Annotated in this window: 106 protein-coding genes and 2 tRNA genes; 23 read left to right on the top strand and 85 right to left on the bottom strand. The window is 67.2% G+C overall.

From position 1 onward, the window contains the following. From Tchar_RS02095 to accD, 6 genes are all read left to right on the top strand, one after another. The coding region (locus tag Tchar_RS02095) for a FimV/HubP family polar landmark protein (RefSeq protein ID WP_328592025.1) at window positions 1–1,383 on the top strand (1,383 nt) is incomplete at its 5' end. 21 nt (window positions 1,384–1,404) lie between these two features. Beyond that, window positions 1,405–2,193: a tRNA pseudouridine(38-40) synthase TruA gene (gene truA / locus Tchar_RS02090; protein WP_144327447.1), complete on the top strand. Its 789-nt coding sequence runs from the start codon at window positions 1,405–1,407 to the stop codon at window positions 2,191–2,193. Between the two features lie 2 nt (window positions 2,194–2,195). After that, complete coding sequence (locus Tchar_RS02085; protein ID WP_144327430.1) at window positions 2,196–2,888, top strand: phosphoribosylanthranilate isomerase; 693 nt, start codon at window positions 2,196–2,198, stop codon at window positions 2,886–2,888. A 66-nt stretch (window positions 2,889–2,954) separates the two neighbouring features. Beyond that, entirely contained in the window at window positions 2,955–4,259 is a 1,305-nt protein-coding gene (trpB, locus tag Tchar_RS02080; RefSeq protein ID WP_144327429.1) for a tryptophan synthase subunit beta, read from the top strand. Then, complete coding sequence (trpA, locus tag Tchar_RS02075) at window positions 4,256–5,101, top strand: tryptophan synthase subunit alpha (protein WP_144327428.1); 846 nt, start codon at window positions 4,256–4,258, stop codon at window positions 5,099–5,101. Before trpB ends, trpA begins: the two co-directional genes overlap by 4 nt. 129 nt (window positions 5,102–5,230) lie before the next feature. Beyond that, window positions 5,231–6,100 (top strand): acetyl-CoA carboxylase, carboxyltransferase subunit beta, encoded by an 870-nt coding sequence (accD, locus tag Tchar_RS02070; RefSeq protein WP_144327427.1) that lies wholly within the window; start codon window positions 5,231–5,233, stop codon window positions 6,098–6,100. Between the two features lie 75 nt (window positions 6,101–6,175). On the opposite strand, the gene nagZ is transcribed toward accD, so the two are convergent. The 22 genes from nagZ to Tchar_RS01960 form a co-directional block, all read right to left on the bottom strand. Next, complete coding sequence (nagZ, locus tag Tchar_RS02065) at window positions 6,176–7,261, bottom strand: beta-N-acetylhexosaminidase (RefSeq protein WP_144327426.1); 1,086 nt, start codon at window positions 7,259–7,261, stop codon at window positions 6,176–6,178. Between the two features lie 48 nt (window positions 7,262–7,309). Beyond that, window positions 7,310–7,783, bottom strand: a complete 474-nt coding sequence (acpS, locus tag Tchar_RS02060; RefSeq protein ID WP_144327425.1) for a holo-ACP synthase — start codon at window positions 7,781–7,783, stop codon at window positions 7,310–7,312. Beyond that, entirely contained in the window at window positions 7,780–8,583 is an 804-nt protein-coding gene (locus Tchar_RS02055) for a pyridoxine 5'-phosphate synthase (RefSeq protein ID WP_144327424.1), read from the bottom strand. The genes acpS and Tchar_RS02055 overlap by 4 nt, the downstream gene beginning before the upstream one ends. Beyond that, window positions 8,580–9,386 (bottom strand): DNA repair protein RecO, encoded by an 807-nt coding sequence (gene recO, locus Tchar_RS02050; protein ID WP_236640097.1) that lies wholly within the window; start codon window positions 9,384–9,386, stop codon window positions 8,580–8,582. The genes Tchar_RS02055 and recO overlap by 4 nt, the downstream gene beginning before the upstream one ends. A gap of 1 nt (window position 9,387) precedes the next feature. After that, window positions 9,388–10,413 carry a GTPase Era gene (gene era / locus Tchar_RS02045; protein WP_201739273.1) on the bottom strand — a complete coding sequence of 342 codons (1,026 nt, stop codon included), beginning with the start codon at window positions 10,411–10,413 and terminating at the stop codon, window positions 9,388–9,390. Then, the gene (rnc, locus tag Tchar_RS02040; protein ID WP_144327422.1) at window positions 10,410–11,108 is read right to left on the bottom strand and encodes a ribonuclease III; all 699 of its coding nucleotides are present in this window, start codon (window positions 11,106–11,108) and stop codon (window positions 10,410–10,412) included. The genes era and rnc overlap by 4 nt, the downstream gene beginning before the upstream one ends. 3 nt (window positions 11,109–11,111) lie before the next feature. Then, window positions 11,112–11,450 carry a DUF4845 domain-containing protein gene (locus Tchar_RS02035; RefSeq protein ID WP_144327445.1) on the bottom strand — a complete coding sequence of 113 codons (339 nt, stop codon included), beginning with the start codon at window positions 11,448–11,450 and terminating at the stop codon, window positions 11,112–11,114. Between the two features lie 113 nt (window positions 11,451–11,563). Then, window positions 11,564–12,544 carry a signal peptidase I gene (lepB, locus tag Tchar_RS02030; RefSeq protein ID WP_236640096.1) on the bottom strand — a complete coding sequence of 327 codons (981 nt, stop codon included), beginning with the start codon at window positions 12,542–12,544 and terminating at the stop codon, window positions 11,564–11,566. Beyond that, window positions 12,541–14,355, bottom strand: a complete 1,815-nt coding sequence (lepA, locus tag Tchar_RS02025; RefSeq protein ID WP_144327443.1) for a translation elongation factor 4 — start codon at window positions 14,353–14,355, stop codon at window positions 12,541–12,543. Before lepA ends, lepB begins: the two co-directional genes overlap by 4 nt. A 134-nt stretch (window positions 14,356–14,489) precedes the next feature. After that, window positions 14,490–15,974 carry a DegQ family serine endoprotease gene (locus Tchar_RS02020; RefSeq protein ID WP_144327442.1) on the bottom strand — a complete coding sequence of 495 codons (1,485 nt, stop codon included), beginning with the start codon at window positions 15,972–15,974 and terminating at the stop codon, window positions 14,490–14,492. A 69-nt stretch (window positions 15,975–16,043) separates the two neighbouring features. Beyond that, window positions 16,044–17,057, bottom strand: coding sequence for a MucB/RseB C-terminal domain-containing protein (locus Tchar_RS02015; protein ID WP_144327421.1), 1,014 nt, complete (start codon window positions 17,055–17,057; stop codon window positions 16,044–16,046). A gap of 19 nt (window positions 17,058–17,076) precedes the next feature. After that, window positions 17,077–17,724 carry an RseA family anti-sigma factor gene (locus Tchar_RS02010; RefSeq protein WP_144327420.1) on the bottom strand — a complete coding sequence of 216 codons (648 nt, stop codon included), beginning with the start codon at window positions 17,722–17,724 and terminating at the stop codon, window positions 17,077–17,079. A 35-nt stretch (window positions 17,725–17,759) separates the two neighbouring features. Further along, window positions 17,760–18,395, bottom strand: coding sequence for an RNA polymerase sigma factor RpoE (gene rpoE / locus Tchar_RS02005; RefSeq protein WP_144327419.1), 636 nt, complete (start codon window positions 18,393–18,395; stop codon window positions 17,760–17,762). Next, on the bottom strand, window positions 18,392–18,925 hold the full coding sequence (locus Tchar_RS02000; protein ID WP_144327418.1) for a hypothetical protein: 534 nt from the start codon (window positions 18,923–18,925) through the stop codon (window positions 18,392–18,394). Before Tchar_RS02000 ends, rpoE begins: the two co-directional genes overlap by 4 nt. A gap of 26 nt (window positions 18,926–18,951) precedes the next feature. Beyond that, window positions 18,952–20,196: a beta-ketoacyl-ACP synthase II gene (fabF, locus tag Tchar_RS01995; RefSeq protein WP_144327417.1), complete on the bottom strand. Its 1,245-nt coding sequence runs from the start codon at window positions 20,194–20,196 to the stop codon at window positions 18,952–18,954. A 6-nt stretch (window positions 20,197–20,202) separates the two neighbouring features. Next, window positions 20,203–20,442, bottom strand: coding sequence for an acyl carrier protein (acpP, locus tag Tchar_RS01990; RefSeq protein ID WP_043703749.1), 240 nt, complete (start codon window positions 20,440–20,442; stop codon window positions 20,203–20,205). An 88-nt stretch (window positions 20,443–20,530) separates the two neighbouring features. Beyond that, window positions 20,531–21,280 carry a 3-oxoacyl-ACP reductase FabG gene (fabG, locus tag Tchar_RS01985; protein ID WP_144327416.1) on the bottom strand — a complete coding sequence of 250 codons (750 nt, stop codon included), beginning with the start codon at window positions 21,278–21,280 and terminating at the stop codon, window positions 20,531–20,533. 102 nt (window positions 21,281–21,382) lie between these two features. Beyond that, the gene (gene fabD, locus Tchar_RS01980; RefSeq protein WP_144327415.1) at window positions 21,383–22,336 is read right to left on the bottom strand and encodes an ACP S-malonyltransferase; all 954 of its coding nucleotides are present in this window, start codon (window positions 22,334–22,336) and stop codon (window positions 21,383–21,385) included. 19 nt (window positions 22,337–22,355) lie between these two features. Further along, window positions 22,356–23,375, bottom strand: a complete 1,020-nt coding sequence (locus Tchar_RS01975) for a beta-ketoacyl-ACP synthase III (RefSeq protein WP_144327414.1) — start codon at window positions 23,373–23,375, stop codon at window positions 22,356–22,358. A gap of 44 nt (window positions 23,376–23,419) precedes the next feature. Beyond that, window positions 23,420–24,469 carry a phosphate acyltransferase PlsX gene (gene plsX, locus Tchar_RS01970; protein ID WP_144327441.1) on the bottom strand — a complete coding sequence of 350 codons (1,050 nt, stop codon included), beginning with the start codon at window positions 24,467–24,469 and terminating at the stop codon, window positions 23,420–23,422. Window positions 24,470–24,529: 60 nt separating this feature from the next. Continuing rightward, window positions 24,530–24,712, bottom strand: a complete 183-nt coding sequence (rpmF, locus tag Tchar_RS01965) for a 50S ribosomal protein L32 (RefSeq protein WP_144327413.1) — start codon at window positions 24,710–24,712, stop codon at window positions 24,530–24,532. A 129-nt stretch (window positions 24,713–24,841) separates the two neighbouring features. Then, window positions 24,842–25,489: a YceD family protein gene (locus Tchar_RS01960; protein ID WP_144327412.1), complete on the bottom strand. Its 648-nt coding sequence runs from the start codon at window positions 25,487–25,489 to the stop codon at window positions 24,842–24,844. A 41-nt stretch (window positions 25,490–25,530) separates the two neighbouring features. Here Tchar_RS01960 and pdxH point away from each other — a divergent pair, with 41 nt between their 5' ends. After that, window positions 25,531–26,169 (top strand): pyridoxamine 5'-phosphate oxidase, encoded by a 639-nt coding sequence (pdxH, locus tag Tchar_RS01955; RefSeq protein WP_144327411.1) that lies wholly within the window; start codon window positions 25,531–25,533, stop codon window positions 26,167–26,169. A gap of 142 nt (window positions 26,170–26,311) precedes the next feature. Here pdxH and folK read toward each other — a convergent pair whose 3' ends face one another. The 5 genes from folK to Tchar_RS01930 are packed head-to-tail and all read right to left on the bottom strand — an operon-like array spanning window position 26,312 to window position 31,060. Further along, window positions 26,312–26,821, bottom strand: a complete 510-nt coding sequence (gene folK, locus Tchar_RS01950) for a 2-amino-4-hydroxy-6-hydroxymethyldihydropteridine diphosphokinase (protein ID WP_201739272.1) — start codon at window positions 26,819–26,821, stop codon at window positions 26,312–26,314. Window positions 26,822–26,846: 25 nt separating this feature from the next. Further along, a complete protein-coding gene (gene pcnB, locus Tchar_RS01945) occupies window positions 26,847–28,514 on the bottom strand; it encodes a polynucleotide adenylyltransferase PcnB (protein WP_144327410.1) in 1,668 nt (555 codons plus the stop codon). Further along, on the bottom strand, window positions 28,511–29,245 hold the full coding sequence (locus tag Tchar_RS01940) for an HAD family hydrolase (protein WP_201739271.1): 735 nt from the start codon (window positions 29,243–29,245) through the stop codon (window positions 28,511–28,513). The genes pcnB and Tchar_RS01940 overlap by 4 nt, the downstream gene beginning before the upstream one ends. 37 nt (window positions 29,246–29,282) lie before the next feature. Next, window positions 29,283–29,969: a DnaA regulatory inactivator Hda gene (hda, locus tag Tchar_RS01935; RefSeq protein ID WP_144327409.1), complete on the bottom strand. Its 687-nt coding sequence runs from the start codon at window positions 29,967–29,969 to the stop codon at window positions 29,283–29,285. A gap of 2 nt (window positions 29,970–29,971) precedes the next feature. Beyond that, the gene (locus Tchar_RS01930; RefSeq protein WP_144327408.1) at window positions 29,972–31,060 is read right to left on the bottom strand and encodes an AI-2E family transporter; all 1,089 of its coding nucleotides are present in this window, start codon (window positions 31,058–31,060) and stop codon (window positions 29,972–29,974) included. A 114-nt stretch (window positions 31,061–31,174) separates the two neighbouring features. Here Tchar_RS01930 and purM point away from each other — a divergent pair, with 114 nt between their 5' ends. After that, window positions 31,175–32,221, top strand: a complete 1,047-nt coding sequence (purM, locus tag Tchar_RS01925; protein ID WP_144327407.1) for a phosphoribosylformylglycinamidine cyclo-ligase — start codon at window positions 31,175–31,177, stop codon at window positions 32,219–32,221. Between the two features lie 114 nt (window positions 32,222–32,335). Here the strand turns inward: purM and Tchar_RS01920 are convergent, their stop codons facing one another. Together Tchar_RS01920 and murJ are read right to left on the bottom strand one after the other, a co-directional pair. Continuing rightward, window positions 32,336–33,181 carry a SirB1 family protein gene (locus Tchar_RS01920; RefSeq protein WP_144327406.1) on the bottom strand — a complete coding sequence of 282 codons (846 nt, stop codon included), beginning with the start codon at window positions 33,179–33,181 and terminating at the stop codon, window positions 32,336–32,338. Window positions 33,182–33,185: 4 nt separating this feature from the next. Further along, window positions 33,186–34,745 carry a murein biosynthesis integral membrane protein MurJ gene (gene murJ / locus Tchar_RS01915; protein ID WP_144327405.1) on the bottom strand — a complete coding sequence of 520 codons (1,560 nt, stop codon included), beginning with the start codon at window positions 34,743–34,745 and terminating at the stop codon, window positions 33,186–33,188. Window positions 34,746–34,782: 37 nt separating this feature from the next. On the opposite strand from murJ, the gene Tchar_RS01910 reads away from it, so the two are divergent. From Tchar_RS01910 to Tchar_RS01890, 5 genes are all read left to right on the top strand, one after another. Beyond that, on the top strand, window positions 34,783–35,640 hold the full coding sequence (locus tag Tchar_RS01910) for a 3',5'-nucleoside bisphosphate phosphatase (protein WP_144327404.1): 858 nt from the start codon (window positions 34,783–34,785) through the stop codon (window positions 35,638–35,640). 10 nt (window positions 35,641–35,650) lie between these two features. Then, entirely contained in the window at window positions 35,651–36,286 is a 636-nt protein-coding gene (locus Tchar_RS01905) for an L-threonylcarbamoyladenylate synthase (protein WP_144327403.1), read from the top strand. Window positions 36,287–36,428: 142 nt separating this feature from the next. After that, the gene (locus Tchar_RS01900; protein ID WP_144327402.1) at window positions 36,429–37,097 is read left to right on the top strand and encodes a site-2 protease family protein; all 669 of its coding nucleotides are present in this window, start codon (window positions 36,429–36,431) and stop codon (window positions 37,095–37,097) included. Window positions 37,098–37,180: 83 nt separating this feature from the next. Then, window positions 37,181–38,476, top strand: coding sequence for a tryptophan--tRNA ligase (locus Tchar_RS01895; protein WP_144327401.1), 1,296 nt, complete (start codon window positions 37,181–37,183; stop codon window positions 38,474–38,476). 127 nt (window positions 38,477–38,603) lie between these two features. After that, a tRNA-Ser gene (locus Tchar_RS01890) sits at window positions 38,604–38,696 on the top strand. A 146-nt stretch (window positions 38,697–38,842) separates the two neighbouring features. On the opposite strand, the gene Tchar_RS01885 is transcribed toward Tchar_RS01890, so the two are convergent. From Tchar_RS01885 to Tchar_RS01840, 10 genes are all read right to left on the bottom strand, one after another. Next, window positions 38,843–40,369 (bottom strand): ArnT family glycosyltransferase, encoded by a 1,527-nt coding sequence (locus Tchar_RS01885; RefSeq protein ID WP_144327400.1) that lies wholly within the window; start codon window positions 40,367–40,369, stop codon window positions 38,843–38,845. Between the two features lie 99 nt (window positions 40,370–40,468). Beyond that, a tRNA-Thr gene (locus tag Tchar_RS01880) sits at window positions 40,469–40,544 on the bottom strand. Between the two features lie 94 nt (window positions 40,545–40,638). After that, complete coding sequence (locus tag Tchar_RS01875) at window positions 40,639–41,136, bottom strand: ClpXP protease specificity-enhancing factor (protein WP_144327399.1); 498 nt, start codon at window positions 41,134–41,136, stop codon at window positions 40,639–40,641. Continuing rightward, window positions 41,133–41,744 carry a glutathione S-transferase N-terminal domain-containing protein gene (locus tag Tchar_RS01870; RefSeq protein ID WP_144327398.1) on the bottom strand — a complete coding sequence of 204 codons (612 nt, stop codon included), beginning with the start codon at window positions 41,742–41,744 and terminating at the stop codon, window positions 41,133–41,135. Before Tchar_RS01870 ends, Tchar_RS01875 begins: the two co-directional genes overlap by 4 nt. 93 nt (window positions 41,745–41,837) lie before the next feature. Beyond that, window positions 41,838–42,605: a cytochrome c1 gene (locus tag Tchar_RS01865; protein WP_144327397.1), complete on the bottom strand. Its 768-nt coding sequence runs from the start codon at window positions 42,603–42,605 to the stop codon at window positions 41,838–41,840. 19 nt (window positions 42,606–42,624) lie between these two features. Then, a complete protein-coding gene (locus tag Tchar_RS01860) occupies window positions 42,625–44,043 on the bottom strand; it encodes a cytochrome b (RefSeq protein ID WP_144327396.1) in 1,419 nt (472 codons plus the stop codon). A gap of 41 nt (window positions 44,044–44,084) precedes the next feature. Beyond that, complete coding sequence (gene petA / locus Tchar_RS01855) at window positions 44,085–44,684, bottom strand: ubiquinol-cytochrome c reductase iron-sulfur subunit (RefSeq protein WP_144327395.1); 600 nt, start codon at window positions 44,682–44,684, stop codon at window positions 44,085–44,087. 156 nt (window positions 44,685–44,840) lie between these two features. Continuing rightward, window positions 44,841–45,953, bottom strand: a complete 1,113-nt coding sequence (gene pdxA / locus Tchar_RS01850; protein ID WP_144327394.1) for a 4-hydroxythreonine-4-phosphate dehydrogenase PdxA — start codon at window positions 45,951–45,953, stop codon at window positions 44,841–44,843. 29 nt (window positions 45,954–45,982) lie between these two features. Then, the gene (locus Tchar_RS01845; RefSeq protein WP_408033528.1) at window positions 45,983–46,789 is read right to left on the bottom strand and encodes a Nif3-like dinuclear metal center hexameric protein; all 807 of its coding nucleotides are present in this window, start codon (window positions 46,787–46,789) and stop codon (window positions 45,983–45,985) included. Between the two features lie 24 nt (window positions 46,790–46,813). Beyond that, entirely contained in the window at window positions 46,814–46,960 is a 147-nt protein-coding gene (locus tag Tchar_RS01840) for a DUF3149 domain-containing protein (protein ID WP_201739270.1), read from the bottom strand. A 150-nt stretch (window positions 46,961–47,110) separates the two neighbouring features. Here Tchar_RS01840 and Tchar_RS01835 point away from each other — a divergent pair, with 150 nt between their 5' ends. Next, the gene (locus Tchar_RS01835; RefSeq protein ID WP_144327392.1) at window positions 47,111–48,259 is read left to right on the top strand and encodes a S1C family serine protease; all 1,149 of its coding nucleotides are present in this window, start codon (window positions 47,111–47,113) and stop codon (window positions 48,257–48,259) included. Between the two features lie 87 nt (window positions 48,260–48,346). Here Tchar_RS01835 and tatC read toward each other — a convergent pair whose 3' ends face one another. The 36 genes from tatC to Tchar_RS01655 form a co-directional block, all read right to left on the bottom strand. Further along, window positions 48,347–49,150: a twin-arginine translocase subunit TatC gene (gene tatC / locus Tchar_RS01830; protein WP_144327391.1), complete on the bottom strand. Its 804-nt coding sequence runs from the start codon at window positions 49,148–49,150 to the stop codon at window positions 48,347–48,349. Between the two features lie 3 nt (window positions 49,151–49,153). Continuing rightward, on the bottom strand, window positions 49,154–49,651 hold the full coding sequence (tatB, locus tag Tchar_RS01825) for a Sec-independent protein translocase protein TatB (RefSeq protein WP_144327390.1): 498 nt from the start codon (window positions 49,649–49,651) through the stop codon (window positions 49,154–49,156). 15 nt (window positions 49,652–49,666) lie between these two features. Further along, entirely contained in the window at window positions 49,667–49,906 is a 240-nt protein-coding gene (tatA, locus tag Tchar_RS01820) for a Sec-independent protein translocase subunit TatA (RefSeq protein WP_144327389.1), read from the bottom strand. 163 nt (window positions 49,907–50,069) lie between these two features. After that, window positions 50,070–50,429: a histidine triad nucleotide-binding protein gene (locus Tchar_RS01815; protein WP_144327388.1), complete on the bottom strand. Its 360-nt coding sequence runs from the start codon at window positions 50,427–50,429 to the stop codon at window positions 50,070–50,072. A 154-nt stretch (window positions 50,430–50,583) separates the two neighbouring features. Further along, the gene (locus Tchar_RS01810) at window positions 50,584–50,973 is read right to left on the bottom strand and encodes a DUF4870 family protein (RefSeq protein WP_236640095.1); all 390 of its coding nucleotides are present in this window, start codon (window positions 50,971–50,973) and stop codon (window positions 50,584–50,586) included. Next, the gene (locus tag Tchar_RS01805; protein ID WP_144327387.1) at window positions 50,970–51,407 is read right to left on the bottom strand and encodes a phosphoribosyl-ATP diphosphatase; all 438 of its coding nucleotides are present in this window, start codon (window positions 51,405–51,407) and stop codon (window positions 50,970–50,972) included. Before Tchar_RS01805 ends, Tchar_RS01810 begins: the two co-directional genes overlap by 4 nt. A 16-nt stretch (window positions 51,408–51,423) precedes the next feature. Then, a complete protein-coding gene (hisI, locus tag Tchar_RS01800; protein ID WP_144327386.1) occupies window positions 51,424–51,819 on the bottom strand; it encodes a phosphoribosyl-AMP cyclohydrolase in 396 nt (131 codons plus the stop codon). 12 nt (window positions 51,820–51,831) lie between these two features. After that, on the bottom strand, window positions 51,832–52,632 hold the full coding sequence (gene hisF, locus Tchar_RS01795; protein ID WP_144327436.1) for an imidazole glycerol phosphate synthase subunit HisF: 801 nt from the start codon (window positions 52,630–52,632) through the stop codon (window positions 51,832–51,834). A 5-nt stretch (window positions 52,633–52,637) separates the two neighbouring features. Then, a complete protein-coding gene (gene hisA / locus Tchar_RS01790) occupies window positions 52,638–53,378 on the bottom strand; it encodes a 1-(5-phosphoribosyl)-5-[(5-phosphoribosylamino)methylideneamino]imidazole-4-carboxamide isomerase (protein WP_144327385.1) in 741 nt (246 codons plus the stop codon). Window positions 53,379–53,398: 20 nt separating this feature from the next. After that, window positions 53,399–54,091, bottom strand: a complete 693-nt coding sequence (hisH, locus tag Tchar_RS01785; RefSeq protein WP_144327384.1) for an imidazole glycerol phosphate synthase subunit HisH — start codon at window positions 54,089–54,091, stop codon at window positions 53,399–53,401. Between the two features lie 31 nt (window positions 54,092–54,122). After that, on the bottom strand, window positions 54,123–54,740 hold the full coding sequence (hisB, locus tag Tchar_RS01780) for an imidazoleglycerol-phosphate dehydratase HisB (protein ID WP_144327383.1): 618 nt from the start codon (window positions 54,738–54,740) through the stop codon (window positions 54,123–54,125). After that, on the bottom strand, window positions 54,737–55,834 hold the full coding sequence (gene hisC, locus Tchar_RS01775; protein WP_144327382.1) for a histidinol-phosphate transaminase: 1,098 nt from the start codon (window positions 55,832–55,834) through the stop codon (window positions 54,737–54,739). The genes hisB and hisC overlap by 4 nt, the downstream gene beginning before the upstream one ends. After that, window positions 55,831–57,174, bottom strand: coding sequence for a histidinol dehydrogenase (gene hisD, locus Tchar_RS01770; protein ID WP_144327381.1), 1,344 nt, complete (start codon window positions 57,172–57,174; stop codon window positions 55,831–55,833). Before hisD ends, hisC begins: the two co-directional genes overlap by 4 nt. A gap of 80 nt (window positions 57,175–57,254) precedes the next feature. Continuing rightward, on the bottom strand, window positions 57,255–57,938 hold the full coding sequence (gene hisG, locus Tchar_RS01765; RefSeq protein WP_144327380.1) for an ATP phosphoribosyltransferase: 684 nt from the start codon (window positions 57,936–57,938) through the stop codon (window positions 57,255–57,257). Further along, on the bottom strand, window positions 57,935–59,209 hold the full coding sequence (murA, locus tag Tchar_RS01760; protein WP_144327379.1) for a UDP-N-acetylglucosamine 1-carboxyvinyltransferase: 1,275 nt from the start codon (window positions 59,207–59,209) through the stop codon (window positions 57,935–57,937). Before murA ends, hisG begins: the two co-directional genes overlap by 4 nt. Window positions 59,210–59,220: 11 nt before the next feature. Further along, window positions 59,221–59,466 carry a BolA family protein gene (locus Tchar_RS01755; RefSeq protein ID WP_144327378.1) on the bottom strand — a complete coding sequence of 82 codons (246 nt, stop codon included), beginning with the start codon at window positions 59,464–59,466 and terminating at the stop codon, window positions 59,221–59,223. Window positions 59,467–59,608: 142 nt separating this feature from the next. Next, window positions 59,609–60,364, bottom strand: a complete 756-nt coding sequence (locus Tchar_RS01750) for an ABC transporter permease (RefSeq protein ID WP_144327377.1) — start codon at window positions 60,362–60,364, stop codon at window positions 59,609–59,611. Window positions 60,365–60,431: 67 nt separating this feature from the next. Then, complete coding sequence (locus Tchar_RS01745; protein ID WP_144327376.1) at window positions 60,432–61,361, bottom strand: ABC transporter ATP-binding protein; 930 nt, start codon at window positions 61,359–61,361, stop codon at window positions 60,432–60,434. A gap of 12 nt (window positions 61,362–61,373) precedes the next feature. Further along, on the bottom strand, window positions 61,374–61,658 hold the full coding sequence (locus Tchar_RS01740) for an STAS domain-containing protein (protein WP_144327375.1): 285 nt from the start codon (window positions 61,656–61,658) through the stop codon (window positions 61,374–61,376). Between the two features lie 3 nt (window positions 61,659–61,661). Continuing rightward, window positions 61,662–62,342, bottom strand: coding sequence for an MlaC/ttg2D family ABC transporter substrate-binding protein (locus Tchar_RS01735; protein WP_408033527.1), 681 nt, complete (start codon window positions 62,340–62,342; stop codon window positions 61,662–61,664). Between the two features lie 297 nt (window positions 62,343–62,639). Beyond that, window positions 62,640–63,380 carry an MlaA family lipoprotein gene (locus Tchar_RS01730; RefSeq protein ID WP_144327374.1) on the bottom strand — a complete coding sequence of 247 codons (741 nt, stop codon included), beginning with the start codon at window positions 63,378–63,380 and terminating at the stop codon, window positions 62,640–62,642. Between the two features lie 32 nt (window positions 63,381–63,412). Further along, the gene (gene mlaD / locus Tchar_RS01725) at window positions 63,413–63,883 is read right to left on the bottom strand and encodes an outer membrane lipid asymmetry maintenance protein MlaD (protein ID WP_144327373.1); all 471 of its coding nucleotides are present in this window, start codon (window positions 63,881–63,883) and stop codon (window positions 63,413–63,415) included. Between the two features lie 20 nt (window positions 63,884–63,903). Then, entirely contained in the window at window positions 63,904–64,689 is a 786-nt protein-coding gene (gene mlaE / locus Tchar_RS01720; RefSeq protein ID WP_144327372.1) for a lipid asymmetry maintenance ABC transporter permease subunit MlaE, read from the bottom strand. Beyond that, window positions 64,686–65,510, bottom strand: coding sequence for an ABC transporter ATP-binding protein (locus tag Tchar_RS01715; protein ID WP_144327371.1), 825 nt, complete (start codon window positions 65,508–65,510; stop codon window positions 64,686–64,688). The genes mlaE and Tchar_RS01715 overlap by 4 nt, the downstream gene beginning before the upstream one ends. A gap of 123 nt (window positions 65,511–65,633) precedes the next feature. Further along, window positions 65,634–67,100 carry a glutamate synthase subunit beta gene (locus Tchar_RS01710; protein ID WP_144327370.1) on the bottom strand — a complete coding sequence of 489 codons (1,467 nt, stop codon included), beginning with the start codon at window positions 67,098–67,100 and terminating at the stop codon, window positions 65,634–65,636. Window positions 67,101–67,138: 38 nt separating this feature from the next. Then, the gene (locus Tchar_RS01705) at window positions 67,139–71,926 is read right to left on the bottom strand and encodes a glutamate synthase-related protein (RefSeq protein ID WP_144327369.1); all 4,788 of its coding nucleotides are present in this window, start codon (window positions 71,924–71,926) and stop codon (window positions 67,139–67,141) included. A gap of 322 nt (window positions 71,927–72,248) precedes the next feature. Then, entirely contained in the window at window positions 72,249–72,935 is a 687-nt protein-coding gene (locus tag Tchar_RS01700) for a transposase (RefSeq protein WP_144327368.1), read from the bottom strand. Between the two features lie 248 nt (window positions 72,936–73,183). Next, entirely contained in the window at window positions 73,184–74,371 is a 1,188-nt protein-coding gene (locus tag Tchar_RS01695) for a deoxyguanosinetriphosphate triphosphohydrolase (RefSeq protein ID WP_144327367.1), read from the bottom strand. Further along, window positions 74,371–75,507: a 3-dehydroquinate synthase gene (gene aroB, locus Tchar_RS01690; protein WP_144327366.1), complete on the bottom strand. Its 1,137-nt coding sequence runs from the start codon at window positions 75,505–75,507 to the stop codon at window positions 74,371–74,373. Before aroB ends, Tchar_RS01695 begins: the two co-directional genes overlap by 1 nt. A gap of 150 nt (window positions 75,508–75,657) precedes the next feature. Beyond that, window positions 75,658–76,227, bottom strand: coding sequence for a shikimate kinase (locus tag Tchar_RS01685; RefSeq protein ID WP_236640093.1), 570 nt, complete (start codon window positions 76,225–76,227; stop codon window positions 75,658–75,660). Window positions 76,228–76,231: 4 nt separating this feature from the next. Further along, a complete protein-coding gene (locus Tchar_RS01680) occupies window positions 76,232–78,220 on the bottom strand; it encodes a pilus assembly protein N-terminal domain-containing protein (RefSeq protein WP_144327365.1) in 1,989 nt (662 codons plus the stop codon). A gap of 49 nt (window positions 78,221–78,269) precedes the next feature. Beyond that, a complete protein-coding gene (pilQ, locus tag Tchar_RS01675) occupies window positions 78,270–80,456 on the bottom strand; it encodes a type IV pilus secretin family protein (protein ID WP_144327364.1) in 2,187 nt (728 codons plus the stop codon). After that, window positions 80,453–80,956: a pilus assembly protein PilP gene (locus tag Tchar_RS01670; RefSeq protein ID WP_236640092.1), complete on the bottom strand. Its 504-nt coding sequence runs from the start codon at window positions 80,954–80,956 to the stop codon at window positions 80,453–80,455. The genes pilQ and Tchar_RS01670 overlap by 4 nt, the downstream gene beginning before the upstream one ends. An 86-nt stretch (window positions 80,957–81,042) precedes the next feature. Next, window positions 81,043–81,729, bottom strand: coding sequence for a type IV pilus inner membrane component PilO (locus Tchar_RS01665; RefSeq protein ID WP_144327362.1), 687 nt, complete (start codon window positions 81,727–81,729; stop codon window positions 81,043–81,045). Window positions 81,730–81,750: 21 nt separating this feature from the next. Then, window positions 81,751–82,320 (bottom strand): PilN domain-containing protein, encoded by a 570-nt coding sequence (locus tag Tchar_RS01660; RefSeq protein WP_144327361.1) that lies wholly within the window; start codon window positions 82,318–82,320, stop codon window positions 81,751–81,753. Next, window positions 82,317–83,399, bottom strand: a complete 1,083-nt coding sequence (locus Tchar_RS01655) for a pilus assembly protein PilM (RefSeq protein ID WP_144327360.1) — start codon at window positions 83,397–83,399, stop codon at window positions 82,317–82,319. The genes Tchar_RS01660 and Tchar_RS01655 overlap by 4 nt, the downstream gene beginning before the upstream one ends. A gap of 241 nt (window positions 83,400–83,640) precedes the next feature. On the opposite strand from Tchar_RS01655, the gene Tchar_RS01650 reads away from it, so the two are divergent. Further along, a complete protein-coding gene (locus tag Tchar_RS01650; RefSeq protein WP_408033526.1) occupies window positions 83,641–86,031 on the top strand; it encodes a penicillin-binding protein 1A in 2,391 nt (796 codons plus the stop codon). Window positions 86,032–86,212: 181 nt separating this feature from the next. Here Tchar_RS01650 and cyaY read toward each other — a convergent pair whose 3' ends face one another. Beyond that, the gene (gene cyaY, locus Tchar_RS01645) at window positions 86,213–86,548 is read right to left on the bottom strand and encodes an iron donor protein CyaY (RefSeq protein WP_144327359.1); all 336 of its coding nucleotides are present in this window, start codon (window positions 86,546–86,548) and stop codon (window positions 86,213–86,215) included. Here cyaY and lptM point away from each other — a divergent pair. Together lptM and lysA are read left to right on the top strand one after the other, a co-directional pair. Continuing rightward, complete coding sequence (gene lptM, locus Tchar_RS14280; RefSeq protein ID WP_408033525.1) at window positions 86,430–86,783, top strand: LPS translocon maturation chaperone LptM; 354 nt, start codon at window positions 86,430–86,432, stop codon at window positions 86,781–86,783. The genes cyaY and lptM overlap by 119 nt on opposite strands. 68 nt (window positions 86,784–86,851) lie before the next feature. Continuing rightward, window positions 86,852–88,150 carry a diaminopimelate decarboxylase gene (lysA, locus tag Tchar_RS01635; RefSeq protein WP_144327432.1) on the top strand — a complete coding sequence of 433 codons (1,299 nt, stop codon included), beginning with the start codon at window positions 86,852–86,854 and terminating at the stop codon, window positions 88,148–88,150. Here the strand turns inward: lysA and Tchar_RS01630 are convergent. From Tchar_RS01630 to Tchar_RS01610, 5 genes are all read right to left on the bottom strand, one after another. Further along, a complete protein-coding gene (locus Tchar_RS01630; protein WP_144327357.1) occupies window positions 88,136–88,774 on the bottom strand; it encodes a protein-methionine-sulfoxide reductase heme-binding subunit MsrQ in 639 nt (212 codons plus the stop codon). The genes lysA and Tchar_RS01630 overlap by 15 nt on opposite strands. A gap of 22 nt (window positions 88,775–88,796) precedes the next feature. Next, window positions 88,797–89,846, bottom strand: coding sequence for a protein-methionine-sulfoxide reductase catalytic subunit MsrP (msrP, locus tag Tchar_RS01625; RefSeq protein ID WP_144327356.1), 1,050 nt, complete (start codon window positions 89,844–89,846; stop codon window positions 88,797–88,799). Window positions 89,847–89,901: 55 nt separating this feature from the next. Continuing rightward, on the bottom strand, window positions 89,902–91,263 hold the full coding sequence (gene ccsB, locus Tchar_RS01620) for a c-type cytochrome biogenesis protein CcsB (protein ID WP_144327355.1): 1,362 nt from the start codon (window positions 91,261–91,263) through the stop codon (window positions 89,902–89,904). Then, window positions 91,263–93,404, bottom strand: a complete 2,142-nt coding sequence (locus Tchar_RS01615; RefSeq protein ID WP_144327354.1) for a cytochrome c biogenesis protein ResB — start codon at window positions 93,402–93,404, stop codon at window positions 91,263–91,265. The genes ccsB and Tchar_RS01615 overlap by 1 nt, the downstream gene beginning before the upstream one ends. A 166-nt stretch (window positions 93,405–93,570) precedes the next feature. Next, a complete protein-coding gene (locus Tchar_RS01610) occupies window positions 93,571–94,185 on the bottom strand; it encodes a c-type cytochrome (protein WP_144327353.1) in 615 nt (204 codons plus the stop codon). Between the two features lie 154 nt (window positions 94,186–94,339). On the opposite strand from Tchar_RS01610, the gene yihA reads away from it, so the two are divergent. The 5 genes from yihA to Tchar_RS01585 all read left to right on the top strand — a co-directional run bounded on the left by yihA (window position 94,340) and on the right by Tchar_RS01585 (window position 97,831). Beyond that, the gene (yihA, locus tag Tchar_RS01605; RefSeq protein WP_144327352.1) at window positions 94,340–94,954 is read left to right on the top strand and encodes a ribosome biogenesis GTP-binding protein YihA/YsxC; all 615 of its coding nucleotides are present in this window, start codon (window positions 94,340–94,342) and stop codon (window positions 94,952–94,954) included. A 38-nt stretch (window positions 94,955–94,992) separates the two neighbouring features. After that, entirely contained in the window at window positions 94,993–95,919 is a 927-nt protein-coding gene (locus Tchar_RS01600; RefSeq protein WP_144327351.1) for an alpha/beta fold hydrolase, read from the top strand. 277 nt (window positions 95,920–96,196) lie between these two features. After that, window positions 96,197–97,186: a type I restriction enzyme HsdR N-terminal domain-containing protein gene (locus tag Tchar_RS13795; protein WP_201739269.1), complete on the top strand. Its 990-nt coding sequence runs from the start codon at window positions 96,197–96,199 to the stop codon at window positions 97,184–97,186. Further along, window positions 97,155–97,406 (top strand): FitA-like ribbon-helix-helix domain-containing protein, encoded by a 252-nt coding sequence (locus tag Tchar_RS01590; RefSeq protein ID WP_144327350.1) that lies wholly within the window; start codon window positions 97,155–97,157, stop codon window positions 97,404–97,406. Before Tchar_RS13795 ends, Tchar_RS01590 begins: the two co-directional genes overlap by 32 nt. After that, window positions 97,403–97,831 carry a type II toxin-antitoxin system VapC family toxin gene (locus tag Tchar_RS01585; protein ID WP_144327349.1) on the top strand — a complete coding sequence of 143 codons (429 nt, stop codon included), beginning with the start codon at window positions 97,403–97,405 and terminating at the stop codon, window positions 97,829–97,831. Before Tchar_RS01590 ends, Tchar_RS01585 begins: the two co-directional genes overlap by 4 nt. Before the next feature lie 292 nt (window positions 97,832–98,123). Here Tchar_RS01585 and Tchar_RS01575 read toward each other — a convergent pair whose 3' ends face one another. Both Tchar_RS01575 and Tchar_RS01570 read right to left on the bottom strand, forming a co-directional pair. Beyond that, window positions 98,124–99,125 (bottom strand): IS5 family transposase, encoded by a 1,002-nt coding sequence (locus Tchar_RS01575; protein ID WP_236640091.1) that lies wholly within the window; start codon window positions 99,123–99,125, stop codon window positions 98,124–98,126. Window positions 99,126–99,295: 170 nt separating this feature from the next. Next, the gene (locus Tchar_RS01570; RefSeq protein ID WP_144327348.1) at window positions 99,296–100,150 is read right to left on the bottom strand and encodes a lysophospholipid acyltransferase family protein; all 855 of its coding nucleotides are present in this window, start codon (window positions 100,148–100,150) and stop codon (window positions 99,296–99,298) included. A 248-nt stretch (window positions 100,151–100,398) separates the two neighbouring features. Here Tchar_RS01570 and metK point away from each other — a divergent pair, with 248 nt between their 5' ends. Then, the gene (gene metK, locus Tchar_RS01565) at window positions 100,399–101,583 is read left to right on the top strand and encodes a methionine adenosyltransferase (RefSeq protein ID WP_144327347.1); all 1,185 of its coding nucleotides are present in this window, start codon (window positions 100,399–100,401) and stop codon (window positions 101,581–101,583) included. Here the strand turns inward: metK and Tchar_RS01560 are convergent. Together Tchar_RS01560 and istB are read right to left on the bottom strand one after the other, a co-directional pair. Further along, entirely contained in the window at window positions 101,522–102,685 is a 1,164-nt protein-coding gene (locus Tchar_RS01560; RefSeq protein ID WP_144327346.1) for a hypothetical protein, read from the bottom strand. The two genes, metK and Tchar_RS01560, sit on opposite strands and share 62 nt — an antisense overlap. A 46-nt stretch (window positions 102,686–102,731) precedes the next feature. After that, window positions 102,732–103,520 (bottom strand): IS21-like element helper ATPase IstB, encoded by a 789-nt coding sequence (istB, locus tag Tchar_RS01555; RefSeq protein ID WP_144327345.1) that lies wholly within the window; start codon window positions 103,518–103,520, stop codon window positions 102,732–102,734. Between the last annotated feature and the right edge of the window lie 80 nt (window positions 103,521–103,600).

Here is a 103,600-nt window from a genome sequence, read left to right as displayed (position 1 = left end):
GCTGGTGGTGGCGATGGCGATGGCGCGGCCGCGCCCGCCCCCACGGAGCCTGCCGCGGCAACCGAAGCGGCGCCCAGCGCCGCCCCTGCCGCCACGGCACCGGGCGCGGCCGCGCCATCGCCATCGCCACCACCAGCAGCGCCTGCGGTTACCGCCCCCGTGGCTGCGCCGACAACTGCGCCAACGGCGCCCGCCGCGGGTGCCCCGGGGCCACTGTCGGCCCTGCTCGGCAACCCGGTGACGATTCCGGCGGCGGCCGCCCTGGCGGCGCTGATGCTGGCCTTTGCCTGGTGGCGGCTGCGCCGGCGCCGCACCGAAGAGCTGCAGCGCACCGAACCGCAGCCCGAACCCCAACCCGAAGCGATGGCCGACGCCGACGCGCAGTCGCAGTCAGAGGTCCCGTACGCACCCAGCCAGATCGTTGCCGACGGTGACGTCGATCCGGTGTCCGAAGCCGACGTCTACCTGGCCTACGGGCGCGAGCAGCAGGCCGAAGACATTTTGCTGGAGGCCCTGCGGCTGCATCCGCAGCGCTTGCCGGTGCGGCTGAAGTTGCTCGAAATCTACGCCCAGCGCCCAGACCCCGCGCGCTTCGAGGCGGCGGCGCGCGAGCTGCGCGAGCTCACCGGTGGCACGGGCGCCGAGTGGGATCAAGCCTGTGCCTGGGGACGCCAGATCGACCCCGACAATCCGTTGTATCGCCCTGCCACGCCCCCCGAAGCGGACGGCGCCCCCGAGATCGGGTCCGATGCAGCCGCTGCGGTCGAACCGCCGCTCGATGCGGGGCAACCCGCTGCCGCGCCCAGCGACGATGAGTTCGATTTCGACCTCGACCTGAGCGCGGACAGTGATGGCACAGCAGCAGCGTCGCCGTCCGACACCGATACCCAGTCCGCAGACGCCAACGGCGTGGCCGCTCCGAGCAAGCCTGCCGAGGTGGCCTCCAGCGGGCTGGATTTCGAGCTCGACCTGCCACAGGACCGCATCACCCCGACCAGCGCTGCGGTGCCCGAAGTCGATCTCGAGCTCGAGGTGCCAACGACGACGCCGGCGCAACCCCCCGTGACGGCGAGCGGCACCACGGGTATGCCCACCCTGCCGCCCGAGCTGCAGGACTTGTCGCTGGACCTGTCCACCGAGGAGCCGCCTGCGCCATCTGCCGCCACCGGCGAGTCGGTGCCGGAGGCACCATCCAGCCTGGAAGTGACAGAGACAGAGACGCTCGACGAAAACGATCCGCTCGAGACCAAATTGTCGTTGGCGCGCGAGTTCGAGGCCATCGGTGACATCGACGGCGCGCGCACGCTGGCCGAAGAGGTGGCGGCCGAAGCCAGCGGCGCGCTGCAAGAGCGCGCGCGCGCGTTCCTGGCGCAACTGGGCTGAGTGGGGCCCACCACGGTGGTGATGCGCATCGCGCTGGGCGTGAGCTATTTGGGTACGGCCTACACCGGCTGGCAAAGCCAGCCGCACGGGCGCACCGTGCAAGATCGGCTCGAAGACGCCCTGGCCCGCTTTGCCGACATGCCGGCGATCACCACCCTGTGCGCGGGCCGCACCGACGCCGGCGTGCACGGGCTCAACCAGGTGGTGCACTTCGATGCGCCGGTGCAGCGGCCGCTGGCGGCCTGGGTACGCGGCACCAACCGCTACCTGCCCTCCGATATCGCGGTGCAGTGGGCACGGCGGGTGCCCGCCGATTTTCACGCCCGCAACCACGCGCGCGCGCGCCGTTACGCCTACGTGCTGCTGGAGTCGCCGGTGCGCCCCAGCGTGGAAGCCGGCCGCGTCGGCTGGGTTTTTCGGCCGCTGCAACTCGAGCCGATGCAGGCCGCTGCCCAACATCTGCTGGGCACGCATGACTTCAGCGCCTTTCGCGCCGCCCAATGCCAGGCCCGCTCACCCGTCAAAACCCTGCGCACCGTTGCCATCCGGCGCCGCGGCCCCTACTGGCGCTTCGACTTCGAAGCCGATGCCTTCTTACACCACATGATTCGCAATCTGATGGGCTGTCTGATCGCCGTCGGTCAAGGGCTGCGGCCGCCAGGCTGGGTGGCCGAGGTACGCGATAGCCGCTCGCGCGAACGCGCCGCCCCCACCTTTGCCCCCGATGGCCTGTATTTTTTGGGTCCGGTGTACGATGCGGAACTGGACCTGCCTGAGCGCACGCCGGCCTTCGATTGGCTGCCCCTATAACGATGCCCCCGAAGCGACGCACCCGCATCAAAATCTGCGGCCTCACGCGTGAAGCCGACGTGCGCGCGGCCGCCGCCCTGGACATCGACGCCGTCGGCTTCGTGCTCTACCCGGGCAGTCCGCGCGCCGTCACGCCTGAACGCGCAGCGGCGCTGGCGGCGCTGCTGCCGCCCTTCATCACACCGGTGCTGCTGTTCGTCAACGCCAGCGCCGCCGAGGTGGCCGCCGGTGTGACCGCGGTGCCGCACGCGCTGCTGCAATTTCATGGCGACGAGACGCCCGCGCAGTGCGCGGCGCTGGCAGGCGCGCGCGCCTGGCTGCGCGCGGCGCGCGTGCCGCTGACGCCTGGCGCCACCGGCTTCGATCTTCTAGAATACGCCGAGACGTTTGCTGCCGCCCGTGCCCTGGTGGTCGATGCCCACGTGGCCGGTTATGGCGGTGGCGGGCAAACTTTCGATTGGACAGCGATTCCGTGGTCACACCCTCGACTTCGCGCCGCCGATCGGGTCGTTTTGTCTGGTGGACTCACACCCGAAAATGTGACCGATGGCGTGCGCCTGGTGCGGCCTTGGGCGGTTGACGTTTCCTCCGGCGTCGAAGCCGCCAAAGGCATCAAAGACGCGCAGCGCATGGCGGCGTTCGTGGCTGCGGTGCGGCGCGCCGACGCTGCGCTTCCTCCCTCCCCTGCGGTGTGACCGCCGTGCGCCCACCGCGGCCGTGCACGGCGGGCTGTCAGCCCGTCCTTTGCGAGGTTTTGCCCGATGATCCACTACGACTACCCCGACGCCCGCGGCCATTTTGGCCCCTATGGCGGCAGCTTCGTCAGTGAAACCCTCACACACGCCATTGCCGAACTGCGCAGCGCCTACGAGCGCTACCGTCACGACCCCGACTTCCAGCGCGAATTCCGGCAGGAATTGGTGCACTTCGTCGGCCGGCCCTCGCCCATCTACCACGCCGCGCGCTTGAGCCGCGAACTCGGTGGAGCGCAAATCCTGCTCAAGCGCGAAGACCTCAACCACACCGGCGCGCACAAAATCAACAACGTCATCGGCCAAGCGATGCTGGCGCGCCGTATGGGCAAGCCGCGCATCATCGCCGAGACCGGCGCCGGCCAGCACGGCGTGGCCACCGCCACCATCTGTGCGCGCTACGGGCTGACGTGCATCGTCTACATGGGGGCCGAAGACGTCAAGCGCCAAAGTCCCAATGTCTATCGCATGCAGCTGCTGGGCGCCACCGTCGTGCCGGTGCACTCCGGCAGCCGCACGCTCAAGGATGCGCTCAACGAGGCGCTGCGCGACTGGGTCACGAACGTCGGAAATACCTTCTACATCATCGGCACCGTGGCCGGCCCCCACCCCTACCCGACGATGGTGCGCGACTTCCAAAGCGTCATCGGCGAGGAGTGCCTGCAACAAATGCCGCAGCGGCTGGCCGAGCTCGGCTTGCCCGGCAACGGCGCGCCCGGCCTGCCCGACGCGGTCATTGCCTGTGTCGGTGGCGGCAGCAACGCGATGGGCATCTTCTACCCCTACATCCCGTATGAGGCCGTGCGCCTGATCGGTGTGGAGGCCGCCGGCGCCGGCCTCGACAGCGGGCACCACGCCGCGTCGCTGCAGCGCGGCACCCCCGGCGTGCTACATGGCAACCGCACCTATGTGCTGCAAAACGCCGACGGCCAAATCACCGAAACCCACAGCGTCAGCGCCGGCCTGGACTACCCCGGCGTCGGCCCCGAGCACGCCTGGCTCAAAGACAGCGGCCGCGCCGAGTATGTGGGGGTCACCGACGACGAAGCCTTGGCGGCCTTTCACCGCCTGTGCCGCACGGAAGGAATCATCCCGGCGCTGGAGTCCAGCCACGCCATCGCCTACGCGATGAAGCTGGCGCCAACGCTGCGCCCCGATCAGACGCTGCTGGTCAATCTATCGGGCCGCGGCGACAAGGACATCGGCACCGTGGCCGACCTCAGCGGCGCCGAGTTCTACTGTCGCCCCAGCTGCCGCGGCCAAGCGGTCAAAACCGCCCATCCGATCACCCCTGTCGAGGGAGCTGCCGCATGAGCGCCGCCCGTCTGGCCACCACCTTCGATCGCTTGCGCGCCCACGGTCGGCGCGCCCTCATTCCCTTTGTCACGGCGGGCTATCCGCGCCCGTCGGACACACCGGACCTGATGCATGCCCTGGTGGCAGCCGGGGCCGACATCATCGAGCTGGGGGTGCCGTTTTCCGACCCCATGGCCGACGGCCCGGTGATTCAGCGCGCCAGCGAGCGGGCGTTGGCCGCCGGCGTCGATTTGGCTCAGGTGCTCGACATGGTGCGTGCCTTTCGCCAACGCGACACCTCCACCCCGGTGGTTCTGATGGGCTACGCCAACCCCATCGAGGCCTGGGAGCACCGCCACGGCAGCGGCGCGTTTGCCCGCGACGCCGCTGCCGCGGGCGTCGATGGCGTGCTGGTGGTGGACTACCCGCCCGAAGAAAGCGAAGCGTTTGCCGCCGCGCTGCGCACGCAGGGGCTGGATCTGATCTTCCTGCTTGCCCCCACCAGCACCGACGAGCGCATGGCCTTGGTGGGCCGCCTGGCCAGCGGCTACGTGTACTATGTGTCGCTGACCGGCGTGACCGGGGCGGCGCACCTCGACGCCGCCGCGGTGCAAGCCATGCTGCCGCGTATTCGGCGCCACGTCCGGGTCCCCGTCGGGGTCGGCTTTGGCATCCGCGACGCCGCCAGTGCCCAGGCCGTCGGCTGTGAGGCCGATGCGGTGGTGATCGGCACGCGGCTGATTCAACTGCTGGAGCAGGTGCCCCCGGAGGAAGGACCGGCCAACGTAGCCGCCTTCGTGCGCGACATCCGTGCCGCGCTCGATGCGCTGCCGCCGCGCGCCGCCGCCCATCCGGCGTGAGGTGCATGGGTCCGGTCGGCGGGCGTTGCCGATTGGTGCGCAGGGCCGCGCGGCTGACGCATAATCGGGCGCTCGCATCAGACCACACGGGGCGCTGCGAGGCGCCCCACGGGTTGGTAAGGAGACGCCATGTCCTGGCTCGAAAAATTGCTGCCGCCTCGCATCAAGTCCGAAGGCGGCCCTCGCCGCAGCATTCCAGAAGGCCTGTGGATCAAGTGCGCCGGCTGCGAGGCGGTGCTGTACAAGACCGATCTGGAAAAAAACCTCAACGTCTGTCCGCACTGCGGCCACCACCACCGCATCGGCGCGCGTGCGCGCCTGGACGCCTTTCTCGACCCCGAAGGCCGCTACGAGATCGGGCAGGAAGTACTGCCGGTGGACGCGCTGAAGTTCAAGGACAGCCGCAAATACCCCGAGCGGCTCAAGGAGGCGATGGAAGCCACTGGCGAGACCGACGCCCTGGTGGTGATGGGCGGCGCCGTGCACACGCTGCCGGTGGTGGCGGCTTGCTTCGAGTTCGACTTCATGGGCGGCTCGATGGGGTCGGTGGTGGGCGAGCGCTTCGTGCGCGGCGTCGAAAACGCCATCGAGCAGCGTGTGCCCTTCATCTGCTTTACCGCCACCGGCGGGGCGCGCATGCAAGAGGGCCTGTTGAGCCTGATGCAAATGGCCAAGACCAATGCCGCCCTGACCCGACTGGCCAAGCAACGCCTGCCCTACATCAGCGTGCTCACCGACCCCACGATGGGCGGCGTCTCTGCCGGCTTTGCGTTCATGGGCGACGTGGTGATCGCCGAACCCAAAGCGCTGATTGGCTTCGCTGGCCCGCGGGTGATCGAAAATACCGTGCGCGTGAAGTTACCCGATGGGTTCCAACGCGCCGAATTCCTGCTGCAAAAAGGCGCCATCGATTTCATCTGCGATCGGCGTGAGCTGCGCAGCACGGTGGCCAACATACTGGCCATGCTGCAGCGCCAAAGCGCCGATGCGGTGGCCTGAGCCGCGCGCTTGCCGCTGACGCGGAAACCCCCACAGGCCGGGCCAGTGCTTCATGGGCGCTGGCGCTCGCGGCGCTCATGGCAGGTACTGCAAGGCGTGCTGATAGCGGGCATCGACCATCAGCGCGTCCCAGCTCGGTGCCGGCCCCAGCGGCAGCAGCGCCCGCCGGCGTGCTTCGGCCGTTTCATCCGGCACCCAGCGGCCCTCGAACCACGCGCGGCTCAAGCCCTCGATTAGGTCGTCGATGGCCGCACCCTGCTCCACCGTACTCTGGTTGCACAGCAGCACCATATCGCAGCCGGCCGCCAGCGCCGCCAGCGCCGCCTCGGTTGGCGTGACGAGCCGACCGTCGAGCCAGCGCGCGCCCTCCATGCTCAAGTCGTCGCTGATGATGGCGCCGGTAAAACCCAGCTCGCCGCGCAAAATATCCTTTAGCCAGCGCCGCGAAAAGCCCGCTGGGCGGGCGTCCACCTGGGGATACACAACGTGCGCGGGCATCACCGCGGCCAGCGCGGTGCTCAACCAGCCGTACGGTGCGGCGTCGTCGGCCAGCAGGGTTTGCAGCGGCCGCTCGTCCACCGGCAGCGCCACATGCGAGTCGGCCTCGGCCCAGCCGTGTCCGGGGAAGTGCTTACCGCAGTTGGCCATCCCGGCCAGCCGCAGCCCGTGCATCAGCGCCTGCGCCAGCAGCGTCACCACGCGCGGGTCGGTATCGAAGGCGCGGTCGCCGATGACCTCGCTGCGCCCGTGGTCCAGATCGAGTACCGGGGTAAAGCTGAAATCGACGCCACAGGCACGCAATTCCGCCCCCAGCACGTAGCCGGCCGCAGTAGCGGCGTTGCAGGCCGCCAGCGCTGCCTCGCCCGGACGTGTCTCGGGTGCGGTGCGCCACAAGCGACCGAAGTCGCGCATCGGCGGCAGATGGGTGAAGCCGTCGCTGCGAAAACGCTGCACGCGGCCGCCCTCGTGATCGACGGCGATCAGCACGTCGCTGCGCACGCGCTTGATCTGCCGGCACAGGCGCTGCAGCTGGGCGCGGTCACGCCAATTGCGAGCGAACAAAATCACGCCGCCCACCAGCGGATGGCTCAGGCGAGCGCGGTCGGCGTCGGTCAAGCGCGGACCGGCGATATCGATGATGAGTGGGGCATGAAACGTCATGATGGGCTTTCGCGGCAGAGCCACAAGCCAACAAGGGAGCACGCGGCCTCAGCGCCGCCGAACCTCCCCCTCGTCGGGCATCGGTGTGGCGGTATCGGCACTGCTGGCCAACGGCGCGCGTGCTGGGGCGTTGCGTGCCTCGACGATGACGCAGGCGCTGGCCCAGTCGCCATCATCGCTGACACTGACCTGGGCGTGCCAGCCGCGTTCGGCACACCAGCGCTGCAGCGCCCCGTGCAGCACCACGGCCGGCTGGCCGCTGGGTTGATGGAGGATCTCGCAATCTCGCCAGCGCATCGGCGCACGCAGGCCCAGACCGATCGCTTTGCTGAAGGCTTCTTTGGCAGCGAAGCGGGTGGCCAGATAGCGCAGCCCACGCTGCGCGCAGCGCCCGCTGCGCTGCGCCCACACCACGCGTTCCTGTGGCCCCAGGATGCGCTCGACGAAGCGCAAGCCGTGGCGCTGCAGGGCCGCCTCGATGCGGCGCACGTCACACAGGTCGGTGCCGATGCCCACGATCATGCCGACTCCAGGGGATCTGCCGTCGTCGCCTGGTGCGCCGCCTCGATGCACGCCAAATAGGCACGCACCGCTGCCGGAAAACCGAGCTCCAGCGCGTCGGCGGTCAGGGCATGACCGATCGAGACTTCGGCCACGCCCGGCACGGCGCGCAAAAAATCGGTCAGGTTGTCGCGATTGAGGTCATGTCCGGCGTTGACGCCCAGCCCGGCCGCCAGCGCGGCGTGGGCGGCCGCGCGGTAGCGCTGCAATTGCGCGGCACGCGCCCCCGGTTCGGCCCAGGCCGCGGCGTAGGGCTCGGTGTAGAGCTCGATGCGGTCGGCACCCACCGCCCGGGCCGCAGCCATCTGCGCGGGCTCCGGGTCCATGAATAGGCTGACCCGCGCGCCCAGCGCCTGCGCCTGCGCGATCACGGGGCGCAGCCGCTCCGCGTCCTCGGGAAAACGCCAGCCATGGTCGCTGGTGAACTGTCCCACGTCATCGGGCACGAAGGTGAGCTGGTGCAGCGGCAGCCCGCGCGCCACGACGTCGCGCGCCACCTCCAGCAGGTTGTGAAAGGGGTTGCCCTCGATGTTGAATTCGCGCCCCGGCCAATCGCGCAACAAGGTGCCGATGTCGAACACATCGGCGGGGCGGATGTGACGCTGATCGGGCCGCGGGTGCACGGTGATGCCGTGCGCGCCGGCCTGCAGACACAGGGTGGCGGCCCGCACGACGCTGGGGATGCCGAGATGGCGGCTGTTGCGCAGCAGTGCTACCTTGTTGACGTTGACCGAAAGAGCGGTGCGGTGCGAAGCCATCATGACAGGGTGTCGGAAGATGCAGCAGGCGCGCTGGACCGCCCCGGCGCTGCCAAGCGGCGCACGGCCAACAGCAAGGCATGCGTGCGAAAGCGCGTCATACCACTATGGTAGTGCAGCAAGGCGGCCAGACCTTGGCGCAGCGCAGGTTGGGTCAAGACATCGGCACAGCGCAACAAGGCCGACCACGCATCGGCTGCTTGCAGCGCCCGCTGCAGGCGCTGCCAGTGCCCGCCGCGCAGCGCCGCCGTGTCGATATCGGCTGCCGGCAGCAGGCCGGCGTCGGGGTGCAGGCGGTAGCCGTGATTGGGTTGCAGGGGCAGCAGCCGCACACCTTCCTGCCCCAAATCGGGCAACCAGCCCAGCGTGCGCAGCAGCAACAGCTCGAACGCGCGCAGCGCCACCGCGCGCTGCTCGGGCCATGGCAGTGCCGCCACCGCCGCCGCATAATGATCGAACAGCGCTGGGTGGGGATCATCCCGCATCAACAGGCGCAGCAGCAATTCGTTGAGGTAGTAGCCGGCCAGCAGCGCTTCGCCCGTCGGCAATACCTGCCCGCCGGCGTATTGCGCGGCCTTGAGGGTGCGCACCTCGGCCTCACCCGACCAATCCAGCCGCAGCGGCAGCAGCGGCAGCAGCACGGCGCGATACTGCGACGTCGGTCGCTTGACCCCCTTGCCCACCAGCACCACGCGTCCGTGGTGGCGGCTGAACACCTCCAGGATCGCGCTGGATTCGCTCCAGGCATGGTGGTGCAGGACGTAGGCCGGTTCGTCGTGCACCCGGGCGCGCCGCCGCGTGACCACGTCACTCGTATCCGTAGGCGCGCACGCGCGCCTCATCGTCCGACCAGCCCGAGCGCACCTTCACCCACAGCTCCAGAAACACCTTGCCGCCCCACAGCCGCTCCAACTCCTGGCGCGCTTCGGTGCCGATGCGCTTGAGCCGCTCACCGCCTTGGCCAATCACCATGCCCTTGTGGCTGTCGCGCTCCACGACAATGGTGGCCGCGATGCGGCGCAACCCGCCTTCGTGCTCGAAGCGATCCACCACCACGGTGGAGGTGTAGGGCAACTCATCACCGGTCAGGCGAAAGAGCTTTTCGCGCACCAGCTCGCCCGCCAAAAAGCGCTCGCTGCGGTCGGTCAGGTCGTCGGGTTCATACAGCCAGGGCTGCTGCGGCACGTAGCGCTCGCACAGCGCCAGCAGGCGTTGCACGTCGCGCGGCTGCTTGGCCGACATCGGAAAAAACTCGGCAAACGGGTGGCGCTCCTGCATGCTGCGCAACCACGGAGCGATTTCGACGCGACGCTGCACACGGTCGAGCTTGTTGGCCACCAGGATCACCGGCACGCCCGTGGGCAGCAGCGCCAGCACCTTGGCATCGGCCAAATCGAAGCGCCCGGCCTCGACCACGAACAGAATCAGATCGACGTCGGTGACCGCGCCGAGCACGGTCTTGTTGAGCGCGCGGTTGAGCGCGTTGCCGTGGCGGGTTTGAAACCCCGGTGTATCGACGAAAACGAACTGCGTGGCGCCCTCGGTGCGGATGCCGGTGATGCGGTGGCGCGTCGTCTGCGCCTTGCGCGAGGTGATGCTGATCTTGTGTCCGACCAGTGCGTTGAGCAGCGTGGATTTGCCGACGTTGGGTTTGCCCACGATGGCGATGAAGCCGCAGCGCTGCGCCTCGGCGGGCACGGGCGCCGGTGCCGGCACGTCGACCGGGCCGACTTCGGTCGGTGCCGCTGGTGCACGGCCCAAGGCGCGCGCCAGCATCGCCTCGAGCTCAGCGGGCGTTTGCGGGGTGGGCGTGGCAACGTGAGAATCGTTCATGACGGACGGAGACTGACGGTGTTGCCCTGCAGTCGCTGCAACATCAACGCGGCGGCGACCTGCTCCGCCGCGCGGCGCGAGGGCCCGCGCGCCACCGTGGGCTCGGTGCCATCGACACAGCACGCCACCTCGAACGTCTGGGCGTGCGCCTCGCCCAGAATCGAGCGCACCTCGTACTGCGGCAGCGCGCGCCGACGCCCTTGCAGCCACTCCTGCAAGGCGGTTTTCGGGTCTTTGTCCAACGCCGGCTCCAGCGATACACCGTCGTACCAACGGCGCGCCACCGCTTGTGCCGGTTCGAACCCGGCGTCCAGATAAATCGCCCCCAGCACGGCCTCGACCACATCGGCCAGAATCGATGGGCGATGTCGCCCGCCGCTGCGCTGCTCGCCGTCGCCCAAGCGCACCAGGTCCGGCAGGCCGAGGTCGAGCGCGATGCGATGCAGAGCATCCTGCCGCACCAGATTGGCGCGCACGCGCGACAACTCCCCCTCGGACTGCCGCGGCAGGCGCTGCACCAGCAGGGTCGAGACCACCAACCCCAGCACCGCGTCGCCCAGAAATTCGAGCCGTTCGTAATGATCGGCGCTGTGGCTGCGGTGGGTCAGCGCCCGCAGCAGCAACTCCGGTCGCTTGAACGTGTGGCCCAGGCGTGCCTGCAGCGCCTGCAGGCCTGAAGCATCAGGCACGGTCATGACTCATTGGCTGCGCCCACGGTATTTGAGCAGCAGATAGGCCGGTCCAAACAAATGGACCTCCTTGTCATACGCAAACTCGACCACGATTTTGTCGCCATCCTTGCTGATTTCCAGATCCTGGCCGCTGATCGCTTCGAAGTAGTCGGCGGTTTTGGCGCGCTCGAAGGCATTGCGGATTTCGGTGACGGTGGTGCCGCTTTGCGCAGCGCGGTTGACGGCTTTCTGGATCGCCAGATATTCGGTGACCGTGGGCACGACCTTGGCCGCCAGCACCAGCAGCATCGCAGCCACCACCCCGAAGAACACCATCCCCAACAGGGTTACCCCGCGCTGTCGCATCGTCACCACCCCCACGTCGTGCGGCGCCAACGCCGCGTGCGGACAATCATAGCGGCAAAGCGCCGCCCTGGGCAGGGGCTCGGAGCGAGCGCGCCGCGATACACACGACCACGTCATTCGAAGCGACCGATGCGCCCGAAATCGCTGAAATTCATCCACACCAACACCGCCTTGCCGACGACATGACTGTCGGGCACGAACCCCCAGTAACGCGAATCGAGCGAGTTGTCGCGGTTGTCGCCCATCACGAAGTAGTGGCCGGGCGGCACGCGGCAGGTCACCCCTTCGATCGTGTAGCGGCACTGGTCGCGATGCGCAAATTCGGTGGCCACCGGAATGAACGCCGGGCGCTCGTCGTCGATCAGGATGTGCACGCGCTTGCCGCCGATGGTTTCGATGAACTGTTTGCGGTACTGCATCGTCTCGGCGTCGTAGAAGTCGGGCGCCGCTGCGCGCGCCACCGGCTCGCCGTTGATATACAGCCGCTTGTTCAGGTAGGCCACCTCGTCGCCCGGCACCCCCACCACGCGCTTGATGTAGTCCAGGCTCGGCTGTGGCGGGTAGCGAAAGACGATGACGTCGCCGCGCTGCGGTGTATGCCCATCGATCAGCTTGGTGTTGAGCACCGGCAGCCGCACCCCGTAGTGGTATTTGTTGACCAGGATCAGGTCGCCGATGTGCAGCGTCGGCAGCATCGAGCCCGACGGAATCTTGAACGGCTCGAACAGGAACGAGCGCAGCACGAACACCGCCAGGATCACCGGGAACAGGCCGGCGGTCCAGTCCAGCCACCACGGCTGCGCCAGCAAGCGGCGGCGCACGACCTCCGCGTCGGTGTGCTCCACCGCGATGCCCTGCGCCGCGCACTCGCGCTGGCGGCGCTGCAGCTCGGCCACCGCCGCCTCGGCGGCGGCGCGCCGGCGCGGCAAAAAGACCCAGCGCTCAGCCACCCAGTAGGCCCCGGTAACCAGCACCGCCAGCAGCAGCAGCAGCGCAAAATTGCCGTCGATGAAACCGGCATACCACGCCACGCCATAGCCGGCAAAGGCGGCCAGCACCACGCCGGTGAGCGCCCCCATGGTTTGATCGTTCATGCGTCCTCCACTTGCAGGATGGCCAGGAACGCCTCCTGCGGCACCTCCACGGTGCCGATTTGCTTCATGCGCTTCTTGCCGGCCTTCTGCTTTTCCAGCAGCTTGCGCTTGCGCGTGATGTCGCCGCCGTAGCACTTGGCCAGCACGTTTTTGCGCAGGGCTTTGACGGTCTCACGCGCGATGATGTGCGACCCGATGGCGGCTTGGATGGCGACGTCGAACTGCTGGCGGCTGATGATTTCGCGCATCTTTTGCACCACCGCGCGCGCCCGGTACTGGGCCTGGCTGCGGTGCACGATGATCGACAGCGCATCGACCTTGTCGCCATTGAGCAGAATATCGACCTTGACGACGTCGGAGGGGCGATACTCTTTGAACTCGTAGTCCATCGACGCGTAGCCGCGCGAGACGGACTTGAGCTTGTCGAAGAAGTCGAGCACGATCTCGGCCAACGGCAAGTCATAGGTCAGCAGCACCTGTTTGCCGTGGTAGGCCATGTTGAGCTGCACGCCGCGCTTTTGATTGCACAGCGTCATCACCGGCCCGACGTAGTCCTGCGGCACGTAGATGTGGACGGTGACGATCGGTTCGCGGATCTCCTGGATGCGCCCTGGGTCGGGCATCTTCGAGGGGTTTTCCACCTCGATGACCTCACCGTCGCCTTTGACCACCTGATAGACCACGCTGGGCGCGGTGGTGATGAGGTCTTGGTCGAATTCGCGCTCCAGCCGCTCCTGCACGATTTCCATGTGCAGCAGCCCCAGAAAACCACAGCGAAAGCCGAACCCCAGCGCCTGCGACACCTCGGGCTCGAAGTGCAGCGAGGCATCGTTGAGTTTGAGTTTTTCCAGCGCGTCGCGCAGCGCGTCGTACTCGCTGGCCTCGGTCGGGTACAGCCCGGCGAACACCATCGGCTGCACGGCCTTGAAGCCCGGCAAGGGCTCGGTGGCCGCCGGTAGGTTGGCGCCGCTGGCGCTCTTGAAGGCGGTGATGGTGTCGCCCACGCGCGCCGCTTGGAGCTCTTTGATGCCGGCGATCACATAGCCCACCTCACCGGCGTGCAAAGCCTCGCGCGGCTGGTTGGCGGGAGTGAAGACGCCGAGCTTTTCGGTTTGATACTGCGCGCCGGTGGCCATCAGCCGGATGCGGTCGCCGCGGTGCAGGCAGCCATCGACCACGCGCACCAGCATCACCACGCCGACATAGTTGTCGAACCACGAGTCGATGATCATCGCGCGCAGTGGCCCATCGGGGTTGCCGCGCGGCGGCGGCACCTTGGCCACGATCGCCTCCAGGATCTCGTCGATGCCCAAGCCCGTCTTGGCCGAGCAGGCGATGGCCTCGGACGCATCGAGCCCGATGACATCCTCGATCTCGCGCTTGGCGCGCTCGGGGTCGGCCTGCGGCAGATCCATCTTGTTGAGCACCGGCAACACTTCGACGCCCAACTCCAGCGCGGTGTAGCAGTTGGCCACCGTCTGCGCCTCCACGCCCTGGCTGGCATCGACCACCAGCAAAGCGCCTTCGCAAGCGCTCAAGCTGCGGCTGACCTCGTAGGAAAAATCCACGTGGCCCGGGGTGTCGATCAGGTTGAGGTTGTAGGTTTGGCCGTCACGCGCGGTGTATTGCAAGGCGGCGGTCTGCGCCTTGATGGTGATGCCGCGCTCTTTCTCCAATTCCATGGAGTCGAGCACCTGCTCGGTCATCTCGCGCTCGCTCAAGCCCCCGCAGCGCGCGATCAGGCGGTCGGCCAGCGTGCTCTTGCCGTGGTCGATGTGCGCGATGATGGAAAAATTGCGGATGTGCTTCATGGCCACGTGAAAAAGGGCGCGCTCGCTCGACCAGCGCGCCCGTGTTGCGGGCAAACCCATTATTGTAGGGCCGCAGCCGCTGCAGCAGTGGTGCGGCGCCGGCCACGGCAGCGCGCCGCGATGGCATGAATGGCTCAGGGCCGCACCAACACCCACTGGGCCCAGTCGCCGCGACGGATCAGCAAGCCGACGGGGCGGCCCTTCGGGACTTCGTTGAGCGCGCGCTCGAAGTCGCGCACATTCGATACCCGCTGGTTGCCGACGCCCACCACCACGTCGCCCGGCTGCACGCCGGCGCTGGCGGCCGCGCCGCTGACCTCGGTCACCCGTACCCCGCCTTCCACCTTGAGCTCGCGCCGCTCGGCGGCGCTGAGCTCGCGCACCGTCAGGCCCAACGGGGCTGCCTGTGCGCTGCGCGGGGCTTCGGCTGCCGCCACCGCTTCTTCTTCGAGCGCGCCGACGGTGACGGTGAGGGTGCGTGACGCACCGCGGCGCCAGATTTCGACCGGCACACGCGTCCCCGGCTTGGTGGCGCCGACGATGCGCGGCAGGTCGATCGATTTTTCCACCGGCTTGCCATCGAAGCGCAGAATCACGTCGCCCGGCTCGATACCGGCCTTGGCCGCGGGCGAACCGTCTTCGACGCCGCGCACCAGGGCGCCCTGCGTGCCGCTCAACCCGACGGCCTCGGCCACCTCTTTGCTCACCGGCTCGATGGCCACGCCGATGCGCCCGCGCGTGACCTTGCCAAACTGGCGCAGCTGCTCGGCCACCCGCACCGCCTCGTCGATGGGGATGGCAAAGCTGATGCCCATGAAGCCGCCCGAGCGTGAGTAGATCTGGCTGTTGATGCCGACCACCTCGCCGCGCATGTTGATCAACGGCCCGCCGGAGTTGCCCGGGTTGATGGCCACATCGGTCTGGATGAAGGGCAGGAAATCACCGGTTTCGCGCTGCTTGGCGCTGACGATGCCGGCGGTGACCGTGTTGTCGAGCCCGAACGGAGAGCCGATCGCGACCACCCACTCGCCGACCTTGAGTCGCTCCACGTCGCCAATACGCACCGGCGGCAGGCCCTGCGCGTCGATCTTGACCAGGGCCACGTCGGTGCGCCGATCGGCGCCCACCACGCGCGCCTTGAATTCGCGCTTGTCGTTGAGGGTGACGATCAGCTCGTCGGCCCCCTCGACGACGTGGGCATTGGTGAGAATGAAGCCGTCGGCGCTGTAGACGAAGCCGGAGCCGACGCCGCGCTGGATGCGCTCGGCCTCGCCGCGGGGGTCGCGCGGCCCGCGTGGCGCCACCTCCGGCGGCAGCGGGATACCAAAGCGGCGGAAAAACTCACGCATCTGCTCATCCACGTCGCTCTGCGGCGCGCGCGCGACGCGCTCGACGGTGCGGATGTTGACGACCGACGGGCCGACTTTGTCCACCAACACGGTGAAGTCGGGCAGTCCCGTGACCAGGGCCGGCGCGCTGGGCGCCGGCGCAGCTGCCGGTGCCACCGGTTGCGCGCCCACCCCGCGTTGCACGCCCAGCCACACTGCCGCAGCGACCACCAATACTGACACACCGCCCCACACCCACGGGCGCAGGCGTGCCTTGCGCTGGACTCGCATCAGATCACCACCTTTCGTTGCCATCGTCTCTTCCATTCATTGGTGCTGCGGCAGCCGCGGCGGCTGGCTTTACCGCGTGCGCTCCACCGCGGCCAAAAAACGCTCCAGCGTCTGCGGCGGCACCTCGCCCAGCGCCGTGACGGCGTAGCCGCCCACGCGTTGCGCCAACACGTGGGTGGCGCCGTTGGCGCTGCGGCCGCTGCCAGCGCCGGCGTCGGCCGGCGCAAAAAAGAGCGACAGCGACGCCAAGCCGTCCGAGAATACACAGTGCAGCGGATGGCGCGCCGCCGCGTCGTCGCGCGCCCAGCACGTCACCGGGCGAAACCCCGGCACCTCGGCATTCAAACGCCAACCCTCGGCCTCCAGCGCAGTCTTGCGCAAGCTCGGGCGCTCGATCCGGTAGCCGCGTGTGGCCTCCATCTGTCGCGCCAGCGCTTCCAGCCGCACGGGTATGTCCAGCTGCAATTCGGTAAAAGCCATCTGCTCCAGCACCGCGTCGTCCGCGCCCAAAATTTGCAGCTTCAGCAGCAAGCCGGTGCTTTTTTCCGACCAGATACGGTAGGCATAGCGCCACTGATCGCGCGGACGAAAATCCACCACCCAGGCGTCCCACCCCGCCTGACGCTCGCTACCACGCAGCACGGCCCGATAGTGCTGCGCCACCTCGAAGCCGGCACGCGCCAACGGTCCGGGGAACGCGCGCAACAGCTCGCGCCGATCACGCACCCCCCATTGCTTGTCCGGCCGCAGTATCAGCACCTCGTCGTCACGCCGCCAGGTCACGCGCGCCGGGCCGTCGAGCACCTCGATGCGCTCGATTTGCTGGCGCCCGTCGCAAACGTGCACGACGCGCGCCGTCATCATGTCGCTGCCGCGCGTCACGACGAAGGTGCCGCTGTAGGCGCGGGCGCGCGTGGCCTCGTGCAAGCGCTGGATCCAGGCTTCGATATCGGCCGCCGGCGGCCCAGCAGGCGCTGCGACCTGGGCCCACGCGGCACCAAGGCCGACCCAGCTCAGCACCAACGCGGCCAGCCGCGCCGTCCATCTGCCCGCGCCCCAAGCGCTGCTTGCCCTGCCCATCATCGTGCGTATCTTTGACGTGTCAGCGCGCCGGCGCCTCGACGCTGGCCGTGCGCAGGAAACCGGCACTGGACTGTAGCGCCGATGCCCCGCCCCATTGCCGATGGGCCGCCAACAATTCCTCTAGCTGCGCATGGCGAGCCGCCGGCGCGGCCGGTGCGTAGGCGGTGGACGGTGCCGCTGGCACCGTCGGCGCAGCGGCCACGGCCGACGCGGTATCGGCTGGTGCGCGCACCCATGCCGGGGCACCCGCTGGCGTGCCCACCACGCCACCCGCTTGCCATGCCCAAGCCAGCACGGCCGCCAAGCTCGCTATGGCCGCCACCATTTTCCAGCGAAAGACCGCGTCGTTGGCCGCCACGGGCGGCTGCGATAGGCTGGGTGCGATGGGCTCGGCCAGCCGCGGCGCCTCGAACCGCGGCTCCTGGTTGATACGCGCCATGACCGCGCGCACGAAGACCGGGTCGGCGGCGCGCGTCTGTGCAGCGGCGTGGGCGCGCAGCGCCTCGCCGATGCAACGATAAGCGTCCCACGTGGCGTCGTCGGTGTCGTCCAGCACCATCGGTTCGGTGGGCACTGCAGCACTCTCGCCATCGAAGAGGGCGGACAACCACTCGCGCCGCGCCACGTCGGCGCCGCACGGCGGATTCGATACCCTATCAGCGTTCATATCACTGTCCTTTGGTGGCCCACTACCGTCATGCGTCACCAGCGCTTGCCCGACTGCCGCTCCAACATCGGCTTGATGCGCGCCGAGATGGCCTCGCGTGCACGGAAGATGCGTGAGCGCACCGTCCCGATGGGACAGTCGAGCGCCTGCGCGATTTCCTCATAGCTCAAGCCGTCGATTTCACGCAGGGTGATGGCCTGCGCCAACTCGGTGGGCAATGCCTCCACCGCCGCCTGCACCGCCTGGGCGATTTCCTTGCTCGCCAGCACGGCGTCGGGGGTTTCGGTGTCGGCCACGTGGGCGGTTAGTTCCTGTTCCAGCGCGGAAGTTTCCTCCGCCTCCTCGCCGTTGTGCAGCGCGCTCATCGGCACCAGCGGGTCACGTTTGAGGTCTTGCAGCGCCTTCTTGGCGGTGTTGACGGCGATGCGATACAACCACGTATAAAACTGGGAGTCGCCGCGAAACTGCCCCAGGGCTCGCCAGGCGCGGATGAACGTCTCTTGCGCCAGATCGGGCACCAAGTCGGCGTCGCGCACCAGGCGCGCGATCAACCGCTCGACGCGGCGCTGATATTTGATGACCAGCAGCTCGAAGGCGCGCGCGTCGCCCGCTGCGGCGCGCTGCACCAGCGCGGCGTCGGCATCGGGTGGGCGGCGATCATCGGCTTTCATGGCATGTGAGCGGGGTGATCGAATATAGCCGATCGAAATGCCCCGCCCGTGACGAGTGCGCGCCGCACCTGCTCCCAAGTCAGCGGCGCATCCGGCGGCAACGCCTCACGGGCGAGCCAGCCCCACAGCACGCGGCCGTCCTGCCCCACGGCGCGCAACAGCAGCGCGTCTTCCGCGTCCCAGACCACATGCAGGGACGCCAGCGGCAGGCCGCGCGGCCACGCTGGCCCGATCGCCCATGCACACGGCTGCACAAGCATGCGGTGACCGGCGGCACGGACGACGGGCGGGGATGAGGCGACCGCCGCTGGGGCGGGCAGCCGCAGCGCCGTCCACGCCGGCGCGCGGGCGGCCCACAGCGACCACCCCCACCACATCAGCGCCCCCAGACATCCCCACCACCACGCGCCGGGCAGCGCCCCCGGAGTCAGGTAGGCCCACACCAACATCGGCGCGAAAACAGCCACCGGCGCTGCGCGCTGCAGCCGGCGCTGCAGCGTCGGTGCACCCACCGGGACGACGCAGCCCATTGGCGCCACGGCGCCGCCCCCGACCATCAGACGCGCTTGAAGACCAGCGTGCCGTTGGTACCGCCGAAGCCGAAATTGTTCTTCAGGGCCACCTCGATGCGCGCCTGCCGCGCCGTGTGCGCGCAGTAGTCCAAGTCGCACTCGGGGTCGGGATCGTCCAAATTGATGGTGGGCGGGATGGTCTGGTGATAGACCGCCAGCACCGTGAAGACGCTCTCCAGACCGCCGGCGCCACCGAGCAAATGCCCGGTCATCGATTTGGTGGAGCTGACGACGACACGCCGCGCGTGCTCGCCCAAGGCGGCCTTGATGGCATGGGTTTCATTGACGTCACCCAGCGGGGTGGAGGTGCCGTGGGCGTTGACGTAGTCCACCTGGTCGGGATTGAGGCCGGCGTTGCGCAAGGCGTTGAGCATGGCGCGGCGCGGACCGTCCATGTTGGGCGCCGTCATGTGTCCGGCGTCGGCGCTCATCCCGTAGCCGGCCAACTCAGCGTAAATGCGCGCGCCGCGCGCCTGGGCGTGCTCGTACGCTTCCAGCACCAGCACGCCCGCACCTTCGCCCAGCACGAAGCCATCACGCCCCTTGTCGAACGGGCGCGAGGCGGCTTGCGGCGCGTCGTTGCGCGTGGACAGCGCCCGCATCGCGGCAAAGCCGCCGATGCCCAACGGCGACACGGTGGCCTCGGTGCCGCCCGCGATGACGACGTCGGCGTCACCGTACTCGATCAGACGAGCGCCTTCGCCGATGCAGTGCAGCCCGGTGGTGCACGCCGTCACCACGGCCAGGTTCGGCCCCTTGAAGCCATAGCGCATCGACACATGGCCCGAGACCATGTTGATGATGGACGCCGGCACGAAGAAGGGCGAAATGCGGCGCGGCCCGCGGTTGATGAGCTCGGTATGGGTGGCCTCGATGAGCGGCAAGCCGCCGATGCCCGAGCCGATCACGCAGCCGATGCGGCACGCCTGCTCTTCGGACAACGCCTCACCCACCGGCAGACCTGCGTCGGCCACGGCTTGCGCCGCGGCGGCGATACCGTAGTGGATGAAGGTATCCATGGTGCGCGCCTCTTTGGCCGGCAGATAGGCTTCGAGTGCGAAGTCACGCACCTCACCGGCGATTTGGCAGGCAAACGCACTGGCGTCGAACTTGGTGATGCGATCGATGCCCGAGCGACCGGCAAGCACATGGGTCCAGGCTTCCTGCACCGTGTTGCCCACGGGGCTGACGCAGCCCAGACCGGTCACGACGACACGGCGGCGGCTCATGCAGGCTCAGCCTTTGTAGTGCGCCTTGGCGTAGTCGATCGCCTGTTGCACGGTGGTGATCTTCTCGGCGTCTTCGTCCGGAATCTCGATGCCGAACTCGTCTTCGAGCGCCATCACCAGCTCCACGGTGTCCAGGGAGTCGGCGCCCAGGTCGGCGACGAACGCCTTCTCGGGGGTGACCTGGCTCTCCTCGACGCCGAGCTGCTCGGCGATGATCTTCTTGACGCGTGCTTCGATGTCGCTCATAGTGCCCTCATGGGGTGGTTGAAAACAGCCTCGGCATTGTAGCGGGCTCGACACGGGCGCCAACCGCTGGTCACGCAACGGCGTCGCATCAGGCCATGAACATACCGCCGTTGACGTGCAGTTCCTGCCCGGTGATGTAGCCCGCGTGCGGGCTGGCGAGAAAGGCCACCGCGTGCGCCACATCGGCGGGCTTGCCCAGGTGGCCCAGCGGAATTTGCGCCAGCAGCGCCTGCTGCTGCTCGGCCGGCAAGCTGGCGGTCATGTCGGTCTCGATGAAGCCCGGCGCCACGCAGTTGACGGTGATGCGGCGGCTGCCGAGTTCGCGTGCTAGCGCCCGCGTCATGCCAGCCACGCCGGCCTTGGCCGCCGCGTAATTGGCCTGTCCCGGATTTCCCGTTGCCCCCACCACGCTGGTGATGTTGACGATGCGGCCATAGCGCTGCTTCATCATCGGCCGGATGGCGGCGCGACAGAGCCGAAAGACCGCCTTCAGATTGGTGTCGAGCACCGCGTCCCAGTCCTCGTCTTTGAGGCGCATGGCGAGCGTGTCGCGCGTGATGCCGGCGTTGTTGACCAGGATGTGCAGCGCCCCGCGCTCTTTGACGATGGACGCCACCACCGCTTCGGCAGCAGCGCCGTCGGTGACGTCCAACCGCACCCCTTGGCAGCCCGGGTAAGCCGCCAGCGCCTGGGTGATGCGCTGCGCCCCGTCGTCACTGGTGGCGGTACCCACCACGTGCACGCCGCGCGCGGCGAGTTCGCGCGCGATCGCCGCGCCGATGCCGCGCGTGGCACCCGTGACCAGGGCCACCTGCCCTTCCCATCCGATATCAGACATCGATGTGTTTACCTCCATTGGGTATGGCGCCGCGTCTGGCCTGCGGCGCTGCGCGGCCAGGCGCCACGCCACCGACGCGACGCGCTGCCGCCGCGATGTTCGTCAAACCGACAGCGCCGCGCGTACCGCAGCCAGTGTAGCCGGATCGTACAAGGCCAAGGCTTGCAAGGTGGGATCGATGCGCTGCGTCATTCCGGTCAGCACCTTGCCCGGGCCGCACTCGACCACCGTGTGCACTCCGCGCGCGCGCAGCGCACGCACGCACTCCACCCACCGCACCGGCCCGGCGGCTTGACGCACCAGGGCGTCGCGAATGCGCGCCGGGTCGGTCTCCGCCGCCACGTCGATGTTGTTGACCACCGGGATGCGTGGCGGTTGCAAGGCGACGCTGGCCAGCCGCTCGCGCAGGGCTTCGGCGGCGGGACGCATCAGGCTGGAGTGAAACGGCGCCGACACCGGCAGCGGCAACGCGCGCCGTGCACCGCGCGCCTTGAGCACCTCGCAGGCCTTGTCCACGGCAGCCTTGGTGCCGGCGATCACGGTCTGCAGCGGATCGTTGAAGTTGACCGCCTCCACCACTTCGCCACTGTCGGGAGCAAATTGCGCCTGGGCTTCGGCGCAGCCGGCGCGCACGGCGTCGGCGTCCAGCCCCAGGATGGCGGCCATGGCCCCCGCACCCACCGGCACCGCTTGCTGCATGGCCTGGGCGCGAAAGCGCACCAGTGGCGCGGCCTCGGCCAGCGTCAGCGCCCCGGCGGCGACCAACGCGCTGTACTCACCCAGCGAATGCCCCGCCATGGCAACGGGGTCGGCGCCGCCCTCGGCCTTCCAGACCCGCCAGGCTGCCACCCCGGCCACCAACATCACCGGCTGGGTATTGGTGGTCAGTGCCAAGGCTTCTTTCGGTCCTTCGCGGATCAAGCGGCCGATGTCCTCCCCGAGCGCATCTGACGCCTCTTGCAGCGTCGCGCGCACCGCAGGGTGATCCCCCCACGCATCGAGCATGCCCACCGATTGCGAGCCCTGCCCGGGAAAAACGAATGCACATGCCGTCATCTTCGTGATCCGTGTCTGTTCAATACCGCACCAGGGCCGAGCCCCACGTGAAGCCGCCCCCCACCCCCTCCAGCAGCAACAGCTGGCCCGGGCGCACCATACCGGCGCGCACCGCGTGGTCCAGCGCCAGCGGGATGGATGCCGCCGACGTGTTGCCGTGCTGGTCCACCGTCACCACCACGCGCTCCATCGGCAACTTGAGCTTGCGCGCCGTGCTTTGCATGATGCGGATGTTGGCTTGGTGGGGGATCAGCCAGTCGATGTCGGCTTCGGACAGCCCCGCTTTGGCCAGCGTGGTGCGGGCGGTTTCCTCCAGCACGCCGACGGCGAGTTTGAAGACCGCCTGTCCGTCCATGCGCAGCAGCGGCTCGCCCAGCACATGGCCGCCGGCCACCGTGCCCGGCACGCACAGAATGCCGGTGTGCCGGCCATCGGCGTGCACATCGGTGGCCAGCACGCCCGCGCCGCGGCCATCGTGCTCGGTGGCCTCCAACACCACCGCGCCGGCGCCATCGCCAAACAGCACACAGGTGGTGCGGTCGTCGAAGTCTAGGATGCGCGAAAACACCTCGGCTCCCACCACCAGTGCGCAGCGCGCGCTGCCGGTGCGGATCAAGGCGTCGGCCACGGTCAGCGCATAAATGAAGCCGGTGCAGACCGCCTGCAGATCGAAGGCGGGCGCGCCGATCGGCCCCTGTCCGCCGTGCGCCTGCGCGGCTTCGTGCAGCTTGCGCTGCACGATGGTGGCGGTGGAGGGAAACACCATGTCAGGGGTCGAGGTGGCGACGACGATCAAGTCCACCTCGTGCGGCTGGCGACCCGCCGCCTGCAACGCCCGCAGACTGGCCGTCAGCGCCAAGTCGCTCGCCTGGGTGTCACCCTCGACGAAATGGCGCGCGCGAATGCCGGTGCGCTCGACGATCCAGTCATCGCTGGTCTGCAAACCGCGCGCCGCCAGCAGCGACACCATGTCTTCGTTGGTCAGGCGTTTGGGCGGCAGCGCACTGCCGGTTCCCGTGATGCGGGCGTACAGGCTCATCGACGATCGATCTTTCGGTCAAGCCGGGGCGCCTCGAGCGCCCCTCAAGGACAAGCGGGGGAAGGCGCCACTGGCATGGTCTGCAGCCACGCCAATGTGGGCGCGATGCGGTGCTGCACTCGGTCGAGCAACCCCGCGTGGGCCGCATCATACGCCCGCCGCAGGGCCTGCTCGAAAGCGAAGACGTCCGCTGCGCCGTGGCTCTTGAACACCAGCCCACGCAGGCCCAGCAGCGCCGCCCCGTTGTAGCGCCGGTGATCGACGCGGCGCTTCAAGCGCATCAGCACCGGCCAGGCGGCCGCTGCCACCGCCCGCGCATACCAGCCGCGGCTGAACTCCTCACGCAAGAAGGCGCCGATCATGCTGGCCAAGCCCTCGCTGGTTTTCAGCGCCACGTTGCCGACGAAGCCATCGCACACCACGATATCGGTCGTACCCTTGAAGATATCGTTGCCCTCGACGTTGCCGTAGAAGTTGAGCAAACCGCGTGCGGCCGCCTCGCGCAACAGCTGCCCGGCGCGCTTGATGACCTCGTTGCCCTTGATGACTTCTTCGCCGATATTGAGCAGGCCGACGCTGGGATTGTCGCGTCCGCCGGCGGCCACCAACGCCGAGCCCATCAGCGCAAACTGCAACAAGTGCTCGGCGCTGCAGTCGACGTTGGCCCCCAGATCGAGCACCGTGGTGGCCCCGCCGGCCGCGTTGGGCAGCTGGGTGGCGATGGCCGGGCGGTCGATGCCGTCCAAGGTCTTGAGCACGTAGCGGGCGATGGCCATCAAGGCGCCGGTGTTGCCCGCCGAAACCGCCACATCGGCCGCACCGTCTTTGACTTGGGCGATGGCCACCCGCATCGAGGAATCTTTTTTGCGCCGCAGTGCCACCTCGACCGGATCGTCCATGGTGACGACCTCCGACGCCGGCACCACCCGGCACCGATCGGGGCTGAGCGCCGCGGGTAACGCAGCCAGAGCCTGCGGCTGTCCGACGAGCAGCAACTGCGCCTGCGGACATGCCGCCGCGAAGGCGGCGCAGGCTGGCACGGTGACGGCGGGGCCGAAGTCGCCCCCCATGCAATCGACGGCGATGCGGATCACGGACACGCCACGCGCGAGCGCGGGCACGGCGCCGCCGCCCCGCCGCTGCCAACAGCGGTGTTATGCCTCGGACTTGTTCTTGAGCACCTGACGGCCGCGATAAAAGCCGTTGGGGCTGATGTGGTGACGCAGATGGGCTTCCCCCGTCGTCGGCTCGACGGCGATACCCGGCACCGACAGCGCCTGGTGCGAGCGGTGCATGCCGCGCTTGGACGGCGACTTCTTGTTCTGCTGAACGGCCATGATCGGTTCCTGGAATTGGGATCAGACGTAAAACCTTCGATTATAGCGCCCGCACGAAATACCGGGGCACACCGTGCGGGGCGTGCCGATTGCCATGCCGCCGACCGCCGCGGAGGCGCCGCCCGCCGCTCAACGCACGGGGCGCTTCAACGCGGCCAGTGCGGCCAAGGGCCGACGCGGCGCGGCTGGCGGCGCGCCATCGTCGTCGGCTGCCGGCCCGTCGGTGTGCAGACGGTCGCCGTGCGCCAAGGGCAGCGGGTGCGGACAGGCGCCGTGCCGCGGCACCAAAGGAGCCGCCAGCAGCAACTCGTCCTCCACCAGCGTGCGCAGATCGAAGCGCGGCCCCTGATGCACCAGCAGGTCTTCCTCGCAGGTGTCGTCTTCGGCCAGGGCCGTGGCCTCATCGGCCACGAAGCGAAACCAGCGGTCGAGCTGCACCGGCTCCCAGTACGGCTCCAGGCAGCGTTGACACACCAGCGGCAACGCCCCTTGCGCCTGCACCCGCAGCCAAAGCTGGCGTGGTACCACAGCACGCACAGCACGCGTGCCACCCAGCGCGCGCCACGCCGCCGCCACGGCCGCTGGCGGATCGCGCCACTCGGCGTGCACCCGCCACTGCACCAGGGCGTGCTCCCGCCCCGCAAGCGCCGGCGCATCGAGCAGCACGCGCGGCAGATGGTCCAGCGCATAGACGCCCGCCAAGGCGTCGCTGCGGCGCGTCAGCGCCTCCAGGTCGATCCAATCGATGGGCTCGGAGGTCATGGTCGGGGATGCCATGGCGCGATTATCGGCGCACGGGACCGTGCCATACTGTGCCCATGAAACCGTCCATCGCCGATTTGCGCAAAAGTTACGAGAAAGCCGAGCTGAGCGAGGAAGCCTCGCACCCGGATCCGCTGCAGCAGTTCGACCAGTGGCTGCAGGAGGCCCTGCGCGCCGAGCTGCCCGAGCCCAATGCGATGACGCTGGCCACCGTGGGCAGCGATCTGCGCCCCAGCACACGCGTGGTGCTCATCAAGGGCTACGACGAGCGCGGCATCGTTTGGTACACGAACTACGACAGCCGCAAGGGCCGGGAACTGGCCGGCAATCCGTACGCAGCGCTGCAGTTTCACTGGGTGGAGCTGGAGCGCGTGGTGCGCATCGAGGGGGTGGTGGAAAAAGTCAGCGCCGAGGAAAGCGACGCATACTTCGCCAGCCGACCGCTGGACCACCGCATCGGCGCCTGGGCCAGCCCGCAGAGCCAAGTGATCGAAAACCGCAGCGTGCTGGTGGCCAACGCCGCGAAATATGCGGCGCAGTTTTTGCTGCACCCGCCACGTCCGCCGCACTGGGGCGGCTACCGCCTCGTGCCCGATACCTGGGAATTCTGGCAAGGCCGCAAAAGCCGCCTGCATGACCGGCTGCGCTATCGCCGCGTCGATGGCGCTTGGGTGCGCGAGCGGCTGGCGCCGTGAAGGCTAGCCGCGGGGGCGCCACCCGCAGGGGTGATGCCACCTCGCGACACGCTGCTGCCGATGCGCGATCCGCGCACCCGGTGCGCCCGAGGGGGCGTGGCGCCACCCGCGCGCTCGGCAGCCAATGGCGGCTGCGGCGTGTTCAGAACAGAGGAGGATGGTCCACGCGCTCGATGGTTTGCCCGGCCACCGCGGCCAGCGCCGCCGCATCGACCAGCGCCGGCGCGATTTCGTGCAGGGGCACCAGCACGAAGGCACGCTGCCACAGGCGCGGGTGCGGCACGGTCAGCGTGGGCGAATCGATGCGCGCCTGGCCGTACAGCAGCAGGTCCAGGTCCAGCGTGCGCGGCGCGTTGCGGTAGGGCCGTTGGCGCCCGTGCGCGTATTCGACGGCGTGCAACACCGCCAGCAGGGCCGGCGCCGTCAGCGTCGTGCGCAGCGCGGCGACGGCGTTCAGATAATCGGGACCGCTGGCCTGCAGCGGCGCCGTGCGATAAAGACTCGACGCCTGCAGCAACCGAATGCCAGGGGTGTTGGCGAGCGCGCGCAATGCCGCGCCCAGCGTCTGCGCTGGGTCGCCCAGATTGGCCCCCAGGCCCACATACGCGGTCACGGGGGCGCGGGCGTCGGCATCGGACCAAGACGGCGGCATGACGCAGACCGTCGGCCCAGCACGCTCAGCCCGCATCGCCATTGGCCGCGCTGGCGTCACGCCCATCGCTGGTATCCCCGCCCGCTGGTTTACGGCGGCGCCGACGGCGTTTGCGCGGCGCTGCCGCACCCGGCTCGCCGCCACCAGCGGGCCCGTCGTCGGCACCTGCGGGGGTGGCGTCTGCGGCAGCGTCCGCCGCACGCTGGTCGGCTGCGGGCGCAGCCCCTCCATCGCTGGCGTCCGGCGCCCCCGCCTTGCCGCCCGCCACGCTGGCGGTGCGCCGCTGCCGACCCTTGCCGCCGCCCTTGCCCACTCCTTTGGCGCGTTGCTGCTCCAACCGCACGGCCTCGATCATGTCGCGCCGCACCGCCTCACCTGCTTGGGCGAAGGTATCCCACCAGTGCGCCAGTTCCTCCTCCACTTCGCCCACTTGAGCGCGCAGGCGCAAGAAATCGAAGGCGGCACGAAAGCGCGGCTGCTCCACCAAGGTGAACGGGCTTTGTCCGGTGCGCTTGTCAAAGCGCGGTTGCATCATCCAGATCTCGCGCATATCGGCGCCGAGCTTGCCCCGACCCGAGACGTCGCCGATACGCGCCTCGAACACCTCGTCCACCGCGTCGGCCAAAGCCGGAAACGGCGGCACGCCGTCGCCCAGGCGCCGCTGCCAGGCCTGACGCACGTCCTGCCACAGCACACAGGCGAGCAAGAAGCTGGGCGCCACCGGCTTGCCCTCGGCGACGCGGCGGTCGGTGTCCTGCAGTGCGGTGCGCACGAAGGGATCTTCCCCGCGCTGCACCACCAGGTCCAGCAACGGGTAGATGCCGCGCGCCAGTCCGTGCGTTTTGAGCGCCTCCACGCTGGCCACGGCGTGGCCGGTCTGCAGCAACTTGAGCATCTCATCGAACAGACGACTGGGCGGCACGTCGGCGAGCAAGGGCAAGGCGGCGGCCATCGGGGCGCGCGTCTTGTCGTCGAGTTTGAAGCCGAGCCGGCTGAGCTTGGCGGCAAAGCGCACGGCGCGGATGACGCGCACCGGGTCTTCGCGGTAGCGCGTGGCCGGGTCACCGATCATGCGCAACACGCGTTTGCGCGCGTCGCGAATACCCTGATGGAAATCGACCACGGTCTCGCTCTCCGGGTCGTAGTACATGGCGTTGATGGTGAAGTCGCGCCGCGCGGCGTCTTGCTCGATCGGCCCCCAGACGTTGTCGCGCAACACCCGGCCGCTGGCGTCCACCGCCAGCGCCACGCCGGCCAGCGCACGCTTGGCACGCTCGTCGCCCACCACCGGTTCGGCACTGGCGGGGTCCAGGTAGGCGCGAAAGGTGGATACCTCGATGACCTCGTGCTCACGCCCGCGCCCAAACACCACGTGCACGATACGAAAGCGCCGCCCAATGATGAAGGCGCGCCGAAACAGCGCCTTGACCTGTTCGGGCGTGGCGTTGGTGGCGACATCGAAATCCTTGGGCCGCAGCCCCAGCAGCAGGTCGCGCACCGCGCCACCGACGATGTAGGCCTGGTAGCCGGCGCGCTTGAGGGTGCGCACCACTTCCACCGCACGCGGATCGACCAGCGCGGGGTCGATGCCGTGCACACTCACCGGCACGTCTTGGCGTTTGCCAAAGCGCGATCGCCTCAGCGTCGGTCGCACGGCCTTGTCCAGCAGTTTGGTAATCAGGGTTTTGATCATGGATGCGTCTCGAACAGATCGAGGATACGCCAGCCGCGCGCGCGCGCCAGCGCGCGCAGGCGCTCGCCCGGGTTGGTGGCCACGGGCGCGTCGGCGCGCTCCAGCAGCGGCAAATCGTTGTCGGAGTCCGAATACACGGTGACGTGCACGCGCGCGTCCCAATCCAGCCCTTGCGCTTGCAACCAGTGCCGCACGCGCGTGACCTTGCCGTCGCGGTACGACGGCACGCCGCGGATGGCGCCGGTAAACCAGCCACTGGCGTCGCGCTCCAACTCCACCGCGATCAGATCCGCCACGCCGAAAGCGTCGGCGATCGGGCGCGTGATGAACTCGTTGGTGGCGGTGACGATGGCCACCCGGTCGCCGCGCGCCTGGTGCGCGCGCACCAGCGCCAGCGCTTGCGGTTGCAGCGCCGGGCGGATGACCTCATCCATGAAGCGCGCGTGCGCTGCGGCCGCCTGCTGCGGGCCACGTTGACGCACGGCCTCGATGGCAAAGCGGGCGTAGGCATGAATGTCGAGTCGCCCAGCCAGATAGTCGGCGTAAAAAGCGTCGTTGCGACGCGTGTGCTCCTCGGCGTCGGTCCACCCGATGCGGGTGGTGAACACCCCCCACTCGTGATCGGAGTCCAGGGGCAGCAGGGTGTGGTCCAAGTCGAACAGTGTCACGCCGATGCGCCCCTGCGGGACCGCGGCCGCCGCTGCAACGTGAGTGGATGCGATTTCGCCCATGCAATCAATCCTCGATCGGTGGCGGCGCCCCGGCGGCTCACTCATCGGCCAACATCGCCCGCACCAGTGCCGTGGTGATGGCGCGCTGGGTGCGCAGCGCGTACCCGTCGAGCCGCTCCAGCAGCGCCATCAGGCTCGACAGATCACGGGCAAAGCGCGCCAGCAGGTACTCGACCACCTCGTCTGGCAACGCCATGCCGCGCGCAGCGGCGGCGCGCTGCAGCACCGCGCGCCGCTCGGCCTCGTCGAGCGGCCGCAATTGAAACACATGCCCCCAGCCCAGGCGCGAGCGCAGGTCATCGCGCAGCGGCAAATCGGCCGGTGGCCGGTCGCCGGCGGCCAGCACTGCGCGCTGCGGCCCGCTGGTCGGCGACTGCGCGTTGACCAACCAATTGAACGCTGCCGCTTGCTGCTGGGGTGTGTAGTCGTGCACATCATCAAGCAGCACCACCGACCACACCTCATCGAAGGCCTGTAGCGTGGTCGTGCGCGCATCGAGCCAGCCCACCGCGTCGCCGCTCATGGCCAGCGCGTGCGCGGCTGCGCGCAGCAGATGCGTCTTGCCACTGCCCGGCGGCCCCCACAGGTAGATCGGCAGCGGCGCGCGCGGGTGTGCCTGCAACCATTCACGCAGATGCGCCACCACCGCCTCGTTGCCACGGGCGATGAAGTTGTCCAGCGACGGCGCCGGCACCAGCCCCAGATCGAGCACGAGCTGCTGCATCCTCACTCCCCGCCACCGCGGCTCTCGTCGCCCGGTCGAAACAGCGCACTATCGACGACCAGTCGCTGCAGGCGGCGCAACGCCACCAACAGCACCGCCGACGCCGGCAGCGCGATGAGCACCCCGACAAAACCGAGCAGATGGCCGAACGCCATCAAGGCGAAGATGACGGCGATCGGATGCAGCCCGATGCGCTCACCCACCAGACGCGGCGTCAAGTAAAAGCTCTCGATCACTTGGCCCATGGCGTAGATCCCAGCCACCAGCAACACGCCCCACAGGGTTTGAAATTGCAGCAGCGCCGCCAGCAGCGCCAGCGTCATGCCCAAGCCAAAGCCCAGGTAGGGCACGAAGATGGCAAGCCCCGTCAACACCCCGATGGGCACGGCCAGCTCCAGCCCCGCCAGGGCCAGGGCCGCCGTGTAGTACACCGCCAACACCCCCATGACCAGCAGCTGCCCACGCAGGTACTGGCCCAGCACGGCGTCGGCTTCGGCGAAAAAGGCTTCGACGCGCGCGCGCCAGCGCGGCGGCACGTACTGCCGCGCGCGCGCCACCACCTGCTCCCAATCCAGCAGCAGGTAGTACGCCACCACCGGCATTAACACCAAATTGCCCAGCACCGCCAGCAGGGCGCTGCCGCCAATGCGCAGCGACGCCAGCACGCGGCCGAGCAGCTCCTCCTCATGGCCGCTGATGAGGCGGCGCAACAACCCACGCACCGCCTCCACGTCCACCGCCAGCTCCAGCCCGTGGCGCTGTGCCAGCGGCTGCATCCACGCGTTCAGACGCTCGAGCAGGGCCGGAATCTGCTCGCGCAGCAGCGGCCACTGGCGCGTGACCACTGGCACGATCACCAACACCACCGCCAGCATCAGCGACAACAGGGCCGCCAGCGCCAGGGCCGCTGCCAGCCAACGCGGCACCCGGTGTGCCGCCAGCCAGGCGACGGCGGGCTGCAGCGCGTAGGCCAGCACCAGCGCCAGCACGAAGGGCAACAGCACCGGAGCCAACTGCGCCATGACCCACCACCCCACGACCGCCAGCACGGTCCACAGCAGCGCGTGTCGCTGGGAATCGGTCAGGGTCATGGCGGCAATGAGCGAAAAGTGGAGTGGGCGCACGGGGGCAGCGCGTCGGTGTGACAGCCACTCACCCAAGAGAGGCGAGCGGCCCCGTACAATGCGCGGGATTGTATCGAGCCCATGAATACGACCCCTCTTTCCTATAAAGACGCCGGCGTGGACATCGACGCCGGTGACGCGCTGGTGGAGCGCATCAAACCCCTGGCCAAACGCACCCTGCGCGAGGGGGTGCTGGCTGGCATCGGTGGTTTCGGCGCCCTGTTCGAAATCCCCAAGCGTTACCGCGAGCCGGTGCTGGTCAGCGGCACCGACGGCGTCGGCACCAAGCTCAAGCTGGCCTTCGAGTGGGACATGCACGATACGGTCGGCATCGACCTGGTGGCCATGAGCGTCAACGACGTGCTGGTGCAAGGCGCCGAGCCGTTGTTCTTCCTCGACTACTACGCCTGCGGCAAGCTGGATGTGGACACCGCCGCGCGTGTGGTGGCGGGGATCGCGCGCGGCTGTGAGGCATCGGGCTGTGCGCTCATTGGCGGCGAGACAGCCGAGATGCCGGGCATGTACCCGCCCGGCGAATACGACCTGGCGGGTTTTTGCGTCGGTGTGGTGGAGAAGTCACGCATCCTGACCGGCGCGGCGGTGTGCGCCGGCGACGTGGTGCTGGGGCTGGCCTCCAATGGGGTGCACTCCAACGGTTTTAGCCTGGTGCGCAAATGCCTCGAGCGCGCTGGCGCCGATCTGCCTGCGACGCTGGACGGGCGCCCGCTGCGCGAGGCGGTGATGGCGCCCACGCGGCTGTATGTCAAGCCGGTGCTGGCGGCCCTGCAGCAGCATCCGACCGACGCCGGCGGCATCAAGGCACTGGCGCACATCACGGGCGGTGGTCTGCTGGAAAATATCCCGCGTGTGCTGCCCGCTGAGCTCGCCGCCGAGTTGGTGCAGGATAGCTGGCCGCGCTCGGAGTTGTTCGCCTGGCTGCAGTGCACCGCGGGCATCGACGACCACGAGATGAACCGCACCTTCAACAACGGCATCGGCATGGTGGTGGTGACCGGTGCCCAGCAAGCCGAAGCGGTGGCTGCCACCTTGACGGCACACGGCGAGACGGTGTACCGCATCGGCGCCATCGTGCCGCGCGGCCATGGCGCCCCCGTGCGCGTGATCTGAAACGCCGATTGCGGCCGCCAGCGAGCCCAGCGCTCGGTTGGCAATGCCGACGGCGCAGGCGCTGCCGTGCCCGAATGGGGGCGGGCGGGCGCCTCGCCCAAGCCGTCACGGCATTCACGCGCCGCGCAGCGCGCGCACCCGCTGCTCTACCGCCGCTGTGTGCAGCGGATCGTCGGCATGCGCCAGGTAGGCCTCCAAGTCGGCCAGCGCCCGCGCCGTCTGTCCCAATTCCGCCCAAGCCAGCCCGCGCTCGCGCACCTCGTCCCACGCCTCGGGCAGCAGCACGATCAGCCGATCCAGCACCGCCACCAGGCGCAGCCAGTCGCGCTGCGAGCGATGGATCTCCTTCAGATTGCGCAGCACCCGCGCCACGATTTCGCGCGGCGTGGCTGCCTGCAAGAACAGCTCCACCGGGATGTCGAACTCATCCAACAAACCCAGCCGACGCTTGTAGGGCTCCAATCGCTCGACGAGCTCCTCGCGGCTGAGCGACCGCCCGCTCGAGGGATCGATGATGACCTGACCGTGCGGCAGCTGGACCTTGACCAGAAAGTGGCCCGGGAAGTTGATGCCTGCGGCGCGCAGACCGATACCCTGCGCCAGCTCCAGCCACAGCACCGCCAAGCTGACCGGGATGCCGCGGCGCGTGCGCAGCACGACGTGCACGTAGCTGTTGTCGGGGTCGTAGCCGTCGTTGAGGTTGCCGCCGAAACTCAGTTCGCGAAAGAAAAAATGGTTGAGCAGGCGCAAGCGGTGCAGCGGCGCCGCATCCGCTGGCAAGCGGCGACGCAGGCGCTCCAGCAACCGGTCCACCCCGTCGAGCACGGTCTGCACATCCAGCTCTGGGTACTCGTCCAGCGCCACCGCGGCCACCGCCTCTAGCAGCGGCAAGCCGTCGTCCTGCGCCACCAGGGCGGCGAAATAGTCCAGCGCCGAGGGCGCACGCGTGGCCCAGTTCATGGCGCTACTTTCGCACAAATTGGCGCAGCGGCAAACCCAGCGCGTACAGAGTGCCGAAATACAGCATGGCCGCCCCCGACACGACGCCGGCCACCGCGGCGGCGCGCCACAGCGGCGCCAGCGCCAACCAATCCAAGGCCCGTGCCCAGAGCACCAACCAGGTGGTCAATACCACCGCGCCGGCGGCCACCTGGGCGGCGAAACGCCGCCAACCCGGCTGGGGCGCGTAAGCGCCGCGCCGCCGCAGGCCCCACAGCAACCAGCCGGCGTTGAGCAGCGCCCCCAGACCGATGGCCAGCGCCAGCCCGGCGTGGGCCAGATGCGGCACCAAAGCGGCGTTCATCGCCTGGGTCGACAGCAGCACCACGATGGCGATGCGCACCGGCGTGCGGATATCTTGCCGGGCATAAAAGCCCGGTGCCAAAACCTTGACACCGATCAGCCCGAGCAAGCCGACGCCGTAGCCCATCAGCGCCAACGCGGTCTGCTGCACATCGGTCGCCGTGAAGGCGCCGTAGTGGTACAGCACCGCCACCAGCGGCGTGGCAAAGGTCAACAACCCGAGGGCGCTGGGCACCGCCAGCAGCACCACCCAGCGCAAGCCCCAGTCCAACAGCTGGCTGTAGCGCGCGCCGTCACCCGATGCCTGGGCGGCGGCCAGTTGCGGCAGCAGCACCACCCCCAAAGCCACTCCCAACAACGCGGTGGGAAATTCCATCAACCGGTCGGCGTACGTCAGCCACGAGACACTGCCCGGCGCCAGATGAGAGGCGATCTGCGTATTGATCAACAACGACAGCTGGGCCACACTGACCCCCAGCACCGCCGGCCCCATCAAGGCCAGGATGCGCTGCGTGCCCGGGTGACGCCAGCCGGCGCGCACGCCGCCAACACCCAAACGCAGGCGCGGCAGTGCCCCGATGCGGTACAGCGCCGGCACCTGCACGGCCAGTTGCAGCACGCCCCCCAGCATCACGCCAGCGGCCAAGGCGTAAATCGGCTCGAGCCCGTGGCGTGCCAACGCCGGCGCCCCCCACAGCGCCGCAGCGATCATCGCCACATTGAGCAGCACCGGCGTGGCCGCCGGCACCGCGAAGCGCTTCCAGGTGTTGAGGATGCCCGCGCTCAACGCCACCAGTGACATGAAACCGATGTAGGGAAACATCCAGCGCGTCAGCACCACCGCCGTCTCGAAGCCGTGTGGCGTCTGACGCAGCCCCGCGGCCATCGCCCACACCAGCGCCGGCGCCCCCAACACGCCCGCCACGCAGGTCAGCAGCAAAGCCGCCGTCAACACCGTGGCCACGTGGTCGATCAGCGCGCGCGTAGCCGCATCGCCCTGCTGGGCGCGGGTGGCCGCCAGCACCGGCACGAAGGCCTGCGAAAACGCCCCTTCGGCGAACAAGCGCCTCAATAAGTTGGGGATGCGAAACGCGACGTTGAACGCATCGGTCAGCGCGCTGGCGCCGAAGGTGGCGGCGATCAGCAACTCGCGCACCAGCCCCGTGATGCGCGACAACAGCGTCCAGGCCGAGACGATCGAAGCGGATTTGAACAGCGACACGGCGCGAGTGTAGCCGCGGCCCTACAATGCCTGCGTCATGGCCATCCTGAACGCCGATTTGCACTGCCACTCCACCATCTCCGACGGCACACTGGAGCCGGAGGCCTTGGCCGCGCGTGCGCACGCCAACGGTGTGGAGCTGTGGGCATTGACCGACCACGATGAGCTTGGCGGGCAGCAGCGCGCCATGCAGGCGGCGCGCGCGCTGGGCCTGCCGTATCTGACCGGGGTCGAAATTTCGGTGACCTTTGCCGGCCTGACCGTGCACATCGTCGGCCTGGGCGTGGACCCGGAGGACGCCCAGTTGCGTGACGGCTTGGCGCGCACGCGCGGCGGCCGCGAGCGGCGCGCGCGCGAGATGGCCGAGCAGCTCGCGGCCGTCGGCATCCGCGGCGCGTTCGAAGGCGCACTCAAGTACGTGGGCAACCCGGAGTTGATCTCGCGCACCCACTTCGCGCGCTATCTGGTCGAGGCCGGCGTGTGCCACGACACACACGAGGTGTTTCGGCGCTTTCTCACCGAAGGCAAGCCCGGCTACGTGGAGCACCGCTGGGCCACGCTGGGCGATGCGGTGCGCTGGATTCGCACCGCAGGCGGGGTGGCGGTGATCGCCCACCCGGCCCGCTATGCCCACCCCAATCCCACCCAGGAGTACGCCCTGTTTGCCGAGTTCAAGGCGCACGGCGGGCAGGCGGTGGAAGTCGTCACGGGCAGCCATAGCGAGGCCGAAGCGCTGCGCTACGCCGATCTGGCGCTGGAGTTTGGGCTGGCGGCCTCGCGCGGCAGCGATTTTCACAGCCCCGACGAATCACACACCGATTTGGGCGCCCTGCCGCTGCTGCAGGGGCGCCTGACCCCCGTGTGGGAGCTGCTGGCCGACCGCATCATCCACTGAAGCGCCCGCCATGGCCCAGCGCTTCAAAGTCCACCCCCTCAACCCCCAGCCGCGCTTGCTGCGCCAAGCCGTGCAAGCACTGCAGGCGGGCGCCGTGCTGGCCGTTCCCACCGATTCCAGCTACGCCTTGGTGTGCCATTTGGATGACAAGGCGGCGGTGCAACGCCTGCGGCGCATCCGCGGCGTCGATGAGCGCCACCACCTGACCCTGCTGTGCCGCGATCTGTCCGAATTGGCCAGCTACGCGCGCGTGGACAACCGCCAGTACCGCCTGCTCAAAGCCGCCACTCCGGGTCCGTACACCTTCATCCTGGAAGCCACCAAAGAAGTGCCACGGCGCGTCAGCCACCCGGCGCGCAAAACCATCGGTCTGCGCGTGCCGCAGCACCTGGTGTTGCGGGAGTTGCTGGCCCTGCACGGCGCCCCGCTGCTGGGCACGACGCTGATCCTGCCCGGTGACGACGTGCCGCTCAACGACCCCGACGTCATCCGCCAACGTCTGCAGCACGAGGTGGCCGCGGTGATCGACGCCGGTGCCTGCCCGCACGAGCCCACCACAGTGGTCGATTTGACGCCGATGGGCACGGGCGGCGAGCCCGTCGTACTGCGCCACGGACTCGGTGCGCTGGCGCCGCTGGGACTGTAGGGCGGCGGGATGGCGTGCCTGGGCCATGCCGTGTGCGTCGGTTGCAACGTCGACGCCCGCCGTGGCCCATCGAACCACGACGGCGGCAGCCCGCGCCCAGGTGCCCGCGGCACGGGTTCACGTCACCTGCGACAATCGCCCCATGGATTTCGCCCACATCATCCAGACCATCGCGCTGTATGCGCTGCCGGTGCTGTTTGCCATCACCGTACACGAAGCGGCGCACGGCTACGCAGCGCGCCATTTCGGCGACCCCACGGCCGAGCGGCTCGGGCGCATCACGCTCAACCCGATGCGGCACATCGACCCCATCGGCACCGTTGCGATGCCGCTGCTGCTGTACTTCGCCACCGCCGGGGCCTTTTTGTTCGGCTATGCCAAACCGGTGCCGGTCAACTTTGCGCGGCTGCGCCACCCCAAGCGCGACATGGTGTTGGTGGCGCTGGCCGGGCCCGCCGCCAACCTGGCGCAGGCCATCGCCTGGGCGGCGCTGGGCTACGTGCTGGTGGCCGCTGGCATTCACGAGCCGTTCTTCAACGGTATGGCGCGCGCCGGCGTGATGGTCAACATCGTCATGTTCGTCTTCAACCTGTTTCCGCTGCCGCCGCTCGATGGCGGGCGTATCCTCGTGGGGCTGCTGCCCCCGCGCCCAGCGATGACGCTGGCGCGGGTCGAGCCCTACGGCTTTTTCATCGTCATGGCGCTGGTGATCACCGGTATCGTCAGCACCCTGTGGCTGCGCCCGCTGATGCGCCTGACGGCACAAGGCATCGAGTGGCTGCTGGCGCCGCTGCGCTGGCTGCTGTTTTGACGCCCGTGGCCCAGCCCCGCGGCACCTGACTCCGCCATGCGGCCAACCTCCCTCACGCTTCCCCCTGGCTTGACTGTGCACCCATGACCTGCGTTCGCGTCCTCACTGGCATCAAACCCTCCGGCACCCCACACCTGGGCAACTATGTCGGCGCCATTCGTCCCACCGTGCGCGCCAGCCGCCAAGCCGGCGTCGACAGCTATCTGTTTCTGGCCGACTACCACGCCCTCATCTCCACCCACGACCCGGCGCGCGTGCAGCGCTCCACGCTGGAAATCGCCGCCACCTGGATCGCCTGCGGGCTGGATCCGCAGCGCGTGACCTTCTACCGCCAGTCCGACATCCCCGAAATCCCCGAACTCACCTGGCTGCTGGCCTGCGTTTGTGGCAAGGGGCTGCTCAACCGTGCCCACGCCTACAAGGCCGCGGTGGACAAAAACCTGGCCGACGGGCGCGACGCCGACGATGGCATCACCATGGGCCTGTTCATGTACCCGGTGCTGATGGCAGCCGACATCCTGATGTTCAACGCCCACCGCGTGCCCGTGGGTCGCGACCAAATCCAGCACATCGAAATGGCGCGCGACCTGGCCGCCAGCTTCAACCACCTCTATGGCGAACATTTCACCTTGCCCGAAGCCGTCATCGACGAGCAGGTGGCCACGCTGCCGGGCCTGGACGGGCGCAAGATGAGCAAAAGCTACGACAACGTCATCCCGCTATTCGCCCCGCGCGAACAGCTGCGCCGCCTCATCATGGGCATCGTCACCGACTCGCGCGCGCCCGGTGAGCCCAAGGAAACCGAAGGCTCGGCGCTGTTTCAGATCTACCAGGCCTTCGCCACGGCAGACGAAACGGCGGCGCTGGCGCGCGATTTTGCCGCCGGCATCGCCTGGGCCGAAGCCAAGGAGCGCCTGTTCGAGCGTATCGACCGTGAAATCGCCCCGATGCGCGCCACCTACGACGAGCTGATGGCGCATCCCGAGCGCGTCGAGGCCTATTTGCGCGCCGGCGCCGCCAAAGCGCGCGCCCAGGCCAGCCCCTTCATGGCGCGCTTGCGCCACGCGGTGGGCCTGCGCCCGCTCGATACCCAACCTGCCCCGACCAGCGCAGGTGCCGCTTCCGCCGCCAAACCCGCTGCCCCGGTGTTCAAACAGTACCGCGAAGCCGACGGACGCTTTTACTTCAAACTCACCGACGCCAAGGGACACGTGCTGCTGCAAAGCCAGGGCTTTGCCAACGGACGCGAAGCCGGCCAGGCCGTGGCGCGCCTCAAAGCCCAGGGCTGGGCCGCCTGCCTCGACTTGCACGCGCTCGTCCACGCGCTGGTGCCGAACCATGAGATCGAAGCAGCCCTGCAGCGACTGCGCGAGACCTGACCCGGCTGCGACCGACGCAGCCCCGCGCAGGCCGGGCGTGCCAGGGCCCGGTCCATCGGTGGAACACCGGCGCGCTGCACAGGGGCGCTGCTGCCCCTGCCCTGCTACAATAGAACTTTTCGGCCGCGGAGAGATGGCAGAGTGGTCGAATGCGCCGGACTCGAAATCCGGTATACGGGACTTCCCCGTATCGAGGGTTCGAATCCCTCTCTCTCCGCCAATGTCGCCCTCCAGGCGACCTTTTCGTGGGGCCCGCGGCACGACGGGCGAAACGGCTTCCCCTGATCCTTCGTCGGCGCTCCGAGCGTACGTCTGCGCTACCTGAAACGCCACCGCTTGCTGGCCTCCCTGGGCCTGCCCTCATCGCTACACGCCAGTTCGCAGGCACAACCAGCGGCCACGGTATGGCGTACAACCGGCCTGCGGGTGCTCGCTGCGCACCAACACCCAGCCGTTCGGATGGCGCTGCACCCAAGCATCGACTTCGGAAGGGTCGATGATCTGCGGGGTGCGCGGCAAGCGTCCGTAAAACGTCAGCACCCCGTGGTGCGCACCCGCAGCCCACGCCACCGGGGTGCCCGCGCGCATGGCCTGCCCTACCCGCTCGGCCAGGGGACGTACCTGCCAGGCCCCGTTGGTGGCCGTGGGAAAGGTGAGGTGTAACGCCAACATCACCACGCCCCCACCCGTAGCCAGGCGGCGCACCCACTGCGCGGTGGTGACGGCTGGCCACAGCAGCCACACCGACCAGAGAATGGGCAGCGCCACCACCGCCCACAACGCTGGGCCGGTCCATCCGTACACGGTTTGCGGGTACGGCCGTGTCGCCCAGGCCCCGAAGGCGAGCGCCAGCAGCAACGGTGGCAGTGCGGCCAACCAACGCCAGACGGGTGTGACCGCACACGGCCCTTGCGCCCGCGCCAGCCACCACGCCAACCACGCGGCCGCCAACGGCAACCATCCCATCCAGTAATGGGGGCGCTTGCCCGCCACCAGCGACAGCACCACCCCCAGCACGACGAACGCCCCTACTACCAGGAGCGTGCCGGCGTCCGCTCCCAGCCTCATCCCCTTGCGCCACAGCGCCAGCACCAGCAGCCAGCCGGGCCACAACATCCATGGCAACTGCCCAAGGTACCACCACCACGGTGCGGCGTGGTCGGCGTCGGTGCTGACCCGATCGAGCGCCTGCGCACCCAGCACCGCGCGCCAGACGGGCTCCCCTGCGGCAATGCTGGCTGCCCACAGCCAAGCCCCGTAGGCCAAGGCACCCGCGGCCATCAGCGAGCCAAGCAGCACCGCCGCCCCCATCCAGCTCGGGCGACGCCAACCCGTCCAGCGCGGCCCCCACAGGGGCGCACATACCGCCACCGCACCGACAGTCAACCACACCATCGGCCCTTTGGTGAACACACCGCCCAGCGAGGCGGCCAACAGCAGCAGGGTTGCGCGGCGCCAGCGGCGCGCCGCCACGTCCAGCACCCCATGCACGCCCATCACACACCACAGCGCGTTGGGCACATCGAAGTACCAGGCCGGGGCATACAGCGGCCATATCCACAGCAAACCAAACGCCATCGGCACCCAGTGCCCCGCTGCCGGCGTGTCTGGCCACAGGCGCGCTGCCAAGCGCACCGTGCCCACCATGGCCGCGCCGCCCATGAGCGCGACGAGGGCGCGCGGCACCCAGTCGGCGACGCCCCAGACGTGCCAGCCCAGTAACGTCAGCCAGAACAACAAGGGGGGCTTGTGCGCGTAAAACGCGCCGTCGAGCGTGGGATAGAGCCAATGTTGGTCACGCCACATCTCCCACGCCACGGCTGCATAGCGGGTCTCGTCGATGGGCAGCAACGGCCGCCCCGCGACAGCAGCCACCAGTGCGACAACCCACACGGCCCACGCCAGAGGCGCCCATCCCGCAGGCTGGCCCCGCATCACGGCAACAGAATCATGTGGCATGCAGCCGGCGGCGGACAAGAAGGTTCGATGGGATGGTGCCGCTTGTCTGATTCGAACAGACGACCTTCCGCTTACAAGGCGGGTGCTCTACCAGCTGAGCTAAAGCGGCCGGATGCAAGCTGTCGGGCGGCAGGGCCAAACGGCACCTGCGACGACGCAAGACAAGCCCGATTGTAGCCCGCCACCAGCGCCCGAATGGGCGATCACTTGACCCGTGTCAGCGTCGGGCGCTTGCCGCCACGGGGCCCGGGACCTTGATGCGTATCGGGCGGTGTCGGCGTCTCGGCGTTCGGCTCGGTATCGCCGCCGCCCGGTTCAGCGGTTACGATCTGCAGCCGCTGACTGGCACTGTCCTCGGTGCCATCCGCCCCAACGGCGGGCGCGGGCGCCGGAAAGGCCATGCCCTGGCCATTTTCGCGCGCATAGATGGCCACCACGTGCTCGATCGGTACGCGCACATCACGCGCCACCCCGCCAAAGCGCGCCTTGAAGCTCACCGCGTCGTTGTCGATGCGCAGGCCGCTGGTGGCGTCGAAACTGACGTTGAGCACGATCTGCCCGTCCCGCACATACTCCTTGGGCACCTGCACACGCTCGTCGACGGCGACGACGATGTAGGGCGTGAAGCCGTGATCGGTGCACCACTCGTGCAGCGCCCGCACCAGATACGGACGGGTGGAGGGCAGCTCGGCGTCCATCATTTGCGCATCACCTTTTCCGAGGGCGTCAACGCCTCGATATAGGCCGGGCGCGAGAAAATGCGCTCGGCATACTTCAGCAGCGGCGCAGCGTTCTTGTTGAGCTCGATGCCATAGTGATCCAGCCGCCACAGCAGCGGGGCGATGGCGACGTCGAGCATCGAAAAATGCTCACCCAGCATATATTTGTTTTTCAGAAAAACGGGGGCGAGCTGGGTCAGCCGGTCGCGGATATGGGCTTTGGCCTTCTCGATCTGTTTGTCGGTGGGCTTTGGCGTGCGCTGCTCCAGCACGGAGACGTGGCTGAACAGCTCCTTCTCGAAATTGAGCAGAAACAGGCGCACGCGCGCGCGGTCCACCGGGTCGCCGGGCATCAGCTGCGGGTGGGGAAAGCGCTCGTCGATATATTCGTTGATGATGTTGGACTCGTAGAGGATGAGGTCGCGCTCGACCAGGATCGGCACTTGCCCATACGGGTTCATCACCGCGATGTCGTCGGGCTTGTTGTAGAGATCGACGTCGCGGATTTCGAAGTCCATGCCCTTTTCGAACAGCACGAAGCGGCAACGGTGAGAGTACGGGCAGGTGGTGCCCGAGTACAGAACCATCATGGTCGGCTTGCTCCTTGTGAAAGCAAACAGGGGTGGCCGCCGCTCGGCGGGCACACCCACTGCAGGATCGGGTCAGGCCCGATCAGATGGAGGTCACTTGACGTCTTTCCAATAGGCGGCGTTCAGACGCCACGCCACGATCGTAAACAGACCCAGGAAAATCAGCACCCACACGCCGAGGCGAATGCGGTCGTTCTTCACCGGCTCGCTCATCCACTCCAGGAAAGCGACCAGGTCAGCCACCGTGCGATCGTACTCCTGCGGACTGAGGGTGCCGGGCTTGACCTGCTCCCAACCTCGGAAAACCTGGGTTTCGTTCCCGTGGCTGACCACTTTTTCGAACACCGGACGGCGCTCGCCCTGCAATTCCCACAGCGGGTGCGGCATGCCGATGTTGTGGAAGACGACATTGTTCCAGCCCGTGGGCCGATCGGCGTCACGGTAATAACCGCGCAGCAGCGTGTATAAATAGTCCGCGCCGCTGTAGCCGTGGCCAGCACGCGAACGAGCCACCAACGACAGATCGGGCGGCTGGGCGCCAAACCAGGCCTTGGCCTGCTTCGGATCGATGGCTGCGATCATCTGATCCCCCACCTTGTCGGTGGTGAACATCAGGTTTTCCTTGATCTGCTTTTCGGTCAAGCCGATCTCGGTGAGGCGGTTGTAGCGCACGAACGAGGCCGAATGGCAGCTCAGGCAGTAGTTGACAAAGATCTTGGCGCCGTGCTGCAGCGCCGCAGGGTCGGTGGTCAGGCGCGGCGCTTTATCCATCGGAAAATCGGTGCCGGCGGCCTGCGCCACGCTGGCTGCACCGAAAACGGCGCCCAACGCCACCAGACCCGTCGCAATCCAACGCTTCATGGGGTTGACTCCTGTGTGATCAGTGGGCCTGGAAGGTGACACGGGCGGGCACGGGTTTGAACTCGCCAATCCGGCTCCACCACGGCATCAGCAGGAAAAAGCCGAAGTAAAACAGCGTGCCCACCTGCGAGATACGCTCGCCGATCGGCGACGGCGGCAATACGCCCAAGTAGCCCAGGATCAAAAAGTTGATCACGAACAAACCGTACAGCCACTTGTTCCAGCTTGGGCGGTAGCGAATCGACTTCACGGGGCTGTTGTCCAGCCAGGGCAGGAAGAACAGGATGACGACGGCGCCGCCCATGACCACCACACCCCAAAACTTGGCGTCGATGCTGAGCATGAGCGCCGCCAACACCACCGCGCCGCCGAGCCAAAACGCCTTGTCGAGCAGACCCTTGCCCTTGAGCGCCGCCAGCAGGCCACCGAGCAGCACCACCGCCACCAGCACGTACATCATTTGGTCGGTGGTGGCACGCAGCATCGAGTAAAACGGCGTGAAATACCACACCGGGGCGATGTGCGGCGGCGTCACCATCGGATCGGCCGGGATGAAGTTGTTGAACTCGAGGAAGTAGCCACCCGCCTCGGGCGCGAAGAAGACGATGGCCGAAAACACCATCAGGAACACCGCCACGCCCAAAATGTCGTGCACGGTGTAGTAGGGATGGAACGGAATGCCATCGAGCGGCTTGCCGCTGGCGTCCTTGGTGGCCTTGATTTCGATGCCGTCGGGGTTGTTGGAGCCGACTTCGTGCAGCGCGATGATGTGCGCCACCACCAGGCCCAGCAACACCAGCGGCACGGCGATGACGTGGAAGCTGAAGAAGCGGTTGAGGGTGGCGTCGCTGACCACGTAGTCGCCGCGGATCAGAATGGCCAAATCCGGACCGATGAACGGAATCGCCGAGAACAGGTTGACGATGACCTGCGCACCCCAGTACGACATTTGTCCCCAGGGCAGCAAATAGCCCATGAAGGCCTCGGCCATCAGGCACAGGAAGATGGCCACGCCGAAAATCCACACCAACTCGCGCGGCTTGCGGTACGAGCCGTAAATCAAGCCGCGGTACATGTGCAGATAGACGACGACGAAGAACGCCGATGCACCGGTGGAGTGCATGTAGCGAATCAGCCAGCCCCAGGGCACGTCACGCATGATGTACTCGACCGAGGCGAACGCCACCGGCACGCCAGCGGCGTTGAGCGACGCATCGGGCTTGTAGTGCATGACGAGAAAGATGCCGGTGACGATCTGGATGACCAACACCAGCAGGGCGAGCGAACCAAAGAAATACCAGAAGTTGAAATTCTTCGGCGCGTAGTACTCCGCCAGATGCTCTTTGTAGAGCTTGGTCAGCGGAAAACGGTTGTCGATCCACGTCAGGAGCTTTTCGCCGCGGGACGCGTTGGCGGGGGCTTCCTTGAATTCGGCCATGGTGGTTACCTCGTGAAGCTGTGCAGTCGCGTTCTCGGGCATCACGCCTTGGGCGGATCTTCACCGATCAGCAGCACGGTGTCGGAGACGTAGTAGTGCGGCGGAATCTCCAGGTTGTCCGGCGCCGGCTTGTTTTTGAAGACGCGACCGGCCAGGTCGAACGTGGAGCCGTGACACGGGCACAGAAAGCCCCCTTGCCAGTCATCGGGCAGCGACGGCTGGGGACCGGGCTGCAGCTTGTCCACGGGCGAGCAGCCCAGATGGGAGCAAATGCCCACTGCGACCAGGTACTCGGGCTTGACCGAGCGGTGCCGGTTCTTCGCGTAGGGCGGCGTGGGGTAGGCCTTGCGGTCCGAATTGGGATCGGCGAGCTGATCCTCGACCTTCTCCAGCGAGGCCAGCATCTCGGGCGTGCGGCGCATGATCCACACGGGCTTACCGCGCCATTCGACGACCATTTTTTCGCCCGGCTGCAGCTTCGAGATATCCACCTCGACCGCCGCACCCGCGGCTTTCGCACGCTCCGACGGCGCGAACGAACTGACGAAGGGAACGGCGACGGCGGCGGCACCCGCGCCACCCACGGCGCACGAGGTGATCAGCCAAGTCCGGCGCTCTTGGTTGACGGTGGCTTCGCTCATGGGGGAATCTTTCTGTATGACAGTGGCAAACGCAGGGCAGGCATCGACGCCACGCGCCGACACATACCCAAAACCACTCCCCATTGTATCGGATGACTGCGGGTTTGCCCGGAGTGGCCCACGTACCGGTCGGGATCGACCGCGCCGCCGCCGAGGTCATGCGGACGCCGCAGCGGCGCCCGCTGGCACGGGGACCGTGTCGCCCCACGCGGCCTCGATGGCGGCCATCAGGCTCGACGGATCGGCCACCCCGCGGCCGGCCAGATCGAAGGCCGTGCCGTGGTCCGGACTGGTGCGCACGAACGGCAAACCGAGGGTGGTATTGACCCCATGGGCCAAACCCAGATATTTGACCGGGATCAAACCTTGGTCGTGGTACATCGCGATAACGACGTCGAAGGCGCCGGCGCGCGCGTGCATGAAGACGGTGTCGGGCGGATGCGGACCGCTGACCGTGCAGCCGGCCGCGCGGGCGCGCTGCACGGCCGGCGCGATGTGCTCGATCTCCTCGCGCCCGAACAAGCCGCCCTCGCCAGCGTGCGGATTGAGCCCCGCCACCGCAATGCGGCACTGCGGCCAGCCGAGCCGCTGCGTGAAGTGGGTGTGCGTGATGCGGATCGTCTCCCACACGACCTCGGTGGTGACGGCGTCGATGGCGGCGCGCAACGGCAGGTGGATCGACACCAGCACGGTGCGCAGTTCGGGGCTGGAGAGCATCATGCGCACGGGCAGCTCGGTGGTGGACACGCCCAGGTACCGTGCCGCCACCGCCTGCAGCAGCTCCGTGTGGCCCGGATAGGGCAAGCCAGCGGCGGCCAGTGCCTCTTTGTGCAGTGGCGCGGTGACCACCGCCGCCACTTCACCGCGCAGCGCCGCTTCAGCCGCCAGCACCACGGCGTCGGCAGCGGCGCGGCCAGCAGCGGGGTCGATGCGCCCGAACGGCGGCAGCGTCGGCAGCGTCACCGCCGGCCACAGGGGCACGCAGCGCGGTGGCACCTGGGCCGCCTGCGCCGGCCCTTCGAGTTCGGCAATGGGCAACAAGCCCCCGCTGACGCGCACGGCACGCCGCATCACGCCCAGGTCACCAATGACGACGCAGCGCGACGACCAATGCGGGCGGCGCCGAAAGACCTCGGCCACGATCTCGGGCCCAATGCCCGCCGCATCGCCCATCGTGATGGCAATCGGACGTGCCGCAGCGCCGGCGGCGCGGCCTGGGTCGGCGGCGGCGGGCGCCGGCGCACTCGGGTCGATGTCGGCGGCAGACATGCGTCAAAGCTTCGGCAGTGGCCCAGCATTCAGGCCGGGTTGTCGATGTCGATGAAGCGGTGTTCCAAGCCGAACTCGGCCGCCAAGGCTTCGCCGACGGCGGCGGCTCCGTAGCGCTCGGTGGCGTGGTGGCCGCACGCCAAAAACGCCACACCGCACTCTCGCGCCAGGTGCGCTTGGGGCTCGGAGATTTCGCCGGTCACGAACGCGTCGGCGCCGGCGGCGATGGCGGCCTCGAAGTAGCCCTGGGCCCCACCGCTGCACCAGGCCACGCGCCGAATCGGCCGCCCGTCGCCCGCCACGGCAGTGACGGTGCGCCCGAGCACCGCCTCGATATGCGCGCACAGCGCCGGCAGCGACGCGCAGGGGCTGCGTCCCAAAAAGCCCAATTGCTGCTCGCCAAAGCGTTGCCAGGCGTCGCCCTCGGGCGTAAAGCCAAGGCGTTGGCCGAGCTGGGCGTTGTTGCCCAGCGTCGGGTGGGCGTCCAATGGCAAGTGGTAAGCGAAGAGGTTGACGTCGTGCGCCAGCAGGCGCTGCAGGCGCTGCTTCAGCCAGCCGGTGACGACGCCGCTTTGCCTGCGCCAGAACAGCCCGTGATGCACCAGGATCGCATCCGCTCCGAACGCGATGGCGGCGTCGATCAGCGCCCGACTGGCCGTCACGCCGCTGACGAGCCGGCGCACCTGCGCCCGCCCCTCCACCTGCAGCCCATTCGGCCCGACATCCTGAAACCGGCCCGGCTCCAGCCACGCCTGCAGCGTGGCCAGCACCGCATCGCGGTGTGCCCCAGGGTGGCCGGTGCTTTTTTCGGTATGCGCTTGGTTCATGGGCGGCATTGTCGCACCGCCCAAGCGGGTCGGTCAGGATTGGCCGGCTGCCCGCTGCGACTCATTCATCTTGCGGCTGAAAAAGCGGTAAAACCACACAGCCATCGCGACGATGAAGGCGATGACGCCCAGGCTCATGAGACCGTAGTCGGTCGAAAAAAGGTCCACAATCGCTTTCATACGCGGTTGCTCCTCCATGGGTCGACGAATGCATACATTGAAACGGCAAAGCGGCGCGGCGTCTTTGACACACGTCAACCCTTTGTCCAACTCCTGCCCGAGTCAGGCCCATCGGCCCGGCCCATATCCTTGCTTTTTTTGTGCTGCGCGATGAGACGTTTTTGGTTGTTGTTTTCGCAAACCGTCACGGTGGTGCTGGCGGTGTGGTTCGTGGTCGCCACGCTCAAACCCCAGTGGCTGGCGCACCGCCCAGAGCTCAGCGGCCTGGTGCCGGTGCTCGAGGTCGCACCCGACACCCGCAGCGCCGCCATCGCGGCCAATAGCCTCAGCCGCGCCGCCAAGGCCGCGGCCCCCGCCGTGGTCAGCATCAGCGCGAGCAAGACCACGGCCAATCCGCACGCCGACCTGCCCTGGTTTGGCGACCCCGCCGACCCAGACTCGGAGGACTCATGGTCCCAAACCGGTCTGGGCTCCGGCGTCATCGTCAGCCCCGCCGGCTACGTACTCACCAACAACCACGTCATCGAGGGCGCCGACGATATTCTGGTGCAGCTCAGCGACGGGCGGCAGGCGTCCGCGCGCGTCATCGGCACCGATCCCGAGACCGATTTGGCGGTGTTGCGCATCGACTTGCCCGATCTGCCGGTGATCGTGCTGGGGCGCTCGGAAACCCTGGAAATCGGCGACCGCGTACTGGCCATCGGTAACCCATTCGGAGTGGGACAGACGGTGACTGCAGGTATCGTCAGCGCGTTGGGCCGCACGCACCTCGGGCTCAATACCTTCGAAAATTTCATCCAGACCGATGCCGCCATCAACCCAGGCAACTCCGGCGGCGCGCTGGTGGATGCCGAAGGCCACCTGGTCGGTATCAATACCGCCATTTACTCGCGCTCGGGCGGCTCGATGGGCATCGGCTTTGCGATCCCGATGGCCACGGCGCGCGAGGTCATGGACGCGATCGTGCGCGACGGCAGCGTCACGCGGGGCTGGATCGGCGTGGAGCCGCAAGAGCTCACGCCCGAGTTGGCGGAACACTTCGGCGTGCCCAAGACGCGCGGCGTCATCGTCACAGGGGTGCTGCAAAACGGCCCCGCGGCACAGGCCGGCATTCAGCCTGGCGACGTCATCACGCGTGTGGGTCAGACACCGGTGCGCGACGTCCCGGGTTTGCTCGCGGCGGTGGCTGCCCTGCGCCCCGGCGTCCCGGCCGAGATCGAAATCCAGCGCCGCGATGGTGTGCAGCGACTCACTGTCGTCCCGCAGCGCCGCCCTGCCCCGCAGGGCGCCACACGCTAAACGGCAACCGTTGGGCACGCGCAATCGTGCCCGCGGCGCTGCCTTCACCCATCGAAGCCCAACGCCAGTGTGAGACGTGGCCGCCCGTCAGCGTCCGTCGGCCGCCCCGCCTTCGGCAGCTTCGTCGTCCGGTGCACGGGTGGCGCGCACGAACCAGCGCGCCCCGATGATGCCCAGCTCGTAGAGCAGGCACATCGGCACGGCCAGCGCGATTTGTGAAATCACGTCGGGCGGCGTGACGACTGCGGCGATGATGAAGGACACGACGATGAAGTAGCCACGGAACGACTTCAGTTTGTCGATCGTGACCATGTCGAAGCGCACCAACAGCATCACCACCACCGGCACCTGAAAAGCCAGCCCGAAAGCCAGGTAAAGCGACAGGATGGCCTCGACGTAGGAAGCGATGTCCGGCGTGGCGTTGACGCTTGCGGGCGTGACCCCCTGAATGAACGCGAACATCTTATCGAGCACGAAAAACTGCACAAAGGCAATGCCCAGATAGGCCAGCGCGCTGCCGATGACGATCAAGGGCAGGGCAAAACGCTTCTCATGACTGTACAGGCCCGGGGCGACGAATGCCCAGACCTGATAGATGACCCACGGCAGGGCCATCAGTAGTCCGGCCATCATCAGCACTTTCAGCGGTACGAAGAAGGGCGAGAAGACGCCCACCGCGATCAGGCGCGCCTCCGGCGGCATGTGGGCGCGTATCGGCTGCGCGATGAAGTCGATCAGGCCGCTCGGGCCGGGCCAAATGGCCAGCAGCACCATGCACACGCCCACTCCCGCCAAGGCATAGAGGATGCGGTCGCGCAGCTCCATCAGGTGCGCGACGAAGGGCTGCTCGGTGCCGGCCAGTTCGTCGGCCGGATCACGGGAATCGGACATGGTTCAACGCGAAGGCAGTTTGGGGCGGTAGCGGGCCACCCGCGCCGCGCCGGACAGGGCCCGGGTGCGTACACCCGCGCGCGCCTTGTACCACTGCGGGATGGCCTGGCGCTTGAGGCGGAAATTCTTCTTCGGACGCCGGTACTCCGGGTACAGCGGCGTGCCGATCGAGGACAGATCGGGCGCGGCCGAGGCGGCTCCCGTGCTCGCGTTGGACAGACCCGCCGTGACCTCGGACCATTCGCGCTCGAAATCAGCGGCCGTCGAGCTGACCTGCGATTCGACCTCGCGCGCGGTGCGCTCCACCGACTCCTTCATGCGTTTGAGCTCTTCGAGCTCGATGGTGCGGTTGACCTCGGCCTTGACCTCGGCCACGTAGCGCTGCGCCTTGCCCAGCAGGGCCCCGACGGTGCGAGCGACGCGTGGCAGACGCTCGGGACCGATGACGACCAGCGCCACGACCCCGATGAGCGCCAGTTTGGAAATACCCAGATCGATCATGCCGGACGGCGGCGCTTACGACTTGGTCTTGGCGTCGACGTCGATGGTGGTCTTGTCGGTCGCGCTCTTGTCGGCGGTCACCTGCGGCGCCGGGGTGGAGGCGGCGTCCGTGGTGTTGCCCTGCGCCATCCCGTCCTTGAAGCCTTTGACGGCCGCGCCCAGGTCGGAGCCCAGGTTCTTCAGCTTCTTGGTACCGAACACCAGTACCACGATCAACAGGACGACCAGCCAATGCCAAATGGAAAAACTGCCCATGCTCTACTCCAGGAACGGGGCAGCCGGCCCCGATGCAAAGACTTCGATTCTACGCAGCGCCGCCGGTTTCACCGCCACGGCGCCGGCCCGCGCCGCATTGTGCCGCAAAGCGCTGGCGCTGTGTGTGCGGCGCGCCGAGCATCCGCAGCCGCGCACGCGCGTTTTAGCCCTTGCGCCACGGGCGCGGGCCGCCGATGACGTGCACGTGCAAGTGGTGCACTTCCTGTCCGCCATGGGCACCGGTGTTGCACACGATGCGAAACCCCCCTTCCGGATACGGCAGGCAGCCCTGCTCCAGCGCCAGGCGCGGTGCCAGCACCATCAGGCGTCCCATCAGGCGCTCGTGCTCGGGCGTCAGCTGCGCCATCGAGGGGATGTGCGCCTTGGGCACGAGCAAAAAGTGCACCGGCGCCCAGGGGTGGATGTCGTGAAAGGCGTACAGCTCGTCGTCTTCGTACACCTTGCGGCTCGGAATCTGGCCAGCGATGATTTTGCAGAAGATGCAATCGGGATCGTAGGACATGCGAACTCCAGCACACGACAACGCGCGGCCATAACGGGCAGGCGTGTGCCACCGGCACCCGCCGAGCACCTCACAGCGCAGCCGCAACTATAGCGACCGTGGCGCAGTCGCGGCACGACTGCCGACGTAGCGACCCATGTGCGCACGGCACGGCTCACACCGGCAGGGGCTTGCGGTCGTTCCAGTACAGAAAGCCTTTGACCAGGCGATAGACGGTCCAGACGAAGGCCGCCAGCAAGATGACGAACCCGACGCCCACCATCAGCGTCACCCCGCCCAGCACCGCCCACAACAGGCCCCACCAAAAGGTGCGGATCTGCCAGGTGAAGTGGCTCTCGTACAGGGTGCCGGCGACGTCGCCGCGCTTGACGTAGTTGATGATGATGGCCACCAGCGCCGTGATGCCGACGAACCACGACACGGCATACAGGATATAGACGACGAGCGTGAGCTGGCGCAGGCTGGCCAGCTCTTCGGACGTGCGCACCGGGGTCAGGGTCACGCGCGTGGGCGTGACATCGATGGGATCGTTGGGCGCGGTCATGGCAGAAGGCTCCCCGATGGAGAATGGTGGGTGCGCGTGGGCGGTGCAGCGGCTGCCGCGGCTTCGGCCTCGCGCACACGCGCTTGGCGCAGGGCTTTTTCCTCCAGGCCCGACAGCCCCTCGCGGCGGGCCAGCTCCGCCACCACGTCCGCCGGCCCCAGGCCAAAGTGCGCCAGCGCGATCATGCTGTGAAACCACAGGTCGGCCACCTCGCCGACGAGGGCGTGCGCGCTGCCCGAGCCGTGCTGCAGGTCCTTGGCGGCCATCACCACTTCGCCGGCTTCCTCGGTGATTTTTTTCAGAAGGGCGTCCGGCCCCTTGTGCAGCAGGCGCGCGACGTAGCTCTTGTCCGGATCGCCGCCGGCGCTGGGCTTGCGGCTGTCGATGACGGCGGCCAGCCGCTGCAGGGTATCGGCCAGGGGGAGGTGTTCCATGGAGCCGCTCCAGCTGTCAGCGGTAGATGGTTTGCGGGTCTTTGAGCACGGGCTCGACGCTGTCCCAACGGCCCGCGGCCACATCCAGCCGCTGGAAAAAGCAGCTATGGCGCCCGGTGTGGCAGGCGATGCCGGGGTCATGGCCGAGCTGTGTGACTTTGAGCAGGACGACGTCGTTGTCGCAGTCGAGCCGGATTTCGTGCACCTGCTGCACATGGCCCGACTCCTCGCCCTTGAACCATAGCCGCCCGCGCGATCGGCTGTAGTAGACCGCGCGCCCGGTCTCGGCGGTCTTTTGCAGGGCCTCGCGGTTCATCCAGGCCACCATCAGTACGTCACCGCTGTCGCGCTCCTGCGCGATCACCGGCACCAAGCCCTGCGCGTCCCAGTGCACCTGATCGAGCCAATCCATCGTTTGCCTCCGTCAAAGCCGCACGGGAATGCCCGCTTCGGCCAGGCGCTGCTTAGCCTGGGCAACGGTGTATTCGCCATAGTGAAAGATGCTGGCCGCCAGCACGGCGTCGGCGCCACCGATGCGGATGCCATCGACCAAGTGGTCCAGGTGACCGACGCCGCCAGAGGCGATCACCGGCACCTCGACCGCGTCGCTGACCGCACGCGTGAGCTCCAGATCGAAGCCGGCTTTGGTGCCGTCGCGGTCCATGCTGGTGAGCAAAATCTCGCCGGCGCCGAAGGCAACCATCTGCCGCGCCCAGGCCACCGCATCCAGCCAGGTGTTCTTGCGCCCACCGTGCGAATAGACGTCCCAGCCCGGGCCGATGGGCGCGCCATCGGGGCCTGGGCGCTGGCCGTCCTGGGCGCTGCGGCGCTTGGCGTCGATGGCCACGACGATGCACTGCGCGCCGTACTTGGCCGAGGCCGCGCGCACGACCTCGGGGTTGGCGATGGCAGCGGAGTTGAAGCTGACCTTGTCGGCGCCGGCGTTGAGCAGCCGGCGCACGTCGTCGACGGTGCGCACGCCGCCGCCCACCGTCAGCGGGATGAACACCTGGCTGGCCACCGCTTCGATGATGGGCAGGATCAGGTCACGTCCGTCACTGGTGGCGGTGATGTCGAGAAAGGTGAGCTCGTCGGCACCCTGCTCGTTGTAACGGGCGGCGATTTCCACCGGGTCGCCAGCGTCGCGCAGCGCGACGAAGTTGACGCCCTTGACGACGCGGCCGCCGGTGACGTCCAAACAGGGGATGATGCGTTTGGCCAGCATGGATTTCACACGCTGCGCTCGTGCACCAGGCGCACGGCGGCCGCAAAGTCGAGCGCGCCGCTGTAGATGGCACGCCCGCAAATGACCCCCTCGACGCCCTCGGACTCGACCTCGCACAAGCGGCGGATGTCGTCCAGACCGGACAGGCCGCCCGAGGCGATGACGGGGATGGACAGCGCCTGCGCCAGTCGCACGGTGGCATCGACGTTGATGCCGCTCAGCATCCCGTCGCGGCCGATGTCGGTGTAGACGATCGCCTCGACGCCGTAGTCCTCGAACTTGCGCGCCAGATCGACCACCTCGTGCCCGGTGAGCTTGCTCCAGCCGTCGGTGGCGACCTTGCCGTCCTTGGCGTCCAGCCCCACGATGATGTGGCCGCCGAAAGCCGTGCAGGCATCCTGCAGAAAGCCGGGGTTTTTCACCGCGGCGGTGCCGATGATGACGTAGCGCAGCCCGGCGTCGAGGTAGCGCTCGATGGTGTCGAGGTCGCGGATGCCACCGCCGAGCTGCACCTCGATCTCATCGCCGACCTCGCGCAGGATGCTGCGGATGGCCGCTTCGTTCTTAGGTTTGCCGGCAAAGGCGCCATTGAGGTCCACCAGGTGCAGCCGCTCGGCCCCCTGTTCGACCCAGTGGCGCGCCATCGCGGCCGGGTCGTCGCTGAATACGGTGGACTGGTCCATATCGCCTTGCTTCAGGCGCACGCACTGGCCGTCTTTCAGGTCGATGGCGGGAATCAGCAACATGGCGGCAAAGCTCGCAAGCGTCAGGGGGTCCAGTGAAGAAAGTTGCGGTACAGCGCCAGCCCCCAGGCGGCGCTCTTTTCGGGGTGAAACTGGGTGGCGAACAGGTTGTCGCGCGCGATCGCGCTGGCAAAGCGCACACCGTAGTCGGTGACGGCGGCCACATGGGCCGGGTCGTCCGGATGGGCGTGGTAGCTGTGCACGAAATAATAGTAGCTGCCGTCGGGGATGCCCGTCCACAGCGGATGGCGCGGCGCGCCGTCGCCTGCGCCGCGCTCGAACCCGTGCCAGACCCGGTTCCACCCCATTTGCGGCACTTTGAAGCGACTGCCATCCGGCTGGCGCTGCCCCTGCAGCCGAAAGCGCACCACACGCCCGGGAATCAGCCCCAACCCCGGGGTATCGCCTTCCTCGGAGTGCTGCAGCAGCATCTGCATGCCCACACACACGCCAAACAGCGGCTTGGTGGCGGCGGCATGCAACACCGCTTCACGCAGGCCGCTGCGCTCGAGTTCGGCCATGCAGTCGGGCATGGCACCCTGGCCGGGCAGCACGACGCGGTGCGCGTCGCGCACCACCTGTGGGCTGGCGGTGACGACCACGTCCACGTGGTCGGTAGCGGCGGCCGCGTGCACGACGGCCTGTGCCACCGAACGCAAATTGCCCATGCCGTAATCGACGACGGCGACCGTTTCGCGCGTGACCGGGATGCTCATCGTGACCAGACGGGAAAGACAGCGGCCAACCTCACAGGCTGCCCTTGGTGGAAGGCACCGCATCTCCCAGCCGCGGGTCGCGCTCCAGCGCCGCCCGCAGCGCGCGCGCAAAGGCCTTGAAAATGGTCTCGCACTGGTGGTGCGCGTTGTGGCCTTTGAGGTTGTCGATGTGCAGCGTCACACCGGCGTGGTTGACGAAGCCCTGAAAAAACTCGTGCACCAGCTGGGTGTCGAACTGACCGATCATGCCGGCCGTGAAGCGCACGTCCAGGTGCAAGCCGGGTCGGCCGGAAAAATCCACCACCACGCGCGACAGCGCTTCGTCCAGCGGCACGTAGGCGTGGCCGTAGCGGCGAATACCGCGCTTGTCGCCCACCGCGCGCGCCACCGCTTGCCCGAAGGTGATGCCGACGTCCTCCACCGTGTGGTGACCGTCGATGTGCAGGTCGCCGCGGCATTCGACCTCCAAGTCGATCAACCCGTGGCGTGCGATCTGGTCGAGCATGTGATCGAAGAAACCGATGCCGGTGTCCAGCCGCGCACGTCCGCTGCCGTCGAGGTCGACGCGCACGCGAATCTGCGTCTCGGTGGTGATGCGCTGCACATCGGCGACGCGCGCAGCAGCGGAAGGTACGGGCAAAGTGGTCATAGCGAAGGCGGCAACGCCGCGAGCAGCGCGTCGTTTTCCGCAGGGGTGCCCACGGTCAGCCGCAGGCAGTTGGCCAACAACGGGTGCATTGTAGAAACATTCTTGACCAGGAGACCACGTTGGCGCAGGCCGGCGAACGCCCGTGTAGCGTCGGGCACACGCACCAGGATCATGTTGGCCTCGCTCGGGTAGGGCTGCACGCCGGGCAGGGTTGCCAGCGCCGCCAGCAGGCGCTGGCGCTCGGCGCGAATGGCGGCGGCTTGCTGTGCGTAGACCTCGGCGTGCTCCAGCGCAAACAAAGCGCATTCGGCGTTGAGCGCGCTGACGTTGTACGGTGGGCGCACTTTGTCCAGCTCGGCAATCAGCGCCTGCTCCCCGATCAGGTAGCCGATGCGCACCCCGGCCAACCCAAACTTGGACAGCGTGCGCATGACGAGCACGTGGGCGTGGTCGGCGCGCTCACGGCGCCAGACGTCGAGCCAACTGCGGCTGGCAAAGGGCTGATACGCCTCGTCGATGACCACCAGCCCGCCGATGTCACCCGCCGCGCCGATGACGCGGCGCATCGCCCGCTCGTCCCACAAATTGGCGGTGGGGTTGTTGGGATAGGCCAGGTAGGTGATGGCGGGCCGCACCCGCGCGATAGCCTCACACAGGGCGTCGGCGTCGAGCGCAAAGTCGGCCGTCAGCGGCACGCCATGGAATGCCAGGCCCTGCAGCTGCGCGCTCATCGCGTACATCACAAAGCCCGGCAGCGGCGCCACGATCGCGGCCCCCGCTCGGTCACAGGCCATGGCCAGCAGCGCGATCAGCTCGTCCGAACCGTTGCCCAGCATCAGCGCCGCCCCCTCGGGCAGGTCCACGTAGCGCGCCAGCGCGCGCTTGAGGTCGTCGATGCGCGCGCCCGGGTAGCGGTGGATCGGTACGCGGCCCAACCGCTCGCCCAACGCGCGCTGCAGCGCCTCGGGCAGCGGGTAGGGGTTTTCCATCGCATCCAGCTTGATGAGGCCGGTCGCGTCTTGAATGGCGTAGGCGTGCATACCCTGCACGTCGGTGCGGATGCGCTCGAGCGCCGCCTGCAGCAGCGCGCTCATGCCCTGCCCTCCGCGTCCAGGCGCAGCTCGGCGGCGCGTGCGTGGGCCTGCAGCCCCTCACCGTGGGCCAGCACCGAGGCGATGCGCCCCAGGCTCTGCGCGCCGGCGGCGCTGACCTCGATGAGGCTGGAGCGTTTCTGGAAGTCGTACACCCCCAGCGGACTGGAAAAGCGCGCCGTGCCGCTGGTGGGCAACACGTGGTTGGGGCCGGCGCAGTAGTCGCCCAGGCTCTCGCTGGTGTAGGCACCCAGGAAGATGGCGCCGGCGTGGCGCAGCAGCGGCTCCCAGCGCTGCGGCTCGCGGCTGGCCACCTCCAGGTGTTCGGGCGCGATGCGGTTGCTCAGCGCGCACGCTTCTTCCATGCTGCGCGTGCGAATCAGCGCGCCGCGCCCATTCAAGCTGGCGGCAATGATGGCCGCGCGTGGCAACGTGGGCAACAGCCGGTCGATGGCGGCCTGCACCGCATCCAGATACGCTGCGTCGGGACACAGCAAAATGGACTGCGCCAGCTCGTCGTGTTCGGCCTGGCTGAACAGATCCATCGCCACCCAGTCGGGGGGCGTGCTGCCGTCGGCCAGCACCAGGATTTCGCTCGGGCCGGCGATCATGTCGATGCCGACGGTGCCGAACACGTGCTTCTTGGCACTGGCCACATAGGCGTTGCCGGGGCCGGTGATCTTGTCCACTTGGGGAATGGTGGCCGTGCCGTAAGCCAGGGCCGCCACTGCCTGGGCACCGCCGATGGCAAACGCGCGGCTGACGCCAGCCACGTGCGCGGCGGCCAGCACCAGCGGGTTGCGCTCGCCGCGCGGCGTGGGCACCACCATCACGATCTCGGGGACGCCGGCGACGTGGGCCGGAATCGCATTCATCAACACGCTCGATGGGTAAGCCGCCTTGCCACCCGGCACATAGATGCCGACGCGGTCCAGCGGCGTCACCTTCTGGCCCAGCAGCGTGCCGTCGGGGTCGCGGTACGACCACGAGCGCCCGCAGGCTTGCAGCTGCGCCTCGTGGTAGCGGCGGATGCGCCCTGCGGCCTGCTGCAGGGCCTCACGCTGCGCGGCGGGAATGGCGTCGAAGGCGGCGCGCAAGGCGTCGGCACCCAGTTCCAGCTCCGCCACCGAGGCCGCCTCGATCGCGTCGAAGCGGCGCGTGTATTCGAGCACCGCGGCGTCGCCGCGGGCGCGCACATCGGCCACGATGGCGGCCACGCGCTGCTCGATGGCGGCGTCGGTCTCGGCCGACCAGTGCAGGCGCGCCGCCAATCGCGCCTCGAAATCGGGCTCGGTGGTATCCAGCCGCAGCGGCCGGGCCAACAGGGGTTCAGCAGTGCTCATGGTATGTATTGTCGCAGCGCCGCGCCGCAGCCGCCGCGCCCGGCGCCAATCGGCCAGCGCCGCACCTGGACATGCCCGCCTCAGGGCTGGGCACGCGTGCCCACGGCCTGAGCAAAAGCGTCCAAGATCGGCTGGATGCGCACGCGCTTGAGCTTGAGCGCCACTGGCCGCACCACCAGGCGTGCGGAGATGTCCATGATGCGCTCGACCTCCACCAACTGGTTGGCCTTGAGCGTGTTGCCGGTGGAAACCAAATCGACGATGGCATCCGCCAGCCCGGTCAGCGGCGCCAGCTCCATACTGCCGTACAGCTTGATGAGATCGACGTGCACGCCTTTGCCAGCAAAGAAGTCGCGGGCCACCGCCACGTACTTGGTGGCCACGCGCAACCGCGCCCCCTGGCGCACCGCGCTGGCATAGTCGAAGTCGGCGCGCACGGCCACGCTCATGCGGCAGCGCGCAATGCCCAGGTCCAGCGGCTGGTACAGACCGACGTGGCCGGGGCCGCCAGCGACGGCTTGGTGCTCGATCAACGTATCTTTGCCGCACACCCCCAGGTCGGCGCCGCCGTACTCGACGTAGGTGGGCACGTCGGTGGCGCGCACCAGCACCACGCGCACGTCGGGCCGGTTGGTGGGCAAAATCAGCTTGCGCGAGGTCTCGGGGTCTTCCAGCACCTCGATGCCGGCGGCGCGCAGCAGCGGCAAGGTCTCGTCGAAGATGCGGCCCTTGGACAGGGCCAGCGTCAGGGTGTCCGCGCTCATGCGATTCTTTCGATGTCGGCGCCCAGGGCGCGTAACTTGCGCTCCATCTGGTCGTAGCCACGGTCCAGATGATAGATGCGCTCGACCACCGTCTCGCCCTCGGCCACGAGGGCGGCGATGACCAGGCTGGCGGATGCGCGCAGATCGGTGGCCATGACGGTGGCGCCCGACAAGCGCTGCCCGCCCTCGACGAAAGCGGTGCGGCCGTCGATGCGGATCTGCGCCCCCAGCCGAACGAGTTCTTGCACGTGCATGAATCGGTTTTCGAAAATCGTTTCGGTCACGGCACTGGGTCCCTGAGCCACGCAGTTCAGCGCCATGAACTGCGCCTGCATATCGGTGGGAAAGCCAGGGTACTCGGTGGTGCGAAAACTCTGCGCGCGCAGCGCCGCGCCCCCCGGCGAGGCCACGCCCATCCCATCGGGCTGCGCCTGCACCTGCACACCGGCAGCCAGCAGCTTGTCCACCACCGCATCCAGATGATCGGCGCGCGCGCCGCGCAACCAGGCTTGGCCGCCGGCGGCGGCCACCGCGCACAAAAACGTGCCGGCCTCGATGCGGTCGGCCACCACGGTGTGCTCGGCCCCGCGCAGCGCCGGCACGCCCTGGATGTGGATGCGGCTGCTGCCGTGCCCTTCGATGCGCGCCCCCATGGCGATGAGCAGCTCGGCCAGATCGACCACTTCGGGCTCCTGGGCGGCGTTTTCCAGCACCGTCTCGCCCTCGGCCAAGGTGGCGGCCATCATCAGGTTTTCGGTGCCAGTGACCGTCACCATATCGGTGGTGATGCGCGCGCCGCGCAGCCGCGTGCGGCCGGCTGCCAGCCGCGCCTCGATGTAGCCATGCTCGACCGTGATTTCGGCCCCCATGGCCTGCAGGCCCTTGATGTGCTGATCGACCGGGCGCGAGCCGATCGCGCAGCCCCCGGGCAGCGACACACGTGCGCGCCCACAGCGCGCCAGCAGCGGCCCCAACACCAAAATCGAGGCGCGCATGGTCTTGACCAGCTCGTAGGGTGCCAGCGGCTGCAGCGGCTCACGGGCCTGCAGCGTCATGCCGCCGCGCTCGCCATGCGTGCGCACCTGCACCCCCATGCCCTCCAGCAGCGTGCGCATCGTGGCCACGTCGCGCAAGCGCGGCACGTTGCGCAGGGTCAGCGGCTCGGCGCTGAGCAGCGCCGCGCACAGCTCGGGCAGGGCCGCGTTTTTGGCCCCCGAAATCGGCACCTCGCCGTGCAGAGGCAGCCCCCCGCGAATACGCAAGCGATCCATGGGCCCTTCCTTCAGCGCTGGCCCGTGGCCTGCCACTCGGCAGGGGTGTAGGTTTTCATCGACAGCGCATGCACTTCGTCGGTGTGCAGGCGCTGCCCCAGCGTCGCGTACACCATCTGGTGGCGTTGGATGGCGCGCTTGCCCTCGAAAGCGGGCGAGACGACGACGGCGGCCCAGTGGCGGCCGTCGCCACTGACTTCCAGATGGGTGCAGGGCAGGCCGGCGGCAATGAGGGCCTGCAATTGTTCAGCAGTCATGGGCAAAAGGTCGGATGCATGATGAAAAAACCACTGCCGCCCCGCCTGGCGGGGCGGCCACATGAGCCCAAGCGCGCCGTGGCCAAGCCACGCCTGTCGGCGCTCGCCAGGCTGGTGCCCGCGCACGACACGGTGGCGCGCCTCAATGACGCACCTTGTAGCCGATGCGCAGCAGATACAGCGTCACGGCGGATACGGCCACGAATGCGCTGGCCGCCACCGCCAGACTCAGCCACGGCGAGACGTCGCTGACGCCAAAAAAGCCGTAGCGCGCGCCGTCGATCATGTAGAAAAACGGATTGAGGTGACTGATGCGTTGCCACAACGGCGGCAGCGAATGAATGGAGTAGAACACGCCGGATAGGAAGGTCATCGGCATGATGAGGAAGTTCTGGAACGCCGCCATCTGGTCGAATTTTTCCGCCCACAGCCCAGCCACCACCCCTAGCGCGCCCAGAAAACCCGCTCCCAGCGCGGCGAAGACGATGATCCACAGCGGGTAGGCAAAGCGCAGATCGGCGGCCCACGCGGTCACCGCCAGCACACCGGCGCCCACCACCAAGCCGCGCAGCACCGACGAGCCGACATAGGCCACGTACCACGCCCAATGCGACAGCGGCGTCACCAGCAAAAACACCAAATTGCCCATGATCTTGCTCTGAATCAGGCTGGAGGAGCTGTTGGCAAAGGCGTTTTGCAACAAGCTCATCATCGCCAGGCCCGGCAACAAGAAAGCGGTGTAGCCCACCCCGTCGTAGACCTGGACGTGGTCCTCGAGCACGTGGCCGAAAATGAGCAGATACAACATGGCCGTCACGATGGGCGCCGCCACGGTCTGGAAGGCCACCTTCCAAAACCGCAGCACCTCCTTGACGAACAGGGCGCGCCAGCCGCTCATGCCCTGCCCTCCGCCCCAGATGCGGTCATGCCGGCTGCGGCGTCCCCGCCCCTGCCAACGTACGCACTCATGTATGCACCTCCGCCGTGGCGGGCTGTGCCGCCATCAGCTCCAAAAAAACGTCTTCCAGGTCGGCTTTGCGCACCTCGATATCCTCCAGCACCACACCGGCCTGGCGCAAGGCCGCCAAGGTCTGCTCCACCTCCACCGCATCGTGGACCTTGACCTGCCAAATGCGCCCGGTGGCACGGGCGCGCTGGGCGATCTCGGCCGGCAAGGCCTGGTCGGTCTTGAACCGCAGCACATTGGAGGAGGCTCGCTTGAGCAGCTCCGCGGTGCGCTCCAGCGCGATCAGGCGTCCCGCACGCAGCATGGCCACCCGGCTGCACAAGGCCTCGGCTTCTTCCAGATAGTGCGTGGTCAGCAGCACGGTGCTGCCAGCCCGGTTCAGGCGCGCGATGAAGGCCCACAGGGTCTGCCGCAGCTCCACGTCCACCCCCGCCGTGGGCTCGTCCAGAACGATGACGCGCGGCCGGTGCACCAGCGCCTGCGCGACCATCACACGCCGCTTCATGCCGCCGGAGAGCTGGCGCATGTTGGTCTCGGCCTTGTCGCTCAACCCCAAGCCAGCCAGCAGCTCGTCGATCCAGTCGTCGTTGCGCCGGATGCCGAAATAGCCGGACTGAAAACGCAACGCCTCGCGCACGGTGAAGAACGGATCGAACACCAGCTCTTGCGGCACGATGCCCAGCCAGCGCCGCGCCTGCATCGGGTCGCGTTGGACGTCGACACCAAACACCGACACGCGCCCACTGCTGGGCCGCGCCAAGCCCGCCAAGATGCTGATCAGCGTGGTCTTGCCCGCGCCGTTGGGACCCAAGAGGGCGAAAAACTCCCCCGGCTGCACCTCGAAGTGCACCGAGTGCAAGGCATCGAAGGCGCCGCGGGCGGTGGCGTAGCGCTTGCTGACGCGGTCGAAAACGAGGGCTGCCGACATAAACCCGCCATTTTAGGCGGCAATCAATTCGGCCACCCCATACAAGCCCGCCAAGACCTGCAGCCGTTGCGGCATGCCATCGAGCTGCCACGGCGCGCCGCGCGCAGCGGCCTCGCGCCGCAGCGCCAGCAACACCGCCAAGGCCGACGAATCGAAGGTCTGCAGCGCCGAGGCATCCAGCCGCCACGGCGCGCCCGCCGCCGCCCCGGCGATGGCCGCCCGGCAGCGCGCCAGATAGCCCTCGGCCTCGGCTTGGGTGAGCGTGGCCGGCAGCGGCGGCAGTACGGTGGTCGCCATCGCTCAGCTGCGTTGCGCGTTGGTGCGGTTGCGCTCGGCCAAGGCGGCAATCAAACCGTCGATGCCGCGCGCGTTGATTTCTTGCGCAAATTGGGTGCGGTAGGTCTCCACCAACCAGACACCCATGACGTTGAGGTCGTACACCTTCCAGCCCTGGGGGGTTTTTTCCAGCCGGTAGTCGAGCGCGATCGGGTCGCCGCGGCCGCGAATTTCCGAGCGCACCACCACCTCGGTGGCATCGGGCGCCGCCCGCAGCGGACGGATGACCAGCGTCTGGTCGCGAATCTGCGTCAGCGCCCCGGAGTAGGTGCGCACCAGCAGCGCCTTGAACTCCTGCTGCAGGCGCTGGCGCTGCTCGGGCGTCGCCTGCCGCCAGAAACGCCCCACGGCCGAGGCCGTCATGCGCTCGAAATTGACGTGCGGCATCAGCACGGTGTCCACCAGGGCCATGATGCGCGTCAGGTCGCCGTTGCGCAGCGCCGGGTCGTTCTTGACCGTATCGAACACCTGCTGGCCGACACGCTGGATGAGCGCCTCGGGCCCCTCGGGCGCGACGGCCTGCGCCAAAGCCCACGATGGCCACAACGGCGCCATTGCTGCTGCGCCCAGCAGCAACGCGAGGCCGCGCCGCCGTGTGGCCCACGGCCTGCCGGTGTGATGGCGTGTGATCGGATCGTCGTTCATGTGTTTTCGTACTCGTCGTGCACCCTGTGGTTCCGCGCCGTCACCTTTGGTTACCGTTGTCACCCGCGCGGCGCCCCCGCCTGCCCCCAGCCTGCCCTCAACCGATGGGGCCGAGCCTCCCGAGGCGTCGCAGACGCACCCGCTGTGCCCCATCCCCTGGCCCGCCCATGCCAAAAAGACCACATCGGTACACCACGGCCCGTCATCCGGTTCGATGTCCCAAGAGGTCCCACCCGGCACCCGCGCCCGAGCGCGGCCACGGCGGCGCGCGGGCGTCCAGTGCCGAGCTTTGGCCACTCACTCGTCGCGCCCACCCCCCTGCGCCGCATCGATCTGGCGCTGTCGGCGCGCCAAGTAGGCGTCACGGGTAAACCCGTATTTATCCAAAGCGGCTTGCTCCAGCAGCTCACCGGCACGCAGCAGGCCGGCGCGCTGATCGACGATGCGCAGCGCCTGCAGGCTGTTGCGTGTAGCGACGTGATCGATGCCCTGAGCCACCGGGTCGCCCTGGCGATCGACCGGCAGCGCCACGGTATCGCGCACGGTGGACGGCCCCAGCAAGGGCAACACCAGATAGGGGCCTGCGGGCACGCCCCAGCGGCCCAGCGTCTGGCCAAAATCGAGCGTGGTGCGGGTAATACCCATTTCGCTGGCAAGGTCCAGCACGCCGCCGAAGCCCAACGCGGTGTTGACGCTGAAGCGCATGACGTTTTCGACCGCTGGCTGCGGACGCGCTTGCAGCACGGCATTCACCGCCGACCACAGGTCGCGCAGGTTGCCGAAAAAGTTGTTGACCCCGATGCGCACCGGGCGTGGCACGGCGGCCTGATAGCCCTGGGCGACGGGCTTGAGCACGGCCTCATCGACCGCCTCGTTGAACCGATACACCCCGCGGTTGAACGGTTCGAGTGGATCGTGGGGATGGGCATCTGGGCCACTGGCGCATCCGCCCAAAGCAGCCGCCACGGCAGCGAATGCGACCACGCGGGCGAGCCGCCGTGGCGCCGCACGGCCAGCCTGTGGACGCGGTCGCGTCATCGCCTGCGCCCTTCTGCCATCACTGCGTCGAATCATGGTGCACTCCCTGCTTCTGCCGCCTTGTTGAACAAAAATTGACCGATCAGGTTTTCGAGCACGACGGCAGATTGGGTCTGGGTGATGGTATCACCGTCGGCCAGGTTCTCGTCCGATCCGCCCGGCTCGATGCCGACATACTGCTCGCCCAGCAGCCCGCTGGTGAGGATTTTGAGCGAGCTGTCCTTGGGGAAGGCATAGCGCGACTCCAACGCCAGCACCACGCGCGCCTGGTAGCTGCGGTCGTCGAACGCGATCGACTCCACGCGCCCGACGACGACGCCACCGCTGCGCACCGCGGCCTTGGGCTTGAGCGAGCCGACGTTGTCGAACATCGCCGTCACCCGGTAGGTGGGATGAAAGCTGAGGTTGAGCAAGTTGGCGGCCTGCAGCGCCAAAAACAGAATCGCCACCGTGCCGATCACCACGAACAGGCCAACCCACACATCGATCTTGGAGCGTTGCATCACGGCAAGGTCTTTCGTCGTCAGATGGTGAACATAAGCGCAGTGAGGATGAAGTCGAGCCCGAGCACGGTCAGCGACGCCATGACGACGGTGCGCGTGGTCGCGCGCGAGACGCCCTCGGGCGTGGGGTGTGACTCGAAGCCCTGCAATAGCGCAATGAAGGTCACGGCGATGGCAAACACCACGCTCTTGATGATGCCGTTGCCCACGTCCGACCAGACATCGACGCCACCCTGGATCTGGCTCCAGAAGGCGCCGCCGTCGACCCCGATCATCAGCACCCCCACGATCCAGCCGCCGATGATGCCCATGGCGCTGAACACCGCCGCCAGCAACGGCATCGCGATGACACCGGCCCAAAAGCGCGGCGCCAGCACGCGGTCGATCGGATCGACCGCCATCATCTCCATCACGCTGAGCTGCTCGCCGGCCTTCATGAGGCCGATTTCGGCCGTCAGCGAAGTGCCCGCGCGCCCGGCAAACAGCAGCGCCGTGACCACCGGCCCCAGCTCGCGCACCAGGCTCAGCGTCACCAGCAGGCCCAGCGCCTCGGCCGAGCCATAGCGCTGTAGCGTGTAGTAGCCCTGCAAGCCAAAGACGAAGCCGACGAACAGGCCCGACACCGCGATGATCGACAGCGAGTAGTTGCCCAAAAAATGGATCTGGTCGCGGATCAGGCCGAAGCGCCGAAAACTCGCCCACGAACCCAGCAGCAATCGCACGAACAGGCGCGCCCCCAGCCCGAGGTCGGCCAGCTTGACGCGCACCGCCCAGCCGATGTCGGCCGGATGCCACCAGCGCCTCATGGCCGCACCCCCTGCTGCGGCACCACGCCAAAATCCTGCGCCACCGGCGGCGCGGGGTGATGAAAGCGCACCGGCCCGTCGGGCGAGGCCGTGACGTACTGCCGAATCAACGGGTCGCTGCTGTGGCGTACCTCATCCGGCGTGCCCTGCATCGCCACCCGTCCGTTGGCCAGCACGACGATGTGGTCGGCCACCGCGAAGGTCGACTCCAGCTCGTGCGACACCATCAAACTGGTCAGCCCGAGCGTGTCGTTGAGCTGCCGGATCAGCCGCGCCGCGGTGCCCAGCGAAATCGGGTCCAGCCCGGAAAAGGGCTCGTCGTACATGATGAGCTCCGGATCGAGCGCGATGGCACGCGCCAGCGCCACGCGGCGCGCCATGCCGCCCGACAGCTCCCCGGGCATGAGGTCGCGCGCGCCGCGCAGACCCACCGCGTGCAGTTTCATCAACACGATGTCGCGAATCAGCGGCTCGGACAGGCGGGTGTGCTCGCGCAGCGGAAAGGCGACGTTGTCGAACACCGACATGTCGGTGAACAGGGCACCGAACTGGAACAGCATGCCCATGCGCCGGCGCATCGCGTACAGCCCATCGCGGTCCAGCGCACCGACGTCCCGGCCATCGAACAGCACCTGGCCGCTGCGTGCGCGCAGTTGCCCACCGATGAGACGCAACAACGTCGTCTTTCCCCCGCCCGAGGTGCCGATCAGCACCGAGACCTTGCCGCGTGGCACGTGCAGGCTGACGTCGTCGAGCACGACGCGGCCATCACCGTAACCGAAGGTGACACCGCGCAACTCGACCAGGGGAGGGACGTTCATGATGACCGCAAAATGACGAAGCCGGCAGCGCCGGCTTCGTCAATGATAAGGGAAATCCCCAATCGTTGTTCGCGAAGCGCGGGCCGGTCCTGCGGCCGACAGCGACTCCATCCGGACGGTGCCTCAGCGCGGCAGCACCGACTGCCCCATCAGAAATTCGTCCACCGCCCGCGCCGCCTGCCGACCCTCACGAATGGCCCACACCACCAGCGACTGGCCGCGCCGCATATCGCCCGCGGCAAACACCTTCGGCACGTTGGTGGCGTAGCCCCCCTGGGCCTCGGTGTGCGCCTTGGCGTTGCCGCGCACGTCTTTTTCCACACCAAACGCATCGAGCACGCTGCCGATGGGCGAGACGAAGCCCATGGCCAGCAACACCAGATCGGCCGGGTATTCCTTTTCGGTCCCGGGTACTTCGACCAGCTTGCCGTCCTTCATCTCGACGTGCACGGTGCGCACCGCGCTGACCTTACCACCCTTGCCGATGAAGGCTTGGGTGGCGATGGCGAACTCACGCTGGCAGCCCTCCTCGTGGCTGGTGCTGGTGCGCAGCTTCAGCGGCCAGTACGGCCACGTCAAGGGCTTGTTTTCTTGCGCGGGGGGCTGCGGCATCAGCTCGAACTGGGTGACGCTCAGCGCCCCTTGCCGGTTGCTGGTGCCGACGCAGTCGCTGCCGGTGTCGCCGCCACCGATGACGATGACGTGCTTGCCCGCCGCCGAAATCGGTTTTTTGAGCTTGTCGCCGGCGTTGAGCTTGTTTTGCTGCGGCAAAAACTCCATCGCGAAGTGGATGCCATCGAGCTCGCGCCCGGGCACCGGCAGGTCGCGCGGCTGCTCGGCGCCGCCGCACAGCAGCACGGCGTCGAACTCCGCCAGCAGCTGCCGCGGCTCGATGGTCTCGCGCGCGTCGTTGGTGACTTTGGCGCCCTCGGGCAAGGCGCCCACCAACGTGCGCGTGCGAAAGGTGACGCCTTCGGCCTGCATCTGGGCCAAGCGGCGATCGATCAGCCACTTCTCCAGCTTGAAGTCGGGAATGCCGTAGCGCAGCAGCCCGCCGACACGGTCGTTCTTCTCGAACACGGTGACGTCGTGGCCGGCGCGCGCCAGCTGCTGCGCCGCCGCCAGCCCCGCCGGGCCGGAGCCCACCACGGCGACGCGCTTACCGGTTTTGGCCACCGGCGGCTGCGGCACCACCCAACCCTCGGCCCAGGCGCGGTCGATGATGGCGTGCTCGATCGATTTGATACCGACCGGGTCGTCGTTGATGTTGAGCGTGCACGCAGCCTCGCACGGCGCCGGGCAAATGCGCCCGGTGAATTCCGGAAAGTTGTTGGTGCTGTGCAGCACCGCGATCGCGTTGCGCCAGTCGCCGCGATAGACCAGGTCGTTGAAGTCGGGAATGATGTTGTTGACCGGGCAGCCGTTGTTGCAAAACGGCGTGCCGCAATCCATGCAGCGCGCGCCCTGGATCTTGGCCTGCTGCTCGTCGAGCCCGATGACGAACTCGCGGTAGTGCTTGACGCGCTCGGCGGGCGGCTGGTAGCCCTCCTCGATGCGCGCGAACTCCATGAAACCGGTGATCTTGCCCATGATCGTTGCTTTTTCGTAATCCTCGATGACGGCGCGCTTCAGGCCACGGCCCCTTGGCGGGCCTTAGCCGCCGCCTTCACGGTCTTGGCTTCGCTGGCGACCGCACCGGCGGCCGCGGCCTTGGCGCCCAGCTCGGCCAGCGCGCGCTTGTACTCGTGCGGGAACACCTTGACGAAGCGCGTGCGCGCCGTCGCCCAGTCGTCCAGCAGGGCGCGCGCCTTGGTCGAGCCGGTCCAGCGGTGATGTTCTTCCAGCAGGTGGCGCAATTGCGCCTCGTCGGTCTGGCCGCGGTGCCAGATCGCACGCTCGACCGTGGCCTCTTGCTCGGCGCTGCTGGGCACCCGCTCCAGCGCCACCATCGCCGTGTTGCAGCGCTTGGCAAACAACCCGTCCTCGTCGTACACGTAGGCCACGCCACCCGACATGCCAGCGGCGAAGTTGCGCCCGGTGGGGCCCAGCACCACCACCGTGCCGCCGGTCATATATTCGCAGCCGTGGTCGCCGGTGCCCTCCACCACCGCCGTGGCGCCCGACAGGCGCACCGCGAAACGCTCCCCAGCCACGCCGCGGAAGAACGCCTCGCCGCTGGTGGCGCCGTACAGCACGGTGTTGCCGACGATGATGTTGTGCCCGGCGTCGCCGCGGAAGTCGATGCTAGGCCGCACCACGATGCGCCCGCCCGACAGCCCCTTGCCGGTGTAGTCGTTGGCGTCGCCGATCAGGTACAGCGTGATGCCCTTGCACAGGAAGGCCCCGAACGACTGACCGCCGGTGCCTTCGAGCTGGATGCGGATGGTGTCATCGGGCAGCCCCTCCGGATGGTGGCGCGTGACCTCGCCCGACAGCATCGCCCCCACCGTGCGGTTGACGTTGCGCACGCTCTCGATGAATTGCACCTTCTCGCCGCGCTCGATGGCCGGCCGGGCCTTCTCGATCAGCTTGACGTCCAGCGCCTTGTCCAGGCCGTGGTTCTGCACCTCGGTGTGGCGACGCGGCACCTCGGGTCCGACCTGTGGCTGCTGCAACAGGCGGCTAACGTCGAGCCCGCGCGCCTTCCAGTGCGCGATGCCCTTCTTCATATCGAGCAGGTCGGTGCGCCCGATCAGGTCGTCGAAGCGGCGGATGCCCAGCTGCGCCATGATGGCGCGCACCTCCTCGGCGACGAAGAAGAAGTAGTTGACGACGTGCTCGGGCTTGCCGGCAAACTTTTTGCGCAGCACCGGGTCTTGGGTGGCCACCCCCACCGGGCAGGTGTTGAGGTGGCACTTGCGCATCATGATGCAACCCTCCACCACCAACGGCGCGGTGGCGAAGCCGAATTCATCCGCCCCCAGCAAAGCGCCGATCACCACGTCGCGCCCGGTCTTGATCTGACCGTCCACTTGGACGCGGATGCGCCCGCGCAGACGGTTGAGCACCAGCGTTTGCTGCGTCTCGGCCAGGCCGATTTCCCACGGACTGCCGGCGTGCTTGATCGACGACCACGGCGACGCGCCGGTGCCGCCGTCGTGGCCGGCGATGACCACGTGGTCGGCCTTGGCCTTGGCCACCCCGGCCGCGATCGTGCCCACGCCGACTTCGGACACCAGCTTGACCGAGATGTCGGCGCGCGGGTTGACGTTTTTCAGGTCGTGGATGAGCTGCGCCAAATCCTCGATCGAGTAGATGTCGTGGTGCGGCGGCGGGCTGATCAGGCCAACCCCGGGCACCGAATAGCGCAGATAGCCGATATAGGGCGACACCTTCGAGCCCGGCAACTGGCCGCCTTCGCCCGGCTTGGCGCCCTGCGCCATCTTGATCTGGATCTGGTCGGCGCTGACCAGGTACTCGGCGGTGACACCGAAGCGCCCCGAGGCGACTTGCTTGATGCGCGAGCGCAAGCTATCGCCGTCTTGCAGCGTGTAGTCCACCTCCACCTTGTCCGGGCCGATGATCGAGCCCACCGTTTGGCCCTGACGAATCGGGATGCCCTTGAGCTCGTTGCGGTAGCGTGCCGGGTCTTCGCCGCCTTCGCCGGTGTTGCTCTTGCCGCCGATGCGGTTCATCGCGATGGCCAGCGTGGTGTGGGCTTCGGTGCTGATCGAGCCCAGCGACATCGCTCCGGTGGCAAAGCGCTTGACGATCTCGGCGGCCGGCTCGACCTCCTCGATCGGGATCGCCTTGGCCGGATCGACCTTGAACTCGAACAGTCCGCGCAGCGTCATCAAGCGGCGCGACTGGTCGTTTATGATCTGTGCGTATTCCTTGTAGGTGGCGTAGTTGCCGGCGCGGGTGGCGTGTTGCAGCTTGGCAATCGCATCCGGCGTCCACATGTGCTCTTCGCCACGGACGCGCCAAGCGTACTCGCCGCCCACGTCCAGCATGTCGCGCAGCAGCGGGTCGTCGCCGAACGCCTGCCGGTGCAGGCGAATGGCCTCCTCGGCCATCTCGAACACGCCGATGCCCTCGACGCGGCTGGCGGTGCCGGTGAAATATTTGTCGATGGTCGCTTGATTGATGCCCACCGCTTCGAACAACTGCGCACCGCAGTAGCTCATGTAGGTGGACACGCCCATCTTGGACATGATCTTCGACAGGCCCTTGCCGACCGCCTTGATGTAGTTGGCGATGGCTTTGTCGGCCGAGAGCTCGCCGGGCAGGTCCTTGTGGATGGCCTTCAGCGTATCCAGCGCCAGATACGGATGCACGGCCTCGGCGCCGTAGCCGGCGAGCACCGCGAAGTGGTGCACCTCGCGCGCGCTGCCGGTCTCCACCACCAGACCGGTGGCGGTGCGCAGCCCCTCGCGGATCAGGTGCTGGTGCACGGCCGACAGCGCCAGCAGCGCCGGAATCGCCACCCGCTCGCGGTTGACGCCGCGGTCGCTGATGATGAGGATGTTGCTGCCGCTCTTGATGGCATCCACTGCCTCCGCGCACAGCGACGCCAGCTTGGCCTCCACTCCCTCTTTGCCCCAGGCCACGGGGTAGGTGATGTCGAGCGTGCTGCTCTTGAACTTGCCGCCCGTGCGCCGCTCGATGTCGCGCAGCTTGGCCATGTCGGCATGATTGAGCACCGGCTGGCTCACCTCCAGCCGCATCGGCGGGTTGACCTGATTGATGTCGAGCAGATTCGGGCGCGGGCCGATGAAGGACACCAACGACATCACGATCGCCTCGCGGATCGGATCGATCGGCGGGTTGGTGACCTGCGCGAACAGCTGCTTGAAATAGTGATACAGCGGCTTGGGGCGGTCGGACAACACCGGCAACGGGCTGTCGTTGCCCATCGAGCCGACGCCCTCTTCGCCGTTTTGCGCCATCGGGGCCATCAGAAATTTGATGTCCTCCTGGGTGTAGCCGAAGGCTTGCTGCAGGTCGAGCAGCTGTGCGTCCACGCGCTCCATGGCCGCGTGCGACGACTCATCGGCCACCGCGCGCACGCTGGCCTCGTCGTCGCCGGCCACCGGGCGCTCCACGTCATCCAAGCGAATGCGCAGGTTCTCGATCCACTGCTTGTAGGGCTTGGCGTTGGCCAGCGTCGCCTTGACCTCTTCGTCATCGATCAGACGGCCCTGCTCTAGGTCGATCAGGAACATCTTGCCCGGCTGCAAGCGCCACTTGCGCACGATCTTGCTCTCGGGCACCGGCAATACGCCCGACTCCGACGCCATAATGACCATGTCGTCGTCGGTGACGCAGTAGCGCGAAGGCCGCAGGCCATTGCGGTCCAGCGTCGCGCCAATCTGGCGCCCGTCGGTGAAGACGATCGACGCCGGCCCGTCCCAGGGCTCCAGCATCGCCGCGTGGTATTCGTAGAAGGCGCGTCGGCGCTCGTCCATCAACGTGTGCTGCTCCCACGGCTCGGGGATCATCATCATGACCGCCTGCGCCAGCGGATAGCCGGCCATGGTCAGCAACTCCAGACAGTTGTCGAAGGTGGCGGTGTCGGACTGGCCAGCAAAGCTAATCGGATACAGCTTCTTGAGGTCTTCACCCAGCACCGGTGAGGCCATCACCCCTTCGCGCGCGCGCATCCAGTTGTAGTTGCCCTTGACGGTGTTGATCTCGCCGTTGTGGGCCACGTAGCGGTAGGGGTGTGCCAGCGGCCACTCGGGGAAGGTGTTGGTCGAGAAGCGCTGGTGCACCAGGCCCAGCGCCGAGACGCAGCGCGGATCGCGCAAATCGAGGTAGTACTCGCCCACCTGGTTGGCCAGCAGCAGCCCTTTGTAGACCACAGTGCGGCTGCTCATGCTGGGCACGTAGTATTCCTTGCTGTGCGTCAGCTGCAGGCGCTGGATGGCGGCGCTGGCCGTCTTGCGAATCACGTAGAGCTTGCGCTCCAGCGCGTCCTGCACGATGACGTCGCTGCCGCGCCCGATGAACACCTGGCGGATCACCGGCTCGGTCTGACGTACCGCCGGCGACATCGGCATATCGCGATTCACCGGCACGTCACGCCAACCCAACAGCACCTGCCCCTCGGCCTTGATGGCGCGCTCGAGCTCCTGCTCACAGGCCAGGCGCGAGGCGTGCTCCTTGGGCAAAAAGATCATGCCCACGCCGTACTCGCCCGGCGGCGGCAGGGTCACGCCCTGCTTGGCCATCTCCTCGCGGTAGAGCTGATCGGGAATCTGGATCAGGATCCCGGCCCCGTCCCCCATCAGGGGATCGGCGCCGACAGCGCCCCGATGGTCCAGGTTTTCCAAAATTTTGAGCGCCTGCGCGATGATCGCGTGGCTCTTGCGACCCTTGATGTGGGCCACGAAACCGACGCCGCAAGCGTCGTGCTCATATGCGGGGTCATACAGACCGCCGGCGGGTGCGCAAAGGGGGGACGAATCAGACACGCCAGACTCCAAGGCAAAAAACACGATGGTGGGAGCATACGACAAGCCGGTGCGACACGCAAGCCAAATATTTGGGGTCAGAAGATTATTTATATACGAAGCAGAATCCCAATTTATTTATTGGGGACAGATTACATACACGACGGTCGACCCCTCACCCGCTGGGCCTCAACCTGGCCGGGCCGTAGCTGCCCGCCCCGTGCCGCAGCCAGGCGGCCCACTGCCGTCGGCCCCGGACTCGACGCACGAGCCCGACGGGCACGGGGCACCCCGCCACCGGACGGTCGCGCGCGCCATCCAACGGAGTGACCGGCGCGCACCTTCAGCCCCGCTTGCGGGGTCGGCCCGGACGCGCTGGCGTGACGCGTCGTCCGGTTTCGGCCTGCAGCGCAGCCAAAAAGTCGGCGTCTCCCAACGGCCAGCCTTTGGTGGCGGCCTCACGCAGGCGCTGCGCCGCAGCCGCCGGCAAGCCCTCACGCGAGTACTGGCGGTAGCGGGCCTCGCGCGCAAAGGGGGTATCGCCCAACGCCCACCAAGCCGCCGGCGGCGTCAGGCCGGCCTGCGCAGCCAGCCCGCCATAATGACCATGGGTGGACCATGGCCACGCCTCCGGCGCCGCAGCCAGCCCCAGACGCACCGGCTCGGCATCCAACATCAGCATCGCCGGCAGCACCCAGGGCTCGGCTAGGACGGTGGCGCGATAGCGTCCATCCCACAGCGTGCCGCTGCGCCCGTGGCGGCGGTTGAACGCGCGCACATAGGCGCGCCCGAGGGCCTGCATCCAGCGCGCCAGGGCGCCCTCGCGCCGGGGTGTGCCAAGCAGCCAAACGTCGGCCGCGAGCAGCGTGTAGGCGTGTAACGCCACCCCCTCCTGCTCGGCTCCAGCCAGCAGCAAATCTCGGCACAAGGCGCGATCACCGTCATCGACGAAGACCGGCTGCCCGCTGTGGCCGATATGTCGCAACAGGTGGGGGCGTCCGGTGACCGACCACCGCGGCTGGCGCGCCATCTACACCGCCTCCCCGCCTCGCACCAAGCCCCAGGCTCGCCACACAACGCCCTGCTGCAGCAACGGCGATACGGTGGCCTGCCACCCCGTCACGGCCAGCGGAGCCGACGATGAGCGCGGCGAAAAAAAATTCGGCCGCGAGCCCGAGCCAAAAAACGCCCGCCGGATCGCGGTCCGCCCAAAGGCTGACGGCATGGCAGGCGGCGCACCGCGTTGGCTCTCTCCCATCCGGCGCATCGGCATCACTGCTATCCAAACAGGCGTTCACCCGTGAGCCGCTGGTGCTCGCGGATCGCGAAGCGATCGGTCATGCCGGCAATGTAGTCGGCCACGCGGCGCCGCAGCGACAACGCCACCCCCGGGCGCGGCGGGGGCAGCAGACGGGGATCGGCACAGTAGGCCCGGTACAGGTCGGCCACCACGCGCCGGGCGCGCCCGGTGGTGTCCATCACCTGCGGGTGCCGATACAGGTTGACGAGCAAAAAACGCTTCAACGCGGCGCTTGCCTCACGCATCGCCGGCGAAAATCCGAGCAGCGGCGCACGACTGCGGACGTCATCCAGCGTGCGCACTCCGGCGGCGGCCAGGGCGCGCCGCGTGGCGTCGATGACGTCATACACCTGGGCGCTGAGCATGCGACGGATCGTCTCATACAGCAAGCGGCGCCCGTGCAAGGCCGGATGCTCGGCCAACGCCTCGCGCCGAAAGACATCGAACAGCTCGACCGCTTCGAGCTGCTCCAGGGTGAGCAGTCCGCTGCGCACGCCATCGTCGATATCGTGCGCGTTGTAGGCGATCTCGTCGGCCACATTGGCCAACTGGGCCTCCAACGAGGGTGAGTGACCACGCAGAAAACGCGCCCCCACCCCACCCGGTTCACGCGCTTCCAACCACTCGGCATTGGCACGCGAGCAGTGCTTGAGGATGCCTTCGCGCGTCTCGAAACAGAGGTTGAGTCCGTCAAAGGCGGGGTAGCGCTCCTCCAACGCATCGACGACGCGCAAACTCTGCAGATTGTGCTCGAAGCCGCCGTGCGGCTCGTCGGCGCCACGCGGCTCATCGCGTGCCGGGCCGTCGTCTTCGTGCAGACAGGCATTGAGGGCGTCTTGGCCGGCATGGCCAAAGGGGGTGTGGCCCAGATCGTGCGCCAGCGCAATCGCTTCCACCAAATCCTCATGCAAACCCAAGGCGCGTGCGATGCTACGCCCCAGCTGGGCCACTTCCAGCGAATGCGTCAGGCGGGTGCGAAACAGGTCGCCCTCGTGGTTGAGAAAGACCTGGGTCTTGTAGACCAAGCGCCGAAACGCCGACGAGTGAATGATGCGGTCCCGATCGCGCTGAAACGGATTGCGCGTCGGCGCCGGCGGCTCGGGGTGGCGGCGCCCGCGCGAGTGCGCCGGATCACAGGCGTAGGAAGCAAGCGCCATCGGCCCCATCACACGCAGCAGGCGTCGATCACCTCGGCCACCACCGCGTCGGGCACCGGACAGAGCTCGGCGTGGCCTTGCTCATCCACGACGATGAACCGGATGGCCCCCGCCTCGGCCTTCTTGTCCACGCGCATCAGCGCCAGGTAGCGCGCCGCGTTGTCATCGGCCAGGCGCGGGGCGCGCGTGGGCAGCCCGGCAGCAGCGATCAACCGCGTCAGCCGCTGCACGTAGTCCGCCGACACCCGGCCCAGCCGCTGCGACAGCGTCGCCGCCATCACCATGCCGCACCCCACGGCTTCGCCGTGCAGCCATGCACCGTAGCCCAAACCGGCCTCGATGGCGTGACCAAACGTATGACCAAAATTCAAAATGGCGCGCAGCCCGGACTCGCGCTCGTCCTGCCCCACCACCGCTGCCTTGATCTCGCAGCTGCGTCGCACCGCATACGCCAGCGCCGACGGCTCGCGCGCGCGCAGCGCCTCCATCCGGTCTTCGACCCAGTCCAAAAACGCGGGGTCGGCGATCGGCCCGTATTTGATCACTTCCGCCAGGCCGGCACTGAACTCGCGCGCCGGCAGCGTCGCCAGCGTCGCCAAATCGCATACCACCCGCAGTGGCTGGTAGAAGGCACCGATCATATTTTTGCCCAGCGGGTGATTGATCGCCGTCTTGCCACCCACCGAAGAGTCGACCTGCGCCAACAACGTCGTGGGTACCTGCACGAAGGGTACCCCACGTTGGTAACACGCCGCAGCGAATCCCGTCATGTCACCGATCACGCCACCGCCCAGCGCAAACAGCACCGTCTTACGGTCACAGGCGTGGGTCAGCAGCGCATCGAAAATCCGGTTCAACGTCGGCCAGTCCTTGTGCGCCTCCCCATCCGGCAGCACGATGTCGAGCACGCGCGGGAAATGCGGCGCCAAGGCCGACCGCAGACGACTCAGATACAGCGGGGCCACCACGTCGTTGGTGACGATGGCCGCCGTCGCCGCCCGCGGCAAGCCCGCCCACGTCCCCGGATCGCCCAACACCTCTGCGCCGATATCGATCGCATAGCTGCGCTCACCCAGATCGATGGTGACGCGGTGCAAAAAGCCGGGCGACGTACCCGCGGTGGAAAGGGTGGCGGCAACATCCATGCGACAAGTGTACCGAAGGGACGACGACCCCAATCCGAGGTGCCCGCGACCACGAGCTTCCTGCAACCGTCACCGGGAAAGCTGTGTGCGGCGGCCACGGGCGGCACGACGCTGCACCGTGTTCGCCACTCCGCACCCGCGGTGTTACGCCTACTTCTCGCGTGGCCCGGACGGGGCCTCGTCACCGGACGAGCCCTGCGCCACGCCCGACGGGTCGAGCTCCAATTGCGCGAGCATCCGGTGCACCAACAACGTCACCGAGGGACGCCCGGTCTCCACCACGTGATGCGCCGTCTCCCGGTACAGCGGATCGCGCGCGGCGTACAGCTCGCGCAAGCGCCGCAGCGGGTCCGCCACCTGCAGCAGCGGCCGGGTGCGGTCGTGACGCAAGCGCCGAAACAAATCCTCCGGGGCTGCCCGCAAATAAAAGACCCGCCCGCGCTCGCGCAGATGGCGCCGGTTGGCGGGGCGCAATACCGCCCCGCCGCCCGTGGACAGCACACACGCCGGGCCACGCGTGAGCTCATCGATCACCGCTTCTTCCAGATCGCGAAACGCCGGCTCCCCTTCACGCTCGAAAAAGGCGCGAATCGTGCACCCGAGGCGATCCTCGATCACCTGGTCGGAATCGACGAACGGCAACTGCAGCCGCCGCGCCAGCTGCCGGCCGACCGTGGTCTTGCCGGCGCCGGGCAGACCGATGAGTACTATCGCGCTCACCTCGTCAATTGTTATTCTTGATCTTGATTTGACTGGTCGCGCTTGCCCCAGTTGAGTCAATGACAGTCACGATGACTTCCCTATCATCAGATACGTCTCTGCTGCCCAGTTGCCGAATGGTAAACGTCGAACCGACAATCGGCGTGTTATTTCCAAACGTCGTTCCATCACCCACCTCAATAAGGCTGGTGTCAGAACTAAATACCCTGTACGGGCCGACGCCACCATAAATATTCACATCAATGTGCAGAGGCGTAACGATCGTGCGCTCCGCAAGCTCCAAGGTCGAGGGCGACACGCGCAGATTCGGTGTCCCAGCCCCGGCCGTCAATTGCACGCTGACCGTTTCTCCCTTGGCATCGCGAACCGTCACGACCGTCGAGCCAGCATTCAACAGCGTCGCGACAAACTCGCCGCCGCTGCTGCCAATGCTCGTCGGCGATACCGCCGCAACCGCCGGATTGTTGATCGTCAAGGTGTAGGGCGCCGTGCCGCCCGCAACCACGAAGCGCAGGGTATCGCCGACCGCCCCGGTAGCCGATGACGGGAATGTCGCAAGCGCGACCGTCTCACCCGAGTCGACAGCAATGACGTTGACGGTGTTGATGCCCGACGCGGTATTGCCCAAGGCGTCATAAACGAACACCGTCGAAGACCCTGCAGCCAATCCCCGCAGGCGCAGCGTGCGCCCATCGCCAATGATGCTTGCCTCGAGCACCTGCGGGTTGCCGGCAACCGCCACCAGCGGCAAGGTACCCCCCGTGATGGTGTAGGTGCGCACGCCGCCCAACGGCAGGTTCAGCGTCGGCGGAGCCAGAACGGCGAAGTTGGTTTCTGGGGGCTCGACCTCACCGCACACATCACCCAAGTCGAGCACGGTCACAGTGGCCGTGCCCACCGATCCGGCGGCGTCGATTGCCGTCAGTTCAACGTCGGTGTCGGCACCAACACAAGCAGACGCCCCAACGGTGCCAATGAAGCTACCAAATTCCGTTCCATCCGAATTGATGGTCGGTGCAGTCACACCGGATACCGCGACCAGACCCGGGCGACTGCTGAGCACCACCAAGGGACCACGGGCCCCCGTCCTGACCTGGAACTTCACTTGGGTACCGGAGGCTTCCGCAACCCGAAGTTGACTCGGTGAAATCGCGATTTGGGTATTGCGCGCTACGACCGTAACGTTTGTCGTGACTGTTTTTCCCGTGGCGTCAGCGAACACCACATCGACCCCGCCAGTCACCAACCATCCGACAATTTCGAATTCATTGTCTGTCAAGCGTTTGACTTGCACCGCTGACGGGATTCCTCCAGCTATCCGGTATGGCGGCTGACCACCGCTCAGTATCACGGTGCTGGGAACGCCGATCGGCAAGGAAATACTACCCACCGACACCCGCAACTCGGGCGAACCCACGGTGACAGCAACCTCCAGCTCGGTGCCCGCCGCATCGCGAATGCGTACTTGCATGTTACCAATCGCCACCCCTTGAATGCGCCACTGCTCGGCATCGAGTTGCGTGACCGCGGCGACCAACGGCGCGTTGCCGGTGATCACATAGGGTTTGACCCCGCCGGCGACACGGAAGGTACGCGCCTCACTGGGCCCCACGCCCAACTGAAGCGTCGCTGGGGCCGTCGTGTACAGCGGGATGCTGGACCCCACCTTAACGGTGAGTCCGACTGTGTTACCCGCTCGATCAGCGACCGTCACGCGTGTTTCACCCGCGTTTTGTCCGCCGATGATCAGCTGGCTTCCCTCCAGGGCGGCGACGGCGATGGCCCGCTCGGCGCTTACAACGCGGTAAGGCGGCACCCCCCCCGAAACCGGCAGTGTCCGCGCTTCGCCTGGCATCAGGGTCAAAGCGGTGACGGCCCCCACCGACAACGCGCCATCATTGGGATTCGCGCCGGGTGAGCCGCCACCGCCGCCACAGGCGGCCAGAGCCGAGACCAATGCGGTTGCCAGCCAAACCATCCATCGCTTGATCATGACGTTCTCCTAAAACTTCTCGACTCGAAGCGAGCGCATGCCTATAACCTCACTGTGTTGCGACACCATCTTCGATCACGACGGGGGTGACGAAAATCAACAGCTCACGTTTATTGGCGGTGTTGTTGCGGTTTTTGAACAAATTACCCAAAACAGGAACATCACCCAGTACCGGCACCTTGTCGACACTTTCGATTTCTTCTTGCTCGAATATTCCACCGATCATAACGGTCCCCCCGCTGTCTACCATGACCTCCGTCTCGATTTCTTTGACGGCAAGCTGGGGACCTGCCGATGTGATACCGGTCAACTGATTCTTCGTTGCCCGGATGGACATGAGCACTTTACCAGCCGGCGTGATCTGCGGCGTCACCTCCAACGATAAATTGGCGTCGATGGTCACGATCAAGTCCTCGGCCCCACCACCGGCGCCTGTGCGGCGCTGCAGATAGCGCAGCTGATCGCCCTGTTTGATGGTCGCTTTATTGAGGTCGCTGGTGACGATCTTCGGGCTTGAAATGATACGACCCTTGTTGTCGGACTCGAGCGCCGCCAGCTCCAGATTCAGAAACCGATTGGCCGCCGGGCTAAACAGTGACAAGGCAAAGCGAGGCACGTCGATGTTATTGACATTGGCTGTGGCCGGCAGATTGAAGAAGTTGGTATTTTGATTGTTCAAACCCCCGGTCGATTCACCGGTGGTGGCGGTGATGGCGTCATACGAGCCACCGATTGCAACGCGTGCGCCACCCCCCACACTGTAGCCGGCATCGCCGCCCCGAATCGTGCGAAGGTCCGCGCCACCCAACCGCACCCCAAGTGCGCGCCCAAAACCCTCCCGAGCCTCAACCAACCGCGCTTGGATCATGACTTGACGTTTGGGACTGTCAACGCGGCGAATGTAGTCCCTGACTGCTTCGAGCCGAGCCGAGACGTCGGTCACAAATACCTGATTGGTACGAGAATCGGCAACCGCCGAGCCCCGGGTAGAGAGCAGGCGATTGGTAGCCACGTTCTCTCCGCCACCGCTGGAGGTCGCATCCTTGAGCGTTTTGACAACATCCTCGGCTTTCGCAAAATTGAGCCGGAACACCTCGGTACGCAGCGGCTCCAGTTCTTCGAGTTTTTTCCCGACTTCGCGCTGCGCCAGGGCCTCGGCGTCCAGATCCTTCTTCGGCGCGATACGGATGACGTTGCCACTCTTGGTCATGCCCAGCTGCTTGGCCTCGAGAATGATGTCGAGCGCCTGATCCCATGGCACGTCTTTCAAGCGCAACGTCAGGTTGCCTTGCACGCTGTCGGTCGTGATGATGTTGAAGCCGGTGAAATCGGCAAACACCTGCAGCAGCGAACGCACGTCGATATTTTGGAAGTTCAGCGTCAGTTTTTCGCCGCTGTAGCGGGTCCCTTGCACCAGCTTGGACGGATCGGGTGTGACCGGCCGAACTTCCAAGACGAAACGGTTGTCGCGCTGATAGGCGCTGTGTTCCCACTCCCCGACGGCCTCGACCAACAAGCGCACACGATCGCCCACCTGCGAGGCGGTGATCATGCGCACGGGCGTAGCGAAATCGATCACGTCCATGCGGCGACGCAGCCCTTCAGGCAACCTGGTGCGCAAAAACTCAACCACCAAGGCGCGCCCCTGGTTGCGAATATCGACGCCGGTTTGCGGGTCCCCGAGCTCGACGATCACACGCCCCGCACCGTCTTCGCTGCGCCGAAAGTCGATGTCGACCAGCGCCTTGGTCTCGGCTGTCGGTTGGTCGGAGGCGAAGGTCGCCGGCGCTGCCACGCTCGCGGCGGTGTCGGTCGGCTGCAGGGTCACCAGCAACACGTTGCCGCGCAGCTCGGTCTCGTACGGCACGGCCCGATTCAAATTGAAAACGACGCGCGTGCGGCCCTGCGCCTCGATCACATGGACCGAGCGCAGATTGCCCTGATTGAGATCGAACACGGCGCGTCCCGCCTCATTGCGTGCGGCCGGAAAATCAAACACAACACGTGCCGGGCTCTGGATCGTAAAAGCGCGTGGGACGGCGGACAAGGGCTGCGCAGTCTCGATACGAACCACCTCGCGCCCTGCCACGACACTGGCGCTGACGGCCCGAATTGCCTCCTGTGCGTGGGCCAGGCCGCCAACCAGCAGACCCACGAGCACGAGCCAGATCCGCCAGCCCGATGGGCCCCGCCTTCGCGCGACCGACGTGGCGAAGAAAAACTGTCCGGTCGTCATTTGCCGCTTCCTTCCTGTAACTGCAACGTGGCGATGCGCTCGACCCATTCACCGGCAGCGTCTTGCACGATTTCGCGCAGAGTGATCTGATTTTCGGTGATGGCGGTGATGCGCCCATAGTTTTGACCCAAGTGGTTGCCCACCCCCACGGTGTAGAGCAGACCGTTGACGCGCAACAACGCCACCCGCTTACCCCCTTGGTGGAGCATGCCGACCATGGCCATGGCATCGAGGGGAAATTCCTCCAGCGGCTCGCGCTGGCGCCGCTGCTCCGCCTCGAGCAAGCGCGACGCCGCCGCCGAAGCCAAGTCAGCACGCAAAGCGCTGATGAGCCGCTCTTCTGCAAACGGCGAGACCGCGTCGCTGACCAGATAAACCTGGGGCTGGAATGCCGTCGGAGGATGCACAGTTTCAGCCTTGGGTTGTACGTTGGCGCGCTGCTGCGCCATCCACTGCTGGAGGTCGTCGTCACCTGGGCTCGAGCAGGCCGACACGGCCATCACGACCACCGTCAGCGTTGCCACAAACACGCGCGGTACCCCGGCGATAGGCTCGTGCTCACAGCCTCGAGTCACGACTACGCACCTCATTTCGAGGCCTCCTTCTGTGCTTTCTTGGCTTCCTTTTGGGCCTGAATTTCATCGGGGTCGAGGTAGCGAAACGTCTTGGCCGTTGCCTCCAGCGTTAGTATCTCGGGCCGATTGGGCGCAGGCTGAATCGCCAGGTTATTCAAGGTAACGATGCGGGACAGCTGCGCCACGTCGGCGACAAACATACCGATATCGTGATACGAGCCAGCCACCCGCAGCGTAATCGGCAGCTCGGCATAATAATCTCGAACCACTTCCTGCCCTGGACGAAACAGCTCGAATTGCAATCCACGTCCCACACCAGCTTGATTGATATCCGACAGCAGCGCATCCATCTCGGCCCGACTGGGTAGCTGTTTTTCGAGTTGGGCAACATACTGGCGAACCTGCTCGAGCTGCGCCTTGCGCGTATCCAACGCAGCCGCCTGAGCGAGCTTGCGCACAAACTCGTCACGCAGTTGCGTTTCTTGCTGCTGTGCTGCCTCCAGCGTCTCGATTTGCGCCGAGATCCAGATGTACCACAGTCCCGTAAAAACGAATACTGCGACCGCCGCCAACAGCAGGGCCTTCGGCAACGTTGGCCAGCGGGAGGGATCGTTGGGATCGAGCCCGCGGAACTGGGCCTGCAGATGTTGCTGCAATTGGGCCCAATCGATTGCGGCGATCTTACGTTTTGTGGCCATGGTATCGGTCCGTCCGGGATATCAACCGCCCTCCGCTTTACCCAAGGTCAGACGCAGCGAAAAATTGAATACGCGACGCTGTCCACCGCGATTGATCGTCATGGTATCCGCGGTAATTTCGATGAGTTGTGGCTGACGCAACCACGGACTGGCCCCAGAAAAATTACGCAACAGCTCAGAGACGCGCTCCTGCGACTGCGCCACGCCGTTGAGGGTAATGCCGCCGCTTTCCTGCTTGATCGCGCGCAGGGTCACCCCCTCGGGCAACCGAAGCACCAACTCATTGAGTAAATGCACGGGCACGTTGCGGTCGGCTTGCAGGCTTTCGACGGCACTCTGCCGGGCTTTCAGCGCTTCCAGTTCATCTTGCAAGGTCGCAATTTCCTTGATCTGGGCGTCCAGCTGAGCGATTTCGCGCTGCAGCAATTGGTTGCGTCCCTCCTGCTCCGCGATATGTGCATCGAACCAGGCAAACAGCGAAACGGCCGCCACGACCCCGACCGCCGCCGCCAGCCCCATGTGCAGGTAAAAGCGCTCGCGTCGCTTCTTGCGCGCCCACTCGCGGTGCGGCAGCAGGTTGACGGCGATCATGAGGCGAACCTCCGCAGAGCCAGCCCGGTGGCCACCAGATAAGACGTCTGCTCTACGGCCAAGCGGGCTGGCGAGAGCTGCGGCGGCAGCGCCATGCCATCGAACGGGTTGAGCACACTGGTGGGAAAACCGGTCTGCGCCATGACCGCCTGGGCCACTCCGGGCAGACTGGCCGACCCACCGGACAACAGAATGTGATCGACTTTGTTGTGCGGCGTGCTGGTGAAGAAAAACTGCAGCGCCCGCCCCAATTCCTGCCCCAGGGTGTCCAAAAACGGCTGCAACACCTGCTGCGGATAGTCAGCTGGCAAGCCAATCCCGTTCTTTTTTTTCAGTTCCGCCTCCTCCAGGGGCATGGCGTACTGACGCGCGATCGCCTGTGTCAGCATCTGCCCCCCGATGGGTTGATCGCGCTCGTAGATCATTTCCTCGTTGCGAATGACCTGCAGCGCAGTGGACGCCGAACCGATTTCGAACAACGCCACCACCGCGTTGGCACCGGCGTTGGACAAGCGCTCGATGGCGCGCCGCGCCGCCAGCCGGGCAGCGTAGGGCTCGATGTCGCAAATGACGGGATTCAAGCCCGCGGCCTCCGCGAGCCCCTGTCGGTCCGAGACCTTCTCTTTACGGGCTGCCGCCACCAACACCTCCACATAGCCCTGTGCCGACGACGACGGCCCGACGACGCAGAAATCCAACGCCACATCGGACAGGGGAAACGGAATCAGCTGTGCGGCTTCGGCCTCGACCTGCAGCTCCAGCTCATCCTCGTTGAGCTCACCGGGCACGTGGATCTTGCGTGTGATCACCGCCGAGCCCGGCAACGCCAGCGCCACGTCTTTGGTCTTCGTTCCCGCCTTGCGCACCAGACGCCGCAGCGCTTCGGCCACCTCATCGAATTTTTCGATGTTGCCATCGACGATCCAACCCTTGTCCATCGGCTCGATGGCACAGTGCAACACGGCGTAGCGGCCATCGCGCAGGCGGTCGAGCTCGACCAGCTTCAGGGTGGTGGAGCCGATGTCCACGCCCAGCAGCGGCGCTGGTTCACGACCAAACAAGGATCCCAGTGTGATCAAGTCCCACCCCCAAATGCCTGCCGGACAGCCCAGCATTCGTACGTAGTGTATAAGTGCCACTATCGTATCAGCAATGCGGGCATGAGCCCGCTCGAAAGCGAGCCCAAGCCACGCCATTGGCTCGAAGCGTTGCCGCCACCGCACAACGTCCCCACGCGGACGGCATCGAGCCCGCCGCCGCAGCGTCTGCCGCACCCGCTCCCTTTCCTATAATCCACGGCCACCGGTTGCCCACTGCCCCATGTCTCGCTCCGCCACGCCAACGGGCTCTGCCCCTGCCCCCGCCCAGGGGCGCCCGGCCGCGCGACCCTGGTGGTGGCGGGCGTTGGGCGGCGCGGCAGCGCTGCTGGCCACAGCCCTCGTTTCCGTGGCCATGTTGGTGGGCCTGGCGCTGGCGGTGGCCTACCCCAACCTGCCCGACGTCAGCGAGCTGGCCGACTACCGCCCCAAATTGCCGCTGCGCGTGTACGCGCGCGATGGCTCGCTGCTGGGCGAGTTCGGCGAGGAGCGGCGCAACCTGGTGCGGTTTCGCGACATTCCGCCGGTTGTGGTCAAGGCAGTGCTCGCCATCGAAGATGCGCGCTTCTTCGAACACAGCGGCGTCGACTACCGCGGTCTGCTGCGCGCCGCGCTGGCCAATCTGAGCGAGGCCAAGAGCCAAGGTGCCTCCACCATCACGATGCAGGTGGCCCGCAACGTCTATCTCTCCAGCGAAAAGAGTTACCTGCGCAAAATCTACGAAATTTTGCTGACATTCAAACTCGAGCATCTGCTGACCAAGGAGCAGATCCTCGAGATCTACATGAACCAGATTTTCCTGGGCCACCGCTCCTACGGTTTCGCGGCCGCGGCGCGCACGTACTTCGGCAAATCGCTGCAGGAGCTCACCGTTGCCGAGGCGGCCATGCTGGCCGGTCTGCCCAAGGCACCGTCGGCGTACAACCCGATCAACAACCCACGCCGGGCGCGGGCTCGGCAGCTCTACATCATCGACCGCATGCTCGAAAACGGCTTCATCACCGAAGCCGAGGCCGAAGCGGCGCGCCATGAACCGCTGCGCCTGCGCCGCCCCCAGGGCGACGATGCATTGCGCGCCGAATACGTGACCGAAATGGTGCGCCAGGCCATCGTCGAGCGCTACGGCGAAGACGCCTACACCGCCGGCCTGCAAGTGGTCACCACCGTCGATCCGGCCCTGCAGCGCGCCGCCTGGCGTGCCGTGCGTCAGGGGCTGCTGGACTTCGAGCGGCGCCAGCATTACCGCGGGCCCGAGCGCTTCATCGAATTGCCCGCCGACCCCGCGGCCCGCGATACGGCCATCGACGAGGCGCTGGCCGCCCACCCGGACAACGACCCTTTTCTCAGCGCCGTGGTGCTGGCGGCCGACGCGCGTAAGGTCGTGGTGGTGCGCGGTGACGATGCCCCGATCGAGATCACCGGTGCCGGGCTGGAAGCGGTGCGCTCGGCCTTGGCACCCAACGCACCGCCGCAGATCGCGCTGCGCCCGGGTGCAGTGGTGCGCATCGCCCGCGTCGGCACCAGTTGGGTGCTGACCCAGCTGCCGGAGGTAGAGGCTGCCTTCGTCGCCGTCGATCCTCGCGACGGTGGCATCCGCGCGCTGGTGGGCGGCTTCGATTTCGAGCGCAACAAATTCAACCGCGTCACCCAGTCGCAGCGTCAGCCCGGCTCCAGCTTCAAACCTTTCATCTATTCCGCAGCGCTGGAGAAGGGCATCATGCCCGCCACCATCGTCAACGACGCGCCGCTGTTTTTCCCGGCCAGCGTCACTGGCGGCAAACCGTGGGAGCCGAAAAATTACGATGGTCAGTACGAGGGGCCGATGACGGTGCGCACGGCGCTGGCCAAATCCAAAAACATGGTCTCGATCCAGGTATTGCGCGCCGTCGGCACCCAATCCGCTCAGCAGTGGATCGAGCGCTTCGGGCTCGATCCCGCCAAGCATCCGCCATACCTGACGATGGCGCTGGGCGCCGGCGCCGTCACGCCGCTGGAGATGGCAGCCGGCTACGCGGTCTTCGCCAACGGGGGACATTACCTGCCGCCGGTGCTCATCACGCGCATCGCCGACCCCAATGGGCGCGTGCTGCTGGAGGTGCCCGCCCAGCAACCCGACGAAGCGCGGCGCACGCTGCCCGAGCGCAACGCCTTCGTGATGAGCCAACTGCTCAACGAAATCACCCGCTCGGGCACGGCCGCGCGTGCCCAAGCCACGCTCAAGCGGCCCGATCTGTACGGCAAAACCGGCACCACCAACGATGCACGGGACGCCTGGTTCGTCGGTTTTCACCCGACGCTGTCAGCGGCGGCCTGGCTGGGCTACGACACGCCGCGCAACCTGGGCCGACGCGCCACCGGCGGGGCGTTGGCACTGCCGATCTGGATCGGCTTCATGGAGCAGGCGCTGCGCAATGTGCCGGTGCAGGAAATCGCGGCGCCGCCTGGGGTCGCCTTCGTCGATGGCGACTGGGTTTATCAAGAATACGCCGACGGCAGCTATGTGTTGCGCTTAGGTTTCGGTAACCCCGCGCAAACCGCGCCGGGTGAAGCCCCGCCGGATGGAGGCACCGACGCGCAGGAACGGCGCAGCATCCTCGATTTGTTCCGGCAGTGATGTGCGGTGGTGACACCGGCGTGCTTCGAAGCGGACGCTCGGATGGCTCTTGGCCGCTGACGGCGTGGCCCGCACGCCATCGCCTCGCTGTCCCCGGACGCCGAGTCGCCCACCTCTTGTGAGCGCACCGCAGCGCCGCCCGATCGCGTCCCGTCGGTAACGAGGAGCAGCCGCCCTTGCCTCACTGAAGGGGCCGAAACGTCAGCGGGATGCCGGCCTGCAGCGACGCCTCGCGGGACAAATGGGCAAAAAACTCGCCCGCCCCTTTGGTGTCCGTCCAATGCGCGCCGTCGTAGCGGTAGTGGTAGCCGCCGCTGCGCGCCGCCATCCAAATTTCGTGCAGCGGCTTTTGCAGGTTGATGACGATCTGGCTGCCGTTGCGAAACGTCAACGTCACCATGCCGCCGACGCGCTGGTTGTCGATATCGGCGTCGGTCTCTTCGTTGATGCGGTCACAATTGAGCTCCACCGCACGCAGCACGGCTTCGGCACGGTCGAGGTATTCGAGGTCGGTCATCACTACAATCGCGAGGATGTTTGCCTTGCCAATGATTGTAGGCCGGGTGGCCGTGGCGTCCGCCGCCCTGGCTGTCTTGACCCTGACGGGATGCGGCCAAAAGGGACCGCTCAGCCTGCCTCAGGCGCACGCGCCGACAGGGGGCTCCCCCCAGGAAGCCACCTTCCCGGTGCCCGACGATTTGGAGCCTGCGCCCCCCGCCAATGCACCACGGGACGGCGCCCTTCCCACATGACCGCCCGCCCCGGTTCGGCCGACACCGCGCTGCCCACCATGACCCCGACCTCGCCTGACCCCGTTGCAATGCCCGCCCTGCCTGGCGCCCCCTACTTTCACTGGCGCGACGGTGAACTGTGGGTCGAGGAGTTGCCGGTGGCCGAGTTGGCGCGCGCACACGGTACACCGCTGTTCGTCTATTCCGCGAGCGCCATGCGCGATGCCGCCCGCGCTTACCAACAGGCGCTGGCGGGGCGCGATGCGCTGGTGTGCTACGCGATGAAGGCCAACTCCACACTGGCGGTGCTGGAGCTGTTCGCGCGCGCGGGCTGTGGCTTCGACATCGTCTCGGGTGGGGAACTGGAGCGGGCCTTGCGCGCCGGCGCCGACCCGCAACGCATCGTCTTCTCGGGCGTGGGCAAGACACGCGCCGAAATGCGTCGCGCCTTGCAGGTGGGCATCGGCTGCTTCAACGTGGAAAGCCTGGCCGAGCTGGACGTGCTCGACGCCGTGGCACGTGAGCTGGGCTGCCGCGCGCCGGTCAGTCTGCGCGTCAACCCGGATGTGGACGCGCAGACCCACCCCTACATCTCCACCGGCCTGCGCGACAACAAGTTTGGCATCCCGCACGAGCAGGCGCTGGCCGCCTACCAACGGGCGGCGACGCTGCCCGGTCTGCAGGTGGTGGGCATCGACTGCCACATCGGGTCGCAGATCACGTCCGTCGCGCCGTATCTGGATGCGCTCGACCGCGTGCTCGACCTGGTGGAGCAGGTGGAAGCGGCGGGCATTGCGCTGCACCACCTGGACTTGGGCGGTGGCCTGGGCATCACCTACCGCGACGAGACCCCGCCCGCCGTGCAAGCGTGGATGGCCGCCCTGCTGCAGCGGCTGGACGCGCGCGGCCACGGCCACCGGCGGCTGCTGTTCGAACCCGGCCGCTCGCTGGTGGGCAACGCCGGCATTTGCGTCACCGAGGTGTTGTACACCAAGCCGGGGCCGGCAAAGTCGTTCTTGATCGTCGATGCCGGCATGAATGACCTGCCGCGCCCGGCGATGTACGAGGCCTACCACGCCATCGTGCCGGTGCGCCCGCGCGCGGGCACCCCCGAACTGTGGGACGTGGTGGGGCCAGTGTGCGAGAGCGGCGACTGGTTGGGCCGCGACCGCGCGCTGGTGACCCAGGCCGGGGACTGGCTGGCCGTGGCCTCGGCCGGCGCGTACTGCATGAGCATGGCCAGCCACTACAACACGCGTGGCAAGGCGGCCGAAGTGCTGGTCAGCGGCGCGCGCAGCCAGCTGATTCGGGCGCGCGAAGTGCCCAGCGACCTGTGGCGGCAGGAGCGTGCCCTGGCGCTGGACGTGGTAACGTCAACGCGGGCTTGACGGTACGCGCCGCCGGCGCGTCCACCACCAGCGCACCCCACGCCAGCCCAGCAGGAGGGCCAGCACGCTCGCTGCCAGGACCACATCCGCGTAGTCGCGCTTGCCCGCGCGCATCCACCAAAAATGCAGGCACACCAGCGCGGCCACGACGTACACCGCCCGGTGCAGCGCGCGCCAGCGCAGCGCGCCCAGCCAGCGAACGGCAGCCCCGTGTGAGGTCGCCGCCAAGGGCACCAACAGGCCGAAGGTGGCCATCCCCACGGCGATGAAGGGCCGCTGCGCGACGTCGTCCACCACGGCAGCCAGCCGCCCGCCTTGATCCAGCCAAGCGTAGGCCAGCAGGTGCATGGCCGCGTAGGTAAACGTCCACAGCCCCAACGGTCGGCGCCAGGCGGCCCAGGTTCGCCAGCCGGTCGCCTCGCGCAGCGGGGTCACCGCTAGCGTGGCACACAGCAGCCCCAGCGCCCAGTCGCCCAGGCCGCGAATCAAGGCCTCAGCCGGGTTGGCACCCAGGCGATCGGCCAGCGCCGCCCCCCACAGCCACAGCGCCGGGGCCACCAGCGCGGTCATTACCCACGGGCGCAGGGCCCGCACCGCGGTCTCGGCCCATTCCCGCGTGCTCATGGGGGAGCTCACGGCGCCGGCGTCAGAAATAGCGCCGCAGGTCCATGCCGGCGTACAGGTGGGCCACCTGTTCGGCATAGCCGTTGAACGGGAGCGTGGGCACGCGCGGCGCAAAAACGCCCCCCTGCCCCAGGCGCCGCTCGGTGGCCTGGCTCCAGCGCGGGTGCGGCACGTCGGGGTTGACGTTGGCGTAAAAGCCATACTCATGGGGTGCGGCCGTGGCCCAACTGGTGGCGGGCTGGCGCTCCACGAAGCGCAGCCGCACGATCGATTTGCCGCTTTTGAACCCGTATTTCCAGGGCACCACCACCCGCACCGGCGCGCCGTTTTGCGGCAGCAGGACCTCGCCATATGCCCCCAACGTCAACAGCGTCAACGGGTGGCGGGCCTCATCCAGGCGCAGGCCCTCGACGTAAGGCCACAGCAGCACCGACGAGCGCAGCCCCGGCATGCTGTGCGCATCCGCCAGCGAATGAAATTCGACATATTTGGCGCTGCCCAAGGGCTGCGCCCGCTCGATGAGCGCCGCCAGCGGGTAGCCGATCCACGGAATCACCATCGACCAGCCTTCGACGCAGCGCAGCCGGTAGATGCGCTCCTCCAGCGGTGCCAGCCGCAGCAGCTCGTCGATGTCCAGCGTCAGCGGACGCGCCACCAGGCCGTCGATGTGCACGGACCACGGCCGCAGCGGCATGTGGTGCGCCAGCCGGGCCGGGTCGGCCTTGTCAGTACCAAATTCATAAAAATTGTTGTAGCGCGTGGCCAGGTCACGCGGCGTCACGGCGTCAGCCGCGCGGGCACCCGGCACCTGACTCGGCCGCGCAGCAAGGGGTTGCGCGGAGGTGTGCCCCGACGAACGGGCGGCTTGCGGGTCCCAGCTCGCGACGGGGGACCGGTTCCCGGGCATCGCCTCGACGGGGGAGGCGGGAGCCGACGCCGAGGATGTGGCCCATGCCTGCCCCGTTGGGACGGACCACGCCGCGCCCAGCGCCGCCCACCCGGCGCGGCGCAACCAGGCACGCCGGTCCTCGAACAGCGCGCGCGGGGTGATTTCGCTGGGCTGAATTCGCATCGCCACCCCCTTCGTTCACGGCGCTGAGTTGCCCGGCGCACTGCCAGGCGACGGCTTACAGCCCGCCGTAGCTGTGCAACCCGCTCAAAAACATGTTCACGCCCAAGAACGCGAAGGTGGTGATGGCCAGACCCACCAGCGCCCACCAAGCGGCCACCGTGCCGCGCAGGCCCTTGATCAAGCGCATGTGCAGCCACGCCGCGTAGTTCAGCCACACGATCAGCGCCCAGGTTTCCTTCGGGTCCCAGCTCCAGTAGCCGCCCCAGGCCTCGGCCGCCCAGAGCGCACCGAGCACCGTGGCGATGGTGAAGAACGCAAACCCCACCGCAATCGCCTTGTACATCACATCGTCGAGCACCTGCAGACTGGGCAGGCGCTCGGCGATACGGCGGCGCGCAGCCAAGATGCCGCCGACGATCAAGGCCGACACACCAAAGTAGATGAACCAGTAACTGCCACCGCGCTCCGCCGCCCCCTGCCGAAACACCAGCGGCTCGAAGCACAGCACGATGCCCAACGCCCACAGCGGCGCCAGCTTCCACCAGCGCGTCTCGGCCGCGCTTTGTTTGATCAGATAGGCAAAGGCCAACATCGCAGCAATCGCGAAAGTGCCGTAGCCGATGAAGTTGGCCGGCACGTGCAGCTTCATCCACCAGCTCTGCAGCGCCGGTACCAGGGGCTGGATTTGATGCGCCTCGCGCACCACGGTGTACCACAGCAAAAAGCCCACCGCGGCGCTGACGATCAGCATCGCAAACGCGCCCATCCGCCGCGTCTGGTAGCGATCTTCGTAGTACAGGTAGTACACCGCCGTCAACCAGGCAAACAGCACGAATACCTCGTACAGATTGCTCACCGGAATGTGGCCGATGCCGGGCCCGAGCTGGTGGCTCTCGTACCAGCGCACCATGGTGCCCACCAGCGCCAGCGCCACCGCCGCCCAGGCGATGCGCGAGCCCAAGCGCTCGGCCGCATCACCACCGCGGGGCGCGAGCAGCCCGATCCAATAAAACACCGTGCTCATGAAAAACAGCACGCTCATCCACAAGATGGCGGACTGGCTGGACAAAAAATATTTCAGCCAGAACACCTGCTCGGAGCGCCCGAGGTCCGCCCCGGCATCACCCTGATACAGCCCGATGGCCAGTAGCGACAGCGCCGCCACCACCACCGTCAGCGGCTGCACCGGGCGCCAAAACCACGCCAGTGCGACCAGACTGGGGGCCGTGCCCGCCAAGATGGCGCGCTCGTAGCCGTCCATGCGCGCGCCGTAGATGGCAAAGGCCACCCCCGTGCCCACCAGCACCAGCAGCGCGTACAACCAGTCCCAGAGGCTACGGCGCGCCAGCCAGCCACGCCAGCCATGGGCGTCGCGCCCGGCCGGTTGCAGGTCGATCGTCTCGGTCACGGTGGTCATCAGGCACCTCCTGGAGTGGGCGAAGACAACAGGGCTTTGAGGGAATCGAACTCGCGGTCGTTGTCCAGCAGCTTGCGGTTACTCGACAGCGCCATCGTCGCCGCCGCGCCCGACGGTGCGGGCGCCAGCCACACCCAAAGACGACGTTCGCGCACGTACAGCATCGCAAAAACGCCCACGATCAGCAACACGCACCCGATATAGACAATGGTCTTGCCAGGGGCGCGCGCCACCTGGAAGACGCTGGCTTGCACGTGCTCGAAATCAGTCAGCATCAACACCAGCGGCGCGGGGTAGAAGAAGGCATCCGACAGGCTCAACACCGCCTGCGTCATGAAGGCCGCCGTCGCCTCGCCGCGCTCGGCCGCCGGCACCCCGGCGCGCTCACGGCTGAGTTGGTACAGCTCGAACAGCGTACCGTTGAGAATGCGCAGCAGCACTTCGCCGGCGCGCTCGCGCTCGACCTCGGGCACGTTGGCTTCCATGAACGCCGACAGCGCTTGCAAACCACCCAGCCGCGGCGCCCCGCCGTGCGGCAGACGCTCGATTTCCGGATCCACTCCGGCAAACAAATCGATGGCACGCTGGGCCGAGCCCTGCAACGCCGCCACCACCGCCGGCGGCTGCCCGGCGCTGGCCTGGGCCACGTAGCGCTGCACGGCGCGCCGGCGCAGCCCCTCATCGGCCAAGGCGGCCTGCAGCCGCAGAAAGCCCTCCAGGCTGTCGTTTTCGTCCACCGGCACGCGCAGATAGCGAAACGGCTCGGCCGGCGTGTCGCGCACCCCGAACAAATACACACGCTGGCCGTCGAGCTCGATGGGCAGCTGATAGTTGTGATATTCGCGCGCCTGGCCGGCTTCATCACGCAGCTTGTAGGTGACGCTGGGGCCGACGTTGCGCAGCGTGCGCTCGCGCACCGTTTTGTGGCCCGCGCCTAAGCGCGCTTCGATGGCTTGGCGCAGATCGACCCGGCGCACGTCAGCGCCGTCGCCGTCGCGCGCCCCGCCGAAATTTTCCACGTTGATGACGCGCAACCCCGTGAACTCCAGGCGCAGCCGCTCGCTGCCGTTGGTCAGGGTGGTGGCCTCGCCGATGCGGCCCTGCACCTCGAACGGGGCCACCGCCGCGCCCATCGGCAGCGCGCGCAGCTTCACCAGCGAGCCCCCATCGTCGAAGCTGGATTGATAAATGTGTATGCCTCGATGCTCCACCGGGTGGTTGACCTCCACCCGCGCCGGAATCGCCTCACCGCTGTAGCGGTCGTGGATGACGATTTCGCTGGCAAAAAGACGCGGCATCCCGGTGTCGTAGTACTCGACGATAAATTTCTTCAGTTCGACGTCGAACGGCAACTCCTGCAACACCACGCCTTCGGGCTGCGCCAGCACCGCCACGCCAGCGCGCGTGCCTTCCGTGACCAGCAAATTGCCGCGAAAGGTGGGGTTGGCGTCGCTCAAACGGTGTTTGTCGGGCACGTCGGCAATCAGCCCGCTGCCGCGCAGCGGCTCCTTGCCCCCAAACCACATCTGCGCGCGCACCATCAGGTCGCCGTCGAACAAGCCCCCGATGCAGATGATGACGATGGCCGCATGCGCCGCCAAATACCCCAGCTTGTTGGCCGCCCCGGCCTTGGCCGCCACCATCCAACCGGTACCGGCGGGTGTTTCGCGGGCTTGCAGCCGCACCTTCCACCCGCGCGCCAGCAGTGCCTGACCGATGCGCTCGGCCGCCGCGCGCGGTGCTTCGGCCAGCTCCGCTTGCGCCTTGTGGTGAAACGCCTGCAGGCTTTGCTCGCGCACGTGCTCCTTGTACTGGCGCAGGTCGGCCAGGATCTTGGGCGTGTTGCGCACGATGCACAGCGAGGTGCTGATCACCAAAAACGCCAGGATCAGCAAAAACCACCAGGCGCTGTAGACCGCGTACAGCGACAGCGCGCCGAACACCTCCGACCAAAACGGGCCAAACTGATTGACGTAGTTGTTGATCGGTTCGTGCTGCTTGAGCACGGTGCCCACCACCGAGGCGATGCAAATCACCGTCAGCAGCGCGATGGCAAAGCGCATCGACGACAGCAGTTCGACGACTGCTGCCAGCCAGCGGTTCGTGGCGCGCAACTCGATTCCGGCGGTGGAAGCACTCATGCGGATTCGGCTAGACAAAAAAGGCAGGCCCGCGGGGCCTGCCTGCCATGGGATCGGTTGCGGGGCAGAAGGTTCCGGACTGCGGGCCGGCCACCGACGACAATATTAACAGTCACTGATATTGTGCGCCGCCGCAGCGCCACTTACCCCCGAAGTGCCCGGGGCCTCACTGCAAACCGGCGATGTACTGCGCCAACGCCGCGATCTCATGGTCGGTGAGATAGCGAGCGATTTCGTGCATCTGTTTGCTGTTGGCGCGCTCGTTGCTGCGGAAGAGCTTCAGTTGCGTGGCCGTGTACTCGGCGTGCTGCCCCGCCAAGCGCGGGTACTCGGCCGGGATACCCGCGCCGTTGGGCGAGTGGCACCCCGCGCAGGCCGGAATGCGACGATCCATCAAGCCGCCACGGTAGATGCGCTCGCCCAGGCGCACCAGCTCGGCGTCGGTGGCAAAGCCCGGCGCCGCCTTTTGGCTGGCCAGCCAGTGGGCGATGTCACGCATGTCCTGCTCCGACAGCGCCGACGCGAAGCCCACCATCACCGCGTTGGCGCGCTTGCCGCTTTTGTACTCAGCGAGCTGCTTGATCAGGTATTCCGGATGCTGCTGGGCCAGCTTGGGGTTGGCCGCGGTGGTCGAATTGCCATCCGCCGCGTGGCACGCCACACACACCTGACCGAACAGCGCCGCACCGCGCTTGACATCGGGCTGGGCGCTTTGTGCGTGGGCAGACCAGGACAAGGTGGCGGCCAAGGCGGCCCCGATGAGCGTGACGAAGGGTTTCATGACGAGATCGCTGATTGGGCGCGAGTGACACCGGGCGGCATCCACTGCCCAGCCCGGCAGACCAAGGGTTCACCCGGATTCTACAATGCCCCCAGAACTCGGTATGGACAAACACCCACCCTCCACGCTTGCCGCGCCGGCAACACCGACCCCCATGGCATGGCTGCACACCGCGCGCTTTCTCACCGAAGCTCCGCAGCTGCAGCATCTGCCCGTGCTGACGGTGCCCGAAATCGCCTTCGTCGGTCGCTCCAACGCCGGCAAGTCCACCTGCATCAACACGCTGACCCAACAGCGGCAACTGGCCTTCGCCTCCAAAATGCCCGGGCGCACGCAAAGCATCGTGCTGTTTGCGCTGGGCAAGAGCGGGCAGACCGACGCTGTGCTGGCCGATTTGCCCGGTTACGGCTACGCGGCGGTGCCGCAAGCGGCCAAACGGCGCTGGCAACAGGTCATGGCGAACTACCTGGTCAGTCGGCCCAACCTGCGTGCGGTCGTGCTGCTGTGCGACGCACGCCTGGGGCTGACCGAGCTCGACGAAGCCCTGTTGGAGATCATCCGTCCCCGGGTCGAACAGGGGCTGGACTTTCTGGTGCTGCTGACCAAAGCCGACAAACTGTCGCGCCAGGAGGGACTCAAGGCCCTGTCCGTTGCGCGACTGCAATGCCGCGGCGGTGATGCGATGCTGTTTTCCGCCCTGAAGCGCCAAGGAGTGGAAGACGTGGCCCAGCGACTGTGGGACTGGTCTCACCCCGAGTCTCCGCTGTAATGCGTGGCGCCGCAGGGCCCCGCCCGGAGACTGCGCCGATGATCGAGACCTTCTTCTGCCCACTGCCACACGGCATCACGCTGAGCGTGCGCGCCGCCGGCCAACGCGGCCGGCCGGTACTGGTGTTTTTGCACGGCTTTCCCGAGGCCGCCTTCGTTTGGGACGAGGCGCTGGCCTACTTCGCGCAGCCGCAACACGGGGGTTGGCGCTGTATCGCTCCCAATCTGCGCGGCTACGAACGCTCCAGCGCCCCCGCCGACCCACAGGCTTACCGCGCCCGCCACCTGGTACAGGATATCGCCGCGCTCATCGACGCCGTCACCTTCGACAGCCCCACGCCGGGGCAAGTCGGGGCACTGGTGGCGCATGACTGGGGCGGCGCCATCGCCTGGAATCTGGCCGCCACTCAACCACAGCGGCTGCGGCAACTGGTCATCCTCAACGCGCCGCACCCCGGCGCCTTCTGGCGCGACCTGCGGCAGTCGCCCGCCCAGCAGGCCGCCAGCGCCTACATGAATTTTCTGATCCGCCCCGACGCTGCCCAACGCCTGGCCGCCGACGGCTACGCCCAGCTGTGGCGCTTTTTCAAGGGCATGTCCGACACCTCGGCTTGGCTCACCCTGGCGCTGCAAGCGCAGTACGAAGCGGTGTGGGCGCTGGGCCTGCAGGGCGGTCTAAATTTCTACGCGGCCTCGCCACTGCGCCCGCCCACGGCGGATGACCCGGGCGCTGCCGGCGTCGAGCTGCCCGACAGCCTGCTGCACGTGTCCCTGCCCACCCTGGTGATCTGGGGCTTGCGCGACCAAGCCCTGCTGCCGTCGCTGCTGGACGGGTTGGATGCCTGGGTGCCGGATCTGCGCATCGAGCGCTTGCCCGAAGCGTCACATTGGCTGCTGCACGAGCAGCCTGCGCAGGTAATGAGCCTCATCGAGGCATACCTGATGAGACACCGGCTCGGGGACTGAGGCTGCCGTTCCGCGGCCCGTTGCAGCGCGGCTCCTGTAGGCCACGGATGAACCCACGCGATGTGAGCTCCGCGCGATGGATCGACACCCCAAAGCCGGCTTGCGGTTGCCCCACGCCGCCGATTTGAAGGATAAAGCGAAGCCTGCCGGCGATGCGAGCAGCCAAGCTCGGCAAGCGCTGCGCTCTTCAACGGTGCGGCGTATACTCGGTGGACGTTTGGTCTGATTCGTTTGATGACACGTCCCCCTGCCTGCCCGGACTCTGGATCCCGCCGCGATGAGTTGGGAAGACATCCGCGCTCTGGTAGCGAGCTTGGCCGTCCAAAGTCGGGAAACCGACCGCCTGATTCGAGAGCTACGCGAGAGCAGCCGCGAGACGGATCGTCGCATGCAGGAGACCCACCGGCAACTGCGTGAGTTGGGGTGGCAAATCGCAGGCTTAGGCGACAAGTTCGGCTACTTTGCCGAAGGCATGGCGCTGCCGTCGATGGAGCGCATTTTGCTGACGCGCTTTGGCATGGAGACGATCAACCCGCGCGTGCGCGTGCGCCGCGGCGGGCGCGAGCAGGAATACGACGTGCTCGCTTGGGCCAATGGCGCGGTCAACACCGCCGTGATCGTGGAGGTCAAAAGCCGCGTCAAGCGCGAAGCGATCGAGCAGCTCAAGCAGCAGCTGCAGGAGCTGCCGCAGCTGATCCCGGAGCTGGCGGGCAACGCGCGCATCGGCATCTTGTCTGGCATCGGCTGGGACCCTGGGGTGATGCAGGAAGCGCAAGCCGCGGGCCTGTACACCGCCACCATTCACGACGAGGTGTTTGAACTGACCACACCAAAGGACTTCACACCGCGGCGGTGGAAGGCAAAAAGGTCGCCTGTGTCAGTCGAGGATGTGAAGGCATGGCCGCTGGCCTGCCGGTATTGGTGGCCGACTGGGATGGCTACAAGGACACCGTGTGCGCGATGGGGTGGAGGGCTGTCGCATGCGGATGGACCCGTTTTACGCCTTCGCGGCCTATCCGACGCAAACGCTTGCCGAGCAGACAGTGCTGACGCTGGTCGATGCCGAGGTGGACAGCGCCATGGAGCGCACCCGGGCCTACCGACAGCTTGCCATGATCGACTTTGCCAAGGCAACGTTGGTTTGGCCCGCGAAGCTGGGGGTACTGAGGGTGCTTTGACGGAAAAGATGGCAACGCCTACAATGCAATCATTGCTATCAATCGGGGAGTGCTCCAATGGCAGCCTTGACGATTCGTCATGTGGATGACGCCATCAAGCAGGCACTGCGCATTCGTGCCGCGCAGCACGGGGTGTCGATGGAAGAGGAGGTCCGCCGCATTCTGCGTGAAGCCTTGCTTCGTGCGCCCAACGCCCAACCTTTGGGGCAGCGGCTGAAGCAGCGCTTTGCCGAGGTGGCCGATGCGGACTTTGAGTTACCCGCGCGCCGACCGCCGCGTACGCCGCCCAATTGGGATGACAGGCCATGAAGCTTCTCGACACCAATGTGCTGTCCGAATTCATGCGTCCGCAGCCCGCCGAAGCGGTGACGGCATGGCTGGATCGCCTCGACCCTGAACAGGTGTGGGTCTGCGCTGTGAGCCGCGCCGAGATCGCACTTGGTCTGGCGCTGATGCCTGCGGGCAAGCGCCAAGCGGCGCTGGCACGAGCGGCACAAGCGATGTTTGAGGAAGACTTTGCGGGGCGCTGCCTGCCCTTCGATGAGCGAGCGGCGCTACGCTACGCCGCTGTGGTGGCGCAGCGTATGCGCGCCGGACGCCCCATCAGCACTGAAGATGCGCAGATTGCCGCCATTGCGCTCGCGCACCATCTAACCTTGGCGACGCGTAACGTGTCTGACTTCGAAGGGATCGACGGCTTGAAGATCATCAATCCCTGGCTGCCCCATTTGTGAACATTCTCTTCATCCACCAAAACTTCCCCGGCCAGTTCAAACACCTGGCGCTGGGAATACAACGAGGAGCGGCCGAAGAAGGCATTGGGCAGACTGACACCGGGCGCCGATGCGAAGCAACTGGCATCCACTACCATCAACCCCGGACTCTAAGGAACCGCTGAACAATGCGACGTTTCAGGCCCGTTGACGCGACAGTGGGTTCTCTGTTCATGGCGGTGGGCGATTTTGGGGCCGTATGGCCCATCCATGGGCCTGTTTGCCCCCCTTGCGAGGGCTTTCACCCCCCTCATTACCGCGCTGCGGACGCACCAAGGCCTTGCGTGCCCAGCAGCCACCGGCGCGCCAGCACCAGGTTGGCCAGTGCAAACAGCGTCAACAGCTGCTGGCCGTTCTTGCGCAGCCCCCGATAGCGCGCCTTCTTGTGTCGAAAGAGGTTCTTGACCACATGAAAGGCATGCTCGACTTTGGCGCGAATGCACGCTTCTCCGCGCTCCAAGGCATCCATCACCCGCCCCAGAGAAGTGGTCTTGTCCAATGCCCGCCGCTTGCCTGGCCGCATCGCCACGTGCCAGGTCACGGACTTGCCCTGGTTTTCCGGGCGTTTGTCCGCCCCAAGGTAGCCCGCATCGGCAAAGACGTCGGTCTCTTGCCCGTGCAACAGCCGATGCGCCTGTGTCACATCAGCCACATTGGCCGCCGTGGTCACCACCGTGTGCACCAGGCCTGAGGCGGCGTCCGCTCCCACATGCGCCTTCACGCCACCAGGCGCCGTAGGCGCCGCAGGACGCTGGCGCAAGCCAGCGGTCCCGCCGCAGGCGGGATGCGCGCAGCTCACAAAGTACCACTGGTTGCCCTTCTTCGTCTGATGCATCTCCGGATCACGCTCACCGCGAGCGTTCTTGGTCGAGCTGGGGGCAGCAATGAGCGTGGCATCCACGACCGTGCCTCGGTGCATCGTCAGCCCACGCTCACGCAGATGAACGTTGATCGCCTCGAAGATGGCACGGGTCAGCTCGTGGACTTGGAGCAAGCGGCGAAACTTCAGCAGCGTCGTGGCATCGGGCACCTCGTCTGCGCCCAAGTCCACACCAACGAACCGGCGCACCGCATGGCTGTCGTAGACCGCATCCTCGATGCCTTCGTCCGACAACCCCAGGCACTGCTGCGCCACGTACATGGGCAGCATGCGCTCCAGACCCTTCGGGGGACGGCCACGATCGCCTTCTGAGTAGTGGGGGGCGATAACCTGCAACAGCTTCTCCCACGGAGTGATCGGACCGATCGCGTTCAAAAACCGCTCGCGTCGAGTCTAGCGCTTCTTCGCAGACCACTCCAGTTCGGCAAAACTCGTCTGTCTTTGCATGATGACCGCGCTCCTGCGAGGTCGTTGCCCTACATCTTAGCCACTGACTGCCCTCTCGGGGGCGATTAAATCAGTGTCTCCCTAGACCCCGGTTTGGCTCATATCGCCCCGGCCGACAGCGGCCGCGGCGCCTTGTAGCGGGCGTAGCCCCACAGATATTGCGCCGGCGCGCGCTCAATCAGGCGCTCCAGCGCGCGGTTGATTTGCGCGGCCGCTTGCTCCGCGTCGGCCGCGATGGGCTCCTCCATCACCTGTGCCCAGGGCTGCACGTGCACCACATACCCGCGGCCCCACGGCAGCCGCTCTCCCCAGGCCAGCAACACCTGCACGCCGGGCTGCTGCGCCAGCCGCGCCGCCAGCGTCATCGTGTAAGCCGGGCGGCCAAAAAATGGCGCCCACACCCCCAGCCCCTCGGGCGGCACCTGGTCGGGCAACAGGCCCACCGCCTCGCCGCGACGCAGGGCCTGCATCAACTGCCGCACCCCCGCCAGCGAGGTGGGCACCGCCGCCATGCCGTGGCGCTGGCGGACCTGGCGCAACAGCGCATCCAGCCCAGCATGACGCGACGGGCGGTACAGCACGGTGATGGGCGCGCCCCGCACGCCAAAACGCTCGGCATACGCGCGCGGCGTGACCTCGAAACACCCCAGGTGCGGCGTCAAAAACAACACGCCGCGGCGCTGCGCGAGTGCCGCTTCGATGTGCGCCGCCCCCTCCCAGCCTACGCGCACGGGCGCCCCGAACCACAGGCGCGGCAACTCGGCCACCTGCTGCCCCGCCGCCCCGACCGACGCCCAGCGCTGCCAACCGCGCACGCCAGCCCACCGCGTATGGACGCGCCAACGCCGGCGATAGGTGGGCGACGCCAACCACACCAGCCACCCCCCCGCCCAACCCACGGCGTGTGACAGCGGCAGCGGCCAGCGGGCCAGCCACCGAAACAAACGCATCATCGCACAGCCCTTCAAGACGCCTTCATCGGACGGCGCAGGCGGGTCTGCCGCCTCGCCCGTCGCCTCCATCGAACCGATGACTGGGTGGCGTGCGGTGCGCGGGCGCGCGCCCCAGGGTAGAATTCGGCCTCATCGCCGAGTTACCGAACTACTTGCGGGCGATTCACAAATGCCGCTAAAGCGTTCGCCACCACTCCCGCACGGGGCCGGCCGAACGCCGGCACCCACCAACCAAGGAGTGTATAGCCATGGCGAACGACTTCCTCTTCACCAGCGAATCGGTCTCCGAAGGCCACCCGGACAAAGTGGCCGACCAGATCTCGGACGCCATCCTGGACGCCATCCTGGAGCAAGACCCGCGCAGCCGCGTCGCCGCCGAGACGCTGTGCAACACCGGCCTGGTGGTATTGGCCGGTGAAATCACCACCAACGCGCATGTGGACTACATCCAGGTGGCGCGCGACACCATCAAGCGCATCGGCTACGACAACACCGAGTACGGCATCGACTACAAAGGCTGCGCGGTGCTGGTGGCCTACGACAAGCAAAGCAACGACATCGCCCAGGGCGTGGACCACGCCTCCGACGACTACCTCAACACCGGCGCGGGCGACCAGGGCCTGATGTTTGGCTACGCCTGTGACGAAACGCCCGAGCTCATGCCCGCGCCCATCTACTACGCGCACCGCATCGTCGAGCGCCAGGCCCAGCTGCGCAAGGACGGGCGGCTGCCCTTCCTGCGGCCCGACGCCAAAAGCCAAATCACCATGCGCTACGTGGACGGGCGCCCGCACAGCATCGACACGGTGGTGCTGTCCAGCCAGCACAGCCCCGAGATGAGCGACGGCAAACACATGAAGCCCGCCTTCATCGAGGCGTGCATCGAAGAAATCATCAAACCGGTGCTGCCCAAGGAGTGGCTGCACGACACCCGCTACCTCATCAACCCCACCGGGCGCTTCGTCATCGGCGGCCCGCAGGGCGACTGCGGCCTCACCGGCCGCAAGATCATCGTGGACACCTACGGCGGCGCCTGCCCGCACGGCGGCGGCGCGTTCAGCGGCAAAGACCCGACCAAGGTGGACCGCTCGGCCGCGTACGCGGCGCGCTACGTGGCCAAGAATATCGTCGCCGCCGGCTTGGCGCGCCAGTGCCAAATCCAGGTCAGCTACGCCATCGGCGTGGCGCGCCCCATCAACGTCACCGTCTACACCGAAGGCACCGGCGTCATCCCCGACGAGAAAATCGCCGCCATCGTCAACGAGGTATTCGACCTGCGGCCCAAAGGCATCATCCAGATGCTGGACCTGCTGCGCCCCATCTACGGCAAAACGGCCGCCTACGGCCATTTTGGCCGCGACGAGCCGGAGTTCACCTGGGAGCGCACCGACAAGGTGCAGGTGTTGCGGGATTTGGCGGGGATCCAGCCCTAATCCGGGCGGCGGCAGATGGGCCGCCGCCGCCCAATCCGTTCCCCCGGTGGACCCGGGGCCCGAATCGCCAGCAATCGCGTTCAAAGACCTCCGGCGTGGACACGATCTTGGTCTTATCAAAGACGCCATCGCCGTTCTCATCGATCTCCAGCAACGTCGTCATGTCCTGCCGCATCGTCACACGCATGCGCGACGCGGCACCCGTGATGATCGCCGCCCCGGCATGCGGCAGCGGACAGGCGCCATCGCGCACGGCAAAGCGCTGCTCGGTCGCCACGTCGAACGTCTTGCCGTTGAGCGCGACGCGCTCCGTGAGGTCAAACTGCCAATTGAGCAGGCCGTCCTGAGTGTCCATGCGATACAGGTAGTTGGTGTAGACGATGCTCTGACTGTCCAGCTTCAACGACATGTGGTCCGACGATATCTTGAATTGCCCCGTCAGAATGTCGTCGTCCCAGCCGCGGCGCGTGAAGTCGACATCCCAAGACATCGTTCCCTTCAGAAGTGCATTTTGACTGTCCACCCGAAGCCTCAGGTCCGAACTGATGTCAAAGACCGCTGACACGTTGGTCGCGGACACCGCACGAACAGATTTGACCTCCAGACGGATAAAGCCGTCGTACAAGGTATTCGAGAAGTCTTTGCACGAATCGTAGCGAACCTCCAGATAGTCGCCGGGGTGCCCTGTTTCTTCGTCCCCATCCTTATCGTAATAGGTGATGGTCTGCCTGCCGCCGTACCTACACGGCTCCTGCTCAGTCTCAATCGCCTTGGGTGCCAATGCCGTGGTATCGAAATCGCCGCCCAGCCGGGTAGCTCTGTAGCGCTGCAAGACATCTTGCAGTAACAATTGCTGTAATTGCACCTGGTGCGCCGATGCTGACGAATCGGCCGAGGCCAAAACAAGCATCGACCCCGCTGAAATCGCCATCGGATTGAGCGCCGCACCCGCCGTTTCGTTGGCGTTGCTCTCGGTAATGACATAACTCAGCTGGCCGCTTCCTCCTGAAGGCGCGCCGCTGTTGGTCCTCCTGAAGGCGCGCCGCTGTTGGGACTGGATGGCTCGTCGCCACCGCCACCACAACCAGCTGTCAAGCGACACGAAGATTTGACCCCCTGACGACATCTGGAATTGACCCCCGGGTTAATCAACTCTCTGACGTGATCGGGGTGGGGGCAGCGGCCTTGTGCAGAAGGCCGCTGCGGCGCTTGTCGCGCAGCCGATAGCTGTCGCCCCGGATCGTGATGACCTGGCTGTGGTGCAGCAGCCGATCGAGGATGGCGGTGGCGGCGACCGCGTCGCCGAACACCTGCCCCCACTCGCCGACCGGCCGGTTGCTGGTGATCAGCATGCTGGCCCGCTCATAGCGCCGCGACACGAGCTGGAAGAACAGGTGCGCGGCCGCCGGCTCAAGCGGCAGGTAGCCCAGTTCATCGATGATCAGCAGCTTGGGCTTGGAGAGCTGCAACAGCTTCTCCTCGAGCCGGCCATCGGCGTGCGCCTTCGTCAGCCCGGCCATCAGCGCCGCCGCCGAGGTAAAGAGCACCGTATAGCCGCGATCCACCGCTTCGCGCCCGAGGGCAATCGCCAGGTGCGTCTTGCCCACGCCGGGCGGGCCGAGCAGCAACAAGGCCTGACCGTGGCCGATCCAGCGCCCGGTGGCCAGATCCCGGATCTGCCCCGGATCGATCGAGGGCTGCGCGTCGAAGTCGAAGCCGTCGAGCGTGCGCACGCACGGGAAGCGGGCGAGCTTCATGCCCATCTGGATGCGCCGCGTGTCGCGCCGGGCGACCTCGCGCTCAGCCAGCAACAGCAGCGCCTCGCGCAGCGTCATCTGCGCCCGGCCGGCTTCGTCGAGCAGGCTGTCGAGCTGGTCGCGAATTGCTGTGAGCCGCAGCCGGGTGAGCAGTTCGTCGAGTCGGTCGGTATCGATCATCACCAGCCTCCTCCGACGAGCGCTTCGTACTCGGCCAACGGACGCAGCAGCGCATCGGTGGGCGGCGGCACTTCGATTGC

It is taken from the genome of Tepidimonas charontis, from assembly GCF_007556685.1.
Lineage (GTDB): Bacteria > Pseudomonadota > Gammaproteobacteria > Burkholderiales > Burkholderiaceae_C > Tepidimonas > Tepidimonas charontis.
This window is presented reverse-complemented; position numbering and strand designations above follow the sequence as displayed.

Coding starts and splice junctions, on each gene's coding strand:
- truA (WP_144327447.1), top strand. CDS start 1,405: ATGCGCATCGCGCTGGGCGTGAGCTATTTGGGTACGGCCTACACCGGC.
- Tchar_RS02085 (WP_144327430.1), top strand. CDS start 2,196: ATGCCCCCGAAGCGACGCACCCGCATCAAAATCTGCGGCCTCACGCGT.
- trpB (WP_144327429.1), top strand. CDS start 2,955: ATGATCCACTACGACTACCCCGACGCCCGCGGCCATTTTGGCCCCTAT.
- trpA (WP_144327428.1), top strand. CDS start 4,256: ATGAGCGCCGCCCGTCTGGCCACCACCTTCGATCGCTTGCGCGCCCAC.
- accD (WP_144327427.1), top strand. CDS start 5,231: ATGTCCTGGCTCGAAAAATTGCTGCCGCCTCGCATCAAGTCCGAAGGC.
- nagZ (WP_144327426.1), bottom strand. CDS start 7,261: ATGACGTTTCATGCCCCACTCATCATCGATATCGCCGGTCCGCGCTTG.
- acpS (WP_144327425.1), bottom strand. CDS start 7,783: ATGATCGTGGGCATCGGCACCGACCTGTGTGACGTGCGCCGCATCGAG.
- Tchar_RS02055 (WP_144327424.1), bottom strand. CDS start 8,583: ATGATGGCTTCGCACCGCACCGCTCTTTCGGTCAACGTCAACAAGGTA.
- era (WP_201739273.1), bottom strand. CDS start 10,413: ATGAACGATTCTCACGTTGCCACGCCCACCCCGCAAACGCCCGCTGAG.
- rnc (WP_144327422.1), bottom strand. CDS start 11,108: ATGACCGTGCCTGATGCTTCAGGCCTGCAGGCGCTGCAGGCACGCCTG.
- Tchar_RS02035 (WP_144327445.1), bottom strand. CDS start 11,450: ATGCGACAGCGCGGGGTAACCCTGTTGGGGATGGTGTTCTTCGGGGTG.
- lepB (WP_236640096.1), bottom strand. CDS start 12,544: ATGAACGATCAAACCATGGGGGCGCTCACCGGCGTGGTGCTGGCCGCC.
- lepA (WP_144327443.1), bottom strand. CDS start 14,355: ATGAAGCACATCCGCAATTTTTCCATCATCGCGCACATCGACCACGGC.
- Tchar_RS02020 (WP_144327442.1), bottom strand. CDS start 15,974: ATGCGAGTCCAGCGCAAGGCACGCCTGCGCCCGTGGGTGTGGGGCGGT.
- Tchar_RS02015 (WP_144327421.1), bottom strand. CDS start 17,057: ATGATGGGCAGGGCAAGCAGCGCTTGGGGCGCGGGCAGATGGACGGCG.
- Tchar_RS02010 (WP_144327420.1), bottom strand. CDS start 17,724: ATGAACGCTGATAGGGTATCGAATCCGCCGTGCGGCGCCGACGTGGCG.
- rpoE (WP_144327419.1), bottom strand. CDS start 18,395: ATGAAAGCCGATGATCGCCGCCCACCCGATGCCGACGCCGCGCTGGTG.
- Tchar_RS02000 (WP_144327418.1), bottom strand. CDS start 18,925: ATGGGCTGCGTCGTCCCGGTGGGTGCACCGACGCTGCAGCGCCGGCTG.
- fabF (WP_144327417.1), bottom strand. CDS start 20,196: ATGAGCCGCCGCCGTGTCGTCGTGACCGGTCTGGGCTGCGTCAGCCCC.
- acpP (WP_043703749.1), bottom strand. CDS start 20,442: ATGAGCGACATCGAAGCACGCGTCAAGAAGATCATCGCCGAGCAGCTC.
- fabG (WP_144327416.1), bottom strand. CDS start 21,280: ATGTCTGATATCGGATGGGAAGGGCAGGTGGCCCTGGTCACGGGTGCC.
- fabD (WP_144327415.1), bottom strand. CDS start 22,336: ATGACGGCATGTGCATTCGTTTTTCCCGGGCAGGGCTCGCAATCGGTG.
- Tchar_RS01975 (WP_144327414.1), bottom strand. CDS start 23,375: ATGAGCCTGTACGCCCGCATCACGGGAACCGGCAGTGCGCTGCCGCCC.
- rpmF (WP_144327413.1), bottom strand. CDS start 24,712: ATGGCCGTTCAGCAGAACAAGAAGTCGCCGTCCAAGCGCGGCATGCAC.
- Tchar_RS01960 (WP_144327412.1), bottom strand. CDS start 25,489: ATGGCATCCCCGACCATGACCTCCGAGCCCATCGATTGGATCGACCTG.
- pdxH (WP_144327411.1), top strand. CDS start 25,531: ATGAAACCGTCCATCGCCGATTTGCGCAAAAGTTACGAGAAAGCCGAG.
- folK (WP_201739272.1), bottom strand. CDS start 26,821: ATGCCGCCGTCTTGGTCCGATGCCGACGCCCGCGCCCCCGTGACCGCG.
- pcnB (WP_144327410.1), bottom strand. CDS start 28,514: ATGATCAAAACCCTGATTACCAAACTGCTGGACAAGGCCGTGCGACCG.
- Tchar_RS01940 (WP_201739271.1), bottom strand. CDS start 29,245: ATGGGCGAAATCGCATCCACTCACGTTGCAGCGGCGGCCGCGGTCCCG.
- hda (WP_144327409.1), bottom strand. CDS start 29,969: ATGCAGCAGCTCGTGCTCGATCTGGGGCTGGTGCCGGCGCCGTCGCTG.
- Tchar_RS01930 (WP_144327408.1), bottom strand. CDS start 31,060: ATGACCCTGACCGATTCCCAGCGACACGCGCTGCTGTGGACCGTGCTG.
- purM (WP_144327407.1), top strand. CDS start 31,175: ATGAATACGACCCCTCTTTCCTATAAAGACGCCGGCGTGGACATCGAC.
- Tchar_RS01920 (WP_144327406.1), bottom strand. CDS start 33,181: ATGAACTGGGCCACGCGTGCGCCCTCGGCGCTGGACTATTTCGCCGCC.
- Tchar_RS01910 (WP_144327404.1), top strand. CDS start 34,783: ATGGCCATCCTGAACGCCGATTTGCACTGCCACTCCACCATCTCCGAC.
- Tchar_RS01905 (WP_144327403.1), top strand. CDS start 35,651: ATGGCCCAGCGCTTCAAAGTCCACCCCCTCAACCCCCAGCCGCGCTTG.
- Tchar_RS01900 (WP_144327402.1), top strand. CDS start 36,429: ATGGATTTCGCCCACATCATCCAGACCATCGCGCTGTATGCGCTGCCG.
- Tchar_RS01895 (WP_144327401.1), top strand. CDS start 37,181: ATGACCTGCGTTCGCGTCCTCACTGGCATCAAACCCTCCGGCACCCCA.
- Tchar_RS01875 (WP_144327399.1), bottom strand. CDS start 41,136: ATGATGGACGCCGAGCTGCCCTCCACCCGTCCGTATCTGGTGCGGGCG.
- Tchar_RS01870 (WP_144327398.1), bottom strand. CDS start 41,744: ATGATGGTTCTGTACTCGGGCACCACCTGCCCGTACTCTCACCGTTGC.
- Tchar_RS01865 (WP_144327397.1), bottom strand. CDS start 42,605: ATGAAGCGTTGGATTGCGACGGGTCTGGTGGCGTTGGGCGCCGTTTTC.
- Tchar_RS01860 (WP_144327396.1), bottom strand. CDS start 44,043: ATGGCCGAATTCAAGGAAGCCCCCGCCAACGCGTCCCGCGGCGAAAAG.
- petA (WP_144327395.1), bottom strand. CDS start 44,684: ATGAGCGAAGCCACCGTCAACCAAGAGCGCCGGACTTGGCTGATCACC.
- pdxA (WP_144327394.1), bottom strand. CDS start 45,953: ATGTCTGCCGCCGACATCGACCCGAGTGCGCCGGCGCCCGCCGCCGCC.
- Tchar_RS01845 (WP_408033528.1), bottom strand. CDS start 46,789: ATGCCGCCCATGAACCAAGCGCATACCGAAAAAAGCACCGGCCACCCT.
- Tchar_RS01840 (WP_201739270.1), bottom strand. CDS start 46,960: ATGAAAGCGATTGTGGACCTTTTTTCGACCGACTACGGTCTCATGAGC.
- Tchar_RS01835 (WP_144327392.1), top strand. CDS start 47,111: ATGAGACGTTTTTGGTTGTTGTTTTCGCAAACCGTCACGGTGGTGCTG.
- tatC (WP_144327391.1), bottom strand. CDS start 49,150: ATGTCCGATTCCCGTGATCCGGCCGACGAACTGGCCGGCACCGAGCAG.
- tatB (WP_144327390.1), bottom strand. CDS start 49,651: ATGATCGATCTGGGTATTTCCAAACTGGCGCTCATCGGGGTCGTGGCG.
- tatA (WP_144327389.1), bottom strand. CDS start 49,906: ATGGGCAGTTTTTCCATTTGGCATTGGCTGGTCGTCCTGTTGATCGTG.
- Tchar_RS01815 (WP_144327388.1), bottom strand. CDS start 50,429: ATGTCCTACGATCCCGATTGCATCTTCTGCAAAATCATCGCTGGCCAG.
- Tchar_RS01810 (WP_236640095.1), bottom strand. CDS start 50,973: ATGACCGCGCCCAACGATCCCATCGATGTCACGCCCACGCGCGTGACC.
- Tchar_RS01805 (WP_144327387.1), bottom strand. CDS start 51,407: ATGGAACACCTCCCCCTGGCCGATACCCTGCAGCGGCTGGCCGCCGTC.
- hisI (WP_144327386.1), bottom strand. CDS start 51,819: ATGGATTGGCTCGATCAGGTGCACTGGGACGCGCAGGGCTTGGTGCCG.
- hisF (WP_144327436.1), bottom strand. CDS start 52,632: ATGCTGGCCAAACGCATCATCCCCTGTTTGGACGTCACCGGCGGCCGC.
- hisA (WP_144327385.1), bottom strand. CDS start 53,378: ATGTTGCTGATTCCCGCCATCGACCTGAAAGACGGCCAGTGCGTGCGC.
- hisH (WP_144327384.1), bottom strand. CDS start 54,091: ATGAGCATCCCGGTCACGCGCGAAACGGTCGCCGTCGTCGATTACGGC.
- hisB (WP_144327383.1), bottom strand. CDS start 54,740: ATGACCACTTTGCCCGTACCTTCCGCTGCTGCGCGCGTCGCCGATGTG.
- hisC (WP_144327382.1), bottom strand. CDS start 55,834: ATGAGCGCGCTGCTGCAGGCGGCGCTCGAGCGCATCCGCACCGACGTG.
- hisD (WP_144327381.1), bottom strand. CDS start 57,174: ATGAGCACTGCTGAACCCCTGTTGGCCCGGCCGCTGCGGCTGGATACC.
- hisG (WP_144327380.1), bottom strand. CDS start 57,938: ATGAGCGCGGACACCCTGACGCTGGCCCTGTCCAAGGGCCGCATCTTC.
- murA (WP_144327379.1), bottom strand. CDS start 59,209: ATGGATCGCTTGCGTATTCGCGGGGGGCTGCCTCTGCACGGCGAGGTG.
- Tchar_RS01755 (WP_144327378.1), bottom strand. CDS start 59,466: ATGACTGCTGAACAATTGCAGGCCCTCATTGCCGCCGGCCTGCCCTGC.
- Tchar_RS01750 (WP_144327377.1), bottom strand. CDS start 60,364: ATGAGCGGCTGGCGCGCCCTGTTCGTCAAGGAGGTGCTGCGGTTTTGG.
- Tchar_RS01745 (WP_144327376.1), bottom strand. CDS start 61,361: ATGTCGGCAGCCCTCGTTTTCGACCGCGTCAGCAAGCGCTACGCCACC.
- Tchar_RS01740 (WP_144327375.1), bottom strand. CDS start 61,658: ATGGCGACCACCGTACTGCCGCCGCTGCCGGCCACGCTCACCCAAGCC.
- Tchar_RS01735 (WP_408033527.1), bottom strand. CDS start 62,342: ATGAACGACGATCCGATCACACGCCATCACACCGGCAGGCCGTGGGCC.
- Tchar_RS01730 (WP_144327374.1), bottom strand. CDS start 63,380: ATGACGCGACCGCGTCCACAGGCTGGCCGTGCGGCGCCACGGCGGCTC.
- mlaD (WP_144327373.1), bottom strand. CDS start 63,883: ATGCAACGCTCCAAGATCGATGTGTGGGTTGGCCTGTTCGTGGTGATC.
- mlaE (WP_144327372.1), bottom strand. CDS start 64,689: ATGAGGCGCTGGTGGCATCCGGCCGACATCGGCTGGGCGGTGCGCGTC.
- Tchar_RS01715 (WP_144327371.1), bottom strand. CDS start 65,510: ATGAACGTCCCTCCCCTGGTCGAGTTGCGCGGTGTCACCTTCGGTTAC.
- Tchar_RS01710 (WP_144327370.1), bottom strand. CDS start 67,100: ATGGGCAAGATCACCGGTTTCATGGAGTTCGCGCGCATCGAGGAGGGC.
- Tchar_RS01700 (WP_144327368.1), bottom strand. CDS start 72,935: ATGGCGCGCCAGCCGCGGTGGTCGGTCACCGGACGCCCCCACCTGTTG.
- Tchar_RS01695 (WP_144327367.1), bottom strand. CDS start 74,371: ATGGGGCCGATGGCGCTTGCTTCCTACGCCTGTGATCCGGCGCACTCG.
- aroB (WP_144327366.1), bottom strand. CDS start 75,507: ATGGATGTTGCCGCCACCCTTTCCACCGCGGGTACGTCGCCCGGCTTT.
- Tchar_RS01680 (WP_144327365.1), bottom strand. CDS start 78,220: ATGATCAAGCGATGGATGGTTTGGCTGGCAACCGCATTGGTCTCGGCT.
- pilQ (WP_144327364.1), bottom strand. CDS start 80,456: ATGACGACCGGACAGTTTTTCTTCGCCACGTCGGTCGCGCGAAGGCGG.
- Tchar_RS01670 (WP_236640092.1), bottom strand. CDS start 80,956: ATGGCCGTGTCGGCCTGCTCGAGCCCAGGTGACGACGACCTCCAGCAG.
- Tchar_RS01665 (WP_144327362.1), bottom strand. CDS start 81,729: ATGGCCACAAAACGTAAGATCGCCGCAATCGATTGGGCCCAATTGCAG.
- Tchar_RS01660 (WP_144327361.1), bottom strand. CDS start 82,320: ATGATCGCCGTCAACCTGCTGCCGCACCGCGAGTGGGCGCGCAAGAAG.
- Tchar_RS01650 (WP_408033526.1), top strand. CDS start 83,641: ATGTCTCGCTCCGCCACGCCAACGGGCTCTGCCCCTGCCCCCGCCCAG.
- lptM (WP_408033525.1), top strand. CDS start 86,430: ATGCCGCCGACGCGCTGGTTGTCGATATCGGCGTCGGTCTCTTCGTTG.
- cyaY (WP_144327359.1), bottom strand. CDS start 86,548: ATGACCGACCTCGAATACCTCGACCGTGCCGAAGCCGTGCTGCGTGCG.
- lysA (WP_144327432.1), top strand. CDS start 86,852: ATGCCCGCCCTGCCTGGCGCCCCCTACTTTCACTGGCGCGACGGTGAA.
- Tchar_RS01630 (WP_144327357.1), bottom strand. CDS start 88,774: ATGAGCACGCGGGAATGGGCCGAGACCGCGGTGCGGGCCCTGCGCCCG.
- msrP (WP_144327356.1), bottom strand. CDS start 89,846: ATGCGAATTCAGCCCAGCGAAATCACCCCGCGCGCGCTGTTCGAGGAC.
- ccsB (WP_144327355.1), bottom strand. CDS start 91,263: ATGACCACCGTGACCGAGACGATCGACCTGCAACCGGCCGGGCGCGAC.
- Tchar_RS01615 (WP_144327354.1), bottom strand. CDS start 93,404: ATGAGTGCTTCCACCGCCGGAATCGAGTTGCGCGCCACGAACCGCTGG.
- Tchar_RS01610 (WP_144327353.1), bottom strand. CDS start 94,185: ATGAAACCCTTCGTCACGCTCATCGGGGCCGCCTTGGCCGCCACCTTG.
- yihA (WP_144327352.1), top strand. CDS start 94,340: ATGGCATGGCTGCACACCGCGCGCTTTCTCACCGAAGCTCCGCAGCTG.
- Tchar_RS01600 (WP_144327351.1), top strand. CDS start 94,993: ATGATCGAGACCTTCTTCTGCCCACTGCCACACGGCATCACGCTGAGC.
- Tchar_RS13795 (WP_201739269.1), top strand. CDS start 96,197: ATGAGTTGGGAAGACATCCGCGCTCTGGTAGCGAGCTTGGCCGTCCAA.
- Tchar_RS01590 (WP_144327350.1), top strand. CDS start 97,155: ATGGCAGCCTTGACGATTCGTCATGTGGATGACGCCATCAAGCAGGCA.
- Tchar_RS01585 (WP_144327349.1), top strand. CDS start 97,403: ATGAAGCTTCTCGACACCAATGTGCTGTCCGAATTCATGCGTCCGCAG.
- Tchar_RS01570 (WP_144327348.1), bottom strand. CDS start 100,150: ATGATGCGTTTGTTTCGGTGGCTGGCCCGCTGGCCGCTGCCGCTGTCA.
- metK (WP_144327347.1), top strand. CDS start 100,399: ATGGCGAACGACTTCCTCTTCACCAGCGAATCGGTCTCCGAAGGCCAC.
- istB (WP_144327345.1), bottom strand. CDS start 103,520: ATGATCGATACCGACCGACTCGACGAACTGCTCACCCGGCTGCGGCTC.